Consider the following 115,343-nt stretch of genomic DNA (forward strand, 5'->3'; position numbering starts at 1 on the left):
ATCGCAATTAAAAGAGCGTCAATGTGAATTAAGCGAGTTAATTAAGAGTTATGACGGTATAGACGATAAGCTTTCCAAAAAGCTTTTAGATTTTATAAATGTAACGACAAATGCATACGAAATTTTTAAAGGTTCGACGATTTCCGAAAAACGTGAATTTTTAAATTTCATATTCTCGAACCTAGAGCTGAAGAGCTGCAAGGTGCATTACCAACTGGTTTTTCCCTTCGATAAACTGCAAGAAGTAGCCAACTGTCCAGACTGGCGGAGAGAGAGGGATTCGAACCCTCGATACAGTTTGACCCGTATAACGGTTTAGCAAACCGTCGCCTTCGGCCACTCGGCCACCTCTCCATGCTTTCGGCTTTACTTTATACCATTTAACTATTGAAATTTCTATAATTATTTTATAATTTTCATTACTTACTGATGTTACGCAGTATTTATCAAATAGGTATATTTGCCGCCATATTTTTTAATTGCTGAAATGCCATTTGATTAGCTTTTACAAGTAGCTTATATTTTATAGCAAAATGGTTAAGGTGAGTTTTTATTTTAAGTTTTTCCAATTTACAGTAAGCTATTAGTACAGAAAAAATATGGTTACATTGTGAACGAATAACTTTAGTCGGAGACTTTATAATGGTACCCAAAAACTAGACAAGAAAATAGAGAAAAGTAGGTATAATATCTCCTAGGAAAAGGAGCAAAAAATGAAAAAACAAGTTAAAAAATATAGCGCAGAAGAAAAAGCAAAAATAGCAATTGAAGCAATATCTGGAGAAATGACTATAGCTCAAATTACCAGCAAATATGGTGTTCACGCTAATCAGATTTATAAATGGAAGAAAGAAGCTTTAGATTTTATGGTTTCTGGATTTAAATCGAAATCTAAACAACAAGATACCGGCCAAGAAGATTAATTAAATCATTATTTGAGCAAATAGGCCAGTTAACAGTTGAAAGAGACTGGCTCAAAAAAAAATCTAGTATCTTTGGATTTAGAGGTTAGGAAAAAAATGATAAGTTATGCTTCAAAATTAACCATAGCAAGACAATGCGAACTTTTAGATTTAAACCGCTCAAGTTACTATTACCGAGCTAGGAATACCTTAGATGATAAGGAGTATAGAGTACTGAACAGAATTGATGAGATTTTTACAGAGCATCCCTATTATGGTACTAGAAGAATGTCTCATGTCCTAAAATCGGAAGGGTTAAATGTTAGTCGTAAGATGATAAGAAAATATTATAAAATACTTGGTATTGAAGCAGTATACCCAAAAATTAATTTAAGCCGTAGGAATCAGGCTCATAAAGTATACCCATATCTATTAAATAATATAGAGGTGGTTTGCTCCAATCAAGTTTACTGTGCAGATATTACTTACATAAGATTAAAGCAAGGTTTTGTATATTTGGTTGCTATAATGGATTGGTATAGTCGTTATATTTTGAGTTGGCGGGTGTCGATTAGTTTAGAAAATGATTTTTGTATTGAAGCTCTAAATGAAGCAATATCTATACATGGCAAGCCTGACATTTTTAATACGGATCAGGGAGTACAGTTTACATCAAAAGATTTTACTCAAATACTTGAGCAACAAGGCATAGCTATTAGTATGGACGGCAAAGGCAGAGCCTTAGATAATGTATTTATTGAACGTTTTTGGAGATCTTTGAAACAAGAGAAGATTTATCGTTTTGATCTTGAAACGGTACGTGAAGCAAAGATAGCTATCAGAGATTATATAGAATTTTATAATAAGCAAAGACCTCATCAATCGCTTGAATATAAGACACCTAAAATGATACATTTTGCAGAAAAACTAGAAAATTACCAAGAGGCTATATGACATAGAAAATGCAAACTTTACTTTGAAAAACCAATACATTAATAAAGGAGAATTACACCTCTAAAATTTAAAAAATTTGTCTAGACAAAGGGTACCACCTCACTTTGCCAAACTAGCATTTTGCTTTATTGATTTGTGATATTCTTCGATACGCCACCGTTTTTGATAGAGTTCGTAGAAATATGGAACTTCTAGGCTTAAATCATTGGTAATCAAGTATAATATACCTTGTTTGCCGTTCTCGTTTGTGAAAACTTTTTTGAGTAGTTTGACCGGAAAATCAACTTCTTTAATCCAAACCGTTAAAGTAGTATTATCTTGCATATTTAATGATTCAATACGTTTAAAGTTTCCTAGTTGCTTATCTTGTGCAGAAATAGCTATTGTTCTATTGGATTTAATACCTAAAATAAATTTTTTACGGCATTCATAGTGAATAAACTTTATTGTTTCCTTTGACGAAAACCAATTATCCGCAAGAACGTAAGCAAAGCTTATGTCATTTTTAATAGCTTGTTTGACTAATTGGCGAAATAATTCGTTTTTATTACTACTTGATTTACGTTTTTCACGTCTGGTTTCTACATCACAAAATTTAATATCTTTTTTTATAACTTCATAACCTACAGGGACACTGATATCGCCATAACGGATTAAACATGATAGTAAATTAATACCCTTTACATGCCTACCTTTAGCATGAGAGTAATGCCAACAAATTATTTCGTTTTCATCCGTATATGCTTTCTCTTCAACTGAATCGTCAATAATTAAAACTCCCTCATCTACTTTATCCTGCTGTCTAACTAATCCTTTAACATACGACCATAGCTCTTTAGAACCGTACTCCCCACTATGTAAAAATCTAGTGATTTGATCATGGCTAAGCTCTCCCGATAATAATTCCGATAACCCTGTTGCCGTGGCGTACTTATTTTGACTAATTAAGTAATCTGTATAAATATCTAATAGTTTGTCCTGCAATTCTTATCTCTACATACATTTTTAAAGCTTAGAAATTATATAATTTTTTTACCTTTTTCAATCTATACCTGCGTAACATCTATTGCTAACTGATGATTAACGCTTAAAGCTTTATCTATTTGCTCAAAGATATTCTCTCTATGAATAAAATTACTTATCGACATAGCAGGTAAATTGCTAGTAAATACTCCGCTAATATTAGCCGGCTTAATGGCATGAGCGTATTTATCTTCCAATATTTCTTTAACTGCAGGGCTTATCTCAATTAGCCTCATTAAATTCTGTCTAACATCATCAGCTTTAATATTAACTGATTTAGTACATAAATATTTCTTACCTTCAGGGTCTATAGTATATTGCTCCTTTATTGCGATTAATTGTTGCTTAAGTAAAGTAGGTATTGCCTTTTCTTCTATTTTCTTAACACTTAATTTAGTTAGCTGGCTTAAATACCAATCGCTACTACCTCTATTACTTGTTGCCATTACGTCCCTTGAAGGGTTTAACGGCTTTGTTCTATAATGACCTTCATAAGATAAAGAGAATTCTTGGCGATCGCTTAAGTTTACTTTAACGTTATATCCTTCTTTATTACTAGAACTCTCTAAGTACTTATAAGTAGTAAAATATTGATCGGACTTTATATTACCGTTAATTAATTCAATTAATATATTAAGTAACCCCATTAAAGCATTATCGGGTATAGCTTTACATATTACTGAACTCGCAGCACTTTTCATGAAGTCGGGTACCATGTTTGAATAAGGTATTGCATTTAATAAACCTTTAATAAAACCTTTCTCTGTTTCTTTTACCTTAGCCAAATTTGGATTATATTTTATAGTCGGCCAGTCTAATATCTCTTCACACTTTATCGGTTTACCGATACTAGGATCAAAGCTATCTAATAAAGGAGGTAAACGATGACCGATTATTGACAGTAATCCGTCTAATAAAAAAGAATTTTCTTTTAATTTAGCTCCTATCATCGGTATTTTTTGTAACCATGCTAATTTTGTAAGTATTTGATTAACAACTTCCGGCTTAGTTATTTCAGGAAATAATCTATAAACTTTTCCGACATGCTGGTTACAACTATTAATAAAGTTTGGAGCAGAAAGGTAAGTTATTATATCTAAATTCTCAATCTCAAATTTTGTTTCATGGTTAATAATATTCGACTTTAGCTCTTCTATCTGCATTACTGAGCCTGGACTATCAAAAGTTACAGCTTTTACTTTCGGATAGCTAAAATCACGATGAGAAAAATATATGCTAAGCTCTGCAAGCCATGCACCAAGCCCGTAGCCGGTAACTGATAAGTGGTAATCATTATTTTTTGCATACTCAGTAGCCTCTTTAGTAACTACGTAAGAAGTAATTTGTTGAGAAACTATTTGTTTACCGAATACCCCTTTAATATCTGTTTGTCGGTAATTGATAAATGATAATCATTATTTTTTGCGTATTCTATAGCTTCTTTAGAAACTACATAAGAAGTAATTTGTTGAGCAACAATTTGTTTGCCTAATACTCCTTTGATATCTGTTTGTATGGATGAATTACCTTTAAACAAATCTTTTAATTCTAGTGTTGTACCTCTATGAGCAAGTACCGCTTGTTTAGTTTGCTCATTGACGTATAAAGTGCCGTAATATCCTGCATTATCGACTTTAGTAAATACTTTATGTACATACCAGTTTTTAAGATGAGAATTATATTTAGCCAAAGGATCATCGCTTTTAAAAAGCACTTTCTCTTTATCTTTACTATCTAAATAGACATGAGAACTAAGCAGACCATGAGTAAAATCGTTAGGATAGTACTGATATTGTTTATTATTCTGAATAATTTTGTTTTCAATATTTTCTATTAAACTCATAGTAGAGTTTGGATATGTACCCCAAATAACGTTTCCAACAAAATTATTATTTTGTATCTTGCTAGCTATCTCCTGCACCTGCTCTTGTGTTAAATGAAATGTACTCAAATCTAGATTTGAAAATGAAGGATCATTCACCGCTAGTTTATTAAGTATATTTTGATAATCATTTTTAGAATTTGATACAGTAGCAGTAGTCGAAGGAGTTAGTGAAGATTGTGCTTTCATAAATATCCTATAAATAATTATTTTATTATTTTCAGATTAAAAAACACTTAAAAGATTATGTTTGTAATGAGCTTAAAATTAAAAATATTTGCTTTTAGAATTTTCAAAACCTGTAATTGTTAAAACCCTAAGCTATTAAACTTAACTTTTCAACTAAAATTTAATTAAAAATTAATTTTTAGTTGTTTTGTGAAAAAAAGTGAATAAAAATAATAGAGTTAACAAAAATGACATAAACCGTTACCGATAGAATCTTCTGAATATTGCGGTAAAAGCCTATTAATACCAAGATATCTATCGCATAGTTTTCTTTAGTTGCTTTTCGATTATCGGCATATTTAAATCTTTTGCTACGGTACGAAAGCGTCTAAGGTTTCGTCTATAATTTTTTGTGCTTTTTCGGGTTTTTTAATACCAAGCGTTTGAAGATTATCAATCCGATCAAAAAGTTTAATTATTATTGTATCATGTCTTTGGCTTGCAACTAATATATTTAAAATTTCTTCGGAACTAATTTTGCCGTGTTTTTTATTCCTACTTAAAGATTCAACCCCAGCCGCTACTTGTTCACCAAACGCTTCTGCTATTTGTTTTTCTGTAAGCTCAGTATCTTCAATATAGATGCTTAATAATATGGAAAAATCATAATCGCAGTAATTTCGATCTTAAATCTTTCAGAACTAACTTCCCCGACATGTATGACCTATATATCAAAGAATCTAGCTCTAGAGTTTTTAAATTGTGTTAACAGTTAAATAATTAATTATGATATAATAAATTTATAAAATTTAAATAGTTAGAGGTTTGTATGAAAGTTCAACATTATAGCCCGCATAATTCAAATCCAAGCTCTCCAAATAATAATAAAGCTTCTTTAACCACTTTTGAATCAGTTATAGAATCATATACTATAGCATTAAAAAATCTCGAAAGTGATCCGAAACCAATAGAAATAAATAATTTAGCAAAATATTTTGAGAGTGATGAATATGGAAATTGTTATATTTCTAAACAAGTTGAAGATAGAAACGTTGATGAAATAAAAACAATATTACATTTAGAAGAAAAAGAAGAAAGAGAAATATTAAGAGAAGTTGCATTAAAAGTGTGCGATTCTTCTTATAGAGAAAAATTAAATATAGAAAATCAAGTTGCTAGAGGAATATTTATAGAGGCTGCAGATCAGTTGGATAGGTTAGGAGAAAATACCACCGATCTTTTTAATAGTTATGACTTACCGTATTAATAAAAATATGAAATCTGATAATAAAAATTCTTGATAATCACTTAAATCTTCATACGGAATGTAATATAACTATACATTTTTCCTTACCTCTATTAAAGCACTTTGAATTTTTGCAATCTGAAATTGATTCTAGATATATAGGAATCGCTAAGTTATGCTGCGGCTTTTGTGATAAATATTTAGATATGGAAGAATATAACCATAGAGGAACTCACGGAGTACAGCGTCATTCAGAAAGCTTGATACAAGCGAATTTTTCTGGATTCGCCTGTGCTCACGTATTATTATACGCTGCGCAGGCTCACCTTTAAATTCACATTGTCTAAATCTTTCTGAATTTAGCTGTATGTGATGGTGCGTGGAAAATGTATTCAAATCCTTTTGATGAAATATTTAAAGCACAAGTATTAGGTAAAAACCCTAAAGAAATAATAGCAATTACAAGATTGTACAAATCTAGCAGAGTTAAAAGCTAAATTAGGTTTAATTCCTGAAACTTCAGCAGCTCAAACTACTACTACAACCACCACAACTTCTACTGCTGAAAACATAATGTCCTTGCCTCTTAGTATAGAGGATATAACATCTCAGGTTAACGTAGTAAATTTAGGGGAAACACCAGCAGACTTCTCCTCTCACGAGTTATAGAGGTTAGTTTTCTTCTGACTAATGAGAAACTAATGTAAGTCACAATCACTAAAAGGATATCTAAAATAACCGCTCATCGATATTTCAGCAGAGGGTATTTCTTCAGTGATAGTTTTATTTACCATATTACTTATCTGTTTTTGTATTAAAGCAGCTTTAATTATAATATTAGGTACTTTAACTTTTATCTCTGGAACGTAATTATTTGATATTCCTAATTTTTTATGTATACCTTCTTGCTGTGGATAGATAGGAGTTTTTTCTGCTGTTTTTTCATTATTATCCTGTTCTTTATCATAAGTGCTTTCTTGGTAGATTGCACTATCAACACCAAGCAGCTTTTCTATAATTACAAAATCATTAATACATTTTCTTAGTATTGAGCCATCAACAAAATATTCAGGATGTTCATCTGCTATCTTTTTAATTAATTCAGGATATTTTTTAGCAAATTCTATTACACATGTAAAATCTCGTTCTTTTTCTCCTTTGCTCATTATAGCTAGGTTAATTGCTTCAAAACACAACATCTGTGCTATTTCTAAATTTTCAGGTGTTGCTAAATCTCCAAGTTGTTTCTTAAGATATGTATTTTCCACATAACCTAATGTACCCCAATTATTGCCTAATGGATCTTCAACGCTCCAGATTCCTTTACTTGCCAGTTTTGTTATTATATCTAAAATAGAAACATACATCCCTGCTTGAAGTTTCTGTTTAACTTCAAGCACTACAAGATTGAATTCTCTTTTTTCAGGTATAAATTTGGTGGTTTCATTGTTTTTTAAAAACTCTGGTGCTTCTTTTTCAAGGAGTTGTTTTGATTCATTAGTATCTGGATGATCAAAACCCAAAGTACTAACACGCATTAAATAAGCTTGCTTATAAAGTTCTATGGCCTTCTTTGTATCACCTAAGCTATCATAAGCCAATCCGACATTATTAAGAGATTGAGCAATATCAGGGTGATTGCCTTGGTATAACTCTTGGTGCATCTTTAGTGCTTCTTCGTAATATTTCAGCCCTTTAGAGCTATTGCCTAATTTATCATAAGCCCCTCCGACAGAATTAAGAGATTGAGCAATATCAGGGTGATTGCCTTGGTATAACTCTTGGCGCATCTTTAAAGCAGTTTCAAAATAACTGATAGCTTGCTTAAAATCACAAACTACATAATCGTAATATGAAGCTAGTTTATTATATAAACTTGCCTGTTTCTCTTTTTCAAATTCTTTATAATTGTCATTTACTATTTTGGTAGCTTGGATATAAAATAACTCTGCTGTCTTCCAATCATCATCAGGGTTTGCGTCAATAGTAGGCATTAATTTTTCTAAAACTGTTATTAAATTAATACCTATGTCCTGTAACGATAATGTATTATTAGGGCATATTTTTACATATTGTTGTACTTCCTCTTGTACTTCTCTATGTAGCTTTATCCCAGGTTTGCTTGCTTTGTTTATTGCGTCAACTAACGATAATGCTTGGAGTGTTCTTATGCATTTACCTACTTCAATAGAATTTAGTTGTAATAATTCTTTAAATATTTCTATACTGATAAAATCAGTATCTAGGTAAGCAGCATATTGTAACATTTCCCAAGCTTTGGGTGATTTCTCTAATAACCTTAATAACATTGCAGTTTCTTGGTTTATAATTTCAGTTTTTATTGTATTAGCATGTTCTGTGATATATTCCTTAATAGTTAGAGATTCATTTAACTCCAAATAAGCTACCGCTTTTGATAATTTATAAGGAACTACCCCTGTTTCTTTTATTAATTCCTGTGCGTCTTTATCCGTTACTCTTCCCGGTAAGCTTTTTTGTATATATTTTTTTGAATCTGGTTCAGTGAGAGCTAAGAGCTTAACAGGATAGGCTTCTAACAAGTTATCTGCTAGTTTATTGTTTCGACAGGTAATTATTACTTTTACTTTAGAAGGAAGGTTTGCTATAAATTCTTTTATATCTTCATAACGTTCAACATTATCAAATATAAATAAAACTGTATTATCACTGCTATTTTTAAGCTTAGCATTTATTAAATTAATAATTATGTTTATAGGTTGAGTAGCATCAATTCCTAGCTCAATAGCTAAAGCATGATAATCTTCTGTTATTTTCTCTTTTGTATCACTATTAAATAATCTAACCGTAATATCTTTATTCTTTTGAATTCTTGCATATTCTACCGCACAACTACTTTTACCTATTCCAGGTATGCCACTAATCTTTACATATTGATAAGGTTTTTCTTGATTAAAAGCTTGATCTATATTTTTAAATATTTCTTCCCTGCCGACAAAATTTTTAACTAAATCTTGCAGTTTATCTCCAAGTTTTATTTTGTTAACTCTAAATATTTGATTATAAGATTCTGTATAACTCAATATAGAAGCAGAACCTTTTAACATATTTTCAATAAAAGAATTTATTTCCATTAACCTTAACAATTGATATTTTAACTCTTCAATCGGAATAGTTGAAGAATATATAATTTTTTTGCCGTCAACTTGCTTTATCTTATATTGTTGTTGTAACTTAATTAACTGCCTTACTCCAATTTCTTTTAATTCTTTAATGTCTGCAAGCTCTTTTTCATTACTCTTAGCTAAACGAGATAAACACCAATCAATACTTCCCTTAATAGGCGATAATACATCTTGATACAAATTTAATGTTTGTGTCCTATAATGCCCTTCATAAAAAAGGGAAAACTCACCTTTAGGTGATGTTATTTTCTGTAATGGATAACCTTGTTCGGCTTTACTTTCTAAATGTTTATAAACCTCCCAAATTTGTTCGCTTGCGATATTACCGCTAACAAATTGATCTATTACCTCTAAAAAGCTTCCAAGCGTTGTTGCCGTAATACCTTTATATATTAAGCCTTCGTTATCTTTCGATTGATATTTAATACAAGGCCAATCTAATACCTTTTCATACTTTACTGGTTTACCAGTTTTGGGATCAAAAGTAGCGAGCAAAGGAGTAAGTAAATGACCTGCTAATGATAATACGCCTGCTAACAAAGGGGTGCAGCTTTTAATCAGTGGTGCTTTATTTACCACATTTATTATTTTGTCTGTATGTTCGGCTGCCGTAATTTCTGGAAATAATCTATAAGCTTTATGAATATGCGGATTACATACATTTACAAAGTTTGGAGCTGATAAATAAGTAGTTATGTCCAGAATTCTTACATCAAAATCAATTTCATAACTATGAATACTTGACTTAAACCCGTCTATAGTTAATGCAGAGCCAGGGCTATCAAAAGTTATCGCCTTTGCTTTCGAGTAATTAAAATCACGATGAGAAAAATATAAACTTAGTTCCGCAAGCCATGCACCTAGCGAATGACCGGTAAAAGATAGATTATAACCATGCTGTTTAGCATGCTCGACAATTTCTTTTGTGGCAATATATGCTACAGCTTGCTGCGCTACTATTTGACCACCTAAAATACTTTTAAAATCTGTTTTAAACGGTGAGTCTGTTGTTAATAAATCACCAAGCTCTAATGTAGTACCTCGATGAGCAAGTACCATCTGCTTTGTCTGCTCATTGACGTAAGCAGCACCATAATACCTACCTGCCGTAGGATCATTAAATACCTTATAAACTTTCCAATCGGCTAACTGCTAATTGCGGACTTTTATTTGTTCATCATTCTTGCCATCAGCAACAAACTTTACTGCATCACCATTTTCGGAATTTACATAAGCATGAGAGCTAAGTAATCCATGCACAAAATCATTAGGATGTTGTGTTAAATGTATTTTGCTTAACTCAAGATGGACAAATGAAGGATCGTTTGTTGTTAGTTTATTCAATATATTTTGATCATCATTTTCAGAATTTGAAGAAGTAGTAGTTGCAGATGTATATTGTTCTTTCATAAATATCCTATAAGTAATTATTTTATACTTTTAGGTGAGAATAGTTAAAAGATAAGGTTTATAATGAGCTTAAAATTAAAAATATCTACTTTTAAAAATGTCAAACCAATGATTGCTAAAAAACTAATATTTTAAATTTAGTTTTTCAACTAAAATTTAATAAGTTTTCAACTTTTTAATTATTTAATAAAATTATGAGTTGAAAAGTTACCAACAAGGTTGAAAATTATCCTCAAAAATAGCCATAGGAAAATCTTGAAACAAAGAGTGATTTTTTGCTAAATACCTATTACATAAGCTCTTTAGTTGCTCTTCTATTATCGGCATTTGCAATTGAGTAGCTAGGGGTATAAATGAATTCTTTGTTTCGTCGATAATTTTCTGAGCTTTTTCAGGCGATTTGATGCCGAGGGTTTGAAGATTATCAATTCGATCAAAAAGTTTAATTATTATATCATGTCTTTAGCTTGCAACTAATATATTTAAAATTTCTTCGGAGCTAATTTTGCCAGATTTTTTATTTCTACTTAACGATTCAACTTGATTTGCTATTTGATCGCCAAATCCTTCGGCTATTAGTTTTTCTGTAAGCTCCGGGAGAGTAGACCAGCAGAACTTCCCTACTAGTCTCTCGCAGAACGGTGCATGAAACTCTCGCTTCACACCGCTCCCATTAGGCAAACGCACCTATTATTTGAAATAGTAAATGGTTTTGTTGTATTCAAAATTTCCTCCTTTTGCAAGTTGCATTTTAAATATAACTACCTAACGCAATCCCTTCGCTCCACCTCCATTACAGAAGCTTCTTCGCTACTACGAATTGCTCCGCCCTAGTTCCTTGCATCGGTACTCTCATATTCAAGGTATCCACTTTTTATATTTCTTCCTTAACATCAAGGCGACTAGTTCCCATAGTTCCTTATAAAAGCCAAGATCAGAATCACGCTACTTCTACGCCGGACACCACTTACACAGTAAATCAGGTTTCTTGTAAATTTATCCTAGAAGGAGGATACGCTTCTAGTTTTGATGTCAAACTTCCACTTTTACGACGCGTCAACAGTAGTTCAGGTTTATTCGTCTTTCTGATCCATACCTGCCGAGTTTATCTCGACTTTTCCTCAGTCGCTCACAACCATCACTCTTTATGATAGCTGCACTGGGTGGTTTGAAGCCCGCTCCTGTAAACCGACTCCGAAGGACCTTCCTTCATCTTCTATAAAGCTTATGAACAAGTAGTTGTTATTCTCTTGTTTCACTATGGCACACTATCTTCAATAGTATCGTGAAGTATTGCCGTTACTAAAATATGAGTTTGATAATATTCCGATTTTCTAGTAGCGGTATAATTTGCTAGCATATAAGCTACCTCAAGCGGATGATATAGCTCACCCGTTTGTCTCTTTTGGTTACCGTGATATTTTTTGGCGTAATAAATAGCTTTTTCAATTTGAGCTATGTCTACTTTTTGACTACTAATCTCATTTAGTTGCTTGATTTTATCTATTAGACGATTGGAATAGTAACATGATTTAAAATTTAACTTTTTCATAAGCTTACTCCCAACTAATATCATTTTTATTAGCTGTTGGTATTAGCACGGGCATATAACAAATCAGGCTTGAGCCTTTAAAGATCACTACCAAACAAACTGTAATGTTTGTTAATATATAGACTTAAGAGAAATAAATTGCTGATTAAAAGCTTTCTGTTGATTCTTTAAAATTTCTTGTGTTTCTTCCGAATAAATATGGTAAGTAGTACTGCCGGATTCTTTTCTAAAATTTCCCATTTTATAGCCATATTAAATATAGCACTTAATTTGGCAAGACAACGATTAGCCGTAGTCTTGCCTGTGATACGTGGATCGGCACTATTAGGCTTGAGACAATTATTAATAGATGTTACGCAGGTATAGATTGAAAAAGGTAAAAAAATTATATAATTTCTAAGCTTTAAAAATGTATGTAGAGATAAGAATTGCAGGACAAACTATTAGATATTTATACAGATTACTTAATTAGTCAAAATAAGTACGCCACGGCAACAGGGTTATCGGAATTATTATCGGGAGAGCTTAGCCATGATCAAATCACTAGATTTTTACATAGTGGGGAGTACGTGAGGTGGTACCCTTTGTCTAGACAAATTTTTTAAATTTTAGAGGTGTAATTCTCCTTTATTAATGTATTGGTTTTTCAAAGTAAAGTTTGCATTTTCTATGTCATATAGCCTCTTGGTAATTTTCTAGTTTTTCTGCAAAATGTATCATTTTAGGTGTCTTATATTCAAGCGATTGATGAGGTCTTTGCTTATTATAAAATTCTATATAATCTCTGATAGCTATCTTTGCTTCACGTACCGTTTCAAGATCAAAACGATAAATCTTCTCTTGTTTCAAAGATCTCCAAAAACGTTCAATAAATACATTATCTAAGGCTCTGCCTTTGCCGTCCATACTAATAGCTATGCCTTGTTGCTCAAGTATTTGAGTAAAATCTTTTGATGTAAACTGTACTCCCTGATCCGTATTAAAAATGTCAGGCTTGCCATGTATAGATATTGCTTCATTTAGAGCTTCAATACAAAAATCATTTTCTAAACTAATCGACACCCGCCAACTCAAAATATAACGACTATACCAATCCATTATAGCAACCAAATATACAAAACCTTGCTTTAATCTTATGTAAGTAATATCTGCACAGTAAACTTGATTGGAGCAAACCACCTCTATATTATTTAATAGATATGGGTATACTTTATGAGCCTGATTCCTACGGCTTAAATTAATTTTTGGGTATACTGCTTCAATACCAAGTATTTTATAATATTTTCTTATCATCTTACGACTAACATTTAACCCTTCCGATTTTAGGACATGAGACATTCTTCTAGTACCATAATAGGGATGCTCTGTAAAAATCTCATCAATTCTGTTCAGTACTCTATACTCCTTATCATCTAAGGTATTCCTAGCTCGGTAATAGTAACTTGAGCGGTTTAAATCTAAAAGTTCGCATTGTCTTGCTATGGTTAATTTTGAAGCATAACTTATCATTTTTTTCCTAACCTCTAAATCCAAAGATACTAGATTTTTTTTTGAGCCAGTCTCTTTCAACTGTTAACTGGCCTATTTGCTCAAATAATGATTTAATTAAATCTTCTTGGCCGGTATCTTGTTGTTTAGATTTCGATTTAAATCCAGAAACCATAAAATCTAAAGCTTCTTTCTTCCATTTATAAATCTGATTAGCGTGAACACCATATTTGCTGGTAATTTGAGCTATAGTCATTTCTCCAGATATTGCTTCAATTGCTATTTTTGCTTTTTCTTCTGCGCTATATTTTTTAACTTGTTTTTTCATTTTTTGCTCCTTTTCCTAGGAGATATTATACCTACTTTTCTCTATTTTCTTGTCTAGTTTTTGGGTACCATTATAACGGTTCTAAAGAGCTATGGTCGTATGTTAAAGGATTAGTTAGACAGCAGGATAAAGTAGATGAGGGAGTTTTAATTATTGACGATTCAGTTGAAGAGAAAGCATATACGGATGAAAACGAAATAATTTGTTGGCATTACTCTCATGCTAAAGGTAGGCATGTAAAGGGTATTAATTTACTATCATGTTTAATCCGTTATGGCGATATCAGTGTCCCTGTAGGTTATGAAGTTATAAAAAAAGATATTAAATTTTGTGATGTAGAAACCAGACGTGAAAAACGTAAATCAAGTAGTAATAAAAACGAATTATTTCGCCAATTAGTCAAACAAGCTATTAAAAATGACATAAGCTTTGCTTACGTTCTTGCGGATAATTGGTTTTCGTCAAAGGAAACAATAAAGTTTATTCACTATGAATGCCGTAAAAAATTTATTTTAGGTATTAAATCCAATAGAACAATAGCTATTTCTGCACAAGATAAGCAACTAGGAAACTTTAAACGTATTGAATCATTAAATATGCAAGATAATACTACTTTAACGGTTTGGATTAAAGAAGTTGATTTTCCGGTCAAACTACTCAAAAAAGTTTTCACAAACGAGAACGGCAAACAAGGTATATTATACTTGATTACCAATGATTTAAGCCTAGAAGTTCCATATTTCTACGAACTCTATCAAAAACGGTGGCGTATCGAAGAATATCACAAATCAATAAAGCAAAATGCTAGTTTGGCAAAGTCTCCGACTAAAGTTATTCGTTCACAATGTAACCATATTTTTTCTGTACTAATAGCTTACTGTAAATTGGAAAAACTTAAAATAAAAACTCACCTTAACCATTTTGCTATAAAATATAAGCTACTTGTAAAAGCTAATCAAATGGCATTTCAGCAATTAAAAAATATGGCGGCAAATATACCTATTTGATAAATACTGCGTAACATCAGTTACTTATTTAAATATTATTCATAATCATGCTTGGATGATTCTGTAGAAGTTTCGCCATAGCACATATTGTCGTATCATCATAACACCAAAAAACAGGTAATCCTTTCCGGCACTCTAAATGATCAATTAAACATTCTATAGCTTCAAGCTTTGTCGTATTTTTACAAATATTAAAAAGTTGTGTGGTTATGTGACAAATAGAGTCAGTGTCATCTTTATATTTATCTATCACGGATGTTAAGATTTCAATTCGCTTTTCTAAATCAAGAGAGATAGAATTTAAAATTAATAACTTTACTATTTTAAATTTTGTTGCATCGTTACAAATATTAAAAAGCTGGGTTGACAACTAGAATCAGTATCACCTTTATATTTATCCATCATATATGTTATGGTTATGGTTTGCTTTTCTAAATTGCGAGAGATAGAGTCTGAAACCAATGATTTTATTAAGTTAATTTAAAAGTTTTATAAATCAGAAGTTACTAAAAAATTTTGTAATTCTTCTAAATTACTTATATTACTTAATTTAAATGGGTAATTAGTTTTTTTAAGCATGTTTATTAGTATATTTCCGGCACCTATTTCGACTATATTCGTAACCTGTAATTTATTTAATTGTTCGAGAGTTTCTCGCCATCTTACTCGACCGCATATTTGCAAAATTAGATTTTGTTTAATTTGATTAATATCCGTTACCGGCTGAGCGGTAAAATTTTGTATCACCGGAATAAGCGGTTTATTAATAACCGTTTGATTTAACGCAATTTGCATTTTCTCCTCGGAAGGCTTCATTAAACTACAATGAAAGGGTGCGCTAACTTTTAATTTTATAGCTTTATATCCCAAATCCTTGACTATAGAGATAACTTTCTCGACCGCTAGGACTTTACCGCTAACCACTATTTGACCTACTATATTATCGTTAGCTATTTGACATACGCCGAATTCACTTACCTCTTCGACTATTTGCTCAAGCTCCTTTAAATTAATATTTATGCAAGCCGCCATAGCCCCCTCCCCTTCAACGCATGCTTCCTGCATTGATCGGCTTCGTACGTTTAGCAATTTCGCCGTATCCTCTAGGTTAATGCTACCTGCTGCACATAATGCCGTGTATTCTCCTAAAGAATGACCGGCAACGTAACTACATAGCTCATCAATATTTTTTTTCGTTTGCTCTTTAATGACATTTATTATTGCCATGGATACAGCCATTAATGCCGGTTGTGCATTGATAGTTAGCGTAAGTTTATCCAAGGGACCGTTAAAAATAATATCTTTAAGTTTACGCTGTAATACTTCATCGACAATATCAAATGTTTCTCTAGCTATTTTAAAGTTATCGTAAAACTCTTTGCCCATCCCTACTATTTGCGATCCTTGCCCGGGAAAAATAAACGCTGTGTTCATAATTAATTATCTTGAAGGTTAATATAGTGACATTACGAGAATTAGCCTTAACCTGTCAATTATTTTAGTTATTTTGAGCTTCTTAAATGCTTGACTGTTGCTCAAAATATAATTGTGAAGACAAACGGGCGTTGTTGCATGGTCCAATAAAAGCAGCAGTATGTCATTCTAGCTAAAGGCGGGAATCTAGACTTTTTCTTATCATGCTGAACAAGTTTTGCGCATCTTTTTTAGTACAGCGTCATTCATAAAGCTTGATACAAGCGAATTTTTCTGGATTCGCCTGTGCTCACGTACTCTAGTACGCTGCGCAGGCTCACCATTAAATTCATCTTGTCTAAATCTTTCTGAATTTAGCTGTAGATCCTGAAATAAATTCAGGATGACTTTTATACTTTTTTCTAGATTCCCGCCTTTAGCTAGAATGACATACTGCTGCTTTTATCGGACCATGCAACAACGCCTAAAGCAGAAAAGTATCACACTTCTGAAAGTTTTTTTGCTTCATCATCTGCTACTAAAGCTTCGATGAATTCATCTAATTGACCGTTTTTTACTATTTCTTCTATTTTATAAAGGGTTAAATTTATTCTATGATCCGATACCCTGCCTTGCGGAAAGTTATAAGTACGGATACGCTCCGACCTATCACCTGAACCGATTTGACCTTTGCGGGTATCTGCTCGTGACCGGTCTTTTTTACGACGCTCTTCTTCGTAAATTCTGGCTCTTAAGATTTTTAACGCTTTAGCTTTATTTTTATGCTGGGATTTCTCATCTTGCAATGCAACGACGATACCGGTAGGGAGATGGGTAATTCTGACTGCCGAATCTGTCGTATTAACATGCTGCCCTCCGGCACCGGAAGCACGATAAGTGTCAATCCTTAAATCTTTCTCTTCAATTTTAATGTCAACTTCTTCTACTTCGGGAAGCACTGCAACCGTTGCAGCGGAGGTGTGAATCCGACCGTTTGATTCGGTTTCCGGTACTCTTTGAACTCTATGAACGCCGGACTCAAATTTTAATTTAGAAAATACGTCTTTGCCCTTTATTGAAGCAGTGGCTTCTTTATAACCGCCGATGCCGGTATCGGAAATTGACAATATTTCAAAACGCCATTTTTTTAACTCGGCATATCTTTGATACATATTAAATAACACTGCCGCAAAAAGCGCGGCTTCCTCGCCGCCGCTTCCGGCTCTCACTTCGATAATAGCACTTTTACTATCGGCTTCATCTTTCGGCAAAAGGGCTATTTTTACCGCTCGTTCTAATTTAGGAGTCAAATCCTCCAAACGATTAACTTCATCATTCACCATTTCATAAGTTTCGTTATCTAAGCCTTCTTCTAACTTAAGTTCCCGCGCTTGCTCTAACTCCGATACGGCTTTATTATATTGTGTAATTTTCTCAACTATATTTTCAAGTTCCGCATATTCTTTAGAGGCTTTAACAAACTCTTCCCCGACTATACCGGTAGATAATTTTTTGGATAATTCTTCGTATTTATCCAAAATCTTTGCTAAATTATCAGAAAAACTCATATATCTTTTGTTGTTAATTATCTGTAGATTGTGATTGTGGCGGAGGATTAAAAAAACATTGTCATACCGTGACTTGAAAACCTTAATAAAAAGACTGGATACCGTGGTCAAGCCGGCGTTGTTGCATGGATCGAAAATTGCCATGAAAAGGGTGTCATTCCCGCGTAGGCGGGAATCCAGCCTTTTTTTGTCATGCTGAACTTGTTTCAGCATCTCTTGAAAAAGATCCTGAAATAAATTCAGGATGACTATAATTTTCCGGATTCCCGCCTGCGCGGGAATGACACCGAGGGCGTTTTTAACCATCCATGCAACAACGCCGGCTTGACCCACTACTGTACGAACGTTTAAATAAAGAGGTAAAAATTCTGTCATTCCGTGGCTACGACCACTTCAGTCCAGCTTATAATATCATAAAAAGATTCTAAAATAAGTCTAATATGGCTTTATTTTCCTGGATGCCGTGGTCAAGCCACGGTATGACAATGTTTTATAACAATAACAAATTTATTTCACTACCACTTTAACGTCGGGGCTTACGATCATAATAATTTGCTTACCTTCCATCTTAGCGGGCTGATCAATCTTTGCTAGTCCTTCTAATTCTATTTCAATACGTTCAAATAATTTTTTACCGAGTTCATTATGAATAATTTCCCGACCTTTAAACCATAAAGAAATTTTTACTTTATCGCCGTCTTTCAAGAACTCTTTTATTTTACGCACCTTAACGTCAAAGTCGCCCTGACTAATATTAGGCTTAAATTTCATTTCCTTAAGTACGATAATTTTTTGCTTTTTACGTGCTTCATGTAAACGCTTTTTACTTTCATACTTAAATCTACCGAAATCCAAAATCTTACACACGGGCGGTTCCGCATTGGGTGAAATCTCCACTAAATCGAGACCGGCTTTTTCAGCTTGCTCCATTGCTTCCCTTATACCCACAATACCGTGCATTTCACCGTTTTCGCCTACTAAACGAACTTTGCTAGCTCTAATTTCTCTATTCGCTTTAGGAAAATTATTTTTACCTTTAGAAATAAACTTATCTCCTATTATTTAAAATGTTATACCCAACCAATTTGAAGAGTTACGATTTATATCATTCCCGCCTTCGCGCGGCGTTGTTGCATGGCTAATAATTTACCGTATTGTGGTTATTATAAGTACGGTGTCATACCGTGGCCCCTCCCACGGTATCCAGAAAAACCTTAATAAAAAGCCTGGATGCCGTGGTCAAGCAACTAGATGACACCGAAACACTTTGCAAAAATTCGAGCCATACAACAACGCCTACAGCTTCTCGCAATAACGGCTTACGTTTTTGCTCCTTAAGTCACCCCCCTGCATCTTTAGCTAGAATGACACCGATAAAGTAGAAAAACAATAACACTAAAACCGACTCTTCATTTCTTATGAGTAGTATTATACTACTCGCATATAACTTATTCTATATCAAATTACAAGTTAAATAGCATCATATTATTTTATTTGCCTGTAAAAATTATGAATTTGTATAATTTTTACTTTTTATATATTCATTTTTCTTGGTAATTTTTTGTGAACAAATTATTCCAAAACCGATAATAAATAAAACTAACACTCCGGTAACTGCAAATTCTTTAAGTAACATGAGGAATATTATCGAGCTTAATAAAAATATTCCAAACACAAGCGCACAAATTTTACTTATTTTTGCGTTTTTTTCATAAGCTTTTAAATTTTTTAAATCTAGATCATGACGGTGAATTTGTTCTTTTTGCGCCATATTTATTAGCTTCTCTAAAGTACCGGGGTGAAGATTTTCATATTCGGACATTACATCAATCGGCGGTAAAATATGTTGAAATTTTTTACGGTAAAAATTATTGTCTAGCTCACGCGAGTTTAAAGGTTTAGAATATCCTTTATTTAATCTATTATTTTTTGTAAAAAAATTTTTAGTCTCTTTCATATTCATTTCTATTTTTTGTCACTTCTTATTTTTTGAAACGAGCAATTTAGATCATCTTCAATTATTTTAAAATAATCAACTATATGTATTTCTTTTCTTTTTCTTATAGAATTTTTAGTAATGCTGAACATATTTATAATATCCCGCAAAACAAGTCTTATAAAATTTTTATTCATTTAAATTAACATTTATAAAATTATAATCGGGAATTAAAGGCTCACCCCTAAAATTTATAGCATTATTAAATTTATTGCAACAAGTTATAAATTTTTTATTGCAACCGCTAGTGAGCCGTGTATTCTTGGTAGCTTTAACATTTTCCGGTATAATACTCTCAACTATAATCAAATCACCTAAATGATCAAGGATTTTACTACTAAATAAATTATTACCTAACTTGACTTCCCCGCCTCTATAATATCCACTTTCCTTATCTAAATTTGATATAGTAAAGCTTTTCTTAAAAAATTCTTTTACGTTATAGAGCGAGCTATATAAATTTTTATCTACAGTGCATTTATTATCGCCGAAATTTGCTCGACAGGTTTTACTAAAACTATTAATTATGGTTTTATTGTATTTTACCGTTTCAGGCTTTAAATGCATTTTAAAGTTTAAATCATATTTGGTGTAGATACTACAATAATATGTTATAAAATGCTCGAAAATATCGTTAGTATATAATATTATTTTTACTGCCGCACCTGTTAAATCCATAAACTTCTCTATCCCGCCGCTTTCAAATATTCCTTCTACGGTAATATAATTTTGCGCAGAATCGTTAAACTCCCCTTGTTTTACAAATAAACCTGAATTCGGAAAAAAACTTATATCACCGTTTTTAAGCAGCTTATCGCTACTTGTTAGATATAGCTCTTTTCCTTCCGGTAATTTAATTTGAAAACAATAAGTAAAATTTTGTAGTTTTGCAGTAATTTCTTCAATATTTTCGGATGATAGAATACTCATAATATCACTTCCGTTAATTCTATAGTTGATAATTCAATAGAGCCGTCACTGCAATAAGCATATTCAAAACTATCGCTTTTGAACCTTACGGCTACGTCAAATATAAAATCGGCAGTTAAAATTTGTTCTTGTTCTAAGGCTTTTGGTAAAGTTATTATTCCTTGATTATAGTCTACACTATAATCGGTTTTTGCATTATCAATATATAATACTATACTATTTTCTACGGGTTTAGTGATAGCTCGGCTATAGGGGAAAATAGGATCATCATATAATTTGCTTAAATAAAATTGCTTTTGACTTCCATCGCCTTTAGCAATAACTTCACCGGTTACTTTATAATCGGCGTAATCTCTAAAACGAAAAGCAAAATTACTACCTCGCCTGGCTTTAAAAAAACTATTAAACTGATTAAATTCGTCGCTACTTAAAAGGCAATCTTTAATCAAATATTTTTGACAGGCATTCATGCGGTCTAAATGCCGCACTTCTCGCCCTGACATCGTTAAAGCATGAGAAGTCGCAAACTCCGCCTTCCCTACAGCGAAAACTTCAATAAATTCCGGCATACGTATATTATGAAAATTCATAAATCTACCTTTTATTAATTTTGGAATTTAGGTTCTATGAATATTTCTTAATGTTCATAGAACCTAGGATTGGTATATAAGTAAACTCTTTTTTTTCCCCCGGTTTCTTGAGTTCCATACTCTTTAATTACTGTAAGATTCTGAAAATTAAAAGGGGATACTCCTATATCTAAAGGACGAAAACCTCCTAATTGTATATCTTTGTTAAAGCATTCTTCAGCAATATCATGAGTAATTAAAGCGTAATTAAAATTCGGTAGAATAGTATCTAAAAAATTCTGTATTTTATTATTAGGCCAATGAATAAAAACATCCTTTACTATTAACAAATCCCCAATTAATAAACCATTATCTTTTAATTGATCAAAATCTTCTATTTGAGAAAACTGAATATTGTCCTTGCCGTATAATTTTTTATTATTTTCTATAACTTTTTTTACTACATCCACACCTTTATAAATTTTATTATCAGGCACGTTTATTAATTCCATAATTTGAAAATCACCGCAACCATAGTCTATAATAGTTTTAAACCTTGAATCATTAAAATATTCTTGTAATAATTTTCTATACACTTCCGTATTTTCTTCATACGATCCAGGACCAGAACCTTTACCCCATTTATCATTATCGTATATATAAGTAAAAATTTCTTTCTCAGTAAAAGATTTTCTCTCAAGAATAATGAGCATTCCTGCTATAATAAAAAGTAATAAAATTAAATTTTTAATATTGTGATTTATTCTCATTCTATTGATCAACCTCTTTAATATCTTCTTTAATTAACGAACGAAAATCTTCATCCATATCTATAAACCATCTTTTTACATCAATTTTTATTGATATATCAGATTCTTCCAAAACGTTTTGCAAAGCAAATAATTGCTCATCACTAATATTATCCATAATACAAAGATCAAGGTCAGAAAATTTCTTATAAGTATCTTTAACTCGTGACCCATAAGCATAAAATTTATATGGATATTTTTGCAGTATAGAGTGTAATATTAATAAATCTTGTTTATCAAGATGGATCATTATACTTCTCCAAATTTCTTAAAAGTTCATTTACCGCATTTGAAAAATCATCAAAAATACTAATCACTTTTTCAACATTTTCTTCATTATAAGTATGAACAGTAATATTACGAATTTCAATAAATTTAAACCATATGCGAGGATCTGAAATTAAACCGCTAACGGCAGCCTCACGAAATATTTCTTTTAAAGTATAAGGAGTTTTGCCAGCTTTTTCGCAAAAACGCTTCATTATTTTCCAGCTCAATTCATAACAAAACTCAAATGCCTTAATACTACCTGCTTTATTTTGCTCCGTGTCTAAATGCAAGCGAAACTCTTCAAACTTATTGCTCGCTCGAAGTAAACTACTAATATCGATCCCCTCAATTAAATGTGTCATAATCTATACCCTTATAAAATGAAGAATTGATATACGAAGTTCAACTTGGAAAAGAGCAAGGAGCCTGTAAGCCGAGGAGCGGAGCGTACTCTTGTACGTGAGCATCTGAGGACTTACAAAGGCGACGATGCCAATTTTTCAAGTTCAACGAGTATACCTCATTATTTTTTGCTTTAACAAAGCTTGGTAATTTATTATTAGTTTTGTACTAATCAAGTCATTACTATCTTTGAATTTCATATTACCCGCTTTTATACCCGCTAATATATAATTTTGTAATTCAAATGAATATACGGCTATTTTATTAATAATTTTGTCCGCAAGCTCTAGCGAAATATTACGATTCTTATCATTAGCAAAAATACATATTTCAAATTCTATCCTCGAAATATTTTGTTTCAAATTTGCCATATTATCAACATTTAACATATTAATTAGCAAAAACGGATATTTTGCATCTTGCATAATAGAAAGATATATTTGATCAATGCTTTGCCTTATTTCATCTTCATTGGCGAGTAGCTTATATAAGCTTAATTGAAAATCACCGATAACATCATGATACATATATTTCTAACGCTATAATATTTAAAAATTTACTTTTTTCATCAACATTAATAATGCGTTTAATTTCAAATTGCCGTTCCTTAAATAAAATACGCATTTTAGTAGTGACGTTCTTTATGAACCTAATTTTAAAAAGAAAAAACCCCTCCGTTACTACATGCCCGAAATTTATATTCTCTAACGCAATAAATTTATTATCGCATAAAGGTTTTATTTCGGCATAGACAGTTAACTTCTCTTCCCATCGATCTTTATCTATAGAACTTGCGGCAAAATTCTCTAAAAACTTAATTTGATGCTGAAAATTCCTTACTATTGATTTTGGCCGAGTAGAAATCATAGCTCTTACCATCCTTTAATTAATAAAGTTTCATTGCTATGATAGCCCTCACAGGTAGGGTCGAGCAATGGCGCGGTAGGTCTTATTACCCCCGTTTTCCATCACCCGCCTCGTCAAACGTAACGTACAGATTTCCCGTATTACGCTTTCCTGATAACTTCTTATCATTGCCTATGGCCTATCCGCTGTTATTGCTTTCAAAGGTCTGTAATATCGAATTTGGTAATCGTTATACAATCCCATCTTCTCATACAAGTCTCTCCTACTCCACCTTTCCCAGCCGAAGCCTTTCAATCCACGTGATTTCATTAAATGGCGTCTTACTTTCTTCTCTACCCAGTCTCGTACATATCCAAAACAACGGCTAGAGTTACCAATCCTAAAGTAATTTATCCAGCCTCGCAATATCGGGTTGATAAGGTATGTTACTCTATCAACTGGTTGCGATATAAACTTGCGGAATATCTCTTTTAGTTTTTCTAGCAGGGCAGTTCGCGCTCTCATTCTAGGCGTCTTCTGGATTCCAATTTTACCTTGCGTAGTTTTTACTCGTCTAAAATCAAAACCCAAAAAGCTAAATGTCTCACCATTCTTTAGATCGACTGTCTTTGTCTTCTCTTCGTTTAGTTCAACCTTTATTTTTAACAATTCTTGTCTTAGCCTTATATTGATTGCTTTCTCTATCCACTGCCATTTTCTATAGCCGTCAATCAGTATGATCAGATCGTCAGCCCATCTAACGTACTCTATGTGGTCATAGCCATCTTTTAGTTTGCTCACACACTTTGCTCTTTCTAGCATTTTATCTACTTCATTTAGGTAAATATTGCTTAAAAGAGGTGATAGTGGCCCGCCTTGAGCTATGCCTCTTTTTCCACCAGCTTTAACTATCAGTTTTAGTAGTTTCATAACATCTTTGTCATTTACACGCTCTGCTATCTTTGTAAATAGCTGGACGTGAGCAATCGTGTCAAAGTAAGAGCGTAAATCTACATCTATTACTCTTGTCTTTTCCTTAATTGCTGCTACTGTAACTATTTCGATAGCTGCAGCTGCAGTCCGTTTAGGGCGATATCCATATGATCCCGGTTGGAAGTCAGCTTCAAATATTGGTTCTAAAATCAGTTTTAGCACTCCTTCCACTACCCTATCTTTGATAGTTGGTATGGATAACTTCCTCATTTTATTTCCATTATCTTTAGGAACTGCCTTTACCCTTTTCCTGTCAGGATAATAGGTTCTGGATTGTAATTCTGTTTGTATGTTTTCCAGAAATTGTTCAACTCCAGCTAACTCTATCATTTCAAAGGTAACACCATCTATTCCAGGTGCTCCCTTATTATGCTTAGCTAGCGTGTAGGCTTCTCTTAGTGTTTCTATCTTACATACATGAACATATAATCCCCAAAATCGCCATTGCTTTTCAGCTTTAGCTTTGATATATATCTTCCTTCTCAGGTCTTGTAATTCTATAGACGTTTTTATCATTCGTCTTTACCTCCCTTGTTGTTGGAATAATGTTATCAGTAGGGTGCCTTTGCTCCACAGACATTACCCTGCTTCATTGCTAATACACACCCATCCGCCATCCTCTCATCTTCAATTCATTTCCTAGTGTTTCTAGTTATAGAATCTACCTTGCTCCAGAAGATTTCTTCCTGGGATGAGGAGGACTTCTCCAGTCACTTAATATGTCCTTATTATCATGCTGCCACTACCACTCCGCCGAAGTGCTCAACTGTATCAGTTAGCTTTCAGTTGAACATATTGCCTTCACTCTACGGTCGCTAGCTCGGCCTTCGGGGCTTCACACTTTCGGAGCCATCTATGTGTTCGCTTTCGCTGCGGCCTGATAATTCGCTCTTACCCTATAGATAAGTTTGTCGATAGGTTCCAACATCTTGATTTCTCACCATGCTGCTATCCTAGCTATAGATCTCTAACTTTTAATCTAGTAGGTCTATCTCCTACTGAACATACCAGTTTCTCTGGACACACAACCGTGCTTGTGGTTTTCCCACACACGGCTCTTCAATATAGCTATTCTGCTTTGAAGTAGTACCATATAAAGAAAACTTTATTTTTGGCATTGGTAGCGGATTCCACTGCAAATAGTTATTAAACCATTTATAGCTTACTTTTCTACTACCTCTTCGGTTTATCCACTTATGTACCATTTGTACAGTTCTATAGTAAAACTTAGAGATCGATTGAAAATTACCGCTAATACCATAATAATTATAATGTCCTGTTAGTTTTGATTTTAGTGTTGGCCACCATTCTTTCAAAGCTATTTGAGATCTTATTGACTTTAACCATTCTTGAGTTTCTTTTAGTTTTCTTGCAAAACTACTCTTCATTGTCTTATGACCCATTACAAAGTATCCTTGCCTACTTTTTCCAAAATAGTGAGTAAAACCAAGAAAGTTAAATGTCTCCACTTTCTCTTTCCTTTTACTTGCTAGTTGCCAAGGTCGTCTACCAAACTTAACCTTCCTTGTTTTCTCTTCTGATATGCTTAATCCAAAAGCTTTTATCCTATCTTGTAGTAAGTTTAAAAATTCTTCTGCATCTTTAGCACTTTCACTACACACCACAAAATCATCACAGTATCTTATTAACTCAACATAGCCTTTAGCTTTTGACTTAAAGACTTTCTCAAACCATAGATCTAAGACATAATGTAAGTAAATATTTGCAAGTATTGGACTTGCTACTGAGCCTTGCGGTGTACCTTGATCACTGCTACTAACAACACCATCCTTAGTTGCTCCAGCTTTTAAAAGCCTTCTTATTAGCCACATAAAATTCTTGTCTAATATTCTTTCTTCTAAACACCTTTGCAACCAATAATGATTTATGTTATCGAAAAATTTTCTAATATCAACTTCTACAACATAGTTAATTGGCTTTTTCATCACTACTTCATTTAAGGCTTTTATTACTGAATGACAGCTTAAGTTAGGACGAAATCCATAAGAGCATTTTAGAAAATCTTGTTCATATATTGCTTCTAACAATTTCTTCACTGCTAATTGCACTATTTTATCTTCAACTGTTGAAATACCAAGCCCTCGCTTTTCTCTGCTGTTAATTTTAGGTATATATACCATTCTAACTGCACTAGCTCTGTAGCTTCTATCTTTTAGTCTCTGCACAAGGTTTTCTACATTCTCCTCTAGATTCTTGCCATATTCTTCAACCGTTACTTCATCTATGCCACAAGCTCTGTTCTTTTTCAGCTCTTTGTAACATTTAATAAGATTCTCCTTATTTACATGATGCACAAGTGCTGTAAATTTTAGCTTCTTATCTTCCTTAGCTTTAGCAGATATAAGTTTAAGTTTACTTTCCATTCTACTCTCTAACCTCCGTGTATTAGTGAATTAAGCGTACTTACACTAACGCTATATTGCTGACCCCTTCCCCATGTACATGGCTTTCCCATGCTCAGAGTACTATGAGTCAGTCCGACTTCCATTGTATCATCCTTTAATTCTTGCTCTTAACAGCTTGTTTTAAAGTACTCACTTGCGTAAGAATACAATGGATCTCCTAGGTTCAGGTAAATTCCATCTTGTAGCGTGTCATGGCCTGCGACTCCGGTAGAGCAATAGTTGCTTGCCTTACCGCAACTACACATCCTGTTTTCCATGAAATGAAGCATGTCAACCTCTACGATATCGTATATTTCGGAGCTTATATCCTTCACTTGCGTTACAACCCACTACATCCCTCCTCTCAGCTTCACATAATTCGTTACCTCCATATATGTGAAATTTGGTTCTACGCTGTTGGCTAAACTTTACGTAGGTTGGATTTTCACCAACTGTAATTTACCCGCTTTGCCTAGCACCATCATTATTATACCTTCCAAAGCATCTAGTAGAGCATCTCGATCTAAAATTAGGCTTATCATTATTATTATTTGGATTAAACATATCAAAATCAGCCATTCTATTTACTTCATATAAAGAATGACATTTTAGTCCTTGGGGCAGCGGGCAATCAAAATCATTCCTATATGGCATCAATTTACAACCAGAAGCGATAAAGCTTAACATTAATAACAACAGCAGATTAATTATTTTATTATTCATTAAAAATTACCCGGATATTGTTGTTCTGATTGCAAATCAATATCTGTCATTTCATAATCATCATTATTCTTAATAAAACGTTCTTGCAATTTAGTTTTTGCCTTAGAAAAACTTGTCACTTTATTCCCGGCATAATTTTGATAATTACTATAATTTGCTGCCTTTTGCGAATAATCAGTAGTAGTTGGTGGCAGTAATCTATCTACTTTGTCAGCCTCTTTATTCTCTCTTAAATTAAAACCTTTTCTGAATACTACATCTATTACTCTACCTGAAGCTACAACAATTACTGGACTCATGCTTTCTGCTCGTTTAATTGCAAAATCAGCAAGCTTTTCTAAAGCATTACCAGTGCCGGCATAAACACCAGCTTTTAGAGAATCCTGAGCTTTTAAAGCATTTTGTTGCCCGGTAATCGGTGACACCGGAAATATGCTATTTGTTGCCTGGTTCTGAAAAAATTGTGCTATCCCGCCAAGTACGCCGTTCAGTACCGCCATTCTTGCTACATCTGATGATCTATCAACAACTATCCCTTTAATGCCGGGTCTACCATCTTCTCCTATTAACCAGCCTTCTACCGGTTTTTCAATTATCTCTCCATTACTATTTAGTAAAGATACTGTCTCTAACCGGCATTTAGCCCGCTCTGATGAAATATCCCCAGTGCATGAACCAATTAAAATTGCTTCTTTGATTTGCTCCGTTTTATACCCTTTAGAAAAAATAGCTGTATCAACAAGCCTTATCATTTGGGCTCAGGCGAAGCTGCATTATTAGTGCCTGTTCCAACTACTACTCCGGTAAGCAGCACCCCTCGTGCAAAGCTGCCGGTAGTAATATAATCTTTAACGTCTTTTTTTATCCTTAAGTCAGCTCTTTTTACATAGCCAAGTAATCTTTTTACTGGAGCAGTAGGAGCAGCAACAATGCTTTGCTCAAGGTTATTATCTAGTAAATCTTCTATTTTTTGATTATTATTAAAATCATTGCCATCATATAATATAGTTTCTTCATGAGGCTTCTCTAATGATTCTAACTTTTGACTAAAATCATCAATTTTAGTTTTAGTTTCTAAATATTTATTCTCTATTAGCTTTTCCAAATGATTCTGCATGTTTTTGACTTCATTTAATATTTCTGCAGTCCATTTTGCCCTTGGATCTATGGCCTTTTCTATTCCGGATATTTCCCTTGATTGTCTATCTTCTTGTAAACCTCGGGAAGTTTTGACCTCATTTTCGGCAAATCCATAAAATACCAAAACCATTATCACGCCTAGGCAAGCTAAAGTTACTAATGGTCTGTTTTTAATTATCTCTATGAGTTCTGATAATCTTTTACTAAATGTAGATGGTAATTTATGATCCTCTACTGTACTTTGTAATTCTTCCTGCTTATTGAACTCTTGATCCATTGCTTTTAATCAATATCCTAATTATCTAACTGATTTTCATCCCACTAGAGACCCACTCTAAATAAAATCCTAAAATAATACCAATAGCTACAATTGCTCCGGCAAGTCTTAAATTACCCCTGACTACTGCCCAAATTGATGACAAAATCGTTGCCCCTGATATCCCGATAGTTTTCAGTTTACCGGTAGAGAGCCCACCAATGCGATCTAACTGTCCTTCTAATGTTTCTCCTAAAGCTACTTCAGATAGTATTACATTTACACAAAAAATTAATAATACCGGCAATAAAGGATATATTATTCTTAAACACTGTTTATTATTTTCTTTTTCTATTACATCTTTGTTTTTTACATTCATGATGCTTCTCTTTTTTGTTATTAGTTAACTTTATTACTTCTTGTTCTAAATCAAACTTAATAAGTCTAATTGGTGTTGGTTTAGTTTTAGTAAAATTCAGCATTAAATCTTGAATCGTACCATTTTCTCCAATTAGAGTTAGGTAAAGTTTACTGCTATTTTGCTGTGGTAAAATAAATAAACAGCCTGAATCATGTACTACTACTTCTGCAGCTTCCCTAGGGTGAATAAAGATATCGTTAATCTTTTCTCCTTCGATATTAATCCTAGTTGGAGCGTCTTTTGCTATTTGCAGCTCTAACAAAGAATCAGCATGTAACATATAGCTTATCCCATAAGCATTACTACTAAAGCTTGCAAGCATTATGCCAACAAAAACTACTAAGATCTGCAATTCTGACTTCAAACTCTTCATTGCTTATTTACCTCTTCTTCTTTAATACCAGTAAGTAACAACAAATGATTAGCTCCTCGCTTGTAAGTTAATAAATAAGTTTTATCAGCTGCTATATGCTTATTTTCTCCAAACCAATAACGAAATGTGCCGTTAATTAATACTCCATCCGCAATGACTTTTACTTTTTTAGGAAAAAATACTGATGAAACATTAGATCCTTTAACAAAATCTAAATGTTCCTTAAAAAATTTATCTAATTGCTCTGTATTACTAGATACCACCTTCATATCAGCTATTTGCCTCTCTACTCCTTCTGGCGAAGTAGTAAATAATTCTTTCATTACAAAAACTGCCCATTCTTTAAGATAAGTCTCATGATAGCTTCTAGATGATACTATCATCCGACGATCCGGCTCTATTGCCGGAATTAATAACCATTTTTCTTCCGTGCTAACTGTTTTAATCATCCCCAAAAGACTCGTAAACGCAAGCAGCAATGTGATCAGCAATAATCTCTTATTATATCTTACTAGTTCTTGTATGGAGCTTTGCTTAAATAAATGATCCATTACTTACCTACCTTTTTCCCAAGCAAATTAGGATAAGAAGTAGGAGCATATAGCCATTTCTTAGCGACTAAATAACTCTTAAGTACAAAATATTCCGATAATTTCTTAAACTTCTTAAATGCATAACAAAGTACAATACCAGCTATAATGCATATCATCCCAAGCTTAGCATGTCCGCTATTTAGTAACACTATCCCAGGTACTATACCAAGTAAGATAACTAACCACTCATCTAAGCTTAAGGCCATATATTTTAGTGGAGTAGAGAGTGACCAATATAATCTTTGATTAGCACAATTATTATTCATATTAATTAAGTGATATTTCCATTAATAGATAAGTTTTGCTAGTCATGACATTAACATCCTAATTTTTACATTGCCAGTGGAGTTTTAAGCCATAATAAAAAAAGCTGTAATTCATCTAAAACTGTGCCTATCTGGAGATGAATTCTATAGCTATATAAATGCATTTGTTGATAATTAGTAGTAAATTTGCTAATATTAATGAAATAAATTATTGGTGAGTTGTGTATGTTTAGAAGTGATGTAGAGTTAAAATTAGAATGTTTAAAACTTGCTATTCAGTCCTGCTGTAGTTATGACGCTGTGGATATTGCAAAACAATATTATCGTTTCCTTATAGAAAATAGTGAAAATGTGCCGGTTCAATTCCTTTTTAATAATAAAGCTAATTTAAATTAACCATTAATTCTAATTACTTATTTTAGAGTTAGTACGTTTCCAGAATTGTAACTGCTCTAGGGCTTCATCAGACCAAATGACTTTCAACTTTTATTACCTTCTTTTTTCTTCTTTACCTTCAAAAGGTATTCTGTAATATCTTCAGCAGGTACGCCACTATCATAATTCATCCACCACCCATCTTCAGCATTTTCTATTTGTACAATATCTGCTTTAGTAGTTGATAAAATATAATCTTTAATATCATTTATTATATTAGCTTTAAAAAATTCCTGTATCTGTTCTTTAGTAATAGTATTATCTGCATTCTCTATAGCTTCATACCAAATAGAATGTTTATGTGTTAAATGACGTAAATAAGCAGCTGAATGTTCACCATAAAAAGAATATACTTTGTGAAGTAATTTTTTTGTTGCTAAGTCATAAATAGCAAAGTCTATTTCTCCGGGCAAAGGAATTACATTATCTCTAAAGCTGCCAAATATTGAGCGTAAAGCCGGTACTACCGGCCCATGTTTCCAAGCCTTGATCTCTTCTTCAAACAACACTTTATCAAATAAAGCAAGATGAATGCCTTGAGCAAAATATATTAATTTCTGCAGCTTTAACTGGGTTATACTATCCCCTGCTTCTCTATCAACTAATACTAAAAAATAATTAGCTACATCAAAACAGCTCAGTACTTTAGCTTTTTCTTTAGTATTCATAATTATAAAATTCTTCATTGTTGTAAAATCTTCAAAAACTCAATAATTCTTAAGAATATAGAAGAAGCAAAAAAGGAATTTCCAAGCTTGTTGCAACAATTGCTTTACTACTTTCCTTTTCTAGCCTTTCTGTTCTTATAGAACTCACTTAATACAGGAGTTATTATAACATGAATATATTAATTAGCATATATTTAAGATTTTATATTTATAATAGTATTTACGGCTCTTTGCATATATTCTCGAGCAGTATCATTGGCAAGTCTAGTATACACTGCTGTTGATCTTGGATCTCTATGATTTAGAAGCTGTCCTATTACATATTGATTTGCTCCGGTCATTGCCATCCAGCTTGGTATTGTTCTCCTTAAATCATGGATCCTTAAATTTTCTATTCCTGCCTTTTTACAAATCCTCTTCCATGCTTTCTTTGGTTCCTGCAGGTGACCACTACTGCTGGTCTCACTTGGAAATACCCACATACTAGTAGATTGCTCTTTCCTGGCTTTTAATATTTCTACTGCCTGATCTAGTAAAGGTAAACGGTGAGGATCACCATTTTTGGTTTCTGGAAGATATAATTGTTTATCAGCAAAACTTACCTGTTCCCAACGCATAGTAAGTAAATTATCCTTACGAACTGATGTATACAAAGCTATTAAGAAAAAGTCTTGCATTACCTGGTTTTGCTCGTCTGCTATTGCTGTAAAAAATCGTGGTATTTCTTCCCTAGTTAAATACCTGTCTCTGGATTGTTCCTTGTGCTTCTTTATGCCAATAACTGGATTTATTGTCAGCAATTCCCATTCTATTGCTTTACTAAATACAGGACTTAAAACTTCAAGAAATCTATTAGCTCCATATTTACCGGTTTTAGTTAAATTATTAAATAATTCTTGAATATCTGTTTTTTGAATAGTAGATATTTTTCTAGGATATAAATGTTTTGCATATCTATCTACAGAAGCGGCATAATCTTTCCATCTTTTATTATTAATTTTACTATATTCATTAAGGTATTTATCATAAAGCTCCTTAAAGGTCAGTTCTTTTGATAATCTAGCTTTTTCTTCTACAGGATTATATCCTTTGGCGATCTCACCTTTTAATTCAGATGCTTTGGCTCTAGCATCAATAATTGATAGATCAGGGAACACACCTATTTTAATTCTATGATATTTCTTATCAAGTACTGTGCCCAAATAAAATATTTTACTACCACCATATGATACAATTAGCAATAATCCTTTTTCTTTGGTATCTTTATATACATCTCGTTTTGCCTGTGGAGCTTTAATTTCATGTAATGCTTCTTTAGTAAAAACTAGTGATTTAACTGACATAAATCCTCCCCAAGCTTAATTAATATATTAAACTGTAGTATGCTTTACTTAGAAAAACAAATCTTATGTTAAATAGGATTATACTTTAAAAAATGATGATTTATCTCGACTATATACAATTTAACAATTAATAGTTGCTATAATTTCTTATCAAATTCAAAAGGTCTAAATATAATTACCAGATAAAAATTGCTCATGAATTTGAACTAACTATATGCTCATCATATCCACATGTTATTTTTAGATTTGTACTATTTTTTTAATATTGACAAATAATTGCAACTCTACTACAGTTAAGCTGTAATTTTTTGGTACCCAAGGAAAGTACTATAAGTACAAGGGTTATGAGTACTAAATTAGTATATGAGAAAAAAGCAAAGAAGCAGGGAAAAAGAGGCTTTTAGGTTGACATCGTAAAGGTCGGGGGTTCGATCCCCCCATCGCCCACCACCTTATCTCCAGGGTTTTCACAGTTTAGTATTTTTAACAAAAAATTTATATGCTCCTTATATTCTCCTTTGAGATTAAGTTATCAGAGCTGTAACTGCTTTCAAATCTCTTCTATAACTGAGATTCAGGAGAAATATTATGCATAATATATTCTCCTCTTTTTCCACCTCTAACTCTAATAATAAGTTAAATATTAACAATAGTGATAATAGCTCTGTTATATTCTACAATTTTGTCGGTAATTTTATTCCACCTGAATGGAATAATCTGACCTCTAATAATGGTAAAATCTTAAGCAAAACTGCAAAACAACTCCTATCTCTAATAGTCTTCCGCTTGCAAATCTATCATAATAATAGTATTGATGAACTTCAGGAAACCTATCATTTCTTTGAGGAACACTTGGGAGTTTGTCAAGAACGTGTCAGACAGTGCCTGCTTGAGCTGAAAAATGGAGGTTTTATTGATCTGCACAAAGCAACAGTTGTAAAATATGGTATTAAATGTCGTAATACTCCTTGTATTAGACTAACTAGAAACTTCCAACCTTTTTCTCAGCAATCTTTAGATGAAAAAAATTTTGGCTTAACTCCAAATAAATTTGGGGTGAAGTCCAAAGAAGTTTTGGGGCAACCCCAAAAAAGTTTGGATGAGACAATATATATAGATAATAATAAAAATATATCTAATAAATCTAGATCTAGCAAATCTACAATTTTTCAAAATAAAAAAAATGAATCTAATTACAATAACCAAACTCAGTTACAAGAACAAAAACCTGAAGCAAATTTACAATGCAATGTTATAAAATCAATCAATGATGAACAACAAGGTGATAATATCAGTTCATCTAGTGCTAACATCACAACAGGTGCTACACGGATTAATACTGCACTGCAAGCAGTTATTGATAACATTTCTAAAAAATATAATCCTACAGAATCAAGTAGCAATAATGCTGCAATTACTGCTATTAATCATAAAAGCTGGTTCAAAAGAAAGAAATTAGCCGATTTTTATCCATTAAGCCAAGAAGATGCTGATTTACTGCAAGTAAAATCAAAGAGAGAATTTAACCTAGATTTTATCAACAAATTGCTCTTAAAGCTTGCAGGAGAATATTCCAATCACCATTTTGGCCATAAGAAAGTCCTACTGAACTATATGGCTAAAGCTTTAGCTCATGAGTTACGTGAAACTACTAAAGCTAATAATGCTACATTTCAGTTTAAATCTAGCGACTTAAACAACGCTAAAGAGCAATACCTAGATAAGATAGAAAGTAGCCTTGATACTAGCTTGCAAGCTCAGTTAAAACGTAAAATTGTTGGTAGTTTTGATCCTGATTCAGCTTATAAATTACTAAGCTCCTGCTTATTTATTGGGGTAGTAGGTAATAGCTATCAAATAAAACTGCTTAAAACTATTACGCTTTCAGAACATAGCAAAGATAAAATACTACAGCAAGTACAAATGATCTATGGCAGTAATATTAGGCAGTTACAAATCATACCATTTGCTGAACTTAAAGCGAAGCAGAATAATACTGAAGATGAAAAACAAAATTACCTACTGCAGCTTAGCAAGCAATTAAATACTGATTCAATATGGTATAAAGTGAGGAAATTTCTTATTGAACGTTATAACCAATATATTGATTTTGGGGTATTAAGTAAATTAGTAGTGGTAGAGGAAGATATAGTCAACAACAAGGTAATCCTTAAATCAACAACGGCTTTTAATGATTACTATGTTAGAAATCGTCATATGCAAGATCTAGAAGAAGCTTTTAAGACGCAAGATTATTGCTTTGAATTAATCAAGTTTGAATATAACTAAGCTATTGTGGTAATTGATAATTTGTAATAACTACTTCATCAGATATTTTATTGTGCTCAGGCATAGAATATTTAACCTTAATAGTACTAATATTAAAATTTTTGTATAAGTTTCTAATAAAGGGAGTATTACTATTAGAAATCATTATTTTTATACCTTGATTATTGAGTTCTGTAGCAAAATCTTTAAGTCTCGTTTGCTCATTTTCATCAAAGGGTAATCTGGTATAAAACTTCTCACCTGATTTATGATAAGGAGGATCAAAATAAACAAAATCACCTTTTTGTGGTTCAATGAACGAAAAATCCATAGCACAAATAGATGTGTCAGCTAAAAGCTGACTACACTGTTTTAATCGAGAAGCAAGATCAGATTTACTATAATTCCTACCAGAGAAAGTTTGAGCTGGTTTGCCATCAATATTAATCCGGTAAATGCCTTTAAATGAATATCTATTAAGATAGATAAATCTTGCGGTAATCTTTGCTGGGTCGTTACTGTCATTATTACTTCTAACTTGATAATAATGTTCTTTAGAGTGTTTTTCTTTATAGGAGTCTAGTAATTTACTAACCTTATCTGGATTCTTCTTTATTGCGTTATAGCTAGTTACTAGCTCTAGATTAATATCAGATAAATAGCATTGTTTAAATTTATCTCTAATTTGAAAAAATAAAGCCCCACCACCAAGGAATGGTTCATAGTAGTTATTCAGTGTTGATGGAAAAAACTTAATTAATTGATCGGCAATTTTTCTTTTACCACCAACCCATTGTAGGAATGGTTGTGTTTTGTTTGAGTTATTTACTGACATGAAATTATTATTCAAATATTTACACTATAATTATAGTATAAAATAGGCTTAAATGCCAGCAAAATACTGTATTACAAGAGATTTTGGTGTTTTTTATAGCATAATTAATGCTGATTTTGATTTATATGTAATGGATAAAGAGTTGAGATAATAAACAATATTAATTTAGCACTGTCTCATTTGTGCAGCTGTTTGCCTAATTGTATAAAAATCTGTCAAAAAAGCTCTTAAATCCTCTGTACTTCACAGAATTGTGGTGATATCTGTCCTTGTTAAGAGCTGCATGGTGCAACTCTAGTTCAGAGGTTAAATTCAAGACTTCAACATTCTAACACTTTAACCTCTGAGCTGTTTTCTTAACTTTAACAGCAAGGAAATGCTATGACAATTAATAACCAAAATCAACAAAAAGATAATCATAATGTTACTAACCTTACTAAAACAAATTGGAATCTTCAATTATCTCCCATATCTGTCACATTAATACCATATCAGCAAGAAGAGAATATCATTAACTCGACAATCACAAATTATACTGATATAATTAAATATAAATTAGAGTTACAAGAAGCAAATAATAAATTGAAAGAATCTGAGTTATTTAAAAGAGATGTGGTGCAAAATATGGTACATGGATTAAAGATTCCATGTAATGGGATTTTTTCATTAGTAACAGCCCTTTATGAAATAGAGGATCATCCTGAAAAAAAGGATTATTTAGCTAGTGTGGTAAGTTGTGCTGAAGAATTACTGAATTATTATAACAATATACTTAGTTATCTACAGAATAATTCTGGATTACCTCCTATAGTTTTAAATAAGTTTGATCCAAAACAGTTGGTAAATAAGATTATTGATAAAGCGATGCCAATAGCTCAACGTAAGGGATTAAATTTATCTTGTAATTTTCAGTATGATTTAACAAATGCTATAATTAGTGATACTTATCGAATAGGAGCAATATTAGAACAGTTAATAGATAATTCTATTAACTTTACTAAAGCAGGAAAAGTTGTGGTAACAGTGAACATGTTTGCTATTAGTCCTGCATTATCAGAATCAGAACAACAAAACAGAGAAATGGTATTCCAATTTATGGTGCATGATAGTGGCATTGGTCTGTCTAAAGAAATCAGGCAACATCTTCATGAAAAGATTGATAAATTTGATGTTGCTACGCAATATCATGGACTTGGATCAGGATTAAGTTTTGTAAAGCGTCTAATTGGTGAGCTAAATGGAGAGATTGAAGTAACAAGTGAAAAAGGTAAAAGTACTACTATTGTCTGTAATATACCTGTTAAATTACCTCTTCTTGATGATCTGATTTATGATACATAATGTTGATATTGATAAGGTTTTGATGATTATATATTAACTAATAATGATGATTTTCTTGATTATTGTGCTTCACTTGCTACACTTAAGTAAATTATAGTAAGGAAGGATATATGGCAAGAAGTCAAGAAAATCATCAAAAAACTATAGATCCTATTGTAGGAAAGTTAAAACCTAAGGGTATAGATCTTGAATTAGAAAAAGTAAAAATTACAGCTCTATCAAATTGCCGATACAGTAAAAGGCTATTAACTAAGATCATATTTATTAATAAGATTTCTAAGAACATGGTTGATCTTAATAAAATTAAAAAAGCAATTTATTTTGCTAAAAAGTATCATAGCAGGCAAAAGAGAGAAACAGGAGAATTCTATTACTCACATCCTTTAGAAGTAGCATATATGGTTTCTGATTATTTATTTAGAACAGATATTATAGTAACTAGCATATTGCATGATTGTATTGAAGATACGTTACTTACTAAAGAAATGATTATACAAGAATTTGGCCATAAGATTGCTAATCAAGTTGAAGATTTAACACGAGTTAAAAATGATAAAAAAATTAGTTCAGCAGAAATAGTTAAAATATTATATCAGCAAAAGAAAAAAGAGTTGCTATTAATTAAATTATTTGATCGATTACATAATATACAAACAGTCGGAGCTAAAATTCCTGAGAAAGGATGGAAAATAATTTTAGAGACTTTACAATTTTTCTTAACTATTGCTACTTATCTCAAGGTACCGAGAGTTGCAAGGCAATTATATACACATTGCTTAAATATAGCTGCAAATTACAAAAAATTAAATGTACTGAGAGTGTTGCAAGATAAAATTTTTATTTCAGAATGAAAGTATAGGTTAATTTGATTGATGAAAAACAATGTATATTACATCCATATATGTACAAGATGCTAAATAAATATAACATGCCTTTATATAATGAGCAAACTGAGCCTGATATAAAAGAAAAAATAATATCCTATTATGCTAATCATCCAGAAGTTGATGATGCTCAAGACATCATTGATTTATTAGGGCAAGTAGAAATTACCTAAACAAAAACCTAGATTTAGTATTATGAATACGTATTTCTTAATAGTGATGAGTTATAAGAAAAGATTATTACAATTTAAAGGTAATAATAGAACCAAAGGTTATTATATAATAATACTATTACTTTTTATATTTGATAATATTATTGCACATGCTAATTCAACAGTGATATCTTCATGTGATAAAATACCTTTAGGTTATAACGATAGGATCTTTCAAATTAAGGTTAACTATCCAACTAAAATTCATAATACAGAAAAACCATGGCAACACATATCATTTAAAGAGGAGCCATCAAAATATGGCTATACAGTGTTAAAATATATATATAATGGCAATATTAACTGTGATTTTGATTTGCACTGTAATAAGATTGCTAATTGGTATCATGCACCATGGATGCATTATGGGGTTACTGGTAGAGAATTTGTGCACGGTTTAACCAGAGAGAGATCATTTAAACCCGGTGAGTTACATAGTAAGCAAAAGTCTATAATACAAAATTGGGCAATCTCTATTGTTAATGAACAAGGAGCTTACACATATGGACAGGTATGGCGAGATATCAACAAACCCGATATTACCAAAGGTATATTCCTAGATGGTACAGTTAGTGCAAAATTAGTATTTACAGAGGCAACACCAGAAGATATCCCAACTCTTAAAAACAGTATTACCTGGACTGGTTATATTAATCAGAATAACAAAGGTACGCCAAAAGTATTTAAACAACTGAGATTATTTCAAATTGACTTTTTAGTTAAAGATAGGCGTTCAAAGGAAACAGGATGGGTTGCAGGTACATTTATTTATGATAATACTATGAATAATGAAAACCCATGGTTTAATATGAAATTAGTAGGTATTACGTGGGGTAATGATCCTAATTATTTTACATCAAGTTACGAGAATAGAAAAAAACTATCAGAGTGTTGGATCAATCCTAATGTATCTACAAACTCTTTAGGATATTTAGGTAGACTTAATGGCCCCATAGATAATAAAAACTCTTCATGCCTATCATGCCATAGTACAGCACAATATCCTGAAAAATCTCCATCAGTACCACCAGCAAATGCAACAGAAGCAGAAATAAAATATTGGTTTAGAAATCTAAACGAACAATCATTTAATAATGGAACGTTTAATTTTGATTATTCTAAGCAAATAAGCCATAGTGTTAAGAACTATTATAGTGCTCAAAAAGAAAACGATCCTATTGGATGTAATACTTTTAATCAACTACTACCGGCTGAGAGCCGGTAGGTTGGTTAAGTTGTGAGATTCATGTAAGATATACTGAACTCATGGTATGGACCTCCTGATATACAGAATGAAAAGCAGTTGCTAATCTTCTAGAGTTAATATTAAATATATTAAAACAACTAATTCAGGAGGTCCATATGGAAGTTACCACAATTGGTATAGATATTGCAAAAAGAATTTTTCAAATTCATGGTGTATGTTAGCAACGGAAGTAAAATGATACAGAGCAACGGCTAAAAATTGATACAGTATTAAAGTAGAATCCTCTGGATAAGGAGGTAATGAACAATGATAATACTGGAGCAAATAATGGAAATAAAAATATTGAATAAACATGGTAAAAGCCTAAGAACAATAGCCGGAGAAGTAGGTGTATCAGCTCATAAAGAAGGAAAGATACTTGTACTTCAGGACACTACAGAGTTTTCATATAATATAGAATAAAAGCTGAAGATATAGGCTGGACTCAAAACATCCATACAGGTAAGGATATAATGGGTAGACCTATCTTGCATAAAAAATGTGGTATTTTAATGCATTCAAGTTTAGCAATAACTGACAATGGTTTGAGGTGGTACCCTTTGTCTAGACAAATTTTTTAAATTTTAGAGGTGTAATTCTCCTTTATTAATGTATTGGTTTTTCAAAGTAAAGTTTGCATTTTCTATGTCATATAGCCTCTTGGTAATTTTCTAGTTTTTCTGCAAAATGTATCATTTTAGGTGTCTTATATTCAAGCGATTGATGAGGTCTTTGCTTATTATAAAATTCTATATAATCTCTGATAGCTATCTTTGCTTCACGTACCGTTTCAAGATCAAAACGATAAATCTTCTCTTGTTTCAAAGATCTCCAAAAACGTTCAATAAATACATTATCTAAGGCTCTGCCTTTGCCGTCCATACTAATAGCTATGCCTTGTTGCTCAAGTATTTGAGTAAAATCTTTTGATGTAAACTGTACTCCCTGATCCGTATTAAAAATGTCAGGCTTGCCATGTATAGATATTGCTTCATTTAGAGCTTCAATACAAAAATCATTTTCTAAACTAATCGACACCCGCCAACTCAAAATATAACGACTATACCAATCCATTATAGCAACCAAATATACAAAACCTTGCTTTAATCTTATGTAAGTAATATCTGCACAGTAAACTTGATTGGAGCAAACCACCTCTATATTATTTAATAGATATGGGTATACTTTATGAGCCTGATTCCTACGGCTTAAATTAATTTTTGGGTATACTGCTTCAATACCAAGTATTTTATAATATTTTCTTATCATCTTACGACTAACATTTAACCCTTCCGATTTTAGGACATGAGACATTCTTCTAGTACCATAATAGGGATGCTCTGTAAAAATCTCATCAATTCTGTTCAGTACTCTATACTCCTTATCATCTAAGGTATTCCTAGTTCGGTAATAGTAACTTGAGCGGTTTAAATCTAAAAGTTCGCATTGTCTTGCTATGGTTAATTTTGAAGCATAACTTATCATTTTTTTCCTAACCTCTAAATCCAAAGATACTAGATTTTTTTTTGAGCCAGTCTCTTTCAACTGTTAACTGGCCTATTTGCTCAAATAATGATTTAATTAAATCTTCTTGGCCGGTATCTTGTTGTTTAGATTTCGATTTAAATCCAGAAACCATAAAATCTAAAGCTTCTTTCTTCCATTTATAAATCTGATTAGCGTGAACACCATATTTGCTGGTAATTTGAGCTATAGTCATTTCTCCAGATATTGCTTCAATTGCTATTTTTGCTTTTTCTTCTGCGCTATATTTTTTAACTTGTTTTTTCATTTTTTGCTCCTTTTCCTAGGAGATATTATACCTACTTTTCTCTATTTTCTTGTCTAGTTTTTGGGTACCATTATAGTTTACCACTAGGTCTTTGTGCCATCAAGTTTTGGACACGCAAGCAATTTAAAGGAACTAATGAATTAAAAAAACGTATTAACTATACCAGATTACCTATTGAAGAAAAAGAAAGTTATCGCTGGCTAGAAAATTTGACACAATCGACTGTTCTACTGAAGGTACCACAGAGATGTGATCTGTCAACAGTTTTCCGGACAGTTTTTTACGCACATTTTTGTATTTTTTCGTATTGTACTGGTGATAGATAATCGTTAGCAGAATGCATTCTTATACGATTATAAAATACCTCTATATATTCAAATATAGCATGTTTTGCTTCCTCCCTAGTTTTAAATTTATGTTGATAAATTAATTCTGTTTTTATAGTATGAAAAAAGCTTTCAGCAACAGCATTATCCCAGCAATTTCCTTTACGACTCATACTCTGTATAATACCATGTTGTTTTATAAGTTTTAAATGATTATCAGAACAATATTGGCTACCTCTATCAGTATGCCAAATAAGCTTTTTAGGTGGTTTACGTTGCCATATTGCCATTAGCAAAGCATTATTAACTAAATCAGCTTTCATATTACTATTCATTGACCAGCCTATTACTTTTCTAGAAAATAGATCAATAACTGTTGCTAAATATAACCATCCTTCTCCAGTTGGGATATAGGTGATATCACCAACCCAATAACAATTAACATTAGAAACTTTAAACTGTCTATCCAATAAATTAGGAGCAACTTGCTTATTATGCTTAGAATCAGTAGTTGCTTTAAATTTATACTTAGTTTTACATACTAAGCCAGCTTCATTCATTAGTCTTGTAATTCTCCTACGACTAACAATTATGCCTTGCCTCAACAAAGCCTTTTTAATGGGTCTAGATCCATAATTTCGTCTACCTTCCTGAAAAATAGCTCTAACCTTACAGGTTAATTCTCTATTTTCTTTATCCCTATTGCATCCAGGGTTATTTAACCACTCATAATAACCGCTACGTGATACCTTCATACATTTGCACATAATTGCAATTGAGAAATCATCTTGATGCTTCTTTATCCATGCATACCTTACAGGGACTCTTTTGCAAAGTACGCTGCAGCCTTTTTTAGTATATCACGCTCCTGTGTTACTATCACCAGCTCTTTCTTTAATCTTTTTAATTCATCATACAGATGTTCATCTGTTCTTGTTATTGATTCTTCAAATTGTTTAGAATATTTATCTATCCAACTATATAAAGTATTCTTACTGATACCTAATTCTTTTGCAGTCTGAATAACAGGTCGCTTCGATTCAGTTGCCAATTTAACTGCTGATTCTTTAAATTCACTAGAATACATTTTTGTTTTTGTCATACTGTATTTCCTTTCTGTTAATATTGTCTCATACTAACTGTCCGGAATACTATAGCCACATCAATATTGTGCTAAGAAAGATCCTATATTTAAGAAATGTATTACCAAAAAATCTACTTATTGTTGTTTTAATTCAAAACTTGCACGAGTATTTCAGGAACAAGGCAAAAAACAATTATCTATTAGTTTTGGCACGGCACAACATGCTAATTGCAGGGGGTTTACAGTAGAAGAGCTGCAAAGAATAGATTTTTCTAAAGTGGATTTAGAGGAGTTATTTAGTGATTTACTTGATCATGCTAAAAGTAAAATGCATAAGAATTTTTCGCAGCAACTAAAAAAACAGATGCCTATAATGCAACAACAAAGGTCTCATAATAATCATACTGATTCAAATTTATCCTATTAAAATAATGAAGTGGCTGGTAAACATAGCAAATAAATTATTACTAGCCATTACATTACTAGTAATTAATTTATGGTTATTAATCAATGATTGGTCAAATCATGCATTTGCCGGTACTATGGAGTTAGATAGTAGTAATAAAAATGAAATGATTAGGTTTAATGTAAATAATCAGTTTTGGCAACAACCTCAAGGGTTTTTATGGTATAACGAGGATCATGTTTACAAGCCAGAAATATTAAAATTTTCTCAAGATAAAAAAAAGCAAGAGCCAGAACTTGAGCCTTATGATGAAAGGATAGAAGCTTTAAAGAAGGAATTTAATAGAGCACAGCACAAAGCCTTAGATGATCCTACTCTTGAAAATGTCATTATTGCTCAAAGGTTACATAAACAAATTTTAGAAAAATCACATAAATTTGCCACCATGTGGCAACTAGCAACGATATTAGATTACAAGCTAGTAAACATGGATGAACCAGTAAATTCCTTACATAAGAAATTATATGAAGTAAGACAAGAAGAAGAAAACAGCAAAAAACTAAGATTTTTAGCTAAGAATTGGGGATTAATTCTGCAAGTAAATCAAGGATGTGAGTATTGTTATGCATTTACTCCCATTGTAGTAGAATTTGCCAATAAATATAAATTTCAACTGTTATTTGTCTCCAATGATGGAGAAAATTTTGAACATATAAAAACTACTAGGGATACTGGGTTGCTAAGTCGTCTTAATCCTATAAATCTTGTTCCGGTATTGTATTTAGTGGATAGCAGCGGCAAACAAATATATCCAGTTGCCAGAGGCATTATTAGTGAAGATACAATTGCTGAAAATATTTTATTGGTAGTTCAGCACCATAATGGACTAAAGGTTAATGATTATGATCAGTAACAATAAGTTTAGAAGAGTGATCTACATAAAGCATGTGATGCATATTCTCATGATAGTTTTATTGTTACAAGCAACAACATCTTATGCTTGGGATTTACAGGATGTATTTGAAGGGATGAGTGTTAATGTAACGAAACCTGGTGCATATCAATCTCAAGCTGCCGGCTATTATGCAGCAGGAGGACTATCAATGCGGAGCAGTAAAACAGCTTTTAATCCGATTTCTATCACTCCGCCAACACTGACAATGAGCTGTAGTGGTATTGATTCTTATCTTGGCAGTTTTTCGATTATTTCAGGAGATGAGTTAGTACAGCTAATGAAAAATATAGGCTCACAAGCAAAAGCTTATGCATTTTCATTGGGCCTTAAGACCTTTGCTCCACAAATTGAAAATGCCCTAAAAGATTTAAGAAATCTTGCTATGGAAATGAATCAATTTGCTAAGGGCGATTGTGAAATGACTAAGGCTCTTTTTGCTTCCATTTTGCCTAAAGATTCAGCAGTGAGAGAATCAGTTTGCAAGGATTTACAATCCAGCTCTGGCTTTGATTATTTTGCTGCCGGTAAAAAATGTCGTAGTGATTTAGAGCAGAAACAAGCTTTAGCGAACATCCAAAATAAAGATCCAGAATTAATGCTTACGGATTATAATATCTTTATTAAAGCAGCAGAAAAAACAGGTATCCCTGAAAATATGAGAGATGCCCTCATGTCTATGACAGGAACTATTATAGTTAGAGATAATAATGTATATTTCTTTGAGTCACTTGCTCAAAATGAAAAGAGCTGGATTACTCATTTAAAAGGTGGTGAATCTGCCTCAATTTATACCTGTGATAATATTCATTGTTTAAACCCAGCCCTAAGACGCAATATTAGTATTGCTCCAGATCAATCATATCAAGGCAAGGCTAAAACCAAGCTAGATGAATTAAAGAGTAAACTGGCAAGCAACAATGAGTTTAGTAATGCAGACATATCTTTCCTATCTTCAATAGGGGAAGCATTTCCAATATATGATTATATTACTTTAGAAGCAATATCTGGGGTAACTATTTTAGATAGCTCCTCAGAATTAGTGGCTAGTTACAGCTTGTTGCAGCATTTAAAGGAGGTAGTCTCTGAGGTCAGAAAAGCAGTAACTATGCTAAAATCCAAGCAAGTAGCAGATCATCATTTAACTGCCTACTTAAAAGCTTTAGATCGAGTGCAACTTTTTGCTCAAGAGAAATGGAGTAATATGCTAACAAGTAGTGATCAGATTGATAGAAGAGCAAGATTAATAGAACAACATTTAATAGCTAAAGAGAGGGCTTAAAAAATTAATTATAAATTAAAATTAGATGAGCAAGTAGATGAGCAAGCACAAAAATAAGCAAAGCAGATAAAAATTAAAAAGAATATGGCAGATTACGTAATACATACATTTGGTGGAGGAGATATATTATGGCAAGTTTTTAATGGCATAGGAAGAGTATTTGCCTCAAATAGTGAATATTTTACTCCGGTAGGACAGTTTGCTTTGACAATTGGTGGAATTTGGGCAGCAACTCGTGGTATTTTTAGAGGTAATATCGGTATTTTTGCCATGGAGTGGTTTTTTCCATCCTTATTTATTTTTATCTTTTTATTTGCTCCAAAAGCAAATGTATGGCTTAAGGATGAAATATCAATGCAGGCTCCTGTTAAGATCGACAATATCCCAATAGGTGTTGCTTTTTTTGCCTCTATATCATCAAAAATAAGTTATTCCTTATCAGAAACGCTAGAAAAACATTTACTACCACCTGATGAAGGGTTATCAAGCAGGAAGCATGGCATTATGTTTGGGGCAAAAGCTATTGGTAAAATCAAAGATATTCAAATAGAGGATCCGGTAACTTTAAGCAACACAAAAGAATTCTTAAGGCAATGCTTTATGAAACCTTATATAATTGGTAATATTTTAGGTAAAAAAGCAGAAGCACAAAGAGCCACTGATATAATTGTTTTTATCGAACAAAATATGCCTAATAATTTTGGTATATATTATAAAGATCCAAGTAATTCTGCTATTTCTTTTAAAACCTGCAGGCAGGTAACTCCTCTAATTAAGGCAGCTATTAATAAAGAATTAAATGATGGGTTATTAACTAAATTTGCAAATATTATAGGCATTAGCTCTGATAGGCAGGAGATGTTAGCGAGTAGATTAAAAGCTATGACATCTGATACGTTAAAATATCTTAAAAAAGAGCAAACAGATATTCACCAGTGGATGAGGCAAGCAATGTTACTTAATGCTAATCGTGAAGCTTATGATGACTTGCGGGAAAAATTCTCACTCTCTAGAATATATCCTCAGTTAGTAAGTATGAATGCGACCCGCGGGTTATTTCAGCAATCATTTTCTTACCTGGTTGCAGGAGAGATGGCAGCAAATATCATGCCCATCTTACAGTCAGTATTTTTTGCCTTGGTGATTTGTCTCATTTTCGTAGTATTTCCAATGTCGATGCTGCCGGGCGGTTATACTATCTTTAAGACCTGGATAACCTTGATTATTTGGGTAACTAGCTGGCCGGTATTTTTTACCGTGATTCATTGTTTAGGGATGATTAGCCTAGCCGGTAAAGGCGTGAGTCACTTTACCGGTTTAAATATCTTATCGCAAGGGAGTTTTTCAGAAATAGTGCTGCATGAGTTTGCAACATTTCAGATGCTAGCAGCTTCAGTTCCGATGTTATCCTGGGCAGTATTAAAGGCGTGTGCCCATGCAACTACTACTTTGGCCAATCAATTTTCTCCGGTACCGGTTGCAAGTAATATTGGTGCTAACATTGCTGATAATAACCTCGCTATGGATAATTATAGCATCGGTAATAGAACAATTGCCCAGCAAAATCTTACCCCCACTTTGCAATTGGCAGGAGGAATTATTGATGATGGTGGAATGAGAGTGACCAGTACTGATAACGGCAGACAAGTACTGACTCAAGCAGTAGACTCCTTAGTAAATAACTACCGCTCCTCTAAATTATTGCAAGATAGTTATCAAAGTCAGTTTATGAGTTCACAAAGTTATCTTGACTCATTAAATAACAGGTATAGTGATTTAACTACTACAGGAAATTCTATAGCAACTGAAATAGGTAAAAGATTAAGCTATGAGGAAGCAAAATCTATCGGTATTACTGATAGCCAGTATCTAGCCTTGCAGCAGATGAATTCAGACAGCATCGCTGCTACTGATCATACAGGTAGTAGCAATAGAAAAGGAACTAGTACTAGTGCCGATATAGGTTTAAATATTCCTAGTCTGGGAGGAACAAAAGTTGCATCACGTAATGATCAAGAACAAGATCAAGGTAAATCTGTTAACCAACAGCAATCATATAATGAAGCATTGTCCAAGATTAAAAGTGCTACTAAAGATGGCAGATTAGGTCACACAAATAGTGATCTGCATTCACTTAGTAATAATCTAAATAATAATTTTTCTGAGCAACAGTCTGTAGGGCAAGAAATAGCAAAAACCAAACAAAATATAGAGCAATTAAGCTATAATATGAATTATATATCACAAAACTCCGCTTCTATTGATCGTAATTTAAATGAACCGGTATTAAATAGCATCATTGCCAAAAATATTCCTGGCGTAAGTAGTAAAGAACAGGCTGCTATGTGGGCAAGTACTCACCAACAAGAAGCTGAACAAATAGCTTTAAACATAGCTAAAATTAATAATACTATACCGCAAAACTTAAGCTCAGTAAGTAGAGTCAATATTCCATCTAAAGAAAGCTTGCGATCAAGTTTTGATAAAAAAACTAAACAGTTAAATGATCAAGCTGCTATTAGTAGTATTGATGATAGAAAAAATGATATTTATGATACAAGTATAGAACAAATGCTTATTCAAAGTACAGATAATAATGAAGTAGAAAAAGTAAAGACTCTAGAGCAGTTATCTGATAAAGTAAAATATAAGAGGGAGCAGCTTGAAGATGAATTTAATAAAACTCCTAAATCAACGATTATAAGAACTGGCCAGCAAATAGCAGATAATATTGGCATTAGCGATAAGGCGATAAAGAAAAGAAATATTAAACTACCAGGCTATAAAAATGACAATAATTAAAAAGAAATCTATACAAAATATCAAAAAATTAGCATTCATATTTATCTTACCATTAATATTTTTTAGCAGTGCTTTTGCAGAAAATACCACTAGTATTGTTAATGAAAAACCACAACCAATAGATCTACAAAGCAAGATTCAAGATCCCAATATTTTAGCAGAAGAGTATTTTAATATTGGAAGCTCTCTTTATAAATTAGGTAAATATGAAGAAGCAATTAAAAATTATAATTTAGCCATTAAATATAAATCTGATTGTGCTAAATGCTATAACAATAAAGGCATGACTTTAAATACATTAAAACAATACCAAGAAGCAATAGACAATTATGACTTAACTATTAAATATGATTCTAGTTTTGCAGAAGCATATAATAACAAAGCAAATGTATTATGCACAATAGGAAAGCATCGTGAGGCAATAATATCATACAACCTCGCTATAAAAAATAAGCAAGACTTTGCAGCAGCTTATAATAATAAAGGTAGTGCATTAAATGACTTAGGAGAATACCAAAATGCAATAGAAAATTTTGATACTGCTCTTAAATATAATCCTAGATATCCGGAAGCTTATTACAACAAAGGAATATCTTTGATGTCTTTATGGCAACATCAGGAAGCGATAGAAAACTATGATTTAGCTATTAAGTATAAATCAGATTATGCAGATGCTTATAACAACAAAGGTGCAGCTTTAATAAACTTAGGAAAATATCAAGAAGCAATTGAAACCTGTAATATAGCCATTAAATATCAGCCTAATTGTGTAGAAGCATACTATAACAAAGCCATGTCTTTAAACATATTAAAAAAACATAAGGAAGCAATAGAGAATTGTGATTTAGCAATCAAATATAATCCTGATTATATAGGATCATACTTAGAAAAAGGTATAGCCCTTAGAAAATTAGGTAAATATCAAGATGCAATTAAGAGCTATGATTTAGCTATTAAGTATAAATCTGATTATGCTGAAAGTTACTTAGAAAAAGGAATTACATTGATTAGTATGGGAAAAGAAAAAGAAGCCAAAGCAAATTTTCACTTAGCTCTTAAATACAAATCTAATCTGATAGAAGAATATACAGCAATAATTAAAGTTTTAAGAAAATTAGGTAATGATCTTATGGCTGGTGAGTTTGAAGAAAAATTAAAGATATTAAAAAATAATTTGTAATTCTATGCAACCACAAAATCAAAATAATTTTACTCGTGGTTCACAAATCTTTGCTCATCAGCTACGAATGTTTAGTCAAGGAAGTATCAATGCTTTAACAGTTGCTTTGGTATTTACCATAGTTTGGTTAATGTGGCGTATATATCAGAAATTATCCTTAGTAAGCTTATATTATTTTATTATAGAGAGATATGCGGAGTTAAAACTTGCTATAGGAGAACATTTTTATCCTATAGATCAAATAGGTATTAAATTCTATTATTTAGAGCAAAAAGCTTGGGTTTACCGTAATGCTGAAGAATTTGTGCATAAATTTTGGCATGTTACACCACATTCGCATAATATCAATCAATTTGGGCAATTTTTATTGCATTCAGCTTGGCAAGAAGGTATTATTACTTTTACTGTTGGAATATTTACTGCTATCATCTTTTTTATGTATCGAGGTAAAAAAGCTGTTATTCAAGATAAGATTAGGGGAGCAGATTTTGTCGAAGCAGGTATTTTAGCAAAAATGCTTTATAAAAACAAACAAGCTGCTAATATTTGCTTTTCTGGGTTGCCATTAGTTAAAGATAGTGAGAGAAGACATATTCTTATTACCGGTACTACAGGTAGCGGTAAAACCAATATGATAAATGAGCTATTACCTCAGATTAGAAAAGAACAAGGTAGAGCAATTATTGTTGATTTAACAGGTAGCTTTACTGATCGATTTTTTGATTCCAAATGTGATAAGTTACTCAATCCTTTGCAAGATGGTACAGAACATTGGTTACCATGGAATGATTGTCATGAAATTTGGGATTATAATGATATAGCCAGTAGTTTTAGTAATTATAATCCAAAATTAGATGATTTTTTTGCTAAAAGTGCTGAGCTAGTATTAGCTGAAGGATTAAGATTATATCATGATAGCAAAGACATCAAAAAGCTAATAAATACTATTCTTTATGCAAATAATAAAGAATTTGTCAGTATCTTTAAAAATAGTGCAGTAGCCGGTATAATTAGCAGTAGTGCACCTGAGACTTCGTCTGGTATTCAAGCAACTGTTAGTAAAAATATTGAAGCTCTGCAACATTTAAAGCCTGATGGTAGTTTTAGTATTAGAAAGTGGTTTACTGCGGACAAAGGTTGGTTATTTATAACTAGTACTCCTAATCAGAGAGTAATGCTTCGACCACTTATTGCTGCATGGATTAGCATAGCGATAAAAGCATTAATGAATAGGAACATCAATAATACTCATAGTAATATATGGTTTGTAATTGATGAACTACCAGCTTTACAAAAGGTATCTTCACTCCATATAGCTTTAGCTGAAAGCAGGAAATATGGTGGCTGCGTTGTTGCAGGCATGCAGAATATTCATCAATTAGAGGAAATATATGGTCATGCAGGAGCAGCTTCAATGCTTGATTTATTTGGCAGTAAATTTATTTTTCGAGTAAGTGACTGGCAAACAGCACATAAATCAGCTTTAATGCTTGGTGAGCAAGAAATTATTGAAACTCAAGAGAATCTCTCTTATGGTGCTAACTCCATGCGTGATGGAGTAAATATGCATAGCTTAGAGAAAAGAAAATTATTAGTAATGCCATCTGAAATTATGAATCTACCAGATCTTACCTGTTATGTAAAACTTGCGGGTAATTTCCCAATTACTAAATTACCAATGAATTTACAAACTATGATTTAAATCTAAAAATATAAAACCATTTTAATGGTATTTTTAAAAGATTTCAATTGTTTGATAGGGGGGATTACCTTATAAAGAAAAATCCTATTATAATGCCCCTTTAAATCGCTAATTTAGTATTACGAGTTTTAGAGGTAAGCTGTGTATAAAAAACTTTTTTGTTATTTCAGAATTTTTATAAATGATTTTTCAAACAGCAGAGTAAATTTTACAAGAAATATGTTTACTCTAAAGAACTAATAAAAGCTTCATCAAGACCGGTTACACTAGAAATTAAAGCAATATTGCAACCTTGAGCTAACATTTTCTTTGCTACCTCTACTGCTTTATTATATTCCCCTTCAGCTTTTCCTTCAGCTTTTCCAATTTGGATACCTTGAGCTTCACCAATTTGGATACCTTGAGCTTCACCAATTTGGATACCTTTAGCTTTACCAATTTGGATACCTTTAGCTTCACCAACTTGTAAGCCTTCAAGAATACCTATTTCTTTTCCTTCTTGTTGCCAATGCTGTGCTAAACTTCTCATAAGCCTTGTTCCTATTTCCGTATTCAACTTTGTTGATAATAAATTCTCTAGCTTTATTTTATCAGCTTGCTCTATCTTTGTCAAAGTATAATATAATATCATTTCTAGATAATCATAGCCTATCGTTATTTTTGTTAATTCCGGTAATATATCTGATATTTCTTGCCATCTTTTTAACAACTCTCTCTCATGTATATGTTTGAGAAAAAATTCTAATATCCCTGACCATATCCTTTGTTTAAACTCTTCATCAGGAATTTCATGGACATTCACCAATTGGTAATCATTAATCCATAATTCTTTTGCTAATTTGTTATTAGCAAATAAATCCCATAAATTCCTTGCAACATTGTATTTCTCCTGACCATTGTAAAATATCATCGGGTATATTAATGGCAAAGTCTTAGCTTTAGGATTTTGTATTAAATATCGCTCACAAATATTAATCATATATTTAAATAGCCTAAAAGCCATAAAATGATCTGCTTGTGATTGATGCTCGACAAGCAAAAATAAGTATCCGTCTTGTTTATCAAATTTGCATGAGAATAAAACATCAGAGATAGAATCTTTTAAAGAGCTTTCTACAAAAGTGGTATTTTCCATTGCTAAACTAGGAAAATCTATTAAACTTTTAATATTTGGGGGCAAATGTGCATTAAAGAATTCATGGGCAACTAGAGGATTCTCTAGTGCCTTACGAAATATCTTATCATGCTTAGCTTTCTTTGTGCCTTTATCTGGATCACCCAGCAGGTTTCCTTGTTCACTCATATATTTATATTTTTTAACTTGATAAAATATTATTACACTATAATCTAAACTCTTATTCCTTGACTAAGCTTTACCTCAGATACTTGCTTTAACTCACTTTTTATTTCTTTACCTATTTCTGAGCTTGGACTTATATATTGCATTACTTGTTTATCTTTTCCTATGGCATTAAGTAATCTTCAGGGATGAGATGGCTTTTGCCTTGAAAATCATGTACTACTATATCAGAAAATTTTTTATCACCAAGATTATAATATTGATTACTTCTTTAGCTCTTTCATGAATAATTTTATCTTCAGGGATAATAAATGCTTTGCCCTTAACTTTGGCAAATTTAGGATTTAAATCTACTGCCTTAGCTCCTAAAGATTTACCGTTTTCTGTAAATCTTCTGGTAGTCACAAGCACATGGGCATGCCAATTCTTTTCTCCATCATGTGGCTGATGAATATCAACCTGAACTCCTAGGCCATTTCTTACCCACCCCATCTCTTCGATGATTTCATGAGTAATTGCTATTCTATCATCTAAATCTAATTCCTTATCATCAGGCAGTGCTATCACAATATCTTTTAATAATTGACTATTTTTTCTTGTCTCTAGACGTTCTACTTCATTCATCAAAACTCTTGAGTCTTTGAATTTTTGATCTACATGAGCAGGCAATAATACTGCATGATAAACATTATCGCCTTTTTTGCTAAAATTATAAGTAATGTTAGTTCTCTCATCTTTAATAATCAGCCTGGCATTATAGGCAGCTTTCAAACAAGCATTTTTACCTTCACTCCTACTTACTATTTCTATTCTTGCAAACTGTATCGCCATGGTTTGTTAATTATAACAATGTTCAATCCATCATTGACATTACCATGCAATCTTAAAATCATCCACTGAAACCAGAACCACTTGAACCAGCAAGCAAAAATAAACCGTAAGGTTTATATATTGCGTGGTGCGACACGATGGCACTAAAATAAAGTCTGCAAATATATTGCGGCTAGGTTGCATTTAGACCTAATTACTATTATTGCGGTGCAAGGTTGGTAACGATCTTGTGCTAAGCGCAATAAGAAGCCTAACTAAATTACTAATCTGGATGGGAAATAGGGGCAAGGTAAAGTTAAAATTGGTTAAACGAAAGTGAATCTTTGTATGGAAAATATCGTAAATATAAAAGCAGATACTCCAGATAATATCTGTTATAGGGATGAAGCTGAAAAGCTTAACTGTAAGAAGGAAGACGCGACCTTCTTTAAAAATGCCAGTTCCCCGGTATACAGAAGGTAACCAACTTAACGCATCTTTAATTAGTGAAACGTGGTAAGCCTATTACTTGGCAACTGGTAGTAGGTAAGAGAGGTCTTAAAAAGCTAATGACACTAAGCTGAAAGGCTACAGGAATAAATAACTGGGTGTATAGGCACTATGTGCTAATCAGAAATGATGCTGACTTGAGACTGGTGATTTACCCTAAGTAAGTAAACAAGATTATGAATTATATTGGAAAAGTTAGATGCAAAACGCAAATGTAACAATTAAGACCGATAATAATAACTTTGAGAAAATTTATTGGCATGCAATAAATTGGCAAGAAGTTAATAAAAAGGTTAATAATCTTCGTAGACGTATCTATAGGGCATCTGCAAATGGTAACATGAAATTAGTACGTAGTTTACAGAAGTTGATGTTGAAATCAAGATCAAATAAATTACTTGCTATAAGTGAGGTGGTACCCTTTGTCTAGACAAATTTTTTAAATTTTAGAGGTGTAATTCTCCTTTATTAATGTATTGGTTTTTCAAAGTAAAGTTTGCATTTTCTATGTCATATAGCCTCTTGGTAATTTTCTAGTTTTTCTGCAAAATGTATCATTTTAGGTGTCTTATATTCAAGCGATTGATGAGGTCTTTGCTTATTATAAAATTCTATATAATCTCTGATAGCTATCTTTGCTTCACGTACCGTTTCAAGATCAAAACGATAAATCTTCTCTTGTTTCAAAGATCTCCAAAAACGTTCAATAAATACATTATCTAAGGCTCTGCCTTTGCCGTCCATACTAATAGCTATGCCTTGTTGCTCAAGTATTTGAGTAAAATCTTTTGATGTAAACTGTACTCCCTGATCCGTATTAAAAATGTCAGGCTTGCCATATATAGATATTGCTTCATTTAGAGCTTCAATACAAAAATCATTTTCTAAACTAATCGACACCCGCCAACTCAAAATATAACGACTATACCAATCCATTATAGCAACCAAATATACAAAACCTTGCTTTAATCTTATGTAAGTAATATCTGCACAGTAAACTTGATTGGAGCAAACCACCTCTATATTATTTAATAGATATGGGTATACTTTATGAGCCTGATTCCTACGGCTTAAATTAATTTTTGGGTATACTGCTTCAATACCAAGTATTTTATAATATTTTCTTATCATCTTACGACTAACATTTAACCCTTCCGATTTTAGGACATGAGACATTCTTCTAGTACCATAATAGGGATGCTCTGTAAAAATCTCATCAATTCTGTTCAGTACTCTATACTCCTTATCATCTAAGGTATTCCTAGCTCGGTAATAGTAACTTGAGCGGTTTAAATCTAAAAGTTCGCATTGTCTTGCTATGGTTAATTTTGAAGCATAACTTATCATTTTTTTCCTAACCTCTAAATCCAAAGATACTAGATTTTTTTTTGAGCCAGTCTCTTTCAACTGTTAACTGGCCTATTTGCTCAAATAATGATTTAATTAAATCTTCTTGGCCGGTATCTTGTTGTTTAGATTTCGATTTAAATCCAGAAACCATAAAATCTAAAGCTTCTTTCTTCCATTTATAAATCTGATTAGCGTGAACACCATATTTGCTGGTAATTTGAGCTATAGTCATTTCTCCAGATATTGCTTCAATTGCTATTTTTGCTTTTTCTTCTGCGCTATATTTTTTAACTTGTTTTTTCATTTTTTGCTCCTTTTCCTAGGAGATATTATACCTACTTTTCTCTATTTTCTTGTCTAGTTTTTGGGTACCATTATAGTTTTTCGATTATTTCAGGAGATGAGTTAGTACAGCTAATGAAAAATATTGGTACGCAAGCAAAAGCTTATGCATTTTCATTGGGCCTTAAAACTTTTGCTCCACAAATAGAAAATGCCCTGAAAGATTTAAGAAATCTTGCTATGGAAATGAATCAATTTGCTAAGGGCGATTGTGAAATGACTAAAGCTATTTTCGCTTCCATTTTGCCTAAAGATTCAGCCATGAGAGAATCAGTTTGCAAGGATTTACAATCCAGCTCTGGCTTTGATTATTTTGCTGCCGGTAAAAAATGTCGTAGTGATTTAGAGCAGAAACAAGCTTTAGCGAATATCCAAAATAAAGATTCAGAGCTAATGCTAGATAATTATAATATTTTTATCAAGGCAGCAGAAAAAGCAGGGATTCCTGAAAATATGAGAAATGCCATTATGTCAATGACAGGAACTATTATAGTTAGAGATAATAATGTATATTTTCTTGCGTCACTTGCTCAAGATGAAAAGAGCTGGATTGCTCATTTAAAAGGTGGAGAATCTGCCTCAATTTATACTTGTGATAATAGTAATTGTTTAAACCCAGCTCTAAGACGCAATATTAGTATTGCTCCAGATCAATCATATCAAGGCAAGGCTAAAACCAAGCTAGATGAATTAAAGAGTAAACTTACAAGTAATAACGAGTTTAGTAATGCAGACATATCTTTCCTATCTTCAATAGGGGAAGCATTTCCAATATATGATTATATTACTTTAGAAGCAATATCAGGAGTAACTATTTTAGATAGCTCCTCAGAATTAGTGGCTAGTTACAGCTTGTTGCAGCATTTAAAGGAGGTAGTCTCTGAGGTCAGAAAAGCAGTAACTATGCTAAAATCCAAGCAAGTAGCAGATCATCATTTAACTGCCTACTTAAAAGCTTTAGATCGAGTGCAACTTTTTGCTCAAGAGAAATGGAGTAATATGCTAACAAGTAGCGATCAGATTGATAGAAGAGCAAGATTAATAGAACAACATTTAGTCGCAAAAGAGAGGGCTTAAAAATTAATTATAAATTAAAATTAGATGAGCAAGTAGATAAGCAAGCACAAAAATAAGCAAAGCAGATAAAAATTAAAAAGAATATGGCAGATTACGTAATACATACATTTGGTGGAGGAGATATATTATGGCAAGTTTTTAATGGCATAGGAAGAGTATTTGCCTCAAATAGTGAGTATTTTACACCGGTAGGTAAATTTGCTTTGACAATTGGTGGAATTTGGGCAGCAACAAGAGCTATTTTTAGAGGCAATATCGGTATTTTTGCCATGGAGTGGTTTTTTCCATCTTTTTTTATTTTTGTCTTTTTATTTGCTCCAAAAGCAAATGTATGGCTTAAGGATGAAATATCAATGCATGCTCCTGTGAAAATTGATAATATTCCAATAGGAATTGCTTTATTTGCGTCAGTATCATCAAAAATAAGTTATTCCTTATCAGAAATGCTAGAAAAACATTTACTTCCACCTGATGAAGGGTTATCAAGCAGGAAGAATGGGATTATGTTTGGGGCAAAAGCTATTGGTAAAATCAAGGATATTCAAATAGAGGATCCAGTAACTTTAACCAACGCAAAAGAATTTTTAAGACAATGTTTTATGAAACCTTATATAATTGGTAATATTTTAGGTAAAAAAGCCGAAGCACAAAGAGCCACTGATATAATTGCTTTTATTCAGCAAAATATACCCAATAATTTTGGCATTTACTATAAAGATCTAAGTAATTCTGCTATTTCTTTTAAAACCTGCAAGCAGGTAACTCCTTTAATTAAGGCAGCTATTAATAAAGAATTAAATGATGGCTTGTTGACTCAATTTGCAAATGGCATAGGGATTACCTCTGATAGGCAAGAGATATTAGCGAGTAGATTAAAAACTATGACCTCTGACACTCTAAAATATCTGAAAAAAGAACAGACAGATATTCATCAGTGGATGAGGCAAGCAATGTTACTTAATGCTAATCGTGAAGCTTATGATGACTTGCGAGAAAAATTCTCACTCTCTAGAATATATCCTCAGTTAGTAAGTATGAATGCGACTCGTGGATTATTTCAGCAATCATTTTCTTACCTGGTTGCAGGAGAAATGGCAGCAAATATCATGCCCATCTTACAGTCAGTATTTTTTGCCTTGGTGATTTGTCTCATTTTCGTAGTATTTCCAATGTCGATGCTGCCGGGCGGTTATACTATCTTTAAGACCTGGATAACCTTGATTATTTGGGTAACTAGCTGGCCAGTATTTTTTACCGTGATTCATTGTTTAGGGATGATTAGCCTAGCCGGTAAAGGCGTGAGTCACCTTACTGGTTTAAATATCTTATCGCAGGGGAGTTTTTCAGAAATGGTGCTGCATGAGTTTGCAACGTTTCAGATGTTGGCCGCTTCAGTTCCGATGTTATCCTGGGCAGTATTAAAGGCGTGTGCCCATGCAACTACCACTTTGGCTAATCAATTCTCTCCAGTACCGGTTGCGAGTAGCATTGGGGCTAATATTTCTGATAATAACCTCTCTATGGATAATTATAACATCGGTAATAGAACAATTGCCCAGCAAAATCTTACCCCAACTTTGCAATTAGCAGGAGGAATTATTGATGATGGGGGAATGAGAGTGACTAGTACTTACAGCGGCAGACAAGTACTGACTCAAGCAGTAGACTCCTTAGTAAATAACTACCGCTCTTCTAAATTATTGCAAGATAGTTATCAATCTCAGTTTATGAGCTCACAAAGTTATCTTGACTCATTAAATGATAGATATAGTGATTTAACTACTACAGGAAATTCTATAGCAACTGAAATAGGCAAGAGATTAAGCTATGAAGAAGCAAAATCTATCGGTATTACTGATAGCCAGTATCTAGCCTTGCAGCAGATGAATTCAGATAGCATCGCTGCTACTGATCATACCGGTAGTAGTAATAAAAAAGGCACTGGTACTAGTTCCGATATAAGCTTAAGAATACCTAGTATACTCGGAATAACAGTTGGATCAAGTAATGACAAAGTACAAGATCAAGGTAAGTCAGTTAATCAACAACAATCATATAATGAGGCATTATCTAAGATTAAAAGTGCTACTAAAGATGGCAGATTAGGTCACACAAATAGTGATCTGCAGTCATTTAGTAATAATCTAAATAGTAATTTTTCTGAGCAACAGTCTGTAGGGCAAGAAATAGCAAAAACTAAACAAAATCTCGAGCAATTAAGCTATAATATGAATTATATATCACAAAACTCCGCTGCTATTGATCGCAATTTAAATGAACCGGTATTAAATAGCATAATTGCCAAAAATATCCCTGGAGTAAGTAGTAAAGAGCAGGCTGCTATGTGGGCGAGTACTCACCAACAAGAAGCTGAACAAATAGCTTTAAACATAGCTAAAATTAATAATACTATACCTCAAAACTTAAGCTCTGTAAGTAGAGTCAATATTCCGTCGAAAGAAGCCTTAAGAACAAGTTTTGATGAAAATAAACAACGATTAAATGATCAAGCGGCTATTAGTAGTATTGATAACAGAAGAAATGATATTTATGATAAAAATGTAGAACAAATGCTAATTAATAATGTAGATAATAATGAAGTAGAAAAAGTAAAGCTTCTTGAGCAATTATCTGTTAAAGTGGAAGATAAGAAGATACAGATTCAAAATGAATTTAATAAAACTCCTGAATCAACGATTGTAAGGACTAGCCAGAAAATAGCAGATAATCTTGAAATAAGCAGCAAGGCGATAAAGAAAAGAAACATTAAACTACCAGGCTATAAAAATGAAAATAATTGAGAAAAATTTATGCAAAATATTAAGAAATTAGCATTCATATTTTTAGTTTTACCGCTACCTGTAGTACCGGTAATAAGAATATGTCTTCTCTCGCTATCTTTAACTAATGGCAATCCAGAAAAGCAAATATTAGCAGCTTGCTTGTTTTTATAAAGCATTGTAGCTAAAGTTTTAGTTTCTACAAAATCTGCTCCCCTAATCTTATCTTGGATAACAGCTTTTTTACCTCGATACATAAAAAAGATGATAGCAGTAAACAGACCAATAGTAAAAGTAATAATACCTTCTTGCCAAGCTGAATGCAATAAAAATTGCCCAAATTGATTGATATTATGCGAATGCGGTGTAACATGCCAAAATTTATGAACAAATTCTTCAGCATTACGGTAAACCCAAGCTTTTTGCTCTAAATAATAGAATTTAATACCTATTTGATCTATAGGATAAAAATGTACTCCTATAGCAAGTTTTAATTGTGTGTATCGCTCTATGATAAAATAATATAGGCTTATTAAAGATAATTGCTGAGATATTCGTAATATCAGCCAAATTACAGAAAATATTAATCCAATAGTTAAAGCATTAATACTGCCTTGCCCAAGCATTCTCATCTGATGAGCAAAAATTTGTGAACCACGAGTAAAATTATTTTGATTTTGTTGCATCCAATTATAAATTATCTTGCATTATCTTTAATTTTTCTTCAAACTCATTAGCCATTAGATCATTACCTAATTGCCTTAAAGCTTTAATTATTGCTTCATATTCTGTCATAAGATTAGGTTTGTATTTAAGAGCTAAGTGAAAATTTTCTTTAGCTTCCTTATGTTTTTCCATGCTAATTAAAGTAATCCCTTTTTCTAAGTAACTTTCAGCATAATCAATTTTGTCCTTAATAGCTAAATCATAGCTCTTAATTGCATCCTGGTATTTACCTAATTTTCTAAGAGCTATTCCTTATACACTTAATCTTATCGGTATGTCCTACTAGATTTTTGAGTAAGCTACCGTTCTCAGCATTCCATATTTTTATGGTGTGATCTCCAGAACCTGAGGCAAGATATTTGCCGTCAGGGGAATAGCTTATACATTTAATCTCATCGGTATGTCCTTCTAGATTTTGGAGTAATCTATGATTCTTATCATCCTCAGGATTTTCAGCATTCCATATTTTTACTGTGTTATCAGTAGAACCTGAAGCAAAATATTTGCCATCAGGGGAATAGCTTATACACGTATGTCCCTTTAGCTTTTGGAGTAATCTATCATTCTTATCATTCTCAGGATTCTCAACATTCCATATTTCTAATATGGGATCCATATAACAAGAACCTGAGGCAAGATGTTTCCCATCAGGGGAATAGTTTATATACCCTACACCATAGCGTGTATGTCCTTCTAGATTTTGGAGTAATCTATGATTCTTATCATCCTCAGGATTTTCAGCATTCCATATTTTTACTGTGTTATCAGTAGAACCTGAGGCAAGATATTTGCCATCAGGGGAATAGCTTAGACAGTTAATATACCAGGTGTGTCCTTTTAGATTTTGGAGTAAGTTGCCATTCCTAGCATCCCATATTCTTACTATTTGATCATTAGAACCTGAAGCAAGATATTTACCGTCAGGGGAATAACTTAGACAGTAGACAGGAGCATTATGCTCTAAATCAGGATATAGTGATAACTTAATACTAGTCAGATTAGTACCGATAAACTTAGCACCTACTAGGTTTGCATTAGTTAAATTAACTTCAGTTAAATCCGCATTGCTAAAATCTACATATTGAAAAATCCCATTTCTAATGTTTGCTCCTCTGACTGCTATATTACTTAAATTTCCCTCAGAAAATGAATATTGTGCTGCTATAAGTAATGTTATGCTATTAGATGCAAAAGTTACTGCTTCATCAGATTTATCTTGCTTAGTTGCGTCAATGGTCCGTATTAAGAATTCTTGTAAATCCTTGTTATAAACTACGTCCTCTGCGATTAGTTTAATTAGTTCAACATCTTTAACTATGCTATGGCTAGCGAGTATTTCACTTTTTCCAAATCTTTCAACTTCATCTTTAATTTCTTCAAATAAGTAATAATTTTTAAATATAACATGAGCAAATCCTATTTCTACTTCTTGCTCTACTTTAACTTTAGATCCCGAAGTTTTAGTTTCAATTTTTAGCGGTAGAAGCTTTAATATATGATATAATGCCTGTTGCTTGAATAAAGTTGATTCTTCATATCCGAAAGCCTTAAATAACTCACTGTCAGCTTTAATCCTAAATTCATTCTGCAAATGTAGCTGCATAGCTATATATTTACCTAATTCTTTTAACAGCTGATTTAGTTCCTGGGTATTCTTATTAATATCTATATTAAGGTTTGATAATAATTCAACTATTTTGTTTTTTTGTCTTTCGTGTAGAACTTCTACTTTCTTACTTTGCTTAATTTTAACATATTCATCATAAATATCTTGTTTGCTAATAGGTTTTTCTATAGTTGAAGGTATATCTATTGAAGATACCGATTGCATCACAATTTCAAACATAAAACCAGTGTCAATAATTGGTTCTATTTTTAATTTATTAATTTTATCTAAGTAATATTTTTTGTCATGACTTCCATCACTATTATCAACATACTTACTTACATATTCTTCTAACTTTTGTTCCTCTCTATAATTAATAGGGGCAATATAACAAATCTCAAGTTGCTTTGACTCGGGCATGAACCAACTATAATCATTATTATCTAGTAGATAATCCGTTCCACAAGAGATTAATATTTTGGGTTCTCCTAACTTTTTAATATATCCCCTAATTAATGTTTCACGACTAGTAGCAATGCCTAACCCTTCATCAAAACTGTCGATATATAAATGTGCATTTTGAATGTTTTCAAGTTTAAGATTAGTACCTAGTTCATTATTAAAAGAATTTATGACTTTAACTAAATCAATATTACTAGCAAAATTAAAATATATTGGAAGTGGATTACCAGGCTTCCAGTTGTTAACTGCTTCAATGAATTTTAGCTGCAATGTAATACTTTTACCAGCACCAGCTACTCCAAGTAGTAACATTACCTCTTTTTGCCCGTCCCAAAAATCATCTATTTTACTGAATAAAACATCGGTTTTTAACTTGGCATACCTATAAGGATTAAGTTCAGTAGTATAAAGATTTATGTATAAATCTTTAGTCCTTTCTATATCTTCATTAATACTTATAGATGATTTGTTATTTTTAAGTCGCTCTTTGATTTTACTTATATAGTGAGTAAAAATAATATTTTCCTTATAACTATCATCACCAATTGCTTCTATTTTTGTTATGGCATCTTTGATTGAAATCCTTTGCTCTAGATTTGGATTTGTTAAGCTGGTAATTAACTCTTGAATTTCCTCTTCCTTATTGCTAATAATAGCTGTACCGTATTTTGTAATATCTTTTATAATTTTACCACAAGCAAATGCTAAGGCTTTTCTAATATCAATAACTCCTGCTTTTTGTTGCAGTTCTATAGCAGTAAACCCTTCTGTACTCTGAAAAGAATATTTAGCAATATTAAATTTGCTTATTTCTTCTCTATTATCAATTTTAACTATGCCGCCAAGATCAATGATAGTCGCTTTCCTTATATCTGTATCATACAAAGTATTATCTGGCTTTAGATCTGTCATTACAACATTTTTATCTAACAAATCTAGTGTTTTGCTAAACACATCTAATAAATAAGGCTTTTGATATTCCCACTTTTGATATACTGAGTTCGCAAATACTTTAGTTGCTGTATTTTGTGGTAGAATTTCCATCATCACATAACCTTTACGATGGCTATTTCCTGCATTTTGAGTAACTAATGCCATATCAAAAACATTTGGGGCATATATTATATCTGCTATATCATTGGTAAAGTAATCTTTAAGAGTTTCATCAATAATCCGTGCACAAGGTGTTTCCGGGTCTTTAATACTTTTAGTTTTCTTAATACAAACCACTTCTCCAGGTTTTGACTTAGAATCAAATAAGCTTAATGCAAACCTTACTGTACCAAAACCACCTTTGCCGATAGTAATCTGTTGGTTTTCTCCTTTTTTTTGTAACTTATCTTCTAGGTAATCATCGCCAGTAATTTCTTTAATAACTTGTTCATTATCTCTTGTTAGGTTATTTAACAGCAAATACATACCACCATCTTCACCAATAATCACTGTATTAGGCAACTTAAATTTCTCTTTATCAAATCTGCAACTTAAAACTGCATCTTTCAGCTGAATAAATTTAGCCTGATCACTAAAATGCTTTAGTAGTTCTAGTATCTTAATAGTCAGTTGAGTACTAGCAAAAACATTTGTTGGATCTTTCCATAAAAGAAACTCTAGTGCTTTTGTTATTTCAACTAAAATTGGCTTAAATAAATCTTCTTGTTGAAAAATATCTATTGTATCCCTTTTAAATAAGTCTCCACTTACTGCAAGCATTTTTTTTGCTATTCGCCAATCCATTTTGCTATTTCCATTCTCAAATAACAATTTCTGTACTAGTTCACTTATGTTACTTTTGAATATTTCAAGCTTTCTTTTGAATATCTTAAGTGCGTCTTTTCCTCTTAGTTCTTCCTTGACCTTATATGTTACATCAAAGTAGCGTACCCATGGTTTATATAACTCGTCTCCCTGAAAGGTATTATGTAACTTTTTCATAACATCATGTGAGTCAGATTTATATTGATTTATAACTTTAGGATTCTTTAAGTTATTCAGGTATTTTATTCCTAAATCCAGCATTACATGTTTGTCTATGGTTGGATCACTTAATACTTTTTTTAATAGTTCAAATTTGTCTTGACCATTAATCTCTTTTGAACTTAGGGTTTGTTTTATTTGCTCTATTGTTTGTTCTCTTGTTACTATTGGCATATCTTTACCTTACACTGAGGTGGTACCCTTTGTCTAGACAAAGGGTACCACCTCACTGTTTTAAATACTATATAATGGTATCAGATGATATACAATTTATCTACTCCTTAATTTAAATATTAAAAATTTTTATATATGATATTAATATTAAATTATCTTAATTCGTGATTATCAAAAATATTTTTGCCGATTTTAGTCCACTGATCTTGGATATTAGAATTTTGTATTAATTTTTCTTTTAAAGAAACAAAAGCTCCTAGTAAACTGTTAGTGGGTAAATCATCAAGTTTAGCTTTAACAACTAAGCCACCGATTTCAATTAAACGACGGGTACGAGCTTTTCTTTCTTGAATTTTAAGTCTTGCTTCTTCAGTAATAATTTGAGCTTTTTTTTGTTCTAATTTTAATCTACGTTTTATGACATTATCCATAGAGATAATTTTATTTTTGATTATTATAATCATCATGAATCATCAATAAATTATGGAAGTCAACTTCATAACTATAAGTGCTAGGAAATTCTACAAATTTTTCTAAAACAGACTAACGTTTGATACAACTTTTAAGCTTGCAAAGTCCAGCATAATAATGAAATAAAGTTTATACCACTAAGTTTAAAGAAGTATTATGTATAAAAATTTTCTTAAGTTTTTTCTTATTGCAGTATCAGTAACTTTAATTACTAACGATATGTTTGCTATCATAGAGTCAAAAGAAGTGTCCAATGATACTATAGATACTAGGCAGAACGAAGAAAATTTAGGAATTCCTAATGATTTTATATATAAAGGAAAAATTATATCTCCACATTGTATTATTGAAAGAAAAAGCAATATTATTGACCTAGAAAAATGCCATAAAGAACTAGAGAGTAAAAGAGCATATTATGAAGAAATCAGAGATGACAATCTAAGAGAAATAATAAAACCATATGAAATAATCAGTGATGCAAATGAAATAAGAGTTACAACGCTGAGTATGATATATGAAGATGGTCGCCTTGCTTCTGAAGAAAGCTATCGGATAAAATTTATAGGAACTTTTGCTAAAGAGCAATTTGCTATAGCCAATGAAGAGATTTATAATGGTAGGAGCATTTTGCCTACTAATTTAGAAATATTTTATTTTAAGCACGACGGTGATCAGCTAATTATAAAGCCTTTAAACCAAGCTAAAGATGAATGGGCATATATACGTGACGTATACATAAAAAATGGAGTGCTCTATTTTTCTAAGTTACTAAACCATCAACATACATGGTTGTTGATGCAAAAGGTAGCTGAATTGCAAGGAAATGTAAATGAAGACAGATTTGCACGTCTAGAAGCAGAAGACGCATGGGATTTTGATAAAGCTAGCTTTGTGATGCTGGGAGCAGAAAACCCAGAGAATTTTTCTAGTAAAGCCTTTTTTCAGATGCATGAACTAGATATAATGAATTCCGAAAGGGCTTCCTCATCTGCACCGTTATTTTTACCGTCTATACCGTATGAAATTGAATTTTGTTATGTGTGCCGTGGATATTTTCATGAAGAATATCTTACTAGAAACCCTATAGAAATTTATGAAGATAAATACTGTAACTCGTTACCATATATTGAGGTTTGGCTTAAATATAAGAAGGAAGAAAAACAAATCTTAAAAGTTGATGAGTTTGCAGCATTTGTTCAAAAAGTTAATGCTGTGTGTGAGAGTTACAAAAAAAAGAATAATACAAGTAAGAAGATATAGTTAATGCCAAGGATAACAAATTTTTCTTTCTAATTTTATAAATTATGATAAAGGAACTATTAAAACATAATTTAACTCTATTGCTAAAGTCAAATAGTATAGTAAAAGATGCAAAATCTTATGTAGAACAATTTGGTTATGAAGCTGTGCAAGCCATTCAAAATCAAAATATCACCATACCTACCCGAACCAGCAAACTAAGATCAATAAAAACAAATAAAGATGATTACCATTATTCAAGACCTATAAAGAAGTAGCAGAGAGGAGAGTTCTCTCCTTGTTTGTAAAAACAGGGAGAAGCGGGTAGGTAGGCACTTAGCGTGCTTTCCTCCCAAAGGTAGGGTCGAGCAATGGCGCGGTAGCTTTTGTTATCCCCGTTTCCATCACCCGCCTCGTCAAACGTAACGTACAGATTTCCCGTATTACGCTTTCCTGATAACTTCTTATCATTGCCTATGACCTATCCGCTGTTATTGCTTTCAAAGGTCTGTAATATCGAATTTGGTAATCGTTATATAATCCCATCTTCTCATACAAATCTCTCCTACTCCACCTTTCCCAGCCGAAGCCTTTCAATCCTCGTGATTTCATTAAATGGCGTCTTACTTTCTTCTCTACCCAGTCTCTTACATATCCAAAACAACGGCTAGAGTTACCAATCCTAAAGTAGTTTATCCAACCTCGTAATATCGGGTTGATAAGGTATGTTACTCTATCAACTGGTTGCGATATAAACTTGCGGAATATCTCTTTTAGTTTTGCTAGCAGGGCAGTTCGCGCTCTCATTCTAGGCGTCTTCTGGATTCCAATTTTACCTTGCTTAGTTTTCGCTCGTCTAAAATCAAATCCCAGAAAGCTAAATGTTTCACCATTCTTTAGATCAACTGTCTTTGTCTTCTCTTCGTTTAGTTCAACCTTTATTTTCAACAATTCTTGTCTTAGCCTTATATTGATCGCTCTCTCTAACCACTGCCATTTTCTATAGCCATCAATTAGTATGATCAGATCATCAGCCCATCTAACGTACTCTATATGGTCATAGCCATCTCTTAGCTTACTCACTTCCTTTGCTCTTTCTAGCATTTTATCTACTTCATTTAAGTAAATATTGCTTAAATGCGGTGATAGTGGCCCGCCTTGAGATATACCTCTTTTTCCACCTGCTTTGACTATCAATTTTAGTAGCTTCATAACATCTTTGTCATTTACACGCTCTGCTATCTTGTTAAATAGCTCAAGGTGAGCAATCGTGTCAAAGTAAGAGCGTAAATCTACATCTATTACTCTTGTCTTCTCCTTAATTGCTGCTACTGTAACTTTTTCTATAGCCGCAGCTGCAGTCCGTTTAGGGCGATATCCATATGATCCAGGTTGGAAGTCAGCTTCAAATATTGGTTCTAAAATGAGCTTTAGTGCTCCTTCTACCACTCTATCTTTGATAGTTGGTATGGATAACTTCCTCACTTTATTACCATTATCTTTAGGAATTACCTTGACCCTTTTCCTTTCAGGATAATAGGTTCTGGCTTGTAATTCTGTTTGTATGTTTTCTAGAAATTGTTCAACCCCCGCTAACTCTATCATTTCAAAGGTAACACCATCTATTCCAGGCGCCCCCTTATTATGCTTAGCTAGCTTGTAGGCTTCTCTTAGTGTTTCTATCTTACATACATGAACATATAATCCCCAAAATCGCCATTGCTTTTCAGCTTTAGCTTTGATGTATATTTTCCTTCTCAGGTCTTGTAATTCTATAGACGTTTTTATCATTCGTCTTTACCTCCCTTGTTGTTGGAATAATGTTATCAGTAGGGTGTCTTCGCTCCACAGGCATTACTCTGCTTCATTGCTAATACACACCCATCCGCCATCCTCTCATCTTCAATTCATTTCCTAGTTTTGCTAGTTATAGAATTTACCTTGCTCCAAGAGCTTTCTTCCTGGGATGAGTAGGACTTCTCCAGTCACTTAATATGTCCTTATTATCATGCTGCCACTCCCACCCCGCCGAAGTGTCCAATTGTATCAGTTAGTTTTCAATTGAACATATTGCCTTCACTCTACGGTCGCTAGTTCGGCCTTCGGGGCTTCGCACTTTCGGGGCCACCTATGTGTTCGCTCTCGCTGCGGCCTGATAATTCGCTCTTACCCTATAGGTAAGTTTGTCGATAGGTTCCAACATCTTGATTTCTCGCCATGCTGCTATCCTAGCTATAGATCTCTAACTTTTAATCTAGTAGGGTTACCTCCTACTGAACATACTAGTTTCTCTGGACACACAACCGTACAAGCATATTGCTATGCATACGGCTCAAGCAATTTACTAACAGCTGCAATTAGTTGGCCTCGCTTGCTATGTACTTGCCTATGACAGTTTGTATGCAATAAGCACAAATTGTTAATATGGTCAGTGCCGCCACATCTTGTAGGTCTTTTATGATGGACTTGCACCTTTTCTCCATTATCTATTGAATCTAAACAAACAGAGCATTTACCTTCTTGTCTACGCCAAAGAATCTGTCTGGTTTTAAAGAAGTACTTTGGTTTACTAGCTTGACGTTTTTGCCAGTATTCCTTAAGTTCTGGATTATCAGGAGATGCTTTGCCTTTAACTAGAATATGCCTTTTGATTGCTGTCCATTGTAATTTCCATAGATATAGATCTTTACTTTTATCCATAAAGACCCAATTATCATTTCGAGCTTTGATTCTGCCCCAATACTTCTCTTTAAGCCACCACCAGTATTTATTAGGATGTCTTCTACAAGCAAATCTTGCTTGTCGCATCCACATCCAACGATCTAGTTGGATAAAAGTTCTTTTGGCTATAACTTTGTTAAAATAACTGCACCATCCCATTATTCTAGGATTAAGGTTTTCAATTATCCTGTCAATTTCCCATGAGAAGCTTCTTTTCCATTCAATCATTATTCGCTTTTTAAATGATTTAATAGTATCTTTGGATGGTTTAACTAGTAGTGTTATACCTCTTCTTCTACTCTTGGTATTATATTGCCGGATATTAAATCCCAGAAAATCAAACCCTTCTTTAATATGAAGTATCTTAGTCTTTTCTTCTGATAATGCTAATCCTCTAATATTTAACCAATCGTTAATTATCTTCTTTGCTTTAATACAAGAGCTTTCAGATTTTGCACAAACTATAAAATCATCAGCGTATTTTACTAAAGCATATTCAGATTTTGGATGGAGATGATCATATTTATCATAAGTTATGTTAAGTATGTCTTCCATTCCATGAAGAGCTGTATTTAAAAGTAAGGGACTGATTACTCCCCCTTGAGGAGTTCCAACTGTTGTTTTGGTGAATTGATATTCTTCCATCACGCCAGATTTAAGCCATGCTTTAATCCAATTTCGTGCTGGAAAATTTCCTATAATTTTCAAAAGAAAATTATGATTAATATTATCAAATGCACCTTTAATATCAGCATCCAGTATCCATCCCCTGGTTGTGCCAGGGCAAACAATAGCAGAAATTCTCTGTATTGCATCGTGGGTGCTGCGTCCAGGTCTAAAGCCGTAACTACTCCCTTCAAACTTAGCTTCCCAAAATGGTTCAAGTGCTGATTTAACAACAGCTTGCATACATCTATCCAAAATAATAGGTAAACCTAAAGGTCTAAGTTTGCCTTTTCGTTTGGGAATATACACACGCTTGATCGGTTTAACAGATGATAGATTATTATTTGCTAACTTCTCCATTAACAAATTTCTTTCTTTATCTGTATTAACAACTATTTTATCAATACCAGGGCTTCTTCGCCCTCGATTGATTTGGGTAATACGTCTTATAGCAAGTAATTTATTTGATCTTGATTTCAACATCAACTTCTGTAAACTACGTACTAATTTCATGTTACCATTTGCAGATGCCCTATAGATACGTCTACGAAGATTATTAACCTTTTTATTAACTTCTTGCCAATTTATTGCATGCCAATAAATTTTCTCAAAGTTATTATTATCGGTCTTAATTGTTACATTTGCGTTTTGCATCTAACTTTTCCAATATAATTCATAATCTTGTTTACTTACTTAGGGTAAATCACCAGTCTCAAGTCAGCATCATTTCTGATTAGCACATAGTGCCTATACACCCAGTTATTTATTCCTGTAGCCTTTCAGCTTAGTGTCATTAGCTTTTTAAGACCTCTCTTACCTACTACCAGTTGCCAAGTAATAGGCTTACCACGTTTCACTAATTAAAGATGCGTTAAGTTGGTTACCTTCTGTATACCGGGGAACTGGCATTTTTAAAGAAGGTCGCGTCTTCCTTCTTACAGTTAAGCTTTTCAGCTTCATCCCTATAACAGATATTATCTGGAGTATCTGCTTTTATATTTACGATATTTTCCATACAAAGATTCACTTTCGTTTAACCAATTTTAACTTTACCTTGCCCCTATTTCCCATCCAGATTAGTAATTTAGTTAGGCTTCTTATTGCGCTTAGCACAAGATCGTTACCAACCTTGCACCGCAATAATAGTAATTAGGTCTAAATGCAACCTAGCCGCAATATATTTGCAGACTTTATTTTAGTGCCATCGTGTCGCACCACGCAATATATTTGCAGACTTTATTTTAGTGCCATCGTGTCGCACCACGCAATATATTTGCAGACTTTATTTTAGTACCATCGTGTCGCACCACGCAATATATAAACCTTACGGTTTATTTTTGCTTGCTGGTTCAAGTGGTTCTGGTTTCAGTGGATGATTTTAAGATTGCATGGTAATGTCAATGATGGATTGAACATTGTTAGAATTAATAAACCATGGCGATACAGTTTGCAAGAATAGAAATAGTAAGTAGGAGTGAAGGTAAGAATGCTTGCCTTGAAAGCTGCTTATAATGCCAGGCTGATTATTAAAGATGAGAGAACTAACATCACTTATAATTTTAGCAAAAAAGGCGATAATGTTTATCATGCTGTTTTATTGCCAGATTATGTAGATAAAAGATTCAAAAATCCAAGAGTTTTAATGAACGAAGTGGAGCGTACAGAAAAGCGAAAAAACAGTCAATTATTAAAAGATATAGTTATAGCACTGCCTGATGATAAGGAATTGGATTTAGATGATAGAATAGCCATTACTCATGAAATCATCAAAGAGATGGGATGGGTAAAGAATGGGCTTGGAGTTCAGGTTGATATTCATCAGCCACATGATGGAGAGAAGAATTGGCATGCCCATGTGCTTGTTACTACCAGAAGATTTGCACAGAAGACGGAAAAGCATTAGGAGCTAAGGCAGTAGATTTAAATCCTAAATTTGCCAAAGTTCAGGGCAAAGCGTTCATTATCCCAGAAGGGGAAATAATTCATGAGAGAGCTAAAGAAGTAATCAATAAATATTTTGCCAAGTTAGGTTTAGAAATCCGAGTAGACCCGATAAGTTTTATGCCACAGCAGCATGTCGGCCCTACTAGAATGCGAAGTATTATCAATGAAATAGCAGAGCAAAATAAAATATGCAGGCTAGCCCATCTTGAGATCGTCAAGAGGAGCAGATGGAGTGCTTGAATCGCATGATTCGTCATCAAGCTATTTTTACTAAATTGGATATAGAAAAAGCAGTAAAAGAGATTAAAGAAGAAGCAGAAAAGCAAAAACTAATAAGGGAAATATTAAATTCAGATAGATTAATCAAACTATATAATGAAGATGGCACGGATACTAAATACTATACTACTCAAGACATAAGGGATGAAGAATTAAGGATAGTTAGAATAGCAGATAAGATCAATAGTCAGATTCATTTTAATAACGTTATTAAGCTTAAGAGTGATATCGATAATCTTGCAAGTGTTAATGAAGCACAAAGAGCAAGCCTGCAGCATATATTAATTAATAGTCAAGGGATTAGGATCCTTGCAAGGTAGGGCCGGCACCGGTAAGTCACAAGTACTTGCTGAAGGCTTATAAAATTGCCACCAACTAATGGGCAAAATGTTATAGGGCTTAGCCCTACTCATAAAGCAGCATCAGAGCTTAAAAGTAAAGGTTACCGGCAAGTGTTATACAGTAAAAGGATTTTTATTTAAATTATATAATGGCAAAGCTGAGCTACCAAGAGAGTAGCCTACGCTAGTGGTAGATGAAGCAGGGATGGTAGGTAATAGTGATTATTTAGAATTGCTGAAAGTAGCAAGGAGTAACAATTGTAATCTGATACTGGCTGGAGATGAGAGACAACTAACTTCAATTGAGCGAGGAGGAATGTTTACAGTATTGGCTAGTAAATTTGGCTCATATGAATTAAGTAACATTAGGAGACAAAGCAAGGCATGGGCAAGAGAAATGGCTTCATGCTTTGCAAAATCAGATATTGCCGGTGGTCTGCAGTTATTAGAGCAGCATAAATGTTTAAAGATTGATCATATGCTAGAAGAATCAATGGCAAGATTAATTAATGATTGGAGTAACAGCAAATTTGCTCTAAATGAGCGTTTAATAATTACCATGCGTAATGCTGAAGTAGATAGTATTAATCAAGGGATCAGGGAGTTACTAAAAGCTAAAGGCTTGCTTACCGGTAAAGAATATAGACGCTATGCATCGCCTGAAGAAGTATGAAGATTATATGGCAGGAGATCGTATTTTGTTTAAGACAGTACTAATAAAGATTTACAAATAGAAAATGGTGAATTTGCAACGATAACTTCAGTAAGTAACGATAAGATTGATAGCTAAAACAGATAGCGGGAAAGAAATAGAATTTAATCCTCAAGATGTAAGCTTTAAACATGGCTATGCTTCTACAGTGTATAAAGCACAAGGAGCCTCAATTAAAGATGTCTATGTATTACATAATCTAGCAGGAAATAGCAGAAATTCTTATGTAGCCATGACAAGACACATAGAAGAGGTAAAACTTTACTATAATAGGAAGGCTACCAGGAATATGGACCAGTTTAATATCGCAACTTAGCAAAATAGATAATAGGCTATCTAGCATTAATTTTAAAACTTTAGAAGAGTTGGTAACGATTCAAGGCAAAATAAGAGTCCTAATATTATAGATAAAGTAGGTAATTGGTTTAAAGGGGTAGTAGAAGATATTAAGGATAGATTACACAGTAATGATAATTATTACCACTTAAGAATGAAGCTCAGAGACCACCTGCTAAAGTAGCAGAAATCCTAAGAAGCACTAGCACAAATTTTGCCACAAGCCATAAAGCCCAAGAAGAGCGGAAAAGCTCTTCTTATAACCTTACGAATTGTAATAAACAAGATACAACAATAAGTGTTAAGTTACAAGAGGATATTATGGCAAAGAATAAAATAGATTATAATACTATTAATAAACAAAAAGCAGTAGAATTAAAGCAACGATTATCATTTAAAGCGGAAGAAATAGGTAGAAATTTGCTAGACAGTCCAAACAAGCATTTATCAAATAGTCAAGTGTCTACGCTGGGAGAAAGATGGTAAGATAGCGATGAAGATAAATGGCAGTAAAGCCGGCAGATGGTATGATTTTAGTAAAGGAGAGGGAGGAGATTTATTTACCTTAGTACAAAGAGAAAAAAATTGTGATTTTATAGAAGCTAAGAAATATTTACAAAATATGGTTGGTGTGTCAACCAACGTAGGTAAAGATCTAGCAGCAAATTTAGCAGCAAACAAAAATCAACAAATTAAAACCCCAACAGGTCAAGATGATGAAATAGTAAAAATTAAGAGAGCTATAGGATTATATGAAAAATCAGATTCTTTAAAATATGTCTATGCCCAGGTCATGTAGCAAAAAGATATTTATCAGAACATCGTGGAATTAAAGAAGTATTAACAAGATACCAACTAAGCTTTGATCTTAGAACCAAAATGATGTGGGACACTCATAGCAAAGAATATTATCCTGCATTAATTGCTTTTGCTAGAAATAAAGATGGTAATATTACCGGTGGACAATCAATTTATTTAAACAAAGACACAAATAATAAAGCTGATATTGAGGTTAATAAACGTTCTTTTGGCAGAATCAGAGGTTCTTTTGTTGAGATTAGTAAAAATAATGAACAGCAGCGCAAGCAGTACCAAAGCAGTAAAGATGGCAACAATTCAGCAAGTAATGTAACGGTTATAGCAGAAGGGGCTAGAGACGGCTTTAAGCATTGTAGAAGCTGGTATTAAAGGCAAAATTCTTTGTAGTTTAGGTGTAAGTAACATCCGGAACTATGAGCCTATCAAAGGAGAGAGAATAATAATTGCTGCTGATAATGATGGCAAAGACGCAGTATCAGTTAATACTGTAATTAAGGCTCAGGAAGAATTAATTAGTAAAGGAGCAGCGGTAGCAATAATACGACCACTCGGAGACAGGAGATTTTAATGATGTGCTAAAATCTCAAGGAGCAGAATCTATTAGACAATCTTCTAGAGCCTGAAATAGCAAAATTAACAGTAGCTAGCAATGCAATAGGACTTAAATCATCCTTAAAAGCAAGTGATGATAGAAAATCACAATTTCAGTCTATAGAATTATTATTTTCAAAATTTGCAAATAACGATAATAACGGACTAAATAATTTGCAGCAACAGCAAATAAAAGCTCTAGCAAAGTTTGGCACAGCAGAAAATATCGATACTGCTTTACAAATCTACAGAGAAAAAGGTATAGATTCTTGTACTGCTCTATAGTAACAAGATTTGCATAGCAGCAATAGAGAAGAAGATACAGAAAGATTTACAAATTATGCAGAATAAATTTGATCCTAATTATAATCTTGGTGATAAAAGATTTTCTGATATAGTGAGTATATGATTTTCAAGGCAAAAGCCATTTAGTGCCTGAAGATTACTTAAATGCTATAGGAAGGGATAAACAAGTAATGCAGTATATAAGTCCCAGCTCAGAAATAGCTAAAGAAATAAGAAGTGCGGTAAAGCAAGTATCTGAGCACAAGCTTAGTCAAGGAATAAGAGTTTAGAGTGTAGTGTAATAATATTTTACCAAGTTCAAAAAATGTAAATATATGAGTGAACAAGGAAACTTGCTGGGTGATCCAGATAAAGGCACGAAGAAAGCTAAGCATGATAAGATATTTCGTAAGGCACTGGAGAATCCTCTAGTTGCCCATGAGTTCTTTAATGCACATTTGCCCCCAAATATTAAAAGTTTAATAGATTTTCCTAGTTTAGCAATGGAAAATACCACATTTGTAGAAAGCTCTTTAAAAGATTCTATCTCTGATGTTTTATTCTCATGCAAATTTGATAAACAAGACGGATATTTATTTTTACTTGTCGAGCATCAATCAAAAGCAGATCATTTTATGGCTTTTAGGCTATTTAAATATATGATTAATATTTGTGAGCGATATTTAATACAAAATCCTCAAGCTAAGACTTTACCATTAATATACCCAATGATATTTTTCAATGGTCAGGAGAAATATAATGTTGCAAGGAATTTGTGGGATTTATTTGCCAATAACAAATTAGCAAGAGAATTATGGATTAGTGATTACCAGTTAGTGAATGTCCATGAAATTCCTGATGAAGAGTTTAAACAAAGGATATGGTCAGGGATATTAGAATTTTTTCTCAAGCATATACATGAGAGGGAGTTGTTAAAAAGATGGCAAGAAATATCAGATATATTACCGGAATTAACCAAAATAACGATAGGTTATGATTATCTAGAAATGATATTATATTATACATTGACGAAGATAGAGCAAGCTGATAAAATAAAGCTAGAGAATTTATTATCAACAAAGTTGAATCCAGAAATAGGGACAAGGCTTATGAGAAGTTTAGCACAGCATTGGCAACAAGAAGGAAAAGAATTAGGCATTCTTGAAGGCTTACAAGTTGGTGAAGCTAAAGGTATCCAGATTGGTGAAGCTAAAGGTATCCAGATTGGTGAAGCTAAAGGTATCCAGATTGGAAAAGCTGAAGGAAAAGTTGAAGGAAAAGCTGAAGGGGAATATAATAAAGCAGTAGAGGTAGCAAAGAAAATGTTAGCTCAAGGTTGCAATGTTGCTTTAATTTCTAGTGTAACCGGTCTTGATGAAGCTTTTATTAGTTCTTTAGAGTAAACATATTTCTTGTAAAATTTACTCTGCTGTTTGAAAAATCATTTATAAAAAATTCTGAAATAACAGAAAAGTTTTTTATACGCAGCTTACCTCTAAAACTCGTAATACTAAATTAGCGATTTAAAGGGGCATTATAATAGGATTTTTCTTTATAAGGTATATCTTCCCTATCAAACAATTGAAATCTTTTAAAAATGCCATTAAAATGGCTTTGATATTTTTAGATTTAAATCAAGTTTGTAAATTCATTGGTAATTTAGTAATAGGGAAATTACCCGCAAGTTTTACATAGCAGGTAAGATCTGGTAGATTCATAATTTCAGATGGCATTACTAATAATTTTCTTTTCTCTAAGCTATGCATATTTACTCCATCACGCATGGAGTTAGCACCATAAGAGAGATTCTCTTGAGTCTCAATAATTTCTTGCTCACCAAGCATTAAAGCTGATTTATGTGCTGTCTGCTGATCACTCACTCGAAAAATAAATTTGCTACCAAATAGATCAAGCATTGAAGCTGCTCCTGCATGACCATATATCTCCTCTAATTGATGGATATTCTGCATGCCTGCAACAACGCAGCCACCATATTTCCTGCTTTCAGCTAAAGCTATAGGGAGTGAAGATATCTTTTGTAAAGCTGGCAGCTCATCAATCACAAACCACATATTACTATGAGTATTATTGATGTTCCTATTCATTAATGCTTTTATCGCTATGCTAATCCATGCAGCAATAAGTGGTCGAAGCATTACTCTCTGATTAGGAGTACTAGTTATAAATAACCAACCTTTGTCCGCAGTAAACCACTTTCTAATACTAAAACTACCATCAGGCTTTAAATGTTGCAGAGCTTCAATATTTTTACTAACAGTTGCTTGAATACCGGACGAAGTCTCAGGTGCACCACTGCTAATGATACCGGACACTGCACTGTTTTTAAAGATCCTAACAAATTCTTTATTATTTGCATAAAGAATAGTATTTATTAGCTTTTTGATGTCTTTGCTATCCTGATATAATCTTAATCCTTCAACTAATACTAGCTCAGCACTTTTAGCAAAAAAATCATCTAATTTTGGATTATAATTACTAAAACTACTGGCTATATCATTATAATCCCAAATTTCATGACAATCATTCCACGGTAGCCAATGCTCTGTACCATCTTGCAAAGGATTAAGTATCTTATCACATTTTGGATCAAAAAATCTATCAGTAAAGCTACCTGTTAAATCAATAATAATTGCTCTACCTCGTTCTTTTCTAATCTGAGGTAACAGCTCATTTAACATGATCTTACCACTAATATTTTGTAATGTTGTTTTAGCGGAAGACTATACTAATTCTACTAATACAAACCAACAAATAGACCAACACATTCAAATTCAAGATCCTAATATTTTAGCTGAAGAATATTTCAATATTGGTAGTTCTTTTTATAAATTATAGATGTTACGCAGGTATAGATTGAAAAAGGTAAAAAAATTATATAATTTCTAAGCTTTAAAAATGTATGTAGAGATAAGAATTGCAGGACAAACTATTAGATATTTATACAGATTACTTAATTAGTCAAAATAAGTACGCCACGGCAACAGGGTTATCGGAATTATTATCGGGAGAGCTTAGCCATGATCAAATCACTAGATTTTTACATAGTGGGGAGTACGGTTCTAAAGAGCTATGGTCGTATGTTAAAGGATTAGTTAGACAGCAGGATAAAGTAGATGAGGGAGTTTTAATTATTGACGATTCAGTTGAAGAGAAAGCATATACGGATGAAAACGAAATAATTTGTTGGCATTACTCTCATGCTAAAGGTAGGCATGTAAAGGGTATTAATTTACTATCATGTTTAATCCGTTATGGCGATATCAGTGTCCCTGTAGGTTATGAAGTTATAAAAAAAGATATTAAATTTTGTGATGTAGAAACCAGACGTGAAAAACGTAAATCAAGTAGTAATAAAAACGAATTATTTCGCCAATTAGTCAAACAAGCTATTAAAAATGACATAAGCTTTGCTTACGTTCTTGCGGATAATTGGTTTTCGTCAAAGGAAACAATAAAGTTTATTCACTATGAATGCCGTAAAAAATTTATTTTAGGTATTAAATCCAATAGAACAATAGCTATTTCTGCACAAGATAAGCAACTAGGAAACTTTAAACGTATTGAATCATTAAATATGCAAGATAATACTACTTTAACGGTTTGGATTAAAGAAGTTGATTTTCCGGTCAAACTACTCAAAAAAGTTTTCACAAACGAGAACGGCAAACAAGGTATATTATACTTGATTACCAATGATTTAAGCCTAGAAGTTCCATATTTCTACGAACTCTATCAAAAACGGTGGCGTATCGAAGAATATCACAAATCAATAAAGCAAAATGCTAGTTTGGCAAAGTCTCCGACTAAAGTTATTCGTTCACAATGTAACCATATTTTTTCTGTACTAATAGCTTACTGTAAATTGGAAAAACTTAAAATAAAAACTCACCTTAACCATTTTGCTATAAAATATAAGCTACTTGTAAAAGCTAATCAAATGGCATTTCAGCAATTAAAAAATATGGCGGCAAATATACCTATTTGATAAATACTGCGTAACATCAGTAAATTAGATAAATATCAGGAAGCTATCAAAAACTATGATTTAGCTATTAAATATAAGCCTTACTATGCTATAGCTTATAATAGCAAAGGAATAATTTTCAATAAGTTAGGAAAATATCAAGAGGCCATTAAAAATTATGATTTATCCATTAAATATAACCCTCACTGTGCAGAAGCATACAATAATAAAGGAAACGTTCTAAATACAATAGGACAGTATCAGAAAGCTATAACTTTATATGACATAGCTATTAAATATAATGCTAGTTTTGCAGAAGCATATAATAATAAGAGGAATTCTTTAAATAATTTAGGAAAGTATCAAGAAGCGATAGAGAATTTTGATCTTGCTTTAAAATATAATCCTAGATATCCAGAAGCTTATTATAATAAGGGAATATCTTTAATGTCTTTATGGCAACATCAAGAAGCGATAGAAAACTATGATTTAGCTATTAAGTATAAATCAGATTATGCAGATGCTTATAACAACAAAGGTGCAGCTTTAATAAACTTAGGAAAATATCAAGAAGCAATTGAAACCTGTAATATAGCCATTAAATATCAGCCTAATTGTGTAGAAGCATACTATAACAAAGCCATGTCTTTAAACATATTAAAAAAACATAAGGAAGCAATAGAGAATTGTGATTTAGCAATCAAATATAATCCTGATTATATAGGATCATACTTAGAAAAAGGTATAGCCCTTAGAAAATTAGGTAAATATCAAGATGCAATTAAGAGCTATGATTTAGCTATTAAGTATAAATCTGATTATGCTGAAAGTTACTTAGAAAAAGGAATTACATTGATTAGTATGGGAAAAGAAAAAGAAGCCAAAGCAAATTTTCACTTAGCTCTTAAATACAAATCTAATCTGATAGAAGAATATACAGCAATAATTAAAGTTTTAAGAAAATTAGGTAATGATCTTATGGCTGGTGAGTTTGAAGAAAAATTAAAGATATTAAAAAATAATTTGTAATTCTATGCAACCACAAAATCAAAATAATTTTACTCGTGGTTCACAAATCTTTGCTCATCAGCTACGAATGTTTAGTCAAGGAAGTATCAATGCTTTAACAGTTGCTTTGGTATTTACCATAGTTTGGTTAATGTGGCGTATATATCAGAAATTATCCTTAGTAAGCTTATATTATTTTATTATAGAGAGATATGCGGAGTTAAAACTTGCTATAGGAGAACATTTTTATCCTATAGATCAAATAGGTATTAAATTCTATTATTTAGAGCAAAAAGCTTGGGTTTACCGTAATGCTGAAGAATTTGTGCATAAATTTTGGCATGTTACACCACATTCGCATAATATCAATCAATTTGGGCAATTTTTATTGCATTCAGCTTGGCAAGAAGGTATTATTACTTTTACTGTTGGAATATTTACTGCTATCATCTTTTTTATGTATCGAGGTAAAAAAGCTGTTATTCAAGATAAGATTAGGGGAGCAGATTTTGTCGAAGCAGGTATTTTAGCAAAAATGCTTTATAAAAACAAACAAGCTGCTAATATTTGCTTTTCTGGGTTGCCATTAGTTAAAGATAGTGAGAGAAGACATATTCTTATTACCGGTACTACAGGTAGCGGTAAAACCAATATGATAAATGAGCTATTACCTCAGATTAGAAAAGAACAAGGTAGAGCAATTATTGTTGATTTAACAGGTAGCTTTACTGATCGATTTTTTGATTCCAAATGTGATAAGTTACTCAATCCTTTGCAAGATGGTACAGAACATTGGTTACCATGGAATGATTGTCATGAAATTTGGGATTATAATGATATAGCCAGTAGTTTTAGTAATTATAATCCAAAATTAGATGATTTTTTTGCTAAAAGTGCTGAGCTAGTATTAGCTGAAGGATTAAGATTATATCATGATAGCAAAGACATCAAAAAGCTAATAAATACTATTCTTTATGCAAATAATAAAGAATTTGTCAGTATCTTTAAAAATAGTGCAGTAGCCGGTATAATTAGCAGTAGTGCACCTGAGACTTCGTCTGGTATTCAAGCAACTGTTAGTAAAAATATTGAAGCTCTGCAACATTTAAAGCCTGATGGTAGTTTTAGTATTAGAAAGTGGTTTACTGCGGACAAAGGTTGGTTATTTATAACTAGTACTCCTAATCAGAGAGTAATGCTTCGACCACTTATTGCTGCATGGATTAGCATAGCGATAAAAGCATTAATGAATAGGAACATCAATAATACTCATAGTAATATGTGGTTTGTAATTGATGAACTACCAGCTTTACAAAAGGTATCTTCACTCCATATAGCTTTAGCTGAAAGCAGGAAATATGGTGGCTGCGTTGTTGCAGGCATGCAGAATATTCATCAATTAGAGGAAATATATGGTCATGCAGGAGCAGCTTCAATGCTTGATTTATTTGGCAGTAAATTTATTTTTCGAGTAAGTGACTGGCAAACAGCACATAAATCAGCTTTAATGCTTGGTGAGCAAGAAATTATTGAAACTCAAGAGAATCTCTCTTATGGTGCTAACTCCATGCGTGATGGAGTAAATATGCATAGCTTAGAGAAAAGAAAATTATTAGTAATGCCATCTGAAATTATGAATCTACCAGATCTTACCTGTTATGTAAAACTTGCGGGTAATTTCCCAATTACTAAATTACCAATGAATTTACAAACTATGATTTAAATCTAAAAATATAAAACCATTTTAATGGTATTTTTAAAAGATTTCAATTGTTTGATAGGGGGGGATTACCTTATAAAGAAAAATCCTATTATAATGCCCCTTTAAATCGCTAATTTAGTATTACGAGTTTTAGAGGTAAGCTGTGTATAAAAAACTTTTTTGTTATTTCAGAATTTTTATAAATGATTTTTCAAACAGCAGAGTAAATTTTACAAGAAATATGTTTACTCTAAAGAACTAATAAAAGCTTCATCAAGACCGGTTACACTAGAAATTAAAGCAATATTGCAACCTTGAGATAGCATTCTTTTTGCTATCTCAACTCTTTCTTCAGCTTTTCCTCTAGCTTCACCAATTTGGATACCTTTAGCTTCACCAATTTGGATGCCTTTAGCTTCACCAATTTGGATACCTTTAGCTTCACCAACTTGTAAACCTTCAAAAATACCTAATTCTTTTCCTTCTTGTTGCCAATGCTCTGCTAAACTTCTCATAAGCCTTGTTCCTATTTCTGGATTCAACTTTGTTGATAATAAATTCTCTAGCTTTATTTTATCAGCTTGCTCTATCTTTGTCAAAGTATAATATAATATCATTTCTAGATAATCATAACCTATCGTTATTTTGGTTAATTCCGGCAATATATCTGATATTTCTTGCCATCTTTTTAACAACTCTCTCTCATGTATATGCTTGAGAAAAAATTCTAATATCCCTGACCATATCCTTTGTTTAAACTCTTCATCAGGAATTTCATGGACATTCACCAATTGGTAATCATTAATCCATAATTCTTTTGCTAATTTGTTATTAGCAAATAAATCCCATAAATTCCTTGCAACATTGTATTTCTCCTGACCATTGTAAAATATCATCGGGTATATTAATGGTAAAGTCTTAGCTTTAGGATTTTGTATTAAATATCGCTCACAAATATTAATCATATATTTAAATAGCCTAAAAGCCATGAAATGATCTGCTTTTGATTGATGCTCGACAAGCAAAAATAAGTAGCCATCTTGTTTATCAAATTTGCATGAGAATAAAACATCAGAGATAGAATCTTTTAAAGAGCTTTCTACAAATGTGGTATTTTCCATTGCTAAACTAGGAAAATCTATTAAACTTTTAATATTTTGGGGCAAATGTGCATTAAAGAACTCATGGGCAACTAGAGGATTCTCCAGTGCCTTACGAAATATCTTATCATGCTTAGCTTTCTTCGTGCCTTTATCTGGATCACCCAGCAGGTTTCCTTGTTCACTCATATATTTACATTTTTTGAATTGGTAAAATATTATTACACTACACTCTAAACTCTTATTCCTTGATTTAGCTTGATCTCAGATACTTGCTTTACCGCACTTCTTATTTCTTTACCTATTTCTGAGCTTGGACTTATATATTGCATTACTTGTTTATCTCTTCCTATGGCATTTAAGTAATCTTCAGGGACGAGATGGCTTTTGCCTTGAAAATCATGTACTACTATATCACAAAATTTTTTATCACCAAGATTATAATTAGGATCAAATTTATTCTGCATAATTTGTAAATCTTTCTGTATCTTCTGCTCTATTGCTGCTATGCAAATCTTGTTACTGTAGAGCAGACAAGAATCTATACCTTTTTCTCTGTAGATTTGTAAAGCAGTATCGATATTTTCTGCTGTGCCAAACTTTGCTAGAGCTTTTATTTGCTGTTGCTGCAAATTATTTAGTCCGTTATTATCGTTATTTGCAAATTTTGAAAATAATAATTCTATAGATTTAATTTGTGATTTTCTATCATCACTTGCTTTTAAGGATGACTGTTTAGTTATTTTACTAGCTGCTGTTAATTTTGCTATTTCAGGCTCTATAAGCTTGTTTATAGATTCTGCTCCTTGGGATTTTAACATATCATTAAAATCGCCTTTTTCTGGTGGTCGTATTATTGATACTATAGCTCCTTGCCTAATTAATTCTTCCTGAGCCTTAATTACAGTATTAACTGATACTGCGTCTTTGCCATCATTATCAGCAGCAATTATTATTCTTTCTCCTTTGATAGGCTCATAGTTCCTAATGTTACTTACACCTAAACTACAAAGAATTTTGCCTTTAATACCAGCTTCCCTAATACTTAAAGCGGTCTCGAGCCCCTCTGCTATAATCATTACATTACTTGCTGAATTATTGCCATCTTTACTGATTTGTACGTTCCTGCTTTGTACGTTCTGCTGTTCGTTATTTTTATTAATCTCAACAAAAGAACCTCTGATTCTACCAAATGAACGTTTATTAACCTCAATATCAGCTTTATTATTTGTTTCTTTGTTTAAATAAATTGATTGTCCACCGGTAATATTGCCATCTTTATTTCTAGCAAAAGCAATTAATGCAGGATAATATTGTTTGCTATTACTGTCCCACATCATATTGGTTCTAAGATCATTATTTAGTTGGTATCTTGTTAATACTTCTTTAATTCCACGATGTTCTGATAAATATCTTTTTGCTACATTATTAAGCATAGAATATTTTATAGAGTCTGATTTTTCATATAAGCTTATAGCTCTCTTTATCTTAGATATTTCAGCATATTTCGCTTGTTGATCTTGATTCTTAACTTTTTGGTCAAATTGCTCTTTTATCTTATCTTCTAATAACTTGCTATTGTTTGATATACCAACCATATATAATGGTACCCAAAAACTAGACAAGAAAATAGAGAAAAGTAGGTATAATATCTCCTAGGAAAAGGAGCAAAAAATGAAAAAACAAGTTAAAAAATATAGCGCAGAAGAAAAAGCAAAAATAGCAATTGAAGCAATATCTGGAGAAATGACTATAGCTCAAATTACCAGCAAATATGGTGTTCACGCTAATCAGATTTATAAATGGAAGAAAGAAGCTTTAGATTTTATGGTTTCTGGATTTAAATCGAAATCTAAACAACAAGATACCGGCCAAGAAGATTTAATTAAATCATTATTTGAGCAAATAGGCCAGTTAACAGTTGAAAGAGACTGGCTCAAAAAAAAATCTAGTATCTTTGGATTTAGAGGTTAGGAAAAAAATGATAAGTTATGCTTCAAAATTAACCATAGCAAGACAATGCGAACTTTTAGATTTAAACCGCTCAAGTTACTATTACCGAGCTAGGAATACCTTAGATGATAAGGAGTATAGAGTACTGAACAGAATTGATGAGATTTTTACAGAGCATCCCTATTATGGTACTAGAAGAATGTCTCATGTCCTAAAATCGGAAGGGTTAAATGTTAGTCGTAAGATGATAAGAAAATATTATAAAATACTTGGTATTGAAGCAGTATACCCAAAAATTAATTTAAGCCGTAGGAATCAGGCTCATAAAGTATACCCATATCTATTAAATAATATAGAGGTGGTTTGCTCCAATCAAGTTTACTGTGCAGATATTACTTACATAAGATTAAAGCAAGGTTTTGTATATTTGGTTGCTATAATGGATTGGTATAGTCGTTATATTTTGAGTTGGCGGGTGTCGATTAGTTTAGAAAATGATTTTTGTATTGAAGCTCTAAATGAAGCAATATCTATACATGGCAAGCCTGACATTTTTAATACGGATCAGGGAGTACAGTTTACATCAAAAGATTTTACTCAAATACTTGAGCAACAAGGCATAGCTATTAGTATGGACGGCAAAGGCAGAGCCTTAGATAATGTATTTATTGAACGTTTTTGGAGATCTTTGAAACAAGAGAAGATTTATCGTTTTGATCTTGAAACGGTACGTGAAGCAAAGATAGCTATCAGAGATTATATAGAATTTTATAATAAGCAAAGACCTCATCAATCGCTTGAATATAAGACACCTAAAATGATACATTTTGCAGAAAAACTAGAAAATTACCAAGAGGCTATATGACATAGAAAATGCAAACTTTACTTTGAAAAACCAATACATATAAATCTGACTCACATGATGTTATGAAAAAGTTACATAATACCTTTCAGGGAGACGAGTTATATAAACCATGGGTACGCTACTTTGATGTAACATATAAGGTCAAGGAAGAACTAAGAGGAAAAGACGCACTTAAGATATTCAAAAGAAAGCTTGAAATATTCAAAAGTAACATAAGTGAACTAGTACAGAAATTGTTATTTGAGAATGGAAATAGCAAAATGGATTGGCGAATAGCAAAAAAAATGCTTGCAGTAAGTGGAGACTTATTTAAAAGGGATACAATAGATATTTTTCAACAAGAAGATTTATTTAAGCCAATTTTAGTTGAAATAACAAAAGCACTAGAGTTTCTTTTATGGAAAGATCCAACAAATGTTTTTGCTAGTACTCAACTGACTATTAAGATACTAGAACTACTAAAGCATTTTAGTGATCAGGCTAAATTTATTCAGCTGAAAGATGCAGTTTTAAGTTGCAGATTTGATAAAGAGAAATTTAAGTTGCCTAATACAGTGATTATTGGTGAAGATGGTGGTATGTATTTGCTGTTAAATAACCTAACAAGAGATAATGAACAAGTTATTAAAGAAATTACTGGCGATGATTACCTAGAAGATAAGTTACAAAAAAAAGGAGAAAACCAACAGATTACTATCGGCAAAGGTGGTTTTGGTACAGTAAGGTTTGCATTAAGCTTATTTGATTCTAAGTCAAAACCTGGAGAAGTGGTTTGTATTAAGAAAACTAAAAGTATTAAAGACCCGGAAACACCTTGTGCACGGATTATTGATGAAACTCTTAAAGATTACTTTACCAATGATATAGCAGATATAATATATGCCCCAAATGTTTTTGATATGGCATTAGTTACTCAAAATGCAGGAAATAGCCATCGTAAAGGTTATGTGATGATGGAAATTCTACCACAAAATACAGCAACTAAAGTATTTGCGAACTCAGTATATCAAAAGTGGGAATATCAAAAGCCTTATTTATTAGATGTGTTTAGCAAAACACTAGATTTGTTAGATAAAAATGTTGTAATGACAGATCTAAAGCCAGATAATACTTTGTATGATACAGATATAAGGAAAGCGACTATCATTGATCTTGGCGGCATAGTTAAAATTGATAATAGAGAAGAAATAAGCAAATTTAATATTGCTAAATATTCTTTTCAGAGTACAGAAGGGTTTACTGCTATAGAACTGCAACAAAAAGCAGGAGTTATTGATATTAGAAAAGCCTTAGCATTTGCTTGTGGTAAAATTATAAAAGATATTACAAAATACGGTACAGCTATTATTAGCAATAAGGAAGAGGAAATTCAAGAGTTAATTACCAGCTTAACAAATCCAAATCTAGAGCAAAGGATTTCAATCAAAGATGCCATAACAAAAATAGAAGCAATTGGTGATGATAGTTATAAGGAAAATATTATTTTTACTCACTATATAAGTAAAATCAAAGAGCGACTTAAAAATAACAAATCATCTATAAGTATTAATGAAGATATAGAAAGGACTAAAGATTTATACATAAATCTTTATACTACTGAACTTAATCCTTATAGGTATGCCAAGTTAAAAACCGATGTTTTATTCAGTAAAATAGATGATTTTTGGGACGGGCAAAAAGAGGTAATGTTACTACTTGGAGTAGCTGGTGCTGGTAAAAGTATTACATTGCAGCTAAAATTCATTGAAGCAGTTAACAACTGGAAGCCTGGTAATCCACTTCCAATATATTTTAATTTTGCTAGTAATATTGATTTAGTTAAAGTCATAAATTCTTTTAATAATGAACTAGGTACTAATCTTAAACTTGAAAACATTCAAAATGCACATTTATATATCGACAGTTTTGATGAAGGGTTAGGCATTGCTACTAGTCGTGAAACATTAATTAGGGGATATATTAAAAAGTTAGGAGAACCCAAAATATTAATCTCTTGTGGAACGGATTATCTACTAGATAATAATGATTATAGTTGGTTCATGCCCGAGTCAAAGCAACTTGAGATTTGTTATATTGCCCCTATTAATTATAGAGAGGAACAAAAGTTAGAAGAATATGTAAGTAAGTATGTTGATAATAGTGATGGAAGTCATGACAAAAAATATTACTTAGATAAAATTAATAAATTAAAAATAGAACCAATTATTGACACTGGTTTTATGTTTGAAATTGTGATGCAATCGGTATCTTCAATAGATATACCTTCAACTATAGAAAAACCTATTAGCAAACAAGATATTTATGATGAATATGTTAAAATTAAGCAAAGTAAGAAAGTAGAAGTTCTACACGAAAGACAAAAAAACAAAATAGTTGAATTATTATCAAACCTTAATATAGATATTAATAAGAATACCCAGGAACTAAATCAGCTGTTAAAAGAATTAGGTAAATATATAGCTATGCAGCTACATTTGCAGAATGAATTTAGGATTAAAGCTGACAGTGAGTTATTTAAGGCTTTCGGATATGAAGAATCAACTTTATTCAAGCAACAGGCATTATATCATATATTAAAGCTTCTACCGCTAAAAATTGAAACTAAAACTTCGGGATCTAAAGTTAAAGTAGAGCAAGAAGTAGAAATAGGATTTGCTCATGTTATATTTAAAAATTATTACTTATTTGAAGAAATTAAAGATGAAGTTGAAAGATTTGGAAAAAGTGAAATACTCGCTAGCCATAGCATAGTTAAAGATGTTGAACTAATTAAACTAATCGCAGAGGACGTAGTTTATAACAAGGATTTACAAGAATTCTTAATACGGACCATTGACGCAACTAAGCAAGATAAATCTGATGAAGCAGTAACTTTTGCATCTAATAGCATAACATTACTTATAGCAGCACAATATTCATTTTCTGAGGGAAATTTAAGTAATATAGCAGTCAGAGGAGCAAACATTAGAAATGGGATTTTTCAATATGTAGATTTTAGCAATGCGGATTTAACTGAAGTTAATTTAACTAATGCAAACCTAGTAGGTGCTAAGTTTATCGGTACTAATCTGACTAGTATTAAGTTATCACTATATCCTGATTTAGAGCATAATGCTCCTGTCTACTGTCTAAGTTATTCCCCTGACGGTAAATATCTTGCTTCAGGTTCTAATGATCAAATAGTAAGAATATGGGATGCTAGGAATGGCAACTTACTCCAAAATCTAAAAGGACACACCTGGTATATTAACTGTCTAAGCTATTCCCCTGATGGCAAATATCTTGCCTCAGGTTCTACTGATAACACAGTAAAAATATGGAATGCTGAAAATCCTGAGGATGATAAGAATCATAGATTACTCCAAAATCTAGAAGGACATACACGCTATGGTGTAGGGTATATAAACTATTCCCCTGATGGGAAACATCTTGCCTCAGGTTCTTGTTATATGGATCCCATATTAGAAATATGGAATGTTGAGAATCCTGAGAATGATAAGAATGATAGATTACTCCAAAAGCTAAAGGGACATACGTGTATAAGCTATTCCCCTGATGGCAAATATTTTGCTTCAGGTTCTACTGATAACACAGTAAAAATATGGAATGCTGAAAATCCTGAGGATGATAAGAATCATAGATTACTCCAAAATCTAGAAGGACATACCGATGAGATTAAATGTATAAGCTATTCCCCTGACGGCAAATATCTTGCCTCAGGTTCTGGAGATCACACCATAAAAATATGGAATGCTGAGAACGGTAGCTTACTCAAAAATCTAGTAGGACATACCGATAAGATTAAGTGTATAAGGAATAGCTCTTAGAAAATTAGGTAAATACCTTGCTGCCTCAAGTGCTTTATATCACACAGTAAAAATATGGGATGCTAAGGATGGTAGGTTACTCCACAATCTAGAAAAACACACCTATGTTGTCACGTGTCTAAGCTATTCCCCCGATGGGCAATACCTTGCCTCAGGTTTTCAGGATAACATAGTAAAAATATGGAATGCTAAGAATGGTAGCTTACTCCAAACTTTAACAACACACCTCGGTAGGGTCGAGTGTATAAGCTATTCCCCTGATGGCAAATATCTTGCCTCAGGTTATTCGGATCTACCAAGAGTGAAGATATGGAATGTTGAGGATGATGTGTTACTCCAAAATATAGCAGGACATACCAATGTGATCTGGTGTCTAAGCTATTCCCCTGATGGTAAATATCTTGCCTCAGGTTCTCAGGATTGTACAGTAAAAATATGGAATGTTGAGGATGGTAAGTTGCTCAACGATCTCAAAGAACACACCAATATTGTCTACTGTCTAAGTTATTCACGCAATGGCAAATATCTTGCCTCAGGTTCTTGGGATAAAACAGTAAAAATATGGGATGTTGAAAATGGTAGGTTATTTAAAGATCTAACAGGACATACCGATATTGTCTACTGTCTAAGCTATTCCCCTGATGACAAATATCTTGCCTCAGGTTCTCAGGATTGTACCATAAAAATATGGAATATTGAAAATGGTAGGTTACTACAAAATCTAAAGGGACACATTGCTGGTATTAGTTGTATAAGCTATTCCCCTGATGGGCAATACCTTGCTTCAGGTTCTTCTGATGAAACAGTAAAAATGTGGGATGTTGAAAATGGTAGGTTATTTAAAAATCTAACAGGACACACCTATATTGTCGAGTGTCTAAGCTATTCCCCTGATGGTCAGTATCTTACCTCATGTTCTTCAGATAGTAAAGTAAAAATATGGAATGCTAAAAATGGTAAGTTACTCAAAAATCTAGCAGGATACTCCACCGGTCCTCAGCATATAAGCTATGCCCCTGATGGGCAATACCTTGCTTTATGTTCTCATGACAACACAGTAAAAATATGGAATGCTAAATTTGCACCCTCCACTCTAATAGACTCTTTTATAAACTTACTTTTAACGTTTACTAATTTTAATGATAGGTCATCCAAAAATCTAGAAGGATTCACCAGTAGTGGTAGGTGTCTAAGCTATTCCCCTGATGGGCAATACCTTGCCTCAGATTCTGAGGATTGTACAGTAAAAATATGGAATGTTGAGGATGGTAAATTACTCAAAGATCTAAAGGGACACATTGCTAGTGTTAGTTGTATAAACTATTCTCCTGATGGGCAATACCTTGCCTCAGGTTCTGATGATACAACAGTAAAGATATGGGAGAAAAGAATCAATCCACAGTCAAAAGAAGATATATGGCGTCTAACAAAAGAGATATCATTAGCTGAATCCCCTTTAATAGTAGAAGATGTAATTATTGAAAAAGCTGTTATATCTGCCAAAAACCAAAAAGTTTTTGAACAAAAAGGAGCTAAAGTAGTTAATAATACAATAGATAACACAGAGGATAAAGAGGTTAGCTCTAATGAAGGTAATACTTCCAAGAAAATTGGTAATGAAAAACCACATGCTTTATTAAAAGACAAGTTGATTGCTGCTGCTGAGCAAAAAGCATTAAAATTAGTAAACGTTAAAAGTAAGTTTATAATAAAAGAGCCTATTAGAGCGGAGGATGCAAATTTATCACAACAACCAACTAAAGAAGGTGTCAAAAATGATAAATTAGTTGTTAACTTAATAAGCATTAAATACGATAATCCTTTACTTAATAATCCGATATTACTTAAGAAACTTGCCAGTGATTTAAATATTAATTTGAATCAAGCTATAGATGCAAGCAATTATCTTACTAATTTATTTGGAAGCAGAGATTTTAACCACATATGTAGTTTTGACCAAAGCTTGTTACAGGAATTATTGGGGAATTGTTATGAATATTAAGGTAAGTATAAGCATAAATTTATTAAATAACAAGGAATAAATTATGAAAGATAAAATACATGAGTTGCTTAAAAGAGCTAAATCTGAAAAAAAAGCAGGAAATATTAAAGTAGCAATAAACACTTTAAAAGAAGCAAAAGAACAACTACTTCAAGGTGAGGAAGGAAGTAAACAATCTAGGAGAAATGACACCTCAGGAGATGAAGATGAAATCATATATTTATATAGATATGGTAATATACTGTATGGAGTTGAAGAATATAGACGAGCTTTAAAGTATTATGAAGAAATTGTCGAACGACAACCTAATGTTAATACGTATAAATCTTTAGGGGATTGTTTGCGTAAACTTAATTTATATGATAAAGCACTTGAACAATGTAAAATCGCTCTTGAAGAATATGCCTCTCTTGAAGAAGATGAGCCTGGCAAAGCCAATCCTGCTGATAAGGCAGCTGTTCTCAATAGCCGTGGTCTAACTTATATAGCTAAGGCTATTGACCCTAATAGTTATAAATCAACTCTTTATACACCTAAAATGGACAATAAGAAAGCTCTTAAAGACTTTGAAAAAGCAATTGAAATTAGCGAAAAGAACGAAGATGTTAATCCAAATCCTCTATATTATTGTAATAAAGGAGTTGCTCTTTATACTTTAGGTAGAAAGGATCAAGGGTTAGATTTTTTTAAAAAAGCAGAGCAGTTAGTTAAAAACGGTAAAGTCGAAGAACTAACTAAGCAAAATATTCATTATATCGAAGACCCTTTAGCGAATTTTATAGAATTAGAAAGCAAAGTTAAAGAGATACAAGCAAAATTTGAAGAAATACAAAACAAACTAATTACTGAACAATTGCAACAAGTACTTCAAAAAGAGTATAAAAGGTTTCAAGAAGATCATAACGAACTACTAGAATTTGTCAAAAGTAATATGTTAAAGCAAGAAGATATTAATAGCTTATCTGAAGCAAACCGTGAGGAATTGACAAAAAAAATGAAGCAGGTAACAACAGACTTAAGTCAGGTGCAATATGCTATCAAAGTAATAGAGGACAGCTTACAAGCAGCAGAGGTAAATATAGCAGATATTGAAAAACAATTGAATACAATAGATTCAGAACTTAGTACGAAATTACAAAATCATGGTAAGATTCTAGAAAAATATCTTGGTGAACAGCAAAATTTAACTGAAACAGATAAGGTAAAGATTAAAGAATATTACAAGGCTTTTGTAGGAACCATATTATCAGTGTACACAGGAGCACAAGCGGTAAATAGCAACTGGGTAGAGACCAAAAAAAGTCTAGTGGTTTCTCTTCTCTCTGGTACAATTTCTACTATACCTGTTGCTGGGTCAGCAGGAGCAAGGGCTATTGAATTAATAGATGCTCCATTAAGTACCGTAATATCCGGTATTGCCAGTCTTGCTGGGAAATTTGTTGAAGCAGGAGGTAATTTTAAAGTAAGTAAATCAATCAAACAAGATGCTAGAAAATTTGGAAAATTAGCCTCGTCTCTTATTGATATGAATGATCATGTTTCGGAGAAGGTTCTGGATATTGTGAAAAATACGGATAAACAAGGACAGATACTCAAGGTCACTATGGAAAATTTAAACAAATTACCAGATGCGTTATTAAAAAAGATTAAGCAATCTTTTTGTGAGATTCCAAAAGAGAAAATTGATGAGTATTTTTATGGTAAGATGTATTCCACGCCTGCCGAGAGGTTAGGTAATAAAGATGCTTATGCCTTGCTTAAGAAATATTTTAAATCTGCTTCTGACGAAGATTGTAAAACTGTTTTTGACGAAGCTGCAAAATCAGTTAAAGAAGATTATCAAATTGAGCCTTTCTGCAACATTAAAGAAGTACAGAAAGAAGTAATGGAAATTGTAGGGGAAGCAGTCATAAGTGATATACAAGATAGTATATACAAGCTATGTGAGCGTGCAGTTAAGGGACAATGGAAGAATAAAGGACTATTTGCTCAGAAATCATGTAGTAAGTTCTTTGAGGAAAAGTACTTGCACTCTAAATTAAAAAGTCCAAACCAAAGTGAAATCCCAAATGAAAAAATAGAAAGGGTACAAATGATCATGTTCAAATATATGTGTGCCTCTATAATAAATTCTGATAACAAGGATATGACTTGTGTAAGTTGTTTCGCTAAAGAATACCCAACATTACTAAAAAAAATTGCCAATCAACAGCCAGAATATTTTGTCAAAGAGCAAGTCGTAAAAGCAGCTATTCCTACAGATACTAACTTACAAAATAAAGTACTCAGTAAGCTTAACGAAACGATTACGGGTCAAGGAACTCGTGAATATGAGGAAGGTAATTATGATGAATATTGGTACGAGTATAGTAAACAAGCAATGGATCAGCTATTAGAATTACGTCTAAAAAGTACAGGAATCGAAAATGCTAAAATCATCAGTGCAGACTATGTTTTTAATGACTCCAGCAAATTTGATTTTATTAGAGATTTGCTAGCCAAAATCCCTGTTGAATTTACGGTTAGTGATAACATTAACGGTAGTAACGATAATCATAATATTACTAAGTTATTAATACCGATAAATTTATACAATAAGCACTGGGTTGGCTTAGTGTTAGAACATAGCTCAGATAAAGTTACAGTATACTATATGGACTCTGAGAATAAACCAATGACTAAGATACTGAGAAGTAGCTTTGAAGATGAACTGGCTAAACTATATCCAGATTTACATATTAAAATTACTGAGCAACAAGTACAGGAACAAAAATATAATAATTGTGGCTTAGAAGTGATAGAAAATCTTATTGCTATGTGCTGTGGAATACGAGTAACTCAGGATGAAGCATTAGCACTTCACTCTTTATTATTTCAAGATAGTGTATTAAAGCAAGGGATTATAGATACATCATTAGCTCCAACATTAAGGATCGGGGAAGATAATAAACAGCTTAATAGCGATAATGTTATTTATCGTTTCGCTGAAACTTCTACACAATATCTACTTGGAGAAGAAGGGATGTTATTAAATTGTAACGGTATATAGGAGTCAATCATAAATTGTAGAAGTCAAGATTTAATCTTACAGACACTATAAATTTTGCACCTAATTGTCAGTTAAATTTTGACTGTCAGATATATAATCAAGATACAAAATTTCATTATTCTTTTCAACAGCTAATTTCTTACTATCCTGAAGAGAACGTTCATAGAACCATACGCATCAAGTTAAGGAATATATCTCATATTCAAGCATTTTAAGTATAAAATCATTATGTTTTGTTTTACCCTAAATAAGGCATTTATATTTAAATATGTCTTCATAGGTACATATGATGCCTATCATCAAACTATTCATAAACTACTGTAAAAGACAGTTTACACCTTAACTTGACGCGTATGGTTTGTTGAACACTCCCAGTTGCAATGCTTTTGTAATGGTATGTATTTGGTCAGGATAGGTTGTTTTATCAGAGCAGTATTGATGGTATAACTCTAAAGCTTGATTAATGCATGAATTATTGGTGATATTTTGATATAACATTATTTACTAAGCATCTGTGAAAGTGTTGCAAGATAAAAAATTTTTAACCACACTATAAAATCTATATCCTGAAATCGTAATACTTTCATTCTGAAATAAAAATTTTATCTTGCAACACTCTCAGTACATTTAATTTTTTGTAATTTGCAGCTATATTTAAGCAATGTGTATATAATTGCCTTGCAACTCTCGGTACCTTGAGATAAGTAGCAATAGTTAAGAAAAATTGTAAAGTCTCTAAAATTATTTTCCATCCTTTCTCAGGAATTTTAGCTCCGACTGTTTGTATATTATGTAATCGATCAAATAATTTAATTAATAGCAACTCTTTTTTCTTTTGCTGATATAATATTTTTACTATTTCTGCTGAACTAATTTTTTTATCATTTTTAACTCGTGTTAAATCTTCAACTTGATTAGCAATCTTATGGTCAAATTCTTGTATAATCATTTCTTTAGTAAGTAATGTATCTTCAATACAATCGTGCAATATGCTAGTTACTATGATATCTGTTCTAAATAAATAATCAGAAACCATGTATGCTACTTCTAAAGGATGTGAGTAATAGAATTCTCCTGTTTCTCTCTTCTGCCTGCCATGATACTTTTTAGCAAAATAAATTGCTTTTTTAATTTTATTAAGATCAACTTTGTTTCTAGAAATCTTATTAATAAATATGATCTTAGTTAATAGCCTTTTACTGTATCGGCAATTTGATAGAGCTGTAATTTTTACTTTTTCTAATTCAAGATCTATACCCTTAGGTTTTAACTTTCCTACAATAGGATCTATAGTTTTTTGATGATTTTCTTGACTTCTTGCCATATATCCTTCCTTACTATAATTTACTTAAGTGTAGCAAGTGAAGCACAATAATCAAGAAAATCATCATTATTAGTTAATATATAATCATCAAAACCTTATCAATATCAACATTATGTATCATAAATCAGATCATCAAGAAGAGGTAATTTAACAGGTATATTACAGACAATAGTAGTACTTTTACCTTTTTCACTTGTTACTTCAATCTCTCCATTTAGCTCACCAATTAGACGCTTTACAAAACTTAATCCTGATCCAAGTCCATGATATTGCGTAGCAACATCAAATTTATCAATCTTTTCATGAAGATGTTGCCTGATTTCTTCAGACAGACCAATACCACTATCATGCACCATAAATTGGAATACCATTTCTCTGTTTTGTTGTTCTGATTCTGATAATGCAGGATTAATCGCAAACATGTTCACTGTTACCACAACTTTACCTTCTTTAGTAAAGTTAATAGAATTATCTATTAACTGTTCTAATATTGCTCCTATTCGATAAGTATCACTAATTATAGCATTTGTTAAATCATACTGAAAATTACAAGATAAATTTAATCCCTTACGTTGAGCTATTGGCATCGCTTTATCAATAATCTTATTTACCAACTGTTTTGGATCAAACTTATTTAAAACTATAGGAGGTAATCCAGAATTATTCTGTAGATAACTAAGTATATTATTATAATAATCTAGTAATTCTTCAGCACAATTTACTACACTAGCTAGATAATCCTTTTTTTCAGGATTATCTTCTATTTCATAAAGAGCTGTTACTAATGAAAAAATCCTATTACATGGAATCTTTAATCCATGTACCATATTTTGCACCACATCTCTTTTAAATAACTCAGATTCTTTCAATTTATTATTTGCTTCTTGTAATTCTAATTTATATTTAATTATATCAGTATAATTTGTGATCGTCGAGTTAATGATATTCTCTTCTTGCTGATATGGTATTAATGTGACAGATATGGGAGATAATTGAAGATTCCAATTTGTTTTAGTAAGATTAGTAATATTATGATTATCTTTTGGTTGATTTTGATTATTAATTGTCATAGCATTTCCTTGCTGTTAAAGTTAAGAAAACAGCTCAGTACGATTTCAGGATATAGATTTTATAGTGTGGTTAAAAATTTTTTATCTTGCAACACTTTCACAGATGCTTAAGTAAATAATGTTATATCAAAATATCACCAATAATTCATGCATTAATCAAGCTTTAGAGTTATACCATCAATACTGCTCTGATAAAACAACCTATCCTGACCAAATACATACCATTACAAAAGCATTACAACTAGATTCTTCCTCATTCACAGCAGTACTATTACATGAAAATATACAACATCTTAATCTAGAAGATTATAATCATTTTAATAATAATATTATATATCTAGTTGATGTTATTAATAAATTATCTACTATTCACGATAAACCATATGCTGAGCAATATATTCATTTTCATGAGCTGTTACTAACTATTAATCCCAAACTACAGGAAACGGCAATATTAACTTCGCTTGTTCCATTATTACATAAGGTGAGTATCTTTAACCTTGAGTATAATAATACCGATGCTCAGCATATATCAGAGATCATCACTAATTGTTATATCCCTTATCTTTTATTATATACAGCACACAATGATCTTGCTTATCTTTTACAAGATTTATGTTTTAAGATTCAATATCCTGAAGAACGTAATAGAATTCTTCATTATATGCATTGGCTATATCCTGACATAGATAATATAATTCACAATATAGAACAGCAATTCAGAAATATATTTAGAAAACTAAATATAAAAGCGAGCCTAAGCTACAGAATTAAGTCCCCATATTCTATATGGATAAAAACACTTGTTAAAGATATTCATATTACAGCACTTAATGATATTCTGGCTTTTAGAGCAATTGTACCAAATAAAAAAGCATGTTACGATTTTTCTAAATTAATTCATCTACATTATAATACCATAACATCACAGTTTGTTGATTATATTAGATATCCGAAGAATAATGGATATCAATCAATACATTTAGTCATATCAGGTGGTAGTAATAAAGGTAATATTGAACTTCAAATACGCTCTACCACTATGCATAGGCAAACACAATACGGTAGTGCACATCACACTTATAAAGCAAATAAGTATTATGCATCTCGTACTAATAATAATGTTAGTATAATATTATGTAATATTACATTAAGTTATAGTAATAGGATACTCAATGTTGATATAAGCATCGTAACTATTACCAGTAAAATAATCAATAACGTGAGTACTTATAATACTTTTGCTTCATTTACCCACACTCAACATAGTACTCATTTTGTTGTCAATAACACTACAACATGCACATTGTCTCGGACCACCACCCCAGAATATATAACGTATTATAATAATAATTTATCACTTTTGATAAAAGACATTAATACTATACATTACGACTTTTCTCTAAATATAAATCTCAATTTGAGTAACATTTTAGAATATAAATTAGTACCTTTAGCAGTAGTACAGATTCCGGCAAGTAATCTATTATTCGAACATAATAGTGTTTTTATTAACATCACTTACAAACCAATATTAGCTGAATGTGCTTTTCCGGCAACTATAACTTATACAAAGAGACATGAAGATTCCAATATCAGATCAATATTTAAGCCACCCTCACCAAAAACAGATATAATTAACACAACATACAATACATTATTGGCTACCATAAACGATAAAGTTGTTTTGGAACAATATGGTCAAAAGGAATTTTTATCAACTACTATAAACAAAAACATTACTCAAATGCTTCCTATAATAACCTTATTAGTAGATCCATCAGAGCTGAATAAGAGAATAAATGATATATCAGATAGTAATAAGGACCAGTTATTACATCTTGGACTTCAACTTGGCTGTGTAGAATCAGTGCCATTATTAATCACACATGGTGCTAATCCTAATGCTACAAATTGTCATGGTGTAATATCATTACACTGTGCTGCTAAGAATGGTAACTTAGATTCAGCGAAATTATTAGCTAAAAATGGTGCTGATGTTAATGCTAAAACTGATAATGGTTTAACAGCATTACACTATGCAGTTTATGATGGTAACTTATATTTAGTACAATTGCTAATTTCCCATGGTGCTGATGTTAATGCTAAAACTAATAGTGGTGAAACACTATTATGTTCTGCAGTTTATGATGGTAACTTATATTTAGTACAATTGCTAATTTCCCATGGTGCTGATGTTAATGCTAAAACTAATAGTGGTGAAACAATATTATGTTCTGCAGTTGATTACGGTAGCCCAGATTTAGTATCTTTGTTAATTCACAATGGTGCTAATGTCAATAATGCTAAAACAATATTACACTTTGCTGCTAAGTCTGGTAACTTAAATTTAGTAAATTGGTTGATTCAAAATAAAGCTGATATTCATGCTAAAACTAATAGTGGCGAAACAATATTACACTTTGCTGCTGAGTCTGGTAACTTAAATTTAGTAAATTGGTTGATTCAAAATAAAGCTGATATTCATGCTAAAACTAATAGTGGCGAAACAATATTACACTTTGCTGCTAAGTCTGGTAACTTAAATTTAGTAAATTGGTTGATTCAAAATAAAGCTGATATTCATGCTAAAACTAATAGTGGCGAAACAATATTACACTTTGCTGCTGAGTCTGGTAACTTAAATTTAGTAAATTGGTTGATTCAAAATAAAGCTGATATTCATGCTAAAACTAATAGTGGCGAAACAATATTACACTTTGCTGCTGAGTCTGGTAACTTAAATTTAGTAAATTGGTTGATTCAAAATAAAGCTGATATTCATGCTAAAACTAATAGTGGCGAAACAATATTACACTTTGCTGCTGAGTCTGGTAACTTAAATTTAGTAAATTGGTTGATTCAAAATAAAGCTGATATTCATGCTAAAACTAATAGTGGCGAAACAATATTACACTTTGCTGCTGAGTCTGGTAACTTAAATTTAGTATCTTTGCTAATTCACAATGGTACTGATATCAATACTAAAACTGATGATGGTCTAACAGCATTACACTATGCTGTTGAATCTGGTAACTTAAATTTAGTATCTTTGCTAATTCACAATGGTACTGATGTTAATGCTAAAACTAATAGTGGTGAAACAATATTACACTTTGCTGTTGAATCTGGTAGCTTAGATTTAGTATCTTTGCTAATGGTTCGTGGTGCTGATGTCAATGCTAAAACTGATGATGGTCTAACAGCATTACACTATGCTGTTGAGTCTGATAACTTAGCGTTAGTATCATTGCTAATGGTCTATGGTGCTGATGTCAATGCTAAAAATAATAGTGGTGAAACACCATTACACTATGCTGTTATATTTGATAGCTTAGATTTAGTATCATTGCTAATTCACAATGGTGCTGATGTCAATACTAAAAATAATAGTGGTGAAACAGTATTAAACAGTATTATGGAGTTTAACAATTGTAATATTGATGTGGCTATAGTATTCCGGACAGTTAGTATGAGACAATATTAACAGAAAGGAAATACAGTATGACAAAAACAAAAATGTATTCTAGTGAATTTAAAGAATCAGCAGTTAAATTGGCAACTGAATCGAAGCGACCTGTTATTCAGACTGCAAAAGAATTAGGTATCAGTAAGAATACTTTATATAGTTGGATAGATAAATATTCTAAACAATTTGAAGAATCAATAACAAGAACAGATGAACATCTGTATGATGAATTAAAAAGATTAAAGAAAGAGCTGGTGATAGTAACACAGGAGCGTGATATACTAAAAAAGGCTGCAGCGTACTTTGCAAAAGAGTCCCTGTAAGGTATGCATGGATAAAGAAGCATCAAGATGATTTCTCAATTGCAATTATGTGCAAATGTATGAAGGTATCACGTAGCGGTTATTATGAGTGGTTAAATAACCCTGGATGCAATAGGGATAAAGAAAATAGAGAATTAACCTGTAAGGTTAGAGCTATTTTTCAGGAAGGTAGACGAAATTATGGATCTAGACCCATTAAAAAGGCTTTGTTGAGGCAAGGCATAATTGTTAGTCGTAGGAGAATTACAAGACTAATGAATGAAGCTGGCTTAGTATGTAAAACTAAGTATAAATTTAAAGCAACTACTGATTCTAAGCATAATAAGCAAGTTGCTCCTAATTTATTGGATAGACAGTTTAAAGTTTCTAATGTTAATTGTTATTGGGTTGGTGATATCACCTATATCCCAACTGGAGAAGGATGGTTATATTTAGCAACAGTTATTGATCTATTTTCTAGAAAAGTAATAGGCTGGTCAATGAATAGTAATATGAAAGCTGATTTAGTTAATAATGCTTTGCTAATGGCAATATGGCAACGTAAACCACCTAAAAAGCTTATTTGGCATACTGATAGAGGTAGCCAATATTGTTCTGATAATCATTTAAAACTTATAAAACAACATGGTATTATACAGAGTATGAGTCGTAAAGGAAATTGCTGGGATAATGCTGTTGCTGAAAGCTTTTTTCATACTATAAAAACAGAATTAATTTATCAACATAAATTTAAAACTAGGGAGGAAGCAAAACATGCTATATTTGAATATATAGAGGTATTTTATAATCGTATAAGAATGCATTCTGCTAACGATTATCTATCACCAGTACAATACGAAAAAATACAAAAATGTGCGTAAAAAACTGTCCGGAAAACTGTTGACAGATCATATGTCCCAACATAGTAGCACTGACCTTTTGCCCTTTTTAAGGCTAAGGCTTGTTCTTCTGCATTACATCTGCTAAGCCCTAGATCCTTACCCCAACCTTTGAATCCGGAACAACAATTAAGAAAATTACCGATATTTGTTTTACGACAACTATTGCTTGTACCTTTAAAAACCATAATCGGATTTGTCTGCATATCCTTTTTCATTTCATTTAGCATGGCAAGATACCCAACATTTCCCATATCAGTATTTGGCACAATAGTTGCAGTATGACAATCCCCTCCTAAACAAAACATTTGTGATCCTGCTATAGAAGAGCTAAGCTCTTTTTTCTGGGCTATACATATGTAATCTCGCCTCCACTGTAAACAGATACTCGCAGATTGTTTAACGCAATTACTGCTTGCAAGTTCACAATTTTGCTTCTTTAAATGATGACAGCCATCTTTTGGCTCACTACTACATTGATATTTAATTTGCTCGCTCCAACATGGACGATTAACCCGATATTGATCATAAAATATCTTCTCTCCTCTTTCTAAACATACCGTACCTAGCTCATGACATTCATTATGCTCTATTAATGATTCTAATTCTTCTGGATAAAGAAGCCAATATTCTCCTTTTTCCTTAAATTCTTTTTCCTTTTCTCTAAATCTATATTTAAAATTATATTTATCCCACTTTACCTCATGTCTTCTACATTCAGTTAAATTTCCGCTGCCCCTTGGATTAATACCAATTTCTTCACTAATTTGTTCTAAATTTACTCCTAGCTTTTGGGCAATAATACTTCTTACTTCATTTTGAGTGCCAATATCGCTACGCATATGCATACCATTGCGTTTCTTTTTCCAATGAACCGGATATAGCAAATGGTAATGTAACCTACATATCTCCTCTCCAGATATATCAATAGTTCTATCTTGCCATGCTTCCCATTTATCTATTAATTCTGTTTCTAAATATAGCTCCCTCATTATATCAACCGTAAAATCTACCCCTTCAATACAACTCTTTGCAATTTTTGTTTTTATAATTGTTTCACTATTAGAAAAATTATCTCCTTCTGTATGTCTTAAAGGATCTGCCTCAATTTTAGCTGAATTAATAATTAAGGGGTTTTTAGGATTAAGCTCATATTCTTGTAGTCCATCTATTTTCCTGATCTCACTTTGTTGCAGTAATTGCCCCTCTAAACCATTATTCAACATTTGAGTGCCTTGCTTCGTTAAATCTTGATCTTTCATTTGACTTAAATTTGAAACATTTACATCTTTATCAAATATTACTTTATTGCCCATTTGATCAGGATTGCCAAGCCTGATACTGTTTTCATATTGTTTAGCCCTATTATAACTATCGTGAATGTTAGCAATCACATTAAAACTAAACAATACAATAATCATTGATAAAAACGTGAACCTCATGAATTTTCTTTGTTCATAATTTCTAAAGCATCATGTAATGACATGTGACCAGTTAGTCTTTTTACTCCCTTGCCTTCACTATTCACTATTATTGCTGGTACAGAAGTAATTTGATATTCCTCAAATAGATTGGGATCAATATCAAAACTAATACCAATTTCATCGGCTTTTGCTTTAGTATCTAAAAAAGAATTATTTTTTAGACCTCGCATTACAAGTTTTGCTCCTGCTCGTTCTGCTTCAACATAATAACTCTTTAATGCTGAATCAGGCATTGAAAATGAGATAAAAATGTAAATTTGAGTTTTAGGCTGTATCAGCTTTAAACCTTCTTGTTGTGCCACAATACTCTTGCTACTTAGCAGTAATAAAATTATTAAACTTACTGTTTTTAAGCTGAAACACATATTCCTAAACTTATAACATCAAAAGAGGCAGCATGATCTCTTTCTCCAGATTAAATAACCAAAATCCTCACCTTTAACCGGGAATTCGCGTGCACCCTGCCAGGTAGTTTCAGTCTCACCAATCTTTTTACAAGAATGCACCTCTGGTATAGGGTAAGTCATCTGCAGTCTATATTGGCTCTTCTTGATTATTGGCATTGGATATTTACCGCATAATCCGCTACTCCCCATATATCCCCATAATAACAACTCCCTATGTAACTTAGCCATAAATTTAGCCACTATTAATGCAGAAGTTCCAACTCCGCCATTATAAGAGCTAGTTGTACCGGTAAAGGGATAAAGAGAGCCTTGACAGCCACAGCACCAAAACATTGCATCGTTAGCAAGATTACCAGAACTAGAGCTAATGCAATCAGCTATGCAAGCTGACCCAGCTGCAATACTTCCAAATAATAAACTTTCAGGATTTAATATGGCAGCTTTGCTATCGTCTCCCCATAATGGATCAAATTCAGTTAAATATGCGATATCTACTTGTGACATCTCTAAACAGGCAAAATCAAGTAATATCTCAAGCCAGTAAATCACTGGATATATATACCAATGAACATGATAAAAGCTACTTCCCTCTATATCATCCTTAACACCTTTTTGTATGCTAGTCCCAAGATTAATGCCTCCAAGACTTACCATACACATCGGGGATTTAGTCACATCAACCAATCTCACTGGCTCCCAAAATCCAATTGGAATTCCAGGAACCGGCATCGGAATCGAAGGCTTAGGACAAAAACAAACAATTTGCCTTGGGTTATTAGTATCAGCCATAGAACTTGAGACAATTTTTACTCCTCCGATAGTAATTGGAAATAAACATTTCCAGCAAACATCAGTGATTGGATTTACAAACCTGCCTACGCAGCCAATTGATGCATAACTATAATTACCAAGCAAAATAATTATAATAAACATTATTAACTTCATTATTACTTGTATATTTCAGAAGTTATTAAATCTGTATTTGCTTGACAACCTACCTTTGCTTGCTCTGCTATCATATTATTTTTCTCACCTGCTATTAAATATACTACTTCTCCACTAGATTTTACTATTGCTTGCACCCTACCTTGTAATACCTGATCTATTATCTTTTCTAAATTTTTCTTTGCTTCTGGTAATTGCCACTTCTTCATACATTACCTCCGGATTTTATCAGTTGTTATTCACACCTTAATTTTTACTCAAATACTATAACATTTCAATTAATCTTTATTTCACTAATCTTTAATAAAATCCCTTCTTGTTCTATTATAGCTGGAATAGCTTTTATCTTAAAACGAGTAGTAAGCATTCCACCTTGATCAAAAAACACCGGCTTATTTAACTTTTTTGCCAGCTTAATAGGATTTCCTTTAGTAAGTACTAATTTTCCTATTCGTAATTTAACCCACTTAATCTGCTGCTCATCATCACCATCAATAAATATCAATAGCTCCCCCCAACTTACTTTTTCTAAAGGATTCACACTTGTTCCAGCTTTTACTATGATCTTTCCCGCTTGATCTTTTATATCTGTCTTTTGTATAAAGCTCGGATCATAGTGCCAATTTCGGTTTATGCTTGTTTTTGCTAAAGCTAAGATAGCAGTTGGTCTAGAGATTTTTTGCTGTACTTTATTTTTAAATTCTTCCTGCATTTTCTCTAAAACGCCATTTTGTTTTGCTATTTTGAGCCTCGCCATAATGACCTCTAATAAAGACTCTTCAATAATTGGAAATACATGACCCCTGACTCCATAATCTCTAATTGCTATTTTAGAATTATTGTCTATGCTTATGTCTAAATTATTATTGTGTGCATTTACATAACTTACCTTTAATACAATCACAAATAAAACAAAGGAGCTTATAATAATAATTTTTAGAGCTAAATATCTTCTCATATTTTCCCATAAAACTTTAAACTAAGCCTTGCTCTTCCAGTATATTATTGATGGCATCTGTAACGCTCATTCCCGCAATCATTCTATCCTCTATGGCTTGGTAATCCCTAGCATTAGTAGAGGTCAGCATTAGAGTAAATGGATCTAACATTAATCTTGCCACAACTCCATGAACACTTGGTCCATAAATTGCTGCTTCACTATAATGCGGTGGATTTGAATGAATTGATTGCAGTAAATTTAACTTCCAATCTTCATCAACAAAACCTGCAAGTTTGGGGTTTGCTCTCATTGCTTTAAAGCTCTCAGGATTTTGCTTAAGAATCACTTTATGTGATGAGTTCTCAAAAGCTTTTTCAGCAGCCGATCCTGCTTCCCTGAAGTAATCAGTTAATTGCTGAGTAGCAAGCGTTATTGAGCCGTTGTATTTTCTAGCTATTCTTCCTGCTTCTTCAATAAATTCTCCAGATCTCTTGCCAGATAGTAATTTCCATGCTTCATCAATCATGATTAGAAAGGGACGCTTCCTATCACCTTTAACCATTGCTTGGTTAATATGAACAATCATGATTTGTACAATTACTGCAAGTAGTGCCGGGCTACTACGAAGATGATCAGTTTCAATTACCACGATATCTGAGCTTAAGGATAATTTTGCCTTACCGCTAAAAAACTTGCCATATTGCCCATCACGGGTAAATGGAAATAACATATTACCAAGTTCTTGTGCGTAAGACTCTTCTCTTCTAAGCAACCAATCTGCTATGTCAGTTATCTCAGCTCTTGTTCCTTTTGCTTGCCAAACAGCTATTAAGGCTTTTTGCAGCATTGGTTGCTGCAAATCATTAGTGCCATACTGAGGAGCTGCCATGGTAGCTAGAATCGATGGAAAACTTGCTAGAAAATCTGCCTGTGCTTCAATTGAGTCTTCACTGCCGCCTGCTGGAATTTCTGAGAATGGATTAATTGATATCGGATTTTTTACATCAAATTCAATATAATTACCACCTAATAACAAACAAGTTCTTTTAAATGATCTGATCCTGCTATAAAAAAACGGACAGATAGAATTAAGATGAGATAAAATAAATCTTAGGAGGATTTGCAATGAGTCAAAAAATATACGATAAAGAATTTAAGATTAATGCAGTAAAACTGTATTTAGCAAATAAAGGTAGTAAAAGCATCAATGATATTGCTAAGGATTTAGGGGTTTCACGATCTGGTTTGGGATATTGGCTTAAGAATTACAAAGGCAAAGGAGAGGCTAGCTTTGTTGGTAGTGGCAATGTAGTGAATCAAGAGGTACGAGATTTAAAGAGGGAATTACATCTTGTAAAACAAGAGCGAGATATCCTAAAAAAAGCAGTGGTCATCTTTTCAGCTCCCTCAAACAAAGGTACGAATTTATGAAGAATCATAGCTCTTATTTTTGTGTAGATCAGATGGCTAAGATTTTAGGGGTTAGCAGGAGTGGTTATTATGATTTTATTAATCGTATGCCAAGTAAAAGAGCTGAATATAATGAGGAATTGGTAAGTAAGATTAAAACTATTTTTGCTGGAACTTATCAAACTTATGGAAGTCCAAGAATTCATGCAGAATTAAGAGAACAAGGCTTTGTATGTTCACGTCCTCGAGTAGCAAGATTGATGCAAGTAAACGGCATTCAAGCAAAAATGTATAAGAAGTTTAAAAAGACTACAAAACAGTCCAATAAACCTTATCACAGGGGAGAGGATTTAGTTAAACAAAATTTTTCTGTCTCAAGCCCGAATAACATTTGGGTAGCAGATATTAGTTATATTTCTGTAAATAATAAGTGGGCTTACCTTGCTATAGTACTTGACCTGTTCTCAAGGAAAGTAGTAGGCATGGCAATAGACGAAACAATGAAAACAGACTTGATAATTAAAGCCCTTAACTCGGCTACATTACAACGTAAACCGCTTAAGGGTCTTATCCATCATTCTGATCTTGGAAGCCAATTTACTAGTTTGGAATTTTATAAAGCAGCGAGCAACCATGGAATTGTTTTAAGTCATGGCAAAACCGGTGTGTCCTATGATAATGCTGCTATGGAGAGCTTCTTTCATACTTTAAAAACTGAACTTATTTATTTTAAAAAATATCAAACCATAGAAGAAGCAGGACTTGATATATTTACCTATATTTATACATTTTATAACCAAAAAAGGAGACATTCTACTTTAAAATACAAAACTCCAAATGAGTACGAGTTAAACTATAAAAAAATTAATAACTCCTCTCTTTAATTTGTACGTTTTTTTGTTGCAAGATCAATCTACCATAATCAAGAACAAATACTCTGCCGCCAGTGCCTAAGACCGATAACATTAGTTCTTGCATAAACACTGATTTGCCAGAGCCAGGCACTCCTGCTATACAAAGATTAAAATTTTCATTTGGAGCTGCAGATGCAGTATATAAATTTGAGCCAATTAATGCTGAGCCAAAGGGCGACCAATACATAATCTGTCCTCTTCTACCGGTAAGTAACATACCTGGCGAGCTTAAATCCCCTTTCCATTCACCAATGATAGGCAGTAACACCTTACTTTCTGAGGCAATAGTCCTTATGCCTCTACCAAGATTTGATAATGCTACGCCAACTCCTCGAGTCTTTTTATTAAATATGTTATTGAATCTATTAAATTTACCCATTAAAGAATTAGGTGCTGCTTCAACTAACTGCATCGGTAAACTAGCAAGCACTACTGCTAAATGATCATATTTACAAGGGACAAAATACCAGCCACTTCGACGAAGCTGCGCACAAAACTGTGATGCTGCTTGTTTGGCTTTATTCTTCTGATCCCACATAATGACATTTAAGTGGATATTTACTACTCTATCACCGCTTTGCAAGCACGCTACTGCTCCTGCTAAATCTTGTGCCTCGTACTGCAGATTAGGAAAGAATTTACCCATCCCAGCATTAATATTTCTCTCTAAAGCTTCTCTTTTGGTAATTGCTGCTGTTTTTGCAACTAATTGATTTGGTATAATCTGCAAACCAAAATGAATTAAAAAATTTGCTCTAATATATTCATCTCGTCTTAGCTCATTACCTAAAAATAAATCCATGGCTGATAAACGCCACTCTGCCGGTCTTTTTCCTGCCTCTAAGCTTATAAATATTTGATTATCATTAAGACTTACATAATCTTCCTTTTCATATAAAGAAAAATTACCGGGTAAAATCTGCTCAGATAATATTTCATAAGGGTTAAGTTCAGGATGCTCTTCTTCTCTCCAGCCAAATATTAAACGGACAAATTTTAATAGCAATGTTGCCTCAACATTATAAGTAGTAAGACCAATTGATTTAAATGTATCTTGCAATACTTCTCTTCTTCGTATCATCTCATTAATATCAATCGTCAGCGTCGGAATAGTTACTGAAATTAATAAAACGACATCTTTGATATTTCCCTCTGCCTTTGCTTTTTGCTCTAGAAACTTTACTCTTCTACTGCTAAGCTCAGCAAAGATGCTGCCCTTTCTATGTAATTGCCAGTTATCTAGATATTCTCTTATATGATCAGAGCCAATCATCAATATTTGAAAACTACTGCCTGCCGGTAAATTCTCATCACTTTTTAAAAATTCAGCTATCTCTCCTTGAGCTTGCAAGCTTGTCCCAACCAGTGGCCAGCCAAGCAGGACAAATCCTACCGAGGCCCTATTAAAAAACAAGCTACTCTCCTCATCATATGATTCATAAACAAAATGTTTAGCTAGTCTTTCCCGAGCAAAATCTTTATCAATTCCTGATAGCCGAGTAGAAATCATAGCTCTTACCATCCTTTAATTAATAAAGTTTCATTGCTATGATAGCCCTCACAGGTAGGGTCGAGCAATGGCGCGGTAGGTCTTATTACCCCCGTTTTCCATCACCCGCCTCGTCAAACGTAACGTACAGATTTCCCGTATTACGCTTTCCTGATAACTTCTTATCATTGCCTATGGCCTATCCGCTGTTATTGCTTTCAAAGGTCTGTAATATCGAATTTGGTAATCGTTATACAATCCCATCTTCTCATACAAGTCTCTCCTACTCCACCTTTCCCAGCCGAAGCCTTTCAATCCACGTGATTTCATTAAATGGCGTCTTACTTTCTTCTCTACCCAGTCTCGTACATATCCAAAACAACGGCTAGAGTTACCAATCCTAAAGTAATTTATCCAGCCTCGCAATATCGGGTTGATAAGGTATGTTACTCTATCAACTGGTTGCGATATAAACTTGCGGAATATCTCTTTTAGTTTTTCTAGCAGGGCAGTTCGCGCTCTCATTCTAGGCGTCTTCTGGATTCCAATTTTACCTTGCGTAGTTTTTACTCGTCTAAAATCAAAACCCAAAAAGCTAAATGTCTCACCATTCTTTAGATCGACTGTCTTTGTCTTCTCTTCGTTTAGTTCAACCTTTATTTTTAACAATTCTTGTCTTAGCCTTATATTGATTGCTTTCTCTATCCACTGCCATTTTCTATAGCCGTCAATCAGTATGATCAGATCGTCAGCCCATCTAACGTACTCTATGTGGTCATAGCCATCTTTTAGTTTGCTCACACACTTTGCTCTTTCTAGCATTTTATCTACTTCATTTAGGTAAATATTGCTTAAAAGAGGTGATAGTGGCCCGCCTTGAGCTATGCCTCTTTTTCCACCAGCTTTAACTATCAGTTTTAGTAGTTTCATAACATCTTTGTCATTTACACGCTCTGCTATCTTTGTAAATAGCTGGACGTGAGCAATCGTGTCAAAGTAAGAGCGTAAATCTACATCTATTACTCTTGTCTTTTCCTTAATTGCTGCTACTGTAACTATTTCGATAGCTGCAGCTGCAGTCCGTTTAGGGCGATATCCATATGATCCCGGTTGGAAGTCAGCTTCAAATATTGGTTCTAAAATCAGTTTTAGCACTCCTTCCACTACCCTATCTTTGATAGTTGGTATGGATAACTTCCTCATTTTATTTCCATTATCTTTAGGAACTGCCTTTACCCTTTTCCTGTCAGGATAATAGGTTCTGGATTGTAATTCTGTTTGTATGTTTTCCAGAAATTGTTCAACTCCAGCTAACTCTATCATTTCAAAGGTAACACCATCTATTCCAGGTGCTCCCTTATTATGCTTAGCTAGCGTGTAGGCTTCTCTTAGTGTTTCTATCTTACATACATGAACATATAATCCCCAAAATCGCCATTGCTTTTCAGCTTTAGCTTTGATATATATCTTCCTTCTCAGGTCTTGTAATTCTATAGACGTTTTTATCATTCGTCTTTACCTCCCTTGTTGTTGGAATAATGTTATCAGTAGGGTGCCTTTGCTCCACAGACATTACCCTGCTTCATTGCTAATACACACCCATCCGCCATCCTCTCATCTTCAATTCATTTCCTAGTGTTTCTAGTTATAGAATCTACCTTGCTCCAGAAGATTTCTTCCTGGGATGAGGAGGACTTCTCCAGTCACTTAATATGTCCTTATTATCATGCTGCCACTACCACTCCGCCGAAGTGCTCAACTGTATCAGTTAGCTTTCAGTTGAACATATTGCCTTCACTCTACGGTCGCTAGCTCGGCCTTCGGGGCTTCACACTTTCGGAGCCATCTATGTGTTCGCTTTCGCTGCGGCCTGATAATTCGCTCTTACCCTATAGATAAGTTTGTCGATAGGTTCCAACATCTTGATTTCTCACCATGCTGCTATCCTAGCTATAGATCTCTAACTTTTAATCTAGTAGGTCTATCTCCTACTGAACATACCAGTTTCTCTGGACACACAACCGTGCTTGTGGTTTTCCCACACACGGCTCTTCAATATAGCTATTCTGCTTTGAAGTAGTACCATATAAAGAAAACTTTATTTTTGGCATTGGTAGCGGATTCCACTGCAAATAGTTATTAAACCATTTATAGCTTACTTTTCTACTACCTCTTCGGTTTATCCACTTATGTACCATTTGTACAGTTCTATAGTAAAACTTAGAGATCGATTGAAAATTACCGCTAATACCATAATAATTATAATGTCCTGTTAGTTTTGATTTTAGTGTTGGCCACCATTCTTTCAAAGCTATTTGAGATCTTATTGACTTTAACCATTCTTGAGTTTCTTTTAGTTTTCTTGCAAAACTACTCTTCATTGTCTTATGACCCATTACAAAGTATCCTTGCCTACTTTTTCCAAAATAGTGAGTAAAACCAAGAAAGTTAAATGTCTCCACTTTCTCTTTCCTTTTACTTGCTAGTTGCCAAGGTCGTCTACCAAACTTAACCTTCCTTGTTTTCTCTTCTGATATGCTTAATCCAAAAGCTTTTATCCTATCTTGTAGTAAGTTTAAAAATTCTTCTGCATCTTTAGCACTTTCACTACACACCACAAAATCATCACAGTATCTTATTAACTCAACATAGCCTTTAGCTTTTGACTTAAAGACTTTCTCAAACCATAGATCTAAGACATAATGTAAGTAAATATTTGCAAGTATTGGACTTGCAAGTCCCTGAACGCAATTGACACATTTTCACTAAGTTGTATCATTTCATTAAATAATCACCCAATTTATCAAGCTGGTCGTAGGTTTGCAGTTTATCGTTGGGGTGTTACTTCAGAATTTGATATATCCAGAGAAAGTGTGGTATGCAAGACAAAAAGAAAAAGCCAAAATGGCACGTCACTACCCAAAGTATCTACAATTTTGGACGAGAAGAACGACTGCAATCAGCTTATGAAGTTGTCTTGCCAACAGAAAAAATTGCACTAAAGGGGAAAGACGATGTTAAATTTAAAATTGTTAAAAATAGGACTGTATGCTCGGGTATCGAGTGAAAAGCAAGCTCAAGAAAAAACTATTAATTCTCAAATATCATATATTATTGAGCATGCAAATACTTTAGGAGAAAAGATTGATCCAGATTTACATTTTATTGATGATGGTATTAGTGGAGCTTCATTAGAACGCCCCGGTTTAGATCGCCTTAGGGATAAAGCACTTGCAGGAGAAGTAACTAAAGTATATATATTAAGTCCTGATAGATTGTCTAGAAAAAGTGCACATCAAGTATTACTTATTGAAGAAATGAAACGATTAGGAGTAGCTTTTTCTTTTGTTAATAGGAATATTGGTGACACACCTGAAGATCAAATGCTACTACAAATCCAAGGAGTTGTAGCAGAATATGAGCGAGAAAAAATCTTGGAAAGATCAAGACGTGGTAAACTTTATGCTGCTAGGAGTGGTAAAGTAAATGTATTGGGAGGAGCACCTTATGGTTATTATTATCAAAAAGCTACAGAGATAAAGGATGCTAGCTACCTTATACATTCTGAAGAAGCACCCATTGTTAGAGAAGCATTTTTGCTTTATTGTCAAAAGAATTTTAGTATAGGAGAAATTACAAAATATTTTACAAATAAATCTTATCTAACACGAACTGGTAAAACATTTTGGGAGCGGTCAGTAATATGGGGGATGCTGCGTAATCCAGCATATAAGGGATCAGCAGCTTTTAGAAAAACAAAAAGAGTTACAAGAAATAAAAAAACCAAGCTGGCATTAGATAGTAAAAATCCATTGCGTAGCGAACTTTCTAGCTCAAGAGATAGACCAAAAGAGGAATGGATTTATATAACAGTTCCAGTAATAATTGATGAAAAGATATTTGATTTTGCACAACAAAAACTAAAAGATAATATTAAATTTGCTCCTCGCAATAATAAGAAGCATAATTATTTGCTAAGTGGATTATTGCGTTGCAAAACATGTGGTTATGCCATTTATGGCAAGCCGGCATCTAACAGTAAATATAAAAGATTATATTATCGCTGTGCAGGACAGGATGGTCACCGTTGGGCAGATGGTAGGGTATGCACTGGACATCCTGTTAGAACTGAAGCGTTAGATGATTTAGTATGGAAATCAATAAAAAATCTTTTATTGACTCCGGAAACTATCATAGATGAATATCAGCGTCGTTTAAAATCCTATAAGACTGATTATGGGGCTGTTGTTATACAAAAAAATAATGAAGTTAATCGCTATAAAAGAGAGCGAATTAGGTTAATTGATCTTTTTCAAACAGGACTAGTGGAAAAAGATGAAATAGAAACTAAATTAAAAAATATCCGTGCAAAAATTGAGCAACTTGGTAATGAAATTAATTATCTAAACAACCAGGAAAAGGAATCAAAAAAGCTACTAACTGTAATTCGTAATTTAGATGACTTTTCCAGCAAAATAAATAAAAATTTAGATTCACATACTTTTGAAGAAAAAAGAAACATAGTGAAATTTTTAATCGAAGAGGTAGAGGTAGATACTGTGAGCGAAGAGATAAATGTAAAACATATTATTCCATTAGATTCTCAAATGTGTCAATTGCGTTCAGGGACTTATTACTGAGCCTTGCGGTGTACCTTGATCACTGCTACTAACAACACCATCCTTAGTTGCTCCAGCTTTTAAAAGCCTTCTTATTAGCCACATAAAATTCTTGTCTAATATTCTTTCTTCTAAACACCTTTGCAACCAATAATGATTTATGTTATCGAAAAATTTTCTAATATCAACTTCTACAACATAGTTAATTGGCTTTTTCATCACTACTTCATTTAAGGCTTTTATTACTGAATGACAGCTTAAGTTAGGACGAAATCCATAAGAGCATTTTAGAAAATCTTGTTCATATATTGCTTCTAACAATTTCTTCACTGCTAATTGCACTATTTTATCTTCAACTGTTGAAATACCAAGCCCTCGCTTTTCTCTGCTGTTAATTTTAGGTATATATACCATTCTAACTGCACTAGCTCTGTAGCTTCTATCTTTTAGTCTCTGCACAAGGTTTTCTACATTCTCCTCTAGATTCTTGCCATATTCTTCAACCGTTACTTCATCTATGCCACAAGCTCTGTTCTTTTTCAGCTCTTTGTAACATTTAATAAGATTCTCCTTATTTACATGATGCACAAGTGCTGTAAATTTTAGCTTCTTATCTTCCTTAGCTTTAGCAGATATAAGTTTAAGTTTACTTTCCATTCTACTCTCTAACCTCCGTGTATTAGTGAATTAAGCGTACTTACACTAACGCTATATTGCTGACCCCTTCCCCATGTACATGGCTTTCCCATGCTCAGAGTACTATGAGTCAGTCCGACTTCCATTGTATCATCCTTTAATTCTTGCTCTTAACAGCTTGTTTTAAAGTACTCACTTGCGTAAGAATACAATGGATCTCCTAGGTTCAGGTAAATTCCATCTTGTAGCGTGTCATGGCCTGCGACTCCGGTAGAGCAATAGTTGCTTGCCTTACCGCAACTACACATCCTGTTTTCCATGAAATGAAGCATGTCAACCTCTACGATATCGTATATTTCGGAGCTTATATCCTTCACTTGCGTTACAACCCACTACATCCCTCCTCTCAGCTTCACATAATTCGTTACCTCCATATATGTGAAATTTGGTTCTACGCTGTTGGCTAAACTTTACGTAGGTTGGATTTTCACCAACTGTAATTTACCCGCTTTGCCTAGCACCATCATTTTATTACCTATTAAATTAAGTAGGGTGTCATGCCACGGCTTGT

Annotated in this window: 86 protein-coding genes, 1 tRNA gene and 17 pseudogenes; 40 read left to right on the forward strand and 64 right to left on the reverse strand. The window is 32.6% G+C overall.

Annotation, left to right across the window (positions count from 1 at the left end; all coding sequences use genetic code 11):
* Positions 1–262: 262 nt before the first annotated feature.
* Positions 263–354, reverse strand: a tRNA-Ser gene (locus tag AAHM91_RS01360).
* A gap of 92 nt (positions 355–446) precedes the next feature.
* Positions 447–647: pseudogene (locus AAHM91_RS10995) on the reverse strand (IS701 family transposase); the annotation flags it as partial.
* A gap of 66 nt (positions 648–713) precedes the next feature.
* On the opposite strand from AAHM91_RS10995, the gene AAHM91_RS01370 reads away from it, so the two are divergent.
* Together AAHM91_RS01370 and AAHM91_RS01375 are read left to right on the forward strand one after the other, a co-directional pair.
* Complete coding sequence (locus AAHM91_RS01370) at positions 714–923, forward strand: transposase (protein ID WP_342269627.1); 210 nt, start codon at positions 714–716, stop codon at positions 921–923.
* A gap of 72 nt (positions 924–995) precedes the next feature.
* Positions 996–1,856: an IS3 family transposase gene (locus AAHM91_RS01375; protein WP_342269821.1), complete on the forward strand. Its 861-nt coding sequence runs from the start codon at positions 996–998 to the stop codon at positions 1,854–1,856.
* 102 nt (positions 1,857–1,958) lie between these two features.
* Here AAHM91_RS01375 and AAHM91_RS01380 read toward each other — a convergent pair.
* The 4 genes and pseudogenes from AAHM91_RS01380 to AAHM91_RS01395 form a co-directional block, all read right to left on the reverse strand.
* A pseudogene (locus tag AAHM91_RS01380) lies at positions 1,959–2,840 on the reverse strand (IS701 family transposase); the annotation flags it as partial.
* Between the two features lie 62 nt (positions 2,841–2,902).
* The gene (locus tag AAHM91_RS01385; protein WP_342269629.1) at positions 2,903–4,042 is read right to left on the reverse strand and encodes a hypothetical protein; all 1,140 of its coding nucleotides are present in this window, start codon (positions 4,040–4,042) and stop codon (positions 2,903–2,905) included.
* Positions 4,043–4,233: 191 nt separating this feature from the next.
* Positions 4,234–4,950: a hypothetical protein gene (locus AAHM91_RS01390; protein WP_342269630.1), complete on the reverse strand. Its 717-nt coding sequence runs from the start codon at positions 4,948–4,950 to the stop codon at positions 4,234–4,236.
* Between the two features lie 350 nt (positions 4,951–5,300).
* Positions 5,301–5,585: an HD domain-containing protein gene (locus AAHM91_RS01395; protein WP_342269822.1), complete on the reverse strand. Its 285-nt coding sequence runs from the start codon at positions 5,583–5,585 to the stop codon at positions 5,301–5,303.
* A gap of 173 nt (positions 5,586–5,758) precedes the next feature.
* Between AAHM91_RS01395 and AAHM91_RS01400 the strand changes: the two genes are divergently transcribed.
* Entirely contained in the window at positions 5,759–6,196 is a 438-nt protein-coding gene (locus tag AAHM91_RS01400; protein ID WP_342269631.1) for a hypothetical protein, read from the forward strand.
* A 110-nt stretch (positions 6,197–6,306) separates the two neighbouring features.
* Positions 6,307–6,507, forward strand: coding sequence for a hypothetical protein (locus AAHM91_RS10910; protein WP_410526151.1), 201 nt, complete (start codon positions 6,307–6,309; stop codon positions 6,505–6,507).
* 366 nt (positions 6,508–6,873) lie between these two features.
* On the opposite strand, the gene AAHM91_RS01415 is transcribed toward AAHM91_RS10910, so the two are convergent.
* The 5 genes from AAHM91_RS01415 to AAHM91_RS01435 form a co-directional block, all read right to left on the reverse strand.
* Complete coding sequence (locus AAHM91_RS01415) at positions 6,874–10,398, reverse strand: tetratricopeptide repeat protein (protein ID WP_342269632.1); 3,525 nt, start codon at positions 10,396–10,398, stop codon at positions 6,874–6,876.
* 93 nt (positions 10,399–10,491) lie between these two features.
* The gene (locus tag AAHM91_RS01420) at positions 10,492–10,749 is read right to left on the reverse strand and encodes a hypothetical protein (protein ID WP_342269633.1); all 258 of its coding nucleotides are present in this window, start codon (positions 10,747–10,749) and stop codon (positions 10,492–10,494) included.
* 462 nt (positions 10,750–11,211) lie between these two features.
* Complete coding sequence (locus AAHM91_RS01425; RefSeq protein ID WP_342269634.1) at positions 11,212–11,412, reverse strand: hypothetical protein; 201 nt, start codon at positions 11,410–11,412, stop codon at positions 11,212–11,214.
* A 595-nt stretch (positions 11,413–12,007) separates the two neighbouring features.
* Positions 12,008–12,301 carry a hypothetical protein gene (locus AAHM91_RS01430; RefSeq protein WP_342269635.1) on the reverse strand — a complete coding sequence of 98 codons (294 nt, stop codon included), beginning with the start codon at positions 12,299–12,301 and terminating at the stop codon, positions 12,008–12,010.
* Between the two features lie 111 nt (positions 12,302–12,412).
* A complete protein-coding gene (locus tag AAHM91_RS01435; RefSeq protein WP_342269636.1) occupies positions 12,413–12,541 on the reverse strand; it encodes a hypothetical protein in 129 nt (42 codons plus the stop codon).
* A 188-nt stretch (positions 12,542–12,729) separates the two neighbouring features.
* On the opposite strand from AAHM91_RS01435, the pseudogene AAHM91_RS01440 reads away from it, so the two are divergent.
* Positions 12,730–12,870 (forward strand): annotated as a pseudogene (locus tag AAHM91_RS01440) (IS701 family transposase); the annotation flags it as partial.
* 103 nt (positions 12,871–12,973) lie between these two features.
* Here the strand turns inward: AAHM91_RS01440 and AAHM91_RS01445 are convergent.
* Complete coding sequence (locus AAHM91_RS01445) at positions 12,974–13,810, reverse strand: IS3 family transposase (RefSeq protein WP_342269489.1); 837 nt, start codon at positions 13,808–13,810, stop codon at positions 12,974–12,976.
* A gap of 7 nt (positions 13,811–13,817) precedes the next feature.
* Complete coding sequence (locus tag AAHM91_RS01450) at positions 13,818–14,117, reverse strand: transposase (protein ID WP_045812944.1); 300 nt, start codon at positions 14,115–14,117, stop codon at positions 13,818–13,820.
* Positions 14,118–14,194: 77 nt separating this feature from the next.
* Here AAHM91_RS01450 and AAHM91_RS01455 point away from each other — a divergent pair.
* Positions 14,195–15,124: pseudogene (locus tag AAHM91_RS01455) on the forward strand (IS701 family transposase); the annotation flags it as partial.
* Positions 15,125–15,152: 28 nt separating this feature from the next.
* On the opposite strand, the gene AAHM91_RS01460 reads toward AAHM91_RS01455, so the two are convergent.
* From AAHM91_RS01460 to infC, 4 genes are all read right to left on the reverse strand, one after another.
* The gene (locus AAHM91_RS01460) at positions 15,153–15,494 is read right to left on the reverse strand and encodes a hypothetical protein (protein WP_342269638.1); all 342 of its coding nucleotides are present in this window, start codon (positions 15,492–15,494) and stop codon (positions 15,153–15,155) included.
* A gap of 119 nt (positions 15,495–15,613) precedes the next feature.
* Positions 15,614–16,558: an ACP S-malonyltransferase gene (gene fabD / locus AAHM91_RS01465; protein WP_342269639.1), complete on the reverse strand. Its 945-nt coding sequence runs from the start codon at positions 16,556–16,558 to the stop codon at positions 15,614–15,616.
* A 479-nt stretch (positions 16,559–17,037) separates the two neighbouring features.
* Positions 17,038–18,105, reverse strand: a complete 1,068-nt coding sequence (prfA, locus tag AAHM91_RS01475; RefSeq protein ID WP_253308574.1) for a peptide chain release factor 1 — start codon at positions 18,103–18,105, stop codon at positions 17,038–17,040.
* Between the two features lie 507 nt (positions 18,106–18,612).
* On the reverse strand, positions 18,613–19,167 hold the full coding sequence (gene infC / locus AAHM91_RS01480) for a translation initiation factor IF-3 (RefSeq protein ID WP_341794181.1): 555 nt from the start codon (positions 19,165–19,167) through the stop codon (positions 18,613–18,615).
* 173 nt (positions 19,168–19,340) lie between these two features.
* Here infC and AAHM91_RS01485 point away from each other — a divergent pair, with 173 nt between their 5' ends.
* The gene (locus AAHM91_RS01485) at positions 19,341–19,487 is read left to right on the forward strand and encodes a hypothetical protein (protein WP_342269640.1); all 147 of its coding nucleotides are present in this window, start codon (positions 19,341–19,343) and stop codon (positions 19,485–19,487) included.
* 257 nt (positions 19,488–19,744) lie between these two features.
* On the opposite strand, the pseudogene AAHM91_RS01490 reads toward AAHM91_RS01485, so the two are convergent.
* The 16 genes and pseudogenes from AAHM91_RS01490 to AAHM91_RS01570 form a co-directional block, all read right to left on the reverse strand.
* A pseudogene (locus tag AAHM91_RS01490) lies at positions 19,745–20,062 on the reverse strand (DUF2335 domain-containing protein); the annotation flags it as partial.
* Positions 20,063–20,230: 168 nt separating this feature from the next.
* Entirely contained in the window at positions 20,231–21,031 is an 801-nt protein-coding gene (locus AAHM91_RS01495; protein ID WP_342269641.1) for a DUF2163 domain-containing protein, read from the reverse strand.
* Positions 21,028–21,621: a phage distal tail protein, Rcc01695 family gene (locus AAHM91_RS01500; protein WP_342269642.1), complete on the reverse strand. Its 594-nt coding sequence runs from the start codon at positions 21,619–21,621 to the stop codon at positions 21,028–21,030. The genes AAHM91_RS01495 and AAHM91_RS01500 overlap by 4 nt, the downstream gene beginning before the upstream one ends.
* Before the next feature lie 47 nt (positions 21,622–21,668).
* On the reverse strand, positions 21,669–22,370 hold the full coding sequence (locus AAHM91_RS01505) for a hypothetical protein (RefSeq protein ID WP_342269643.1): 702 nt from the start codon (positions 22,368–22,370) through the stop codon (positions 21,669–21,671).
* Position 22,371: 1 nt separating this feature from the next.
* On the reverse strand, positions 22,372–22,659 hold the full coding sequence (locus AAHM91_RS01510; RefSeq protein ID WP_342269644.1) for a nucleotidyltransferase domain-containing protein: 288 nt from the start codon (positions 22,657–22,659) through the stop codon (positions 22,372–22,374).
* Positions 22,646–23,041 carry an HI0074 family nucleotidyltransferase substrate-binding subunit gene (locus AAHM91_RS01515; RefSeq protein WP_341792999.1) on the reverse strand — a complete coding sequence of 132 codons (396 nt, stop codon included), beginning with the start codon at positions 23,039–23,041 and terminating at the stop codon, positions 22,646–22,648. The genes AAHM91_RS01510 and AAHM91_RS01515 overlap by 14 nt, the downstream gene beginning before the upstream one ends.
* A 144-nt stretch (positions 23,042–23,185) precedes the next feature.
* Positions 23,186–23,608 (reverse strand): hypothetical protein, encoded by a 423-nt coding sequence (locus AAHM91_RS01525; protein ID WP_253308566.1) that lies wholly within the window; start codon positions 23,606–23,608, stop codon positions 23,186–23,188.
* Positions 23,598–23,948, reverse strand: coding sequence for a phage head closure protein (locus tag AAHM91_RS01530; RefSeq protein ID WP_342269645.1), 351 nt, complete (start codon positions 23,946–23,948; stop codon positions 23,598–23,600). The genes AAHM91_RS01525 and AAHM91_RS01530 overlap by 11 nt, the downstream gene beginning before the upstream one ends.
* 171 nt (positions 23,949–24,119) lie before the next feature.
* Positions 24,120–25,436: a group II intron reverse transcriptase/maturase gene (gene ltrA, locus AAHM91_RS01535; protein ID WP_342269646.1), complete on the reverse strand. Its 1,317-nt coding sequence runs from the start codon at positions 25,434–25,436 to the stop codon at positions 24,120–24,122.
* 479 nt (positions 25,437–25,915) lie between these two features.
* Entirely contained in the window at positions 25,916–27,304 is a 1,389-nt protein-coding gene (gene ltrA, locus AAHM91_RS01540; protein ID WP_342269647.1) for a group II intron reverse transcriptase/maturase, read from the reverse strand.
* 480 nt (positions 27,305–27,784) lie between these two features.
* On the reverse strand, positions 27,785–28,048 hold the full coding sequence (locus AAHM91_RS01545; RefSeq protein WP_342269648.1) for a conjugal transfer protein TraV: 264 nt from the start codon (positions 28,046–28,048) through the stop codon (positions 27,785–27,787).
* Positions 28,048–29,465, reverse strand: a pseudogene (locus AAHM91_RS01550) (TraB/VirB10 family protein). Before AAHM91_RS01550 ends, AAHM91_RS01545 begins: the two are co-directional and overlap by 1 nt.
* A gap of 25 nt (positions 29,466–29,490) precedes the next feature.
* Complete coding sequence (locus AAHM91_RS01555; RefSeq protein ID WP_342256952.1) at positions 29,491–29,823, reverse strand: hypothetical protein; 333 nt, start codon at positions 29,821–29,823, stop codon at positions 29,491–29,493.
* Positions 29,783–30,238, reverse strand: coding sequence for a hypothetical protein (locus AAHM91_RS01560; RefSeq protein WP_342256951.1), 456 nt, complete (start codon positions 30,236–30,238; stop codon positions 29,783–29,785). Before AAHM91_RS01560 ends, AAHM91_RS01555 begins: the two co-directional genes overlap by 41 nt.
* The gene (locus tag AAHM91_RS01565) at positions 30,235–30,789 is read right to left on the reverse strand and encodes a TraE/TraK family type IV conjugative transfer system protein (protein WP_342256950.1); all 555 of its coding nucleotides are present in this window, start codon (positions 30,787–30,789) and stop codon (positions 30,235–30,237) included. Before AAHM91_RS01565 ends, AAHM91_RS01560 begins: the two co-directional genes overlap by 4 nt.
* Positions 30,789–31,097 carry a hypothetical protein gene (locus tag AAHM91_RS01570; protein ID WP_341789754.1) on the reverse strand — a complete coding sequence of 103 codons (309 nt, stop codon included), beginning with the start codon at positions 31,095–31,097 and terminating at the stop codon, positions 30,789–30,791. The genes AAHM91_RS01565 and AAHM91_RS01570 overlap by 1 nt, the downstream gene beginning before the upstream one ends.
* Before the next feature lie 225 nt (positions 31,098–31,322).
* Between AAHM91_RS01570 and AAHM91_RS01575 the strand changes: the two genes are divergently transcribed.
* Positions 31,323–31,493: a hypothetical protein gene (locus tag AAHM91_RS01575; RefSeq protein WP_342269649.1), complete on the forward strand. Its 171-nt coding sequence runs from the start codon at positions 31,323–31,325 to the stop codon at positions 31,491–31,493.
* Between the two features lie 83 nt (positions 31,494–31,576).
* On the opposite strand, the gene AAHM91_RS01580 is transcribed toward AAHM91_RS01575, so the two are convergent.
* Together AAHM91_RS01580 and AAHM91_RS01585 are read right to left on the reverse strand one after the other, a co-directional pair.
* Positions 31,577–32,218: a Panacea domain-containing protein gene (locus AAHM91_RS01580; RefSeq protein WP_342269650.1), complete on the reverse strand. Its 642-nt coding sequence runs from the start codon at positions 32,216–32,218 to the stop codon at positions 31,577–31,579.
* Between the two features lie 176 nt (positions 32,219–32,394).
* On the reverse strand, positions 32,395–33,543 hold the full coding sequence (locus AAHM91_RS01585; protein WP_253308682.1) for a tyrosine-type recombinase/integrase: 1,149 nt from the start codon (positions 33,541–33,543) through the stop codon (positions 32,395–32,397).
* A 588-nt stretch (positions 33,544–34,131) separates the two neighbouring features.
* On the opposite strand from AAHM91_RS01585, the gene AAHM91_RS01590 reads away from it, so the two are divergent.
* Positions 34,132–35,832 (forward strand): hypothetical protein, encoded by a 1,701-nt coding sequence (locus tag AAHM91_RS01590; RefSeq protein WP_342269651.1) that lies wholly within the window; start codon positions 34,132–34,134, stop codon positions 35,830–35,832.
* A 1-nt stretch (position 35,833) separates the two neighbouring features.
* On the opposite strand, the gene AAHM91_RS01595 is transcribed toward AAHM91_RS01590, so the two are convergent.
* Positions 35,834–36,646: a DNA adenine methylase gene (locus tag AAHM91_RS01595; protein ID WP_342269652.1), complete on the reverse strand. Its 813-nt coding sequence runs from the start codon at positions 36,644–36,646 to the stop codon at positions 35,834–35,836.
* Between the two features lie 381 nt (positions 36,647–37,027).
* Here AAHM91_RS01595 and AAHM91_RS01600 point away from each other — a divergent pair, with 381 nt between their 5' ends.
* From AAHM91_RS01600 to AAHM91_RS01620, 5 genes are all read left to right on the forward strand, one after another.
* A complete protein-coding gene (locus tag AAHM91_RS01600; RefSeq protein WP_342269653.1) occupies positions 37,028–37,987 on the forward strand; it encodes a sensor histidine kinase in 960 nt (319 codons plus the stop codon).
* A 110-nt stretch (positions 37,988–38,097) separates the two neighbouring features.
* Positions 38,098–38,838, forward strand: a complete 741-nt coding sequence (locus AAHM91_RS01605) for an HD domain-containing protein (protein ID WP_342269654.1) — start codon at positions 38,098–38,100, stop codon at positions 38,836–38,838.
* A 14-nt stretch (positions 38,839–38,852) separates the two neighbouring features.
* Complete coding sequence (locus tag AAHM91_RS01610) at positions 38,853–39,044, forward strand: hypothetical protein (protein ID WP_342269655.1); 192 nt, start codon at positions 38,853–38,855, stop codon at positions 39,042–39,044.
* A gap of 46 nt (positions 39,045–39,090) precedes the next feature.
* The gene (locus tag AAHM91_RS01615) at positions 39,091–40,308 is read left to right on the forward strand and encodes a hypothetical protein (RefSeq protein WP_342269656.1); all 1,218 of its coding nucleotides are present in this window, start codon (positions 39,091–39,093) and stop codon (positions 40,306–40,308) included.
* A 288-nt stretch (positions 40,309–40,596) separates the two neighbouring features.
* The gene (locus AAHM91_RS01620; protein WP_342269657.1) at positions 40,597–40,752 is read left to right on the forward strand and encodes a hypothetical protein; all 156 of its coding nucleotides are present in this window, start codon (positions 40,597–40,599) and stop codon (positions 40,750–40,752) included.
* A gap of 225 nt (positions 40,753–40,977) precedes the next feature.
* On the opposite strand, the gene AAHM91_RS01625 is transcribed toward AAHM91_RS01620, so the two are convergent.
* The 3 genes from AAHM91_RS01625 to AAHM91_RS01635 all read right to left on the reverse strand — a co-directional run bounded on the left by AAHM91_RS01625 (position 40,978) and on the right by AAHM91_RS01635 (position 43,549).
* Complete coding sequence (locus AAHM91_RS01625) at positions 40,978–41,814, reverse strand: IS3 family transposase (RefSeq protein WP_342269450.1); 837 nt, start codon at positions 41,812–41,814, stop codon at positions 40,978–40,980.
* A gap of 7 nt (positions 41,815–41,821) precedes the next feature.
* A complete protein-coding gene (locus tag AAHM91_RS01630) occupies positions 41,822–42,121 on the reverse strand; it encodes a transposase (RefSeq protein ID WP_045812944.1) in 300 nt (99 codons plus the stop codon).
* Positions 42,122–42,401: 280 nt separating this feature from the next.
* Positions 42,402–43,549, reverse strand: a protein-coding gene (locus tag AAHM91_RS01635; protein ID WP_410526146.1) for an IS3 family transposase whose coding sequence is annotated in 2 segments (ribosomal slippage) — positions 42,402–43,303 and positions 43,303–43,549 — 1,149 coding nt in all. Because the reading frame shifts where the segments join, the coding sequence is not laid out codon by codon here.
* Between the two features lie 73 nt (positions 43,550–43,622).
* Here AAHM91_RS01635 and traN (AAHM91_RS01640) point away from each other — a divergent pair.
* From traN (AAHM91_RS01640) to AAHM91_RS01665, 6 genes and pseudogenes are all read left to right on the forward strand, one after another.
* A pseudogene (gene traN, locus AAHM91_RS01640) lies at positions 43,623–43,958 on the forward strand (conjugal transfer protein TraN); the annotation flags it as partial.
* 1 nt (position 43,959) lies between these two features.
* Positions 43,960–44,850, forward strand: a complete 891-nt coding sequence (locus tag AAHM91_RS01645) for a conjugal transfer protein TraF (protein ID WP_342269824.1) — start codon at positions 43,960–43,962, stop codon at positions 44,848–44,850.
* Positions 44,840–46,171, forward strand: coding sequence for a conjugal transfer protein TraH (locus AAHM91_RS01650; RefSeq protein ID WP_342269658.1), 1,332 nt, complete (start codon positions 44,840–44,842; stop codon positions 46,169–46,171). The genes AAHM91_RS01645 and AAHM91_RS01650 overlap by 11 nt, the downstream gene beginning before the upstream one ends.
* A gap of 84 nt (positions 46,172–46,255) precedes the next feature.
* Entirely contained in the window at positions 46,256–48,973 is a 2,718-nt protein-coding gene (locus AAHM91_RS01655) for a conjugal transfer protein TraG N-terminal domain-containing protein (RefSeq protein WP_342269659.1), read from the forward strand.
* On the forward strand, positions 48,960–50,153 hold the full coding sequence (locus AAHM91_RS01660) for a tetratricopeptide repeat protein (RefSeq protein WP_342269660.1): 1,194 nt from the start codon (positions 48,960–48,962) through the stop codon (positions 50,151–50,153). The genes AAHM91_RS01655 and AAHM91_RS01660 overlap by 14 nt, the downstream gene beginning before the upstream one ends.
* Positions 50,154–50,157: 4 nt before the next feature.
* Positions 50,158–51,855 carry a type IV secretion system DNA-binding domain-containing protein gene (locus AAHM91_RS01665; protein WP_342269661.1) on the forward strand — a complete coding sequence of 566 codons (1,698 nt, stop codon included), beginning with the start codon at positions 50,158–50,160 and terminating at the stop codon, positions 51,853–51,855.
* Between the two features lie 223 nt (positions 51,856–52,078).
* Here the strand turns inward: AAHM91_RS01665 and AAHM91_RS01670 are convergent, their stop codons facing one another.
* Together AAHM91_RS01670 and AAHM91_RS01675 are read right to left on the reverse strand one after the other, a co-directional pair.
* Complete coding sequence (locus AAHM91_RS01670) at positions 52,079–53,158, reverse strand: Rpn family recombination-promoting nuclease/putative transposase (RefSeq protein WP_342269662.1); 1,080 nt, start codon at positions 53,156–53,158, stop codon at positions 52,079–52,081.
* A gap of 255 nt (positions 53,159–53,413) precedes the next feature.
* Positions 53,414–53,986 (reverse strand): annotated as a pseudogene (locus AAHM91_RS01675) (MobA/MobL family protein); the annotation flags it as partial.
* A 688-nt stretch (positions 53,987–54,674) separates the two neighbouring features.
* On the opposite strand from AAHM91_RS01675, the gene AAHM91_RS01680 reads away from it, so the two are divergent.
* Positions 54,675–54,905, forward strand: a complete 231-nt coding sequence (locus AAHM91_RS01680; RefSeq protein WP_342269663.1) for a reverse transcriptase N-terminal domain-containing protein — start codon at positions 54,675–54,677, stop codon at positions 54,903–54,905.
* An 80-nt stretch (positions 54,906–54,985) separates the two neighbouring features.
* On the opposite strand, the gene AAHM91_RS01685 is transcribed toward AAHM91_RS01680, so the two are convergent.
* Positions 54,986–55,822, reverse strand: coding sequence for an IS3 family transposase (locus tag AAHM91_RS01685; protein WP_342269664.1), 837 nt, complete (start codon positions 55,820–55,822; stop codon positions 54,986–54,988).
* Between the two features lie 7 nt (positions 55,823–55,829).
* Positions 55,830–56,129: a transposase gene (locus AAHM91_RS01690; protein WP_045812944.1), complete on the reverse strand. Its 300-nt coding sequence runs from the start codon at positions 56,127–56,129 to the stop codon at positions 55,830–55,832.
* A 65-nt stretch (positions 56,130–56,194) separates the two neighbouring features.
* Between AAHM91_RS01690 and AAHM91_RS01695 the strand changes: the two are divergent.
* Together AAHM91_RS01695 and AAHM91_RS01700 are read left to right on the forward strand one after the other, a co-directional pair.
* Positions 56,195–57,244, forward strand: a pseudogene (locus AAHM91_RS01695) (conjugal transfer protein TraH); the annotation flags it as partial.
* 83 nt (positions 57,245–57,327) lie between these two features.
* On the forward strand, positions 57,328–60,045 hold the full coding sequence (locus AAHM91_RS01700) for a conjugal transfer protein TraG N-terminal domain-containing protein (protein ID WP_342269665.1): 2,718 nt from the start codon (positions 57,328–57,330) through the stop codon (positions 60,043–60,045).
* A gap of 32 nt (positions 60,046–60,077) precedes the next feature.
* On the opposite strand, the pseudogene AAHM91_RS01705 reads toward AAHM91_RS01700, so the two are convergent.
* From AAHM91_RS01705 to AAHM91_RS01720, 4 genes and pseudogenes are all read right to left on the reverse strand, one after another.
* Positions 60,078–60,710: pseudogene (locus AAHM91_RS01705) on the reverse strand (TraD N-terminal domain-containing protein); the annotation flags it as partial.
* A 4-nt stretch (positions 60,711–60,714) separates the two neighbouring features.
* A pseudogene (locus tag AAHM91_RS01710) lies at positions 60,715–61,002 on the reverse strand (tetratricopeptide repeat protein); the annotation flags it as partial.
* Positions 60,989–64,969: a WD40 domain-containing protein gene (locus AAHM91_RS01715; RefSeq protein WP_342269666.1), complete on the reverse strand. Its 3,981-nt coding sequence runs from the start codon at positions 64,967–64,969 to the stop codon at positions 60,989–60,991. The pseudogene AAHM91_RS01710 and the gene AAHM91_RS01715, both read right to left, overlap by 14 nt.
* Before the next feature lie 152 nt (positions 64,970–65,121).
* A complete protein-coding gene (locus AAHM91_RS01720; protein WP_342257180.1) occupies positions 65,122–65,400 on the reverse strand; it encodes a conjugal transfer protein TraD in 279 nt (92 codons plus the stop codon).
* A 196-nt stretch (positions 65,401–65,596) separates the two neighbouring features.
* Here AAHM91_RS01720 and AAHM91_RS01725 point away from each other — a divergent pair, with 196 nt between their 5' ends.
* Entirely contained in the window at positions 65,597–66,700 is a 1,104-nt protein-coding gene (locus AAHM91_RS01725; RefSeq protein WP_342269667.1) for a hypothetical protein, read from the forward strand.
* Positions 66,701–66,744: 44 nt separating this feature from the next.
* Positions 66,745–66,957, forward strand: coding sequence for a hypothetical protein (locus tag AAHM91_RS01730; protein ID WP_342269668.1), 213 nt, complete (start codon positions 66,745–66,747; stop codon positions 66,955–66,957).
* A gap of 196 nt (positions 66,958–67,153) precedes the next feature.
* On the opposite strand, the gene ltrA (AAHM91_RS01735) is transcribed toward AAHM91_RS01730, so the two are convergent.
* Together ltrA (AAHM91_RS01735) and ltrA (AAHM91_RS01740) are read right to left on the reverse strand one after the other, a co-directional pair.
* Positions 67,154–68,470 (reverse strand): group II intron reverse transcriptase/maturase, encoded by a 1,317-nt coding sequence (gene ltrA, locus AAHM91_RS01735; protein WP_342269505.1) that lies wholly within the window; start codon positions 68,468–68,470, stop codon positions 67,154–67,156.
* Positions 68,471–68,998: 528 nt separating this feature from the next.
* Positions 68,999–70,720, reverse strand: coding sequence for a group II intron reverse transcriptase/maturase (gene ltrA / locus AAHM91_RS01740; protein WP_342269504.1), 1,722 nt, complete (start codon positions 70,718–70,720; stop codon positions 68,999–69,001).
* A gap of 780 nt (positions 70,721–71,500) precedes the next feature.
* On the opposite strand from ltrA (AAHM91_RS01740), the pseudogene AAHM91_RS10915 reads away from it, so the two are divergent.
* Positions 71,501–75,663 (forward strand): annotated as a pseudogene (locus AAHM91_RS10915) (AAA family ATPase).
* A gap of 45 nt (positions 75,664–75,708) precedes the next feature.
* On the forward strand, positions 75,709–76,776 hold the full coding sequence (locus AAHM91_RS01790; protein ID WP_342269677.1) for an Rpn family recombination-promoting nuclease/putative transposase: 1,068 nt from the start codon (positions 75,709–75,711) through the stop codon (positions 76,774–76,776).
* 231 nt (positions 76,777–77,007) lie between these two features.
* Here AAHM91_RS01790 and AAHM91_RS01795 read toward each other — a convergent pair.
* Positions 77,008–78,084 (reverse strand): annotated as a pseudogene (locus AAHM91_RS01795) (type IV secretion system DNA-binding domain-containing protein); the annotation flags it as partial.
* Positions 78,085–78,308: 224 nt separating this feature from the next.
* On the opposite strand from AAHM91_RS01795, the gene AAHM91_RS01800 reads away from it, so the two are divergent.
* From AAHM91_RS01800 to AAHM91_RS01810, 3 genes are read left to right on the forward strand one after another with little or no spacing between them, the layout of a single operon-like run.
* A complete protein-coding gene (locus AAHM91_RS01800; RefSeq protein ID WP_342269493.1) occupies positions 78,309–79,379 on the forward strand; it encodes an IS701 family transposase in 1,071 nt (356 codons plus the stop codon).
* Between the two features lie 3 nt (positions 79,380–79,382).
* Positions 79,383–80,387 (forward strand): tetratricopeptide repeat protein, encoded by a 1,005-nt coding sequence (locus AAHM91_RS01805; protein WP_410526155.1) that lies wholly within the window; start codon positions 79,383–79,385, stop codon positions 80,385–80,387.
* A 4-nt stretch (positions 80,388–80,391) separates the two neighbouring features.
* Positions 80,392–82,089 carry a type IV secretion system DNA-binding domain-containing protein gene (locus AAHM91_RS01810; protein WP_342269678.1) on the forward strand — a complete coding sequence of 566 codons (1,698 nt, stop codon included), beginning with the start codon at positions 80,392–80,394 and terminating at the stop codon, positions 82,087–82,089.
* 224 nt (positions 82,090–82,313) lie between these two features.
* On the opposite strand, the gene AAHM91_RS01815 is transcribed toward AAHM91_RS01810, so the two are convergent.
* A complete protein-coding gene (locus tag AAHM91_RS01815) occupies positions 82,314–83,357 on the reverse strand; it encodes an Rpn family recombination-promoting nuclease/putative transposase (protein WP_342269679.1) in 1,044 nt (347 codons plus the stop codon).
* A 44-nt stretch (positions 83,358–83,401) separates the two neighbouring features.
* Positions 83,402–84,766 (reverse strand): annotated as a pseudogene (locus tag AAHM91_RS01820) (toprim domain-containing protein); the annotation flags it as partial.
* Positions 84,767–84,842: 76 nt separating this feature from the next.
* On the opposite strand from AAHM91_RS01820, the gene AAHM91_RS01825 reads away from it, so the two are divergent.
* The 5 genes from AAHM91_RS01825 to AAHM91_RS01845 all read left to right on the forward strand — a co-directional run bounded on the left by AAHM91_RS01825 (position 84,843) and on the right by AAHM91_RS01845 (position 94,864).
* A complete protein-coding gene (locus AAHM91_RS01825; RefSeq protein WP_045812944.1) occupies positions 84,843–85,142 on the forward strand; it encodes a transposase in 300 nt (99 codons plus the stop codon).
* Positions 85,143–85,149: 7 nt separating this feature from the next.
* Positions 85,150–85,986 carry an IS3 family transposase gene (locus tag AAHM91_RS01830; protein ID WP_342269489.1) on the forward strand — a complete coding sequence of 279 codons (837 nt, stop codon included), beginning with the start codon at positions 85,150–85,152 and terminating at the stop codon, positions 85,984–85,986.
* A gap of 62 nt (positions 85,987–86,048) precedes the next feature.
* Complete coding sequence (locus AAHM91_RS01835; protein WP_342269680.1) at positions 86,049–89,813, forward strand: WD40 domain-containing protein; 3,765 nt, start codon at positions 86,049–86,051, stop codon at positions 89,811–89,813.
* Between the two features lie 52 nt (positions 89,814–89,865).
* On the forward strand, positions 89,866–91,815 hold the full coding sequence (locus AAHM91_RS01840; protein ID WP_410526156.1) for a WD40 repeat domain-containing protein: 1,950 nt from the start codon (positions 89,866–89,868) through the stop codon (positions 91,813–91,815).
* A gap of 43 nt (positions 91,816–91,858) precedes the next feature.
* Entirely contained in the window at positions 91,859–94,864 is a 3,006-nt protein-coding gene (locus tag AAHM91_RS01845; protein WP_342269682.1) for a tetratricopeptide repeat protein, read from the forward strand.
* A gap of 583 nt (positions 94,865–95,447) precedes the next feature.
* Here AAHM91_RS01845 and AAHM91_RS01850 read toward each other — a convergent pair.
* Positions 95,448–96,188: an HD domain-containing protein gene (locus tag AAHM91_RS01850; RefSeq protein WP_342269683.1), complete on the reverse strand. Its 741-nt coding sequence runs from the start codon at positions 96,186–96,188 to the stop codon at positions 95,448–95,450.
* 110 nt (positions 96,189–96,298) lie between these two features.
* The gene (locus tag AAHM91_RS01855; protein WP_342269684.1) at positions 96,299–97,258 is read right to left on the reverse strand and encodes a sensor histidine kinase; all 960 of its coding nucleotides are present in this window, start codon (positions 97,256–97,258) and stop codon (positions 96,299–96,301) included.
* Between the two features lie 118 nt (positions 97,259–97,376).
* Between AAHM91_RS01855 and AAHM91_RS01860 the strand changes: the two genes are divergently transcribed.
* Entirely contained in the window at positions 97,377–100,745 is a 3,369-nt protein-coding gene (locus tag AAHM91_RS01860; RefSeq protein WP_342269685.1) for an ankyrin repeat domain-containing protein, read from the forward strand.
* A 17-nt stretch (positions 100,746–100,762) separates the two neighbouring features.
* A protein-coding gene (locus AAHM91_RS01865) for an IS3 family transposase (protein ID WP_410526146.1) occupies positions 100,763–101,910 on the forward strand; the annotation gives its coding sequence in 2 pieces (ribosomal slippage) (positions 100,763–101,009 and positions 101,009–101,910; 1,149 coding nt in all).
* On the opposite strand, the gene traN (AAHM91_RS01870) is transcribed toward AAHM91_RS01865, so the two are convergent.
* From traN (AAHM91_RS01870) to AAHM91_RS01895, 6 genes and pseudogenes are all read right to left on the reverse strand, one after another.
* Positions 101,865–103,349: a conjugal transfer protein TraN gene (gene traN / locus AAHM91_RS01870; protein ID WP_342269686.1), complete on the reverse strand. Its 1,485-nt coding sequence runs from the start codon at positions 103,347–103,349 to the stop codon at positions 101,865–101,867. The two genes, AAHM91_RS01865 and traN (AAHM91_RS01870), sit on opposite strands and share 46 nt — an antisense overlap.
* A gap of 17 nt (positions 103,350–103,366) precedes the next feature.
* The gene (gene trbC / locus AAHM91_RS01875) at positions 103,367–103,777 is read right to left on the reverse strand and encodes a type-F conjugative transfer system pilin assembly protein TrbC (protein ID WP_342269531.1); all 411 of its coding nucleotides are present in this window, start codon (positions 103,775–103,777) and stop codon (positions 103,367–103,369) included.
* A gap of 18 nt (positions 103,778–103,795) precedes the next feature.
* Positions 103,796–104,764, reverse strand: a complete 969-nt coding sequence (gene traU / locus AAHM91_RS01880; protein WP_342269530.1) for a conjugal transfer pilus assembly protein TraU — start codon at positions 104,762–104,764, stop codon at positions 103,796–103,798.
* Positions 104,765–104,766: 2 nt separating this feature from the next.
* A complete protein-coding gene (locus AAHM91_RS01885) occupies positions 104,767–104,973 on the reverse strand; it encodes a type II toxin-antitoxin system prevent-host-death family antitoxin (protein WP_342269529.1) in 207 nt (68 codons plus the stop codon).
* 65 nt (positions 104,974–105,038) lie between these two features.
* Positions 105,039–105,722 (reverse strand): type-F conjugative transfer system protein TraW, encoded by a 684-nt coding sequence (gene traW, locus AAHM91_RS01890; protein ID WP_342269528.1) that lies wholly within the window; start codon positions 105,720–105,722, stop codon positions 105,039–105,041.
* A 16-nt stretch (positions 105,723–105,738) separates the two neighbouring features.
* Positions 105,739–106,761, reverse strand: a pseudogene (locus AAHM91_RS01895) (TraG/VirB4 family ATPase); the annotation flags it as partial.
* A 68-nt stretch (positions 106,762–106,829) separates the two neighbouring features.
* On the opposite strand from AAHM91_RS01895, the gene AAHM91_RS01900 reads away from it, so the two are divergent.
* The gene (locus AAHM91_RS01900; protein WP_342269687.1) at positions 106,830–107,135 is read left to right on the forward strand and encodes a transposase; all 306 of its coding nucleotides are present in this window, start codon (positions 106,830–106,832) and stop codon (positions 107,133–107,135) included.
* Positions 107,048–107,998 carry an IS3 family transposase gene (locus tag AAHM91_RS01905; protein WP_342269827.1) on the forward strand — a complete coding sequence of 317 codons (951 nt, stop codon included), beginning with the start codon at positions 107,048–107,050 and terminating at the stop codon, positions 107,996–107,998. Before AAHM91_RS01900 ends, AAHM91_RS01905 begins: the two co-directional genes overlap by 88 nt.
* Positions 107,999–108,026: 28 nt before the next feature.
* Here the strand turns inward: AAHM91_RS01905 and AAHM91_RS01910 are convergent.
* From AAHM91_RS01910 to AAHM91_RS01920, 3 genes and pseudogenes are all read right to left on the reverse strand, one after another.
* Positions 108,027–109,538, reverse strand: a pseudogene (locus AAHM91_RS01910) (TraC family protein); the annotation flags it as partial.
* Positions 109,539–109,709: 171 nt separating this feature from the next.
* A complete protein-coding gene (ltrA, locus tag AAHM91_RS01915) occupies positions 109,710–111,026 on the reverse strand; it encodes a group II intron reverse transcriptase/maturase (RefSeq protein WP_342269646.1) in 1,317 nt (438 codons plus the stop codon).
* 479 nt (positions 111,027–111,505) lie between these two features.
* Positions 111,506–112,249 (reverse strand): annotated as a pseudogene (locus AAHM91_RS01920) (reverse transcriptase domain-containing protein); the annotation flags it as partial.
* Positions 112,250–112,531: 282 nt separating this feature from the next.
* Between AAHM91_RS01920 and AAHM91_RS01925 the strand changes: the two are divergent.
* The gene (locus tag AAHM91_RS01925) at positions 112,532–114,157 is read left to right on the forward strand and encodes a recombinase family protein (RefSeq protein ID WP_342269688.1); all 1,626 of its coding nucleotides are present in this window, start codon (positions 112,532–112,534) and stop codon (positions 114,155–114,157) included.
* Here AAHM91_RS01925 and AAHM91_RS01930 read toward each other — a convergent pair.
* Complete coding sequence (locus AAHM91_RS01930) at positions 114,140–114,793, reverse strand: reverse transcriptase domain-containing protein (RefSeq protein WP_342269689.1); 654 nt, start codon at positions 114,791–114,793, stop codon at positions 114,140–114,142. The genes AAHM91_RS01925 and AAHM91_RS01930 overlap by 18 nt on opposite strands.
* Positions 114,794–115,343 lie beyond the last annotated feature (550 nt).

Origin of the sequence: Rickettsia endosymbiont of Orchestes rusci (assembly GCF_964030945.1) — a bacterium.
Taxonomy (GTDB): Bacteria; Pseudomonadota; Alphaproteobacteria; order Rickettsiales; family Rickettsiaceae; genus Rickettsia.

What these genes read in the sequence shown, in the direction of transcription:
- AAHM91_RS01370 (WP_342269627.1), top strand. Translation starts at nt 714, where the DNA reads ATGAAAAAACAAGTTAAAAAATATAGCGCAGAAGAAAAAGCAAAAATA.
- AAHM91_RS01385 (WP_342269629.1), bottom strand. Translation starts at nt 4,042, where the DNA reads ATGCAGATAGAAGAGCTAAAGTCGAATATTATTAACCATGAAACAAAA.
- AAHM91_RS01390 (WP_342269630.1), bottom strand. Translation starts at nt 4,950, where the DNA reads ATGAAAGCACAATCTTCACTAACTCCTTCGACTACTGCTACTGTATCA.
- AAHM91_RS01400 (WP_342269631.1), top strand. Translation starts at nt 5,759, where the DNA reads ATGAAAGTTCAACATTATAGCCCGCATAATTCAAATCCAAGCTCTCCA.
- AAHM91_RS01415 (WP_342269632.1), bottom strand. Translation starts at nt 10,398, where the DNA reads ATGGTACTTGCTCATCGAGGTACTACATTAGAGCTTGGTGATTTATTA.
- AAHM91_RS01420 (WP_342269633.1), bottom strand. Translation starts at nt 10,749, where the DNA reads ATGAAAGAACAATATACATCTGCAACTACTACTTCTTCAAATTCTGAA.
- AAHM91_RS01430 (WP_342269635.1), bottom strand. Translation starts at nt 12,301, where the DNA reads ATGAAAAAGTTAAATTTTAAATCATGTTACTATTCCAATCGTCTAATA.
- AAHM91_RS01435 (WP_342269636.1), bottom strand. Translation starts at nt 12,541, where the DNA reads ATGGGAAATTTTAGAAAAGAATCCGGCAGTACTACTTACCATATTTAT.
- AAHM91_RS01445 (WP_342269489.1), bottom strand. Translation starts at nt 13,810, where the DNA reads ATGATAAGTTATGCTTCAAAATTAACCATAGCAAGACAATGCGAACTT.
- AAHM91_RS01450 (WP_045812944.1), bottom strand. Translation starts at nt 14,117, where the DNA reads ATGAAAAAACAAGTTAAAAAATATAGCGCAGAAGAAAAAGCAAAAATA.
- fabD (WP_342269639.1), bottom strand. Translation starts at nt 16,558, where the DNA reads ATGAACACAGCGTTTATTTTTCCCGGGCAAGGATCGCAAATAGTAGGG.
- prfA (WP_253308574.1), bottom strand. Translation starts at nt 18,105, where the DNA reads ATGAGTTTTTCTGATAATTTAGCAAAGATTTTGGATAAATACGAAGAA.
- AAHM91_RS01495 (WP_342269641.1), bottom strand. Translation starts at nt 21,031, where the DNA reads ATGAGTATTCTATCATCCGAAAATATTGAAGAAATTACTGCAAAACTA.
- AAHM91_RS01500 (WP_342269642.1), bottom strand. Translation starts at nt 21,621, where the DNA reads ATGAATTTTCATAATATACGTATGCCGGAATTTATTGAAGTTTTCGCT.
- AAHM91_RS01505 (WP_342269643.1), bottom strand. Translation starts at nt 22,370, where the DNA reads ATGAGAATAAATCACAATATTAAAAATTTAATTTTATTACTTTTTATT.
- AAHM91_RS01510 (WP_342269644.1), bottom strand. Translation starts at nt 22,659, where the DNA reads ATGATCCATCTTGATAAACAAGATTTATTAATATTACACTCTATACTG.
- AAHM91_RS01515 (WP_341792999.1), bottom strand. Translation starts at nt 23,041, where the DNA reads ATGACACATTTAATTGAGGGGATCGATATTAGTAGTTTACTTCGAGCG.
- AAHM91_RS01525 (WP_253308566.1), bottom strand. Translation starts at nt 23,608, where the DNA reads ATGTATCATGATGTTATCGGTGATTTTCAATTAAGCTTATATAAGCTA.
- AAHM91_RS01530 (WP_342269645.1), bottom strand. Translation starts at nt 23,948, where the DNA reads ATGATTTCTACTCGGCCAAAATCAATAGTAAGGAATTTTCAGCATCAA.
- ltrA (WP_342269646.1), bottom strand. Translation starts at nt 25,436, where the DNA reads ATGATAAAAACGTCTATAGAATTACAAGACCTGAGAAGGAAGATATAT.
- ltrA (WP_342269647.1), bottom strand. Translation starts at nt 27,304, where the DNA reads ATGGAAAGTAAACTTAAACTTATATCTGCTAAAGCTAAGGAAGATAAG.
- AAHM91_RS01545 (WP_342269648.1), bottom strand. Translation starts at nt 28,048, where the DNA reads ATGAATAATAAAATAATTAATCTGCTGTTGTTATTAATGTTAAGCTTT.
- AAHM91_RS01555 (WP_342256952.1), bottom strand. Translation starts at nt 29,823, where the DNA reads ATGAATGTAAAAAACAAAGATGTAATAGAAAAAGAAAATAATAAACAG.
- AAHM91_RS01560 (WP_342256951.1), bottom strand. Translation starts at nt 30,238, where the DNA reads ATGAAGAGTTTGAAGTCAGAATTGCAGATCTTAGTAGTTTTTGTTGGC.
- AAHM91_RS01565 (WP_342256950.1), bottom strand. Translation starts at nt 30,789, where the DNA reads ATGGATCATTTATTTAAGCAAAGCTCCATACAAGAACTAGTAAGATAT.
- AAHM91_RS01570 (WP_341789754.1), bottom strand. Translation starts at nt 31,097, where the DNA reads ATGAATAATAATTGTGCTAATCAAAGATTATATTGGTCACTCTCTACT.
- AAHM91_RS01575 (WP_342269649.1), top strand. Translation starts at nt 31,323, where the DNA reads ATGTTTAGAAGTGATGTAGAGTTAAAATTAGAATGTTTAAAACTTGCT.
- AAHM91_RS01580 (WP_342269650.1), bottom strand. Translation starts at nt 32,218, where the DNA reads ATGAAGAATTTTATAATTATGAATACTAAAGAAAAAGCTAAAGTACTG.
- AAHM91_RS01585 (WP_253308682.1), bottom strand. Translation starts at nt 33,543, where the DNA reads ATGTCAGTTAAATCACTAGTTTTTACTAAAGAAGCATTACATGAAATT.
- AAHM91_RS01590 (WP_342269651.1), top strand. Translation starts at nt 34,132, where the DNA reads ATGCATAATATATTCTCCTCTTTTTCCACCTCTAACTCTAATAATAAG.
- AAHM91_RS01595 (WP_342269652.1), bottom strand. Translation starts at nt 36,646, where the DNA reads ATGTCAGTAAATAACTCAAACAAAACACAACCATTCCTACAATGGGTT.
- AAHM91_RS01600 (WP_342269653.1), top strand. Translation starts at nt 37,028, where the DNA reads ATGACAATTAATAACCAAAATCAACAAAAAGATAATCATAATGTTACT.
- AAHM91_RS01605 (WP_342269654.1), top strand. Translation starts at nt 38,098, where the DNA reads ATGGCAAGAAGTCAAGAAAATCATCAAAAAACTATAGATCCTATTGTA.
- AAHM91_RS01615 (WP_342269656.1), top strand. Translation starts at nt 39,091, where the DNA reads ATGAGTTATAAGAAAAGATTATTACAATTTAAAGGTAATAATAGAACC.
- AAHM91_RS01620 (WP_342269657.1), top strand. Translation starts at nt 40,597, where the DNA reads ATGATAATACTGGAGCAAATAATGGAAATAAAAATATTGAATAAACAT.
- AAHM91_RS01625 (WP_342269450.1), bottom strand. Translation starts at nt 41,814, where the DNA reads ATGATAAGTTATGCTTCAAAATTAACCATAGCAAGACAATGCGAACTT.
- AAHM91_RS01630 (WP_045812944.1), bottom strand. Translation starts at nt 42,121, where the DNA reads ATGAAAAAACAAGTTAAAAAATATAGCGCAGAAGAAAAAGCAAAAATA.
- AAHM91_RS01650 (WP_342269658.1), top strand. Translation starts at nt 44,840, where the DNA reads ATGATCAGTAACAATAAGTTTAGAAGAGTGATCTACATAAAGCATGTG.
- AAHM91_RS01655 (WP_342269659.1), top strand. Translation starts at nt 46,256, where the DNA reads ATGGCAGATTACGTAATACATACATTTGGTGGAGGAGATATATTATGG.
- AAHM91_RS01660 (WP_342269660.1), top strand. Translation starts at nt 48,960, where the DNA reads ATGACAATAATTAAAAAGAAATCTATACAAAATATCAAAAAATTAGCA.
- AAHM91_RS01665 (WP_342269661.1), top strand. Translation starts at nt 50,158, where the DNA reads ATGCAACCACAAAATCAAAATAATTTTACTCGTGGTTCACAAATCTTT.
- AAHM91_RS01670 (WP_342269662.1), bottom strand. Translation starts at nt 53,158, where the DNA reads ATGAGTGAACAAGGAAACCTGCTGGGTGATCCAGATAAAGGCACAAAG.
- AAHM91_RS01680 (WP_342269663.1), top strand. Translation starts at nt 54,675, where the DNA reads ATGCAAAACGCAAATGTAACAATTAAGACCGATAATAATAACTTTGAG.
- AAHM91_RS01685 (WP_342269664.1), bottom strand. Translation starts at nt 55,822, where the DNA reads ATGATAAGTTATGCTTCAAAATTAACCATAGCAAGACAATGCGAACTT.
- AAHM91_RS01690 (WP_045812944.1), bottom strand. Translation starts at nt 56,129, where the DNA reads ATGAAAAAACAAGTTAAAAAATATAGCGCAGAAGAAAAAGCAAAAATA.
- AAHM91_RS01700 (WP_342269665.1), top strand. Translation starts at nt 57,328, where the DNA reads ATGGCAGATTACGTAATACATACATTTGGTGGAGGAGATATATTATGG.
- AAHM91_RS01715 (WP_342269666.1), bottom strand. Translation starts at nt 64,969, where the DNA reads ATGCCAATAGTAACAAGAGAACAAACAATAGAGCAAATAAAACAAACC.
- AAHM91_RS01720 (WP_342257180.1), bottom strand. Translation starts at nt 65,400, where the DNA reads ATGGATAATGTCATAAAACGTAGATTAAAATTAGAACAAAAAAAAGCT.
- AAHM91_RS01725 (WP_342269667.1), top strand. Translation starts at nt 65,597, where the DNA reads ATGTATAAAAATTTTCTTAAGTTTTTTCTTATTGCAGTATCAGTAACT.
- AAHM91_RS01730 (WP_342269668.1), top strand. Translation starts at nt 66,745, where the DNA reads ATGATAAAGGAACTATTAAAACATAATTTAACTCTATTGCTAAAGTCA.
- ltrA (WP_342269505.1), bottom strand. Translation starts at nt 68,470, where the DNA reads ATGATAAAAACGTCTATAGAATTACAAGACCTGAGAAGGAAAATATAC.
- ltrA (WP_342269504.1), bottom strand. Translation starts at nt 70,720, where the DNA reads ATGCAAAACGCAAATGTAACAATTAAGACCGATAATAATAACTTTGAG.
- AAHM91_RS01790 (WP_342269677.1), top strand. Translation starts at nt 75,709, where the DNA reads ATGAGTGAACAAGGAAACTTGCTGGGTGATCCAGATAAAGGCACGAAG.
- AAHM91_RS01810 (WP_342269678.1), top strand. Translation starts at nt 80,392, where the DNA reads ATGCAACCACAAAATCAAAATAATTTTACTCGTGGTTCACAAATCTTT.
- AAHM91_RS01815 (WP_342269679.1), bottom strand. Translation starts at nt 83,357, where the DNA reads ATGAGTGAACAAGGAAACCTGCTGGGTGATCCAGATAAAGGCACGAAG.
- AAHM91_RS01825 (WP_045812944.1), top strand. Translation starts at nt 84,843, where the DNA reads ATGAAAAAACAAGTTAAAAAATATAGCGCAGAAGAAAAAGCAAAAATA.
- AAHM91_RS01830 (WP_342269489.1), top strand. Translation starts at nt 85,150, where the DNA reads ATGATAAGTTATGCTTCAAAATTAACCATAGCAAGACAATGCGAACTT.
- AAHM91_RS01835 (WP_342269680.1), top strand. Translation starts at nt 86,049, where the DNA reads ATGAAAAAGTTACATAATACCTTTCAGGGAGACGAGTTATATAAACCA.
- AAHM91_RS01845 (WP_342269682.1), top strand. Translation starts at nt 91,859, where the DNA reads ATGAAAGATAAAATACATGAGTTGCTTAAAAGAGCTAAATCTGAAAAA.
- AAHM91_RS01850 (WP_342269683.1), bottom strand. Translation starts at nt 96,188, where the DNA reads ATGGCAAGAAGTCAAGAAAATCATCAAAAAACTATAGATCCTATTGTA.
- AAHM91_RS01855 (WP_342269684.1), bottom strand. Translation starts at nt 97,258, where the DNA reads ATGACAATTAATAATCAAAATCAACCAAAAGATAATCATAATATTACT.
- AAHM91_RS01860 (WP_342269685.1), top strand. Translation starts at nt 97,377, where the DNA reads ATGTTATATCAAAATATCACCAATAATTCATGCATTAATCAAGCTTTA.
- traN (WP_342269686.1), bottom strand. Translation starts at nt 103,349, where the DNA reads ATGATTATTGTATTGTTTAGTTTTAATGTGATTGCTAACATTCACGAT.
- trbC (WP_342269531.1), bottom strand. Translation starts at nt 103,777, where the DNA reads ATGTGTTTCAGCTTAAAAACAGTAAGTTTAATAATTTTATTACTGCTA.
- traU (WP_342269530.1), bottom strand. Translation starts at nt 104,764, where the DNA reads ATGAAGTTAATAATGTTTATTATAATTATTTTGCTTGGTAATTATAGT.
- AAHM91_RS01885 (WP_342269529.1), bottom strand. Translation starts at nt 104,973, where the DNA reads ATGAAGAAGTGGCAATTACCAGAAGCAAAGAAAAATTTAGAAAAGATA.
- traW (WP_342269528.1), bottom strand. Translation starts at nt 105,722, where the DNA reads ATGAGAAGATATTTAGCTCTAAAAATTATTATTATAAGCTCCTTTGTT.
- AAHM91_RS01900 (WP_342269687.1), top strand. Translation starts at nt 106,830, where the DNA reads ATGAGTCAAAAAATATACGATAAAGAATTTAAGATTAATGCAGTAAAA.
- ltrA (WP_342269646.1), bottom strand. Translation starts at nt 111,026, where the DNA reads ATGATAAAAACGTCTATAGAATTACAAGACCTGAGAAGGAAGATATAT.
- AAHM91_RS01925 (WP_342269688.1), top strand. Translation starts at nt 112,532, where the DNA reads ATGTTAAATTTAAAATTGTTAAAAATAGGACTGTATGCTCGGGTATCG.
- AAHM91_RS01930 (WP_342269689.1), bottom strand. Translation starts at nt 114,793, where the DNA reads ATGGAAAGTAAACTTAAACTTATATCTGCTAAAGCTAAGGAAGATAAG.